The sequence below is a fragment of the Streptomyces krungchingensis genome (genome assembly GCF_054729265.1).
In genome coordinates this window covers 5650421-5765763 of the sequence record NZ_JBPUKY010000001.1, presented here as the reverse complement: position 1 = coordinate 5765763, position 115343 = coordinate 5650421, and the positions used below count along the sequence as shown (strand labels likewise).

The following is a 115343-nucleotide window of genomic DNA, read 5'->3' as shown; positions in this document are numbered from 1 at the left end:
AGTTCGTCGATGAGGTCCTGGACCACGCCTTCGTACAACGGACTGCCTTTCCTGGTTCCTGAATCCTGCTTCGTCCCTGTGCGTACGGTAGTTGGCTGCCGCCCGTCTTAGAAAGGCAGGCCGAGCCTCAGAACGGCACGCCCGGTCTCAGAACGGCAGGCCGGGGATGCCGCTGCCGCCGCCGAGGCCCTGGGTGAGCGGGCCGAGCTTCTGCTGCTGGAGCGTCTGGGCGTTCTCGTTGGCCGCCTGGACGGCCGCGACGATCAGGTCGGCGAGCGTCTCCGTGTCCTCGGGGTCGACCGCCTTCGGGTCGATCACCAGGGCGCGGAGTTCTCCGGAGCCCGTCACGGTCGCCTTCACCAGGCCGCCGCCCGCCTGGCCTTCGACCTCCGTCCGCGCCAGCTCCTCCTGCGCGTTCGCGAGGTCCTGCTGCATCTTCTGGGCCTGCTGGAGCAGCTGCTGCATATTGGGCTGGCCACCACCGGGAATCACGATCAGCTCCTGGTTTCGAGTACGGCTGAGTGGACCGTTTTTCCTGTCCAGCTTGAGCCTACGTGCTCGACGGGCCCGTCGCCCAAGCACTCTTTCGAGTGAGAGCGTCGGGAGTCCTATACCTGATCAAGACCCACTTCCGGGCGGAAAAGCGATGAAACCCGGTCCATCGCCACCCATTGGGCGGTAGGAAGGGTCCGGCGCTTTTGCACCAGGCGTCACACGACGTCACACGCCGTCGTCACTGCCGTCACCGTCGTCAGTAGGGAGTGCCGGGTGAGTCAGCCGGAGATGCAGCCCGAGGGGCCGCCCCAGGACGGGCGGGGCGACGGGGCGGCCGAGCTGGTGCCGGGCGATCTGACCGGCCGGCCGTTCCCGCTGGGGGACTGGGGCGAACCCGCGGAGCGGCTCCACGAGCTGTACCGGTGGGTGGAGCGCGGCGCACTCGACACGGCCTCCTGGTACCTGTCCGACCGCGTGTGGAAGCGGCGCGGGGCGCGGGTGCTGCGCTGCGGGGCGGCTCTCGGGGCCGTGTCCGGGGCGGCCGCTCCGCTGCTCGATCTCACCGGGGTGGTGGGCGGGGTCGCCCCCTGGGGCTATCTGGCGCTGCTCCTCGGGGTCGCGTGCGTGGCCGGTGACCGGTTCTTCGGGGTGACCTCGGGGTGGATAAGGGACGTGGCCACGGCCCAGGCCGTGCACCGGCGGCTCCAGGTCCTGCAGTTCGACTGGGCGTCCGAGAGCGTGCGGGAGGTCCTCGGGCCGACGGAGGGGACGGCCGGAGAGGCCGCGGAGCGGTGTCTCGGCGTGCTGCGGCGGTTCTGCGAGGACGTCACGGAGCTGGTGCGGGCGGAGACGGCGGACTGGATGGTCGAGTTCCGGACGGGGTCGGCGCCCATGGGCATCCAGTCGTCGCTGTCGGGCGCGCCGCGCACCGAGGCGGTGCCGCCGGGGCGCGCCCCGCTGCCTCCGGGCGCGCGGCCGAACATGCCACGGCAGCGGCCTCCGGAGCCCCGCTAGGCCGCCGGGCCCGGCTGGGGCTCCGAGCCCGGCCGGTCCCGATCCTGGCCGGGTCGCCGGGTCGCCGGGTCGCCGGGTCGCCGGGGAGGGTCGGGTGCGCCGAGGAAGGCGGGTGCGCCGGCCGTCAGCCCTCGCCGCAGATCCGCAGTCCCACCGGTGTGCCGCACGGCAGGTGCCCGTGCGTACGGATCACGTCCTGGCCGCTGCCCCGGCTGACGTAGGAGAGGAAGCTGGAGGCGAGGGAGTCGGCGGGCGGCTGGCCGAACGTGTAGGCGTACTCGATCTCCCGGTACGGGTACGCGGAGGAACCGTGCTCCAGCGCCTCCACGGACGGGGTGTGGCCGTCCAGGGTGAGCTGGTGCAGGCCACGGCGGCCGGTGGCGTTGTTGAGCTCGCTGTAGCCGATCGCCCCGGGCAGCCGGGCGACCGTGCTCAGCACCTGCTCGGTGGAGTCGAGCTCGCAGCGCACGACCGGCGCGGTCGCGTCGTCCTTGTGGACGCAGTCCAGGGAGGAGTTCGCGATCTCGCCCCGCGCGAGCACGCGCCGCTGGAAGACCTGCCGGGTACCGGAGTTGGCGTCACGGCTGACCAGCAGGACGGGCCGGTCGGGCCCGCCGAGCTGCTTCCAGTTCCTGATCTCGCCGCGGTAGAGGCGCCGCACGTCGCCGAGGGAGAGGTTCTTGATCCCGATGTCGTCGTTGACGACGAGCGCGAAGACCGAGACCGCGACCCGGTTCTCGCGCAGCTCCGGAAAACCGCTCGGCTTGGGGCCGTCGGAGAGGGCGACGACGGCCGGGGATCCGCTGCCCGACTTCGCGCCCGCGGCGGCGAGTTCGCGCACCCCGGCCGTGCTGCCGTGCGGGTCCACGGCGACCGTGGCGCCCGCGCAGTCCTCCTCGTACTTCTCGGCGAGTTCCCGCATCACCGGTTCGAAGGCGGTCGAACCCGTGACCTTGAGGGTGCCCCGCTCGCAGCCGATCGGGGGCGGGCTGTCGTCGCGCAGCACGACGATCATCGCGAGCGTGACGACGCACACCGTCAGCAGCACGGTGATCAGCCGGGCGGCGCGGCTGAACAGGGGCGGCTGATCGTCGGGAGTGGTGCTGCGGTTGGGGCTGACCTCACCGTCCCGCAGCCCGCCGATCAGCCGGATCCCGCGCCCCACGTCACCGCCGGACAGCAGCACGAGCAGCTTGAAGTGCTCGCCCCGGTTGAGCGGCACGCGCGGGATGCGCAGCACGCCGTCCTCGTAGCTGAGGCCCGCGGCCGGCGTGAAGTGGTCCATGAGGTGGTCGGTGCCGGGCGGCTGGGTGACGGACACCCCGCGGATGGTCCGGTCGGTGAACACGGCGGTCAGGCCGTGCCGTTCGCGGCTGGTGTAGTCGTCCCCGGCGATGCTCTGCGAGCCGTCGTTCTCGATGCGCAGCAGCACCAGGGTGGCGTCCGTCATGCCCGGTGTCTCGTCGAACAGTCCGAGCCGTACGTTGGCGCGGCCCGAACGCACGTCGTCGCCTATCGGGTTGTCCATCTGCACCCGGTAGCCGATCCTCTTGCGCCGCGGCACCCGGCGCTCGTACCAGACCATGCCGGCGGAGGCCACGACGCCGACGACGGCCGTCGCCACGGCCACGACGTTCTCCGCGCTCAGCCACTCCACGTGAGCCACTCCCCCGAGCCTGTCGTCCGGTCACGGTACGACCTGGCCCGGGAACCCCCGGCATACGCGAGGTGAACTTCAACGAGCTTCCCCCGCAGGCGAGTTGGCGACCCTCTCGGGCCCCCTCAGCCGCCCTTCGTGTAGGTCAGGGCCTCGCCCGAGTCCTTGTTCACGCGGCGCAGCCGGCCGTCCGAGAGGAGGGTGACCTCGGAGGCCGCGCCCGGCGAGCAGGACGTGGCCGGCTCTCCGACGGTGACGTCCGAGGCACTGATCTCCAGAGGGCCGCCCGCGGAGGGCTCCTCGGCGAGCCTGGCCTCGAAGACGCAGTGGTAGGTGCCGCTGCCGGCCGGGCCGTCCGCGACGAGGGACAGCACGGTGTCCCCGACCTTGCCCTGCTGGATCGTGAGCCGTCGGGTGTTGTGTCCCGTCGCGTTGTCGATGCTGGTGTTCCAGGTGCCGAGGAACTCGTCCGGGATGGTGCCGTCCGTCGACTCCTGCGCACTGGGCGACTCGGAGGCCGTGGACGGCTCCGTGGTGCTCGGGCCCGGCGTGCTGGGCGCGCCGGAGGCGGACGCCGACGCCTTGGCGTCGTCGTGGTCCTTGTCGCCCCCGGTGCCCTTCATCAGCGCGTAGACGCTGCCGCCCGCGCCGAGCGCGACGACCAGCGCCACGACGATCAGGAGGGCGGTGGACCGGCCGCTTCTGCGCGGGGGTTCGGGCGGCAGCGAGGCGACGCCCGGTCCGTACGGGGGTGTGGCGCCGCCCGGCCCGTACGGCGGCGTCGCGCCACCGGGGCCGTACGGCGAGGCGACGCCCGGCCCGTACGGAGGCGTCGAGCCGTACGGGGCCGGCTGTCCGCCCCAGCCGCCCTGCTGCGGATAGCCGTACCCGGGGTGGACCGCGGCGGGGCCGGTGGGCTGGGGGTGCTGCTGCGGATGCTGCTGGGGGTGCTGCTGGGGATAGCCGTACGCGGGGTGCGCCGTGGCCGGCGGGGCGGCCGGAGGGGGCGTCGGGCCCGCGCCCGCCACCATCGTGGGCAGGTGGTCGAGCGGGGCGGGCTGCCCGGGTGCGGGCGGGGTGGCGCCCTCCTCGGCCGCAGCCGGGGCGTGCTCCGGCGGGGTCTCGGGCGGAGTCCCGGGCGAAGCAGGGGGTGGGGTGGCCGGCGGTGCGGGCGGAAGTGCGGGTGGCGCCTTCGAGAGGTCGGGGGCCGGGGGCGCGGCGGGCAGCGCGGGCGGCTGCGCCGCGGGCAGCGCCGGCGGCACGGGGGGCGCTCCGGCCGGCAGGGCGGGCATCTGCGGCTGCCCGTCGTCGGGGTTCTCGGTGTCCAGCAGCTGCACCGCGTGCCGGCCGAGCTGGGCCACCAGCGCGCTCGGCAGCCACGGGTCGCGGGTGCGGCCGTCCGAGACGGTGTCCTCCGCGCCCGTGCGCTCCAGCACCTGGGCGAGGCTCGGCCGGGCGGCCGGGTCCTTGCGCAGACAGTCGCGCACCAGGTCGGCGAGTCCCTCGGGCACGCCTTCGAGGTCAGGCTCCTCCTGGGCGATGCGGAACATCATCGCGTGCACCCCGCTGTTGGCCGCCCCGAAGGGGAGGGCGCCCGTGGCGGCGTACGAGAGGACCGAACCGAGGCAGAACACGTCGCAGGCGGGCGTGACCCGGTCGCCTCGGACCTGCTCGGGGGCCATGAAGCCGGGTGAGCCGACGAGCGCGCCGGTGCGGGTCAGACCGCCGTCGGTCACCGTCTCCAGGGCGCGCGCGATACCGAAGTCGATCACTCGGGGCCCGTCGATGGTGACCAGGACGTTCGACGGCTTGAGGTCGCGGTGGATGAGACCCGCGGCGTGGATGTCCTGGAGTGCGTGCGCGAGGCCGGCGGCGAGGATGCGGACGGAGCGCTCGGGCAGCGCGCCGTGGTCGTGGCCGACGACGGTCTGCAGGGACGGCCCGGCGACGTAGCCGGTGGCCACCCACGGGATCACGGCCTCGGTGTCCGCGTCGAGCACCGGGGCGGTCCAGTACCCGCCGACCCGTCGCGCGGCCTGCACCTCCTGCCGGAAGCGGGCCCGGAACTCCTCCTGCTCCGCGAGCTCCTCGCGCACCAGCTTGACCGCGACGGTGCGTCCCCGGTCGGACCGGGCGAGGTACACGTGCCCCATCCCGCCCGCGCCGAGTCGAGCCAGCAGCCGATATGCGCCGATCCGCTGCGGATCCCCCGCCCCCAGCTTCTCCATGCCCGCGCCCACCTTCCCCCGTGTGTGTGCAACAGACCGAGGATAATCCGGTCGTACGGGGAGGTGGGTGGGGCGGTGTCTACGGTTCCGTAACAGCGCGTGGTGATTCCGTGACGTTCGCGGCGAGCTCGTCGAGGACCGACGACAGGCGCTCCAGGACGTGTACCGCCTCGGCCAGGCCGCCTTCGCCGAACGCCTCGGCGAGCCGGTCGGCGAAGGCGGCGTGCCCGGGGTCGATCCGCGCGATCGCGGCGCGGCCGGACTCCGTCGGGGAGAGCAGCTTGGCGCGCCGGTGGGCCGGGTTGGGCAGGTACCGGGCCAGCTCCTTGTCCACCAGCAGGTCGGCGATGCGCTGCACGCTCTGCCGGGTGATGCCCATGGTCCGGGCGATCCCGGACACCGGGAGCGGTTCGGCCAGCACGGCGCCGAGCACCTGCCACCAGGCGGCGGTCAGTCCGGCCGGGCGGGCCAGCTCCTCGGCGACGGAGAGGAACTGGCCGTTCAGGCGGAAGACGCCGAGGGCGCTGCGGCTGAGCAGGTCCTGGTGGTCCCGGCCCACCTGGTGGTCCCGGCTCGCCTGGTGGTCCCGGCTCACCCGGCGGCCTTTTCCAGGACGGCGTACGCCTCGGCGTCGGAGTCGTGGAACAGCCGGTACCAGGCGTCGAGGACCTCGCCCTCGTACACCCCGAGCAGGCGGAACACCTCGCGGGCGAAGGCGACCGGTTCGGTGGGGCCCGCGGTGACGAGCGCGCCGTCGGTGACGGCGTCGGCGTCCACGTACCGCTCGGCGCCCGCGTAGCCGGTGGCGGCGAGATAGAAGGACACGGCGCTGGTGTGGGCGCGGTCGTCGAGCAGGCCCTCGCGCGCGAGTCCCGCGGTCGCGCCGCAGATCGCGGCCACGGGCACGTCGGCGTCGAGGAACGCGCGCGCCGTGCGGGCGAAGGGGGCGAGGTCGTCGCCGGAGTCCCACAGGTCCGCGCCGGTGAGGACGAGCAGCGAGCTGTCCTCGGGGCGGAGCTCGTCGAGGGCGAGGTCGGGGTGGATACGGATCCCGCCCACGGTGGTGACCGGTTCGCGGGTGGGGCCGACGGTGCGGATCTCGTAGCCGGCGCGGGCGAGGAACGCGGTCGTGTGGCCGGTCTCCCAGTCGGCGAAGGTGTCGTAGACGGCGAGGTGGACGGGCTGGCGCGGGGTGCTGCTCATGGTTCCTCCTCGGGTTCTGCGCGATGTAAGCATGCTGTCAATTGGACAGCATGCTGTCAAGAGTTGGGCTTCGCTGTCGGGCTGTTTCGCCGCCTCCGGTGCGGTGGGTGGGTCGCCTCCGGTGCGGTGGGTGGGTCGCCTTCGGTCCGGTGGGTGGGCCGCCGTCTGTCCGGTGGGTGGGTCGGGTCCGTGCCGGTGATCCGCCCGTTGCAGCCGTCGTGTGGTCCGGTGGTTCAGTGCGGTGGGGTCGTGTCACCGTCCGCAACGGGCATTTGATGCACCGGCACGGCCCCTTCGGTGAGAGGGCGACTGCGGGTGTGAGTGGGGCTGAGGGCCGACCGTTGACCCGTCCGGCGGCGGCTCCGGTGCCGTGTCCGGCGGCGGCTTCCGTCCTGTCCAGGAGCAGTTCCCCTCCGGTCCGGCGGCAGCTTCCGTCCGGTCCAGCAGCTCCCGTGCCGTCCGGCGGCAGTTCCCCGGTGCCAGCGCCCGTCCCGTCCCGCCTTGAGGGCAGGGAGCCACCTTCCAGCCCGTCCGGCGCTTGAGGACGAGGCCGTCCAGGCCGATCCATGGCGGGTCCGGGGAACGAAATGGTCGGCGGCAGCGGAGGCGGTGGCGTGGGTCAAGCCCGACAGACTGTCGCGGAATGCCCGCGGCGGCAGACAGGACGCCGATATCGCGTCCACTCCGTGGACATTTACGCTTCGGCGCATGACCCCTCAGCCCAACCCTCAGGTCGGTGCCGCCGTGAAGGCCGCGGACCGCGCGCACGTGTTCCACTCCTGGTCCGCGCAGGAGCTCATCGACCCGCTCGCCGTCGCCGGCGCGGAGGGGTCGTACTTCTGGGACTACGAAGGCAAGCGGTATCTGGACTTCACGAGTGGGCTCGTCTTCACCAACATCGGATACCAGCACCCGAAGGTCGTCGCCGCGATCCAGGAACAGGCCGCAACCCTGTCCACGTTCGCGCCCGCCTTCGCCGTCGAGGCCCGTTCGGAGGCGGCCCGGCTGATCGCCGAGCGCACCCCCGGCGACCTGGACAAGATCTTCTTCACCAACGGCGGTGCGGAGGCCGTCGAGAACGCCACGCGGATGGCCCGGCTGCACACCGGCCGCCCGAAGGTGCTCTCGGCCTACCGCTCGTACCACGGCGCCACCTCGACCGCGATCAACCTCACCGGTGACCCGCGCCGCTGGCCCAGTGACAGCGCCGCCGCAGGTGTCGTCCACTTCTGGGCACCGTTCCTGTACCGCAGCCCCTTCTACTCGGACAACGAGCAGCAGGAGTGCGAGCGGGCGCTCCAGCACCTCGAGGACACCATCGCCTTCGAGGGGCCGGCCACCGTCGCCGCGGTGATCCTGGAGACGGTCCCGGGCACGGCGGGCATCATGACGCCGCCCGCCGGCTACCTCGCCGGTGTGCGCGAGATATGCGACCGGTACGGGATCGTCTTCGTCCTCGACGAGGTCATGGCCGGCTTCGGGCGGACCGGCAAGTGGTTCGCCGCGGACCACTTCGGTGTGACGCCCGACCTGATGACCTTCGCGAAGGGCGTGAACTCGGGATACGTGCCGCTCGGCGGTGTCGCGATCTCCGGAGCCATCGCGGAGACCTTCGCCCGGCGTCCCTACCCGGGCGGCCTCACCTACTCCGGGCACCCGCTGGCCTGTGCCGCCGCCGTCGCGACGATCAACGTCATGGAGGAGGAGGGCATCGTCGACCAGGCCGCGGCCATCGGCGAGAACGTCCTCGGGCCGGGACTGCGCGAGATCGCCGAACGGCACCCGAGCGTCGGCGAAGTACGCGGCACGGGTGTCTTCTGGGCACTGGAGCTGGTGAAGAACCGGGAGACGCGGGAGCCGCTGGTTCCGTACAACGCGGCGGGCGAGGCGAACGCGCCGATGGCCGCATTCGGTGCCGCGGCCAAGGCCCGCGGCCTGTGGCCCTTCATCAACATGAACCGCACCCACGTCGTGCCGCCGTGCAACATCTCCGAGGCCGAGGCCAAGGAGGGTCTGGCGGCCCTGGACGAGGCGCTGTCCGTGGCGGACGAGCACACCGCGTAGCGCGCGATCCGGTCACCTTCCGACCCCCAGCCGGGCTGTCGAGCCCGGCCGGGGGTTCGGCGTCTGCGGCCCCTCCACCGCGTAAGGTGTCCTGCTCGTAGTGATACGCGAGTAGACCCACCACCACATCCACGCGATGGGGGAGCCAGACACCATGCCCGGCACCGGCGGCAATGGCGCCGTGACCCGCAGCACCCTGCGGCAGCAGATCGCGGACGCGCTCCGCGACGAGGTGCTCGCGGGCCGCCTCCAGCCGGGCCAGGCGTTCACGGTGAAGGAGATCGCGGACCAGTACGGCGTCTCCGCCACCCCCGTACGCGAAGCCCTGGTCGACCTGTCGGCGCAGGGCCTGCTGGAGGCGGACCAGCACCGCGGCTTCCGCGTGCAGGAGTACTCCGCCGACGACTACCGCGACATGATCGAGGCCCGCAGCCTGGTCACCGAGGGCATGTTCCGCAGCCTGGTCGCAGGTGGTCTGCGCCAGCTCGACGACCAGCGCGCCGTCGCCGCGCTGGCCGCCGTGCGCCGCCGCGGCGAGGAGGCCCAGCGCGCCGCGACCGCCGGCGAGCTCAACATCCTCATCGGCTACGACCTCCGCTTCTGGCGCGAGCTCAGCGGTCTCTTCGGCAACCCCTACCTCGCCGACTTCCTGCACCGGCTGCGCGTCCAGTCCTGGGTGTGCACCGTCCAGCACCTGCGCCGGGTCGCCGACCTGAGGGGCCGCCTGTGGGCCGGGCACACGGAGCTCGTGGACGCCCTGGCCCGCCGCGACGCGGACGCGGCCCAGGCGATCGTCGTGGCCTACAACGAACACTCGCTGGCCCTCATCGAGCACCTGACCGCAGACGACGGCCCGTCCGGCGTTTGAGGAGGGTCCCCGCGGGCGATCGGGGGGTTGGGGACGCAGCCCGGGGGCGGCACCGCGCGCCCCCGGCCACCGGAAACCCCAGTTGTGCACCGGGGCCTTCCCAGGACCGCTGCGCGCATTACGCTGCCCTGACCACCGTGCACCCGAGGAAGAGGAGCCGTCTGTTGGCCTGTGACCTGTGGTTGGTCCCGCTCGTCGACGTGTTGTGCCACACCCCCGACAACCCCTTCGCCGAGGAACTCGCGCTCTACGACAAGGCGCTGGCCGAGGCGGGACTCCCACCCGTCCCGGTGTACGCGTACATGCCGGGGCTGTCCGGCGACGTGGCCCCGGTCGCCGGCTTCGACTACGACGCGCTGCACTTCCTGCGCCGCGCCTACCTGCTCCAGATGTGCGGTCTGGCGGTCACCCCGGTGGACGAACTCGGCGGCGACTACGAACAGCTGCTGGAGATGTTCGAGACCAACGCCCAGCAGTCACACCTGGTCTGGCACTACGACCACGCGGGCGCCTACGTCCCCGTCGACTTCCCGCACCCCCTCGCCAACGACGAACTCCTCGCGGGCGGCGGCCCGCTGGGCTCCTCCCACGCGCTGCTGCGCGAACTCGAATTCGTGGCCCCGTCGATCGGCATCGACCCGGCCAACCCGCCCGCCGCCCCGCAACCGCCCGCGGCACCCACGGAGCTGGAGGAGCCGGCCGCGCCGGCGCCCTACGACGCCAGCCCCTTCGCCCGGGAGCGCCACGTCTGGCTCGGCCTGCACGCCGCCGCCACCCGCAGCCTCGCCCAGGGCTCGATGATCATCTTCAGCTGACGGCCGTCGCCCGGACCGGGCCGCGGGGTGCCGACGGCGCCCGGTCCGGACGACAGCCGCGGGCCCGGCCCCACCCGTGAGGGTGCGGACCGGGCCCGCGGGCCACCGGTCAGACCTGCTGGGCGGCGAGTCGCTTCGCGGCCTTGCGGCGCTGCGGCTGGAGCGGGTCGACGAGCACACCCGAACCCAGACCGGGCGTCTCGGCCCAGCGGCGGATCTTCTCCGCCACTGCGGTCAGGCGCGCGTCGCCCGGGCCCACGTCGATGGAGAACAGCGACTCGTCCGGCTTGCGGTCGTCGCCGCCCCAGCGGACCACGCCCTCGGCGTCCGCGAGGATGTCGCGGATCACCAGCTCCTGGAGGGGATAGAACCCGCCGCGCACCCCCAAGGGGTAGGAGCCGGGCCGGATCTGCACCGCCGTGCCGGAGGCCTGGTTGGACTCGGCCAGCCCCCTGCGCACCGATCCCGGGGTGCGCCAGCCGACGACGTCGCCCTTGCGCAGGGAGTCGATCTCGTAGTGGAAGCGGCGGACGACGTGCACGAGGACGGTTTCGACGTCTCCCATGCGCACCTGCACGTCCACCGGGGTGCCCGTCACGGGTCTGGTGTAGACGTTGCCGCGGTCGTCGACGACCTTCTCCATCTCCCAGCCGTTCTTGGAGCGAAGGCCGTTGAGCACGTGGGCCTTCCGCTCGTCGGCCCGCTGCTGGGCCTTCTTGACCGCTTCGCGCAACTTGGCCGGGTCGGGCTTGCGGCCCGCCGCGTATCCGGGGGTGGCGAGCAGTTGTGACCCGGCCGTGGCGCCTGCGGCCATGAGGACGGCGCGGCGCAGCACGGTGCGTCGCGGCAGGTTCGCCGTCATGAGATTTCCTCCTTGCGTCGGGCGGTCGCGAATCCGGCGAGGGTGAGCGCCAGGGCGCACACCCCCAGCACGGTCACTGCGGGGTTGATGTACGACGGGATGACCGCTTCGACCGTGTGTCCGTCACCGGTACGGCAGCCGAAGTGGAGCGGGATGAACGAGGGGTCGTACCCGGTGAGTCGCCGGTCGCCGACCGCCGTGTTGCACGCCCGGGACCGGTCCTGGTCGTCGAAGAGGACCAGGTGCAGAACGCCCCAGGTGTACATGCCGATGGCCGCGGCCCACGCCAGTGCGGCGGCGGACCTGAGGGCCGCTGTCGCCGTCCGGGCGGCCCTGGCGCGGACCAGCAGCCGCACCCCGCGCACCAGGAGCCACGGGGTGGCCACCAGTCCGGCCAGGGTCAGCAGGAGGACGACGGTGCCGTCGTGGCCGGCGTACGGCTGGTCTCCGGACATGGGGCGCTCCGCTCTCTGTCACAGGTTCCGGGAGATCGCGTTGTACTTCTCCATCACGTAGTAGAGCCCCAGCCGCTTCTTCGCCTCGCTGAACGCGGGCTCCGCAGGGCCCTGGTAGCGGCGCAGGACGTCGTAGATCTCCGAGTCGTTGTAGTCCAGGCGCGGGGAGCGCATCGCCGGGGAGTTGTCGTCCCCGCCGGGCTTCCCGTCGATGTCCCACATGTCGATCATGAAGACGCTGGTGAGGGCGAACTCCTCGTCGTCGTGCGCCTTCTTCCAGATCGAGTACTTGTCGTCGTCGCTCGACGGGTCGAGGATCGGCCGGCCGGTCGCGTAGCCCTTGGTCAGGCAGTGGTTCCAGGCGCCGATGAGGGTGAGGGCCCGCTGCTTGGCGATGCCGGTGGACGAGTCCTTGATGAACTTGCCCGTCGTGTTGTACGCGAGGATCGTGGCCTCCCAGGCCGCCTCGTCGAGCGGCTCGATGTGCCGCATCTCCCAGTACGCCGACGTCTGGATGAGCGCCTTGCGCAGGCCGTACTTGTTCGACAGGCTCGTGATCAGCGCGTCGTGGTCGACCACCGTCGACTGGAAGCACTTCCAGTGCTGGTAGCTGCGCGTACCGCCGTCGAGCGGGTAGCCGAGGGACTCCATGTACTTGCCGACGTCCGTCTGCATGGCGGTGAGGACGGAGTCGTCGAGGCGGGTGTCGGGCTTCTGGGTGCGCGGCGCGTTGAAGGAGCCCTGTCCCGTGTCGCGGCCCGAGGCGATGTTGTTGTCGATCTCGATCGCCCCGTCGCCCGAGCCCACCGTGCGGGTGACGATCTGGTCGTAGGCCCAGTTCTCGGGCAGCGGATAGCCGAAGTTCCCGGAGAAACCGGAGGACATGTCGGAGACGAACGCGGCGGTCGCGTGGCCGGCCTCGGAGACGCGGGTGCACACGTTGCGCGGCCCGTACACACCGACCGCGTACCGGTTGCCGTCGTCGGCTATCGCGTCCTCGATGCCCTTGAAGTGGGGCAGGACGCTGGAGGTGACGTCCTCGTCGAGGGCGTCGAAGTCGACGGCGAAGAAGATCCTCGCACCGGCCTTGAAGCCGTGGTCCAGGGCCGCGTTGACCGCGGCCTGTCCGGCGGTCCGGCCCGCGATGTAGTTGAAGTCCGAGGCGTCCCGGCCGTAGGTCTGGTAGATCGGGAAACAGCGCAGCCCGGCATCGGCGATGGTCTGGAGCTCGCCCTCCTGGATCGCCTTCTCGTACGGCTTCCCGCCGGTCGGGTTGGTGAGGTAGCGCCCGACGTACTTGATGCCCTCGGCCTTCAGCGCGGCCGCACGGGCCGGGGTGATCCGGGTGACGCCGTCGCAGGCCTCGCCCTTGCGCGCCTGGTCGCCGTAGGAGACGAGGAGGGACGCCCAGGTCGAGAAGTCGCCCTTGCCGGTGACCGGCAGCTTCGCGAACGACTGGAAGTCGGAGACGGCCGACGACAGGCTGCTGCTGAAGGTGCCGGTGAAGGACACGGGACGGTGGTTGAGGACCATGCCGGCGGAGAAGAGCTGCACCCAGGGCCCGGAGTCCCCGGTGGCGACGGTGTGGCTCTTCAGACCGCTCTGGGTGCCGGGGCCGAACACTCCGTTGGCCGTGCCGTCGGCCATGCCCAGCTCGTACTGGACGGCGAACAGCATGGACTTGGCGACGTCGCGCGAGTGGTGGCCGTCCGCGGGGATGATGAAGAAGTCCTTGCGGGTCACGTACTGCCCGTTCAGCCATCTCTGCACGGCCTGGATGCTGTCCGAGCCGCCGTTGACGGTGACGTAGGCGTCCATGTTCAGCAGACCCTTGAACACTTTGGGCACCAGGTTGCCGCCGGGGTAGGTGAAGTCCACGCCCATGTTCTGTTTCAGCCGGGTGATCGAGGCGTAGACGCGGGAGTTGTACGTCCCGTCGATGTCACTGCCGTCGTATCCCTTGCAGTAGAGGGCCGACTGGATGATGCGGGCGAAGTTCTCCGACGGGACCGTCTCGCTGTTGAGCGTCGGGTACTTGGACGTGAGCGTGGACAGAGTGGTGGGGCCGAAGGTGTCCGACAGGCTCGTGATGCCCAGTTCGTACTGGAGGGCACGGGTGAGGCCGAACATCGTCGTCCAGCCGGTCACCCCGGTCTCGGGGATCCGGTCGATGCCCAGCTTGCCTTCGTAGGCACCGTTGATGAACTGCTGCGCCTTGCGCACCATCTCGTCGGCCACGGGGGCTCCTGTTCCGTCTCGGGGTCGGACGGCGTTCGACGTGGCGGACAGGAGCGCGGCCGGGCAGGCGTCCGCGACCGCCGACATCACGGCATGCCGATGCGACCCCCCGGACGACACCGTTCCCCCCGGTCGTCGGTCACCGTGCGCCCGGCCGCCGGTGGGCGGGCACCGGGCGCGTGGCGATCACCATAGCCACAGTTTGATCACCAAAGACAAGCAAAAGTACGGGAGTTGGGGCAGGTCGGCGCAATTACGCCGCGCTCGGGGCGGCGGTGGCGAGGCGCCGTCGGTGAAGGAAGGGGGCGGCAGCGGCAAGGTGCCGTCGGTGAAGGAAGGGGGCGGCAGGGCGCGGTCGGTGGCGGGGTGCGGTCGGTGGCGGGCTGCGGTCGGTGGCGGGGTGCGGTCGGTGGCGGGCTGCGGTCGGTGGCGGGGTGCGGTCGGTGGCGGGGGCGGTGACCGCAGCAGGGGGACAGTGGCAGGGGGCACCGTCTTTCGGCGGAGACGCGACGCGCCCCCGGCGGGCCGAAGCCGACCGGGGGCGCGTGCGAACGCCGTACGGACCCGTGAAGGGCCCAGGGGCCTTACGAGATGAACGAGTTGATCTCGATGGTCTCGTCGCGGCCCGGACCGACACCGATCGCGGAGATCGGCGCGCCGGACATCTCCTCGAGCGCCTTCACGTACGCCTGCGCGTTCTTCGGCAGATCCGCGAACGTCTTGGCCTTCGTGATGTCCTCGGACCAGCCCGGAAGGGTCTCGTAGACCGGCTTCGCGTGGTGGAAGTCCGTCTGGGAGTACGGCAGTTCCTCGACGCGCTTGCCGTCGATCTCGTACGCCACGCAGACCGGGATCTCCTCCCAGCCGGTCAGCACGTCCAGCTTGGTGAGGAAGAAGTCGGTCAGGCCGTTCACGCGCGTCGCGTAGCGGGCGATGACCGCGTCGAACCAGCCGCAGCGCCGGTCACGGCCGGTCGTCACACCGCGCTCGCCGCCGATGCGACGCAGCGCCTCGCCGTCCTCGTCGAACAGCTCGGTCGGGAACGGGCCCGAACCGACGCGGGTGGTGTACGCCTTGAGGATGCCGATGACCCGGCTGATCTTCGTCGGACCCACGCCCGTGCCCGTGCAGGCGCCGCCCGCCGTCGGGTTGGACGACGTCACGAACGGATACGTGCCGTGGTCGATGTCCAGCAGCGTGCCCTGGCCGCCCTCGAAGAGCACGACCTTGTCCTGCTCCAGAGCCTCGTTGAGGATCAGGACGGTGTCCGCGACGTACGGCTTCAGCCGGTCCGCGTAGCCCAGCAGCTCCTCGACGACCTGGCCCGCCTCGATGGCGCGACGGTTGTACAGCTTGGTGAGCAGCTGGTTCTTGACCTCGAGAGCCGCTTCGACCTTCTGCGTCAGGATCGACTCGTCGTACAGGTCCTGGATGCGGATACCGACACGGTTGATCTTGTCCGCGTACGTCGGCCCGATGCCACGCCCCGTCGTACCGATCTTCCGCTTCCCGAGGAAGCGCTCCGTCACCTTGTCGACGGTGACGTTGTACGGCGTGATGATGTGGGCGTTTCCGCTGATCAGAAGCTTGGACGTGTCGACGCCGCGCTCGTTCAGTCCGTTCAGCTCGGAGAACAGGACCGACGGGTCGACGACGACTCCGTTTCCGATCACCGGCGTGCACTCCGGCGTGAGGATCCCGGAAGGGAGGAGGTGCAGGGCGTACTTCTGATCGCCCACGACCACCGTGTGGCCGGCGTTGTTGCCGCCCTGGTAGCGCACCACATAGTCCACAGATCCACCGAGCAGGTCGGTGGCCTTTCCCTTGCCTTCGTCACCCCACTGAGCACCGAGCAGCACAAGTGCGGGCACAGGCGTACACCCCTTCCGGGCGGGGCATGTCCAAGGTCGGGGACGTACGCGGCTGCTTTTCGGTACGGCTGCGTACGCCGGCGACCTCCTTTGGCCGCGACCGTCGGACCGGATGCCCCGGAATAGACGAAGCCCCTGGCGCAATAGCGCAAGGGGCTCTTGCACAAAGATGCTACCCGAGGAAGCGAGGCATGACCGAGGTGGCGGCTTCCGACCAGCTCCTGGTGGTCATCGACCCGGTCGCCCGTCGGACGGACGGCGAGTCTGTACGGATCGCGAAAGACGTGCTCAGCGCGGGTGCGGCGACGAAGGTGTGCCTGCCGGACGGGCCCGAGGAATTCGCCCGCGCACTGGCCCGCAGGGGCACGCGGCGGCCCGTGGTGGTCGGCGACGACCGTGCCCTGATGCGCGCGGTGTCCCTTTTGTACCGGCGGCGGGAGCTGGGGGTGTGCGCGCTGTCGATGGTGCCCGTCGGCGGGGTGCTGTCGCTCGCGCGGTCCCTCGGCGTGCCCACCGGGGCGGTGGCCGCGGCGCGAGCCGTGCTCGACGGGTCCGAACGGCGGCTCGACCTGCTCGTGGACGACAGCGACGGCGTCGTCCTCGGCACGCTGCGCATCCCGTCCGCGCCCGCCCCGGTTCCCACGGCGCCGGACGTCGCCCCCGAAGCGGCCGCCCACGCCTGGCTGCGCACCTGCCAGTCGCTGGTCCGCACGCTCGCCTCGCGGCCCGCACGCACCGCGGCGATGCCCGGGCCCGGGGCGACCCGGCTCCGGGTCGAGGTCGACGGGGTGACGGTCGTCGATCTGGACCAGCCGGTGGAGACGGTGTCGGTGACGCCCGGGGGGACCGGCGGTGCGGAGGTGGAGGTACGGCCCGCCACGGACGGGGCCGCCGTCGTCCCGCTGCGCGCGTTCGGGCGGCGGGTCACCGTGTCGGGGGCGGACTTCCGGTACCGGGCGGACGCGGTGGTGTCCGGGCCCGTACGGACGCGGACGTGGACCGTCCGGGAGGAGGCGTGGGGGCTGACCCTGCCGCTGGGGTTCCCGTAGAAGTCGGGGCGTCTGCCGGTGGGTCGCCGCCGGTCCGGTGGGTTTGCCTCGCCTCTGGTGCGGTGGGGGGCCTCGCCTCTGGTGCGGTGGGGGGCCTCACCTCTGGTGCGGTGGGGGGCCTCGCCTGTGGTCCGGTGGGTGGGTCGCCTCCGGTCCGGTGGGTCGGTGCCGGTCCGGTGGGTGGGTCGCGCCGTCTGTCCGGTGGGTGGGTCGGGTCCGTGCCGGTGATCCGCCCGTTGCAGCCGTCGTGTGGTCCGGTGGTTCAGTGCGGTGGGGTCGTGTCACCGTCCGCAACGGGCATTTGATGCACCGGCACGGCCCCTTCGGTGAGAGGGCGACTGCGGGTGCGAGTGGGGCTGGGGTCCACCCTCCGGTAGCTCTCGCTCCGTCCCGTCCCGCCCCGCCTCGCTCCGACTCGCCCTGCTCCGACTTGCTCCGTCCCGCCTCGCTGCGTCCCGTCCGCTTGAGGGCAGGGAGCCACCTTCCAGCCCGTCCGGCGTTTGAGGACGAGGCCGTCCAGGCCGATTTCCGCTGGCTCCGGGGTCGTCGGTGTCGGGGCTGGGGGGCAGCGCCTCAGCCCGTCCGGCGCTTGAGGACGAGGCCGTCCAGGCCGATCAGGGGGGGCCGGGGGCGGAGCCCCCGGGGGTTCGGGTCGGGTAGGGGCGGAGGGGGCGAAAGAAGCCGGGGTCAGCCCTGGGGCAGGTGCGCGGGGAAACCGCCCGTCGCCACCGGCCCCCACCGCGTGGGGATGACGCGGGTACCCGTGGGCCCTTTCGCGCGGGCGGGCTCGTGGGGCTTCAGCCGTTGCCGAAGTGCTTTTCCCGGTGGGCGCGCCAGCGGTCCATCATCTGAGAGATCTCGCCGTCGATGAAGTCGAAGAACGCCAGCGTCTCGGCGATCCGCCGGCCCGCCGGAGTCTCGGGACCGAGCCGGTCGACACCGTCGCGCAGGGCGTACTGCCAGCGCTTGAGGACCGCCTCCCGGTTGGTGATCGCCTCGTACCACTGGTCGCTGTGCACGCGGTAGCGCTCCCGCCGCGAGCCGGGCTCACGCTCACGCGAGACCATGTGCTGCTGGGCGAGATAGCGCACGGCACCCGAGACCGCGGCCGGGCTGATCTGCAACTGTTCGCCGAGTTCGGCGGAGGTCAGGGCGCCGGTGTCGGAGGAGAGCAGGGCCGCGAAGACACGGGCGGGCATCCGCTGCATGCCGGCCTCGACGAGCTGCGCCGCGAAGCTCTCGACGAACTCGGAGACCACCCCCGCGTCCCGCCGGCCCGCCATGGGTTCGGTCATCCCGGATCATCTCCCCTGCTCGTCCCCGCCGGCCGCGGCACCACCACTCAGTGTATCCGGCATTTCTACTCTTCCTTAACTTCACAAATTTCTGAAAGAAGCGTACGTTCTGAATCATGACGAAGGCAATCACCGTCTCCGGACTGCACAAGTCGTTCGGCAGCACCCACGCCCTGGCCGGCCTCGACCTGGAGGTCGAGGCCGGCGAGGTGCACGGTTTCCTCGGCCCGAACGGCGCCGGGAAGTCCACCACCATCCGCGTCCTGCTCGGCCTGCTCCGCGCCGACTCGGGCGCCGCACAGCTGCTGGGCCGCGACCCGTGGGCCGACGCGGTGGAACTCCACCGGCACGTCGCCTACGTCCCCGGTGACGTGACTCTGTGGCGGAACCTGTCCGGCGGCGAGGTCATCGACCTGTACGGGCGGCTGCGCGGCGGCCTGGACCCGGCCCGGCGCGCCGACCTGATCGAGCGCTTCGAGCTCGACCCGACCAAGAAGGGGCGCACCTACTCCAAGGGAAACCGCCAGAAGGTCGCCCTCGTCGCCGCCTTCGCCTCGGACGTCGACCTGCTGATCCTCGACGAGCCCACCTCCGGCCTCGACCCGCTGATGGAAGAGGTCTTCCAGGGCTGCGTCGAGGAGGAACGCGCCCGCGGCCGCACCGTCCTGCTGTCGTCCCACATCCTCAGCGAGGTCGAGGAACTCTGCGACCGGGTGAGCATCATCCGCAAGGGCGTCACCGTCGAGACCGGCTCCCTGGCCGACCTGCGCCACCTCACCCGGACCAGCGTCACCGCCGAACTCGCCGGCCCGCCCGACGGCCTCGCTCACCTGCCCGGCGTCCACGACCTCGACGTCCAGGGCCTGCGCGTCAAACTCCAGGTCGACACCGACAAGCTCGACGCCGTACTGCGGTCCCTGACCGCCTCGGGCGTGCGCTCGCTGACCTCGACACCTCCCACCCTGGAAGAACTCTTCCTGAGGCACTACCAGGACGACGCGACCGAGACCGCCCCCACGCCGACGCCCGCGAAGGCGGTCACCCGATGACCACCGCCACCGCACGCTTCGCCACCCGGCCCGGCGGTTCCCGTCAACTCGCGGGCACCTCGACCCTGCTGAGGTTCGCGCTGCGCCGCGACCGTCTGATGATGCCCCTGTGGGTCGGCGTGATCGGCCTGCTCGTCGTCTCCATGCCGAACTCCCTCAAGTCGATCTACAGCACCCCTGCCGAACGCGCCGACGTGGCACGGCAGATGCTGACCAACAGCTCCCTGCGCGCCACCTACGGACCGGTGTTCAGCGACACCCTCGGCGGACTCACCGCCTGGCGCATCGGCGGCTACGCCGGAGTGTTCGCCGCGATCATGAGCCTGCTCGTCGTCGTCCGGCACACCCGCGACGAGGAGGAGACCGGACGCCAGGAACTCATCTCGTCCGCCATGGTCGGACGGCGCGCCCCGCTCACCGCCGCGCTGCTCGCGGCCCTCGTCGCCAACGGCGCCCTCGCCCTGCTGATCGCCGGCGGTCTCGCCGGACAGGGCGGGCCCGGAGCAGTGGCGCTCGGGCTCGCCGTCGCCGGGGTCGGCATGGTCTTCGCCACCATGGCGGCGATCGTCGCCCAGCTGACCGAGAGCGCACGGCTCGCGAAAGGGCTCACCGGCGGGCTGCTCGGCGCCGCCTTCGTCCTCAAGGCCGCCGGGGACTCCGCGACCGCCGACGGCTCGTCCGTACTCACCTGGATCTCACCCGTCGGCTGGCTGGAGGAACTGCGCTCCTTCGCCGACGAACGCTGGTGGGTCCTCCTGCTGTTCGCCGCCGCGGCCCTCGCACAGGGCGCCGTCGCCTACGAACTCGCCGGACGCCGCGACATCGGCATGAGCTTCCTGCCCACCCGGCCCGGCCCCGCCACGGGACGCCTCCGCACGGCCGGCGCACTCGCCCTGCGCCTGCAGCGCGGCGCCCTGCTCGGCTGGAGCCTGGGATTCCTCGCCGCCGGAGCCGCCTTCGGCGGGATCACCAAGGGAGCCTCCGACCTCGTCGGCGACAACGACAAGACCCGCGAGATCATCGAGCGGATGGGCGGACAGAGCGGGATCACGGACGCCTTCCTCGCCACGATGGTCGACATGCTGGGCATGGTCGCCGCCCTCTACATCGTCTCCTCCGTACTGCGACTGCACGGCGAAGAGACCTCGCAGCGCGCCGAACCGGTGCTGGCGAACGCGGTCGGCCGCCTGCGCTGGGCGCTCGGCCACCTCACCATCGCCTTCGGCGGCAGCGTCCTCATCATGCTGCTGGGCGGCCTCGGACTCGGCCTCGGCTACGGAGCCGAACTCGGCCCCATCCTCGGCGCCTGCCTCGTCCAGCTCCCCGCGATCTGGACCCTCGGCGGACTCGCCACCCTCCTGTACGGCCTCTCTCCCCTACTGGCCCCCGGGGCCTGGGGTGCCGCCGGGCTCGCGCTCCTGCTCGGCTGGGTCGGCCCCGCCCTGAACGTCCCACAGACCGTCATGGACCTCTCCCCCTTCGGACATCTCCCCAAGCTGCCCGGCGGCGACATGGCCTGGACACCGCTGCTCGTCCTCACCGCGATCGCCGCCGCGGCCACGACGACAGGCCTTGCCGGTCTGCGCCGGCGCGACCTGAGCACCTGAGCCGCCGCTGAGTCCTCGCGTCCCTGAGCGCCTGCACGGGTGTGTCCGGGCAGGCGCGCGGGGCGACGGCAGGCGGTGGGGTCAGACCCGCACCCTCAAGGACTCCAGCCCTCTGATCACGAAATTCGGCTTCCGCGACGGCTCCTCGGCAAGGTCCAGCGTCGGCGCCTTCGCCAGCAACGCACCCATCGACGCCGCCAGTTCGATACGGGCCAACGGCGCACCGATGCAGTAGTGGATACCGGCGCTGAACGAGATGTGCGGGTTGTCCGCACGGGTCAGGTCCAGATCGCCCGGCGCCGCGAAGACCGCCGGGTCGTGGTTCGCCGAGCCGAAGAGCATCGCGATCTCCGCCCCGCGGGGGATCGTCGTACCGTCGATCTCGATCTCGTCGAGCACCCAGCGCTCGAAGAGCTGCAGCGGAGTGTCGTAACGCATCAGCTCCTCCACCGCCCGGGGGATCAAACCGTGGTCCGCGCGCAGCGCCGCCAGCTGGTCCGGGTTGCGGAACAGGGCCCACCAGCCGTTCACCGTGGCGTTGACCGTCGCCTCGTGCCCCGCGTTCAGCAGCAGCACGCAGGTCGAGATCATCTCCTGCTCGGTGAGCCGGTCACCCTCCTCATGGGCCGCGATGAGACCCGAGATCAGATCGTCCCCCGGCTCCTTGCGGCGCGCCTCGATCAGCTCCGTCAGGTACTCGGTGAACTCGACCGACGCGCGCACCGCCTTCGCCGCCGTCTCCTCGGACGGGTTCAGCTCGTACATCCCGCAGATGTCCGCCGACCAGGGCCGCAACGGTGCCCGGTCCGACTCCGGGATGCCCAGCATCTCCGCGATCACCGCCACCGGCAGGGGCTCGGCGACATCGGACAGCAGATCGCCGCCGCCCGCCGCCACCAGCCGCTCGACCAGCTCACCCGCCAGCCGCTCCACATACGGCTTCAGTCGCTCCACCGTGCGCGGCGTGAACGCCTTCGACACCAGCCGCCGGATACGCGTGTGGTCCGGGGGCTCCAGATCCAGCATCCCGTGGTCGTTCAGCACGTGGAACGGCTCGTGCTCCGGCGACGGCGCCGTCCGCCCGAAGTCCTCGTGCGTGAACCGGTGCTGATACGTCCGGCCCAGCCGGCGGTCCCGCAGCAACGCCGACACGTCCGCGTGGTGCGGCACCAGCCACTGGTCGGTGGGCTCGTAGTAGTGCACCCGGCCGCGCGCCCGCAACTCCTCGTACGCCGGGTACGGGTCCGCCACGAACGCCTGGTCCCACGGGTCGAAGGACTGCGGAATCTCCAAAGCTGCCATGAACGGACGCTAGCCCGGCACGAGCGCTCTGAACAGGGGGGTCTTGGCTCGGGGGGACCTTGGGGCAGGGCGGCTTCGCGGTGGGCGGGGCGGCTTCGGGGGCGCTCAGGTTTGTGGGCGACCGCGCGGCTCGGTGGAGGCGGGGCGGTTCCGCGGGCGGGTCACCTGGGGGTGACCAGCCTGGCCTCGTACGCGAACACCGCCGCCTGGGTGCGGTCGCGCAGCCCGAGCTTCACCAGGATGCGGCTCACATGGGTCTTGATCGTGGACTCGGCGACCACGAGACGCTCCGCGATCTCCGAGTTCGACAGGCCCTGCGCGATGAGGACCAGCACCTCCGTCTCCCGCTCGGTCAGGTCCCCGTACGCCGCGTGCGCCGTGGCCGGAAGCCGGGGCGCGTCCGCGAGCCGGGAGAACTCGGTGATCAGCCGCTTCGTGACGGACGGGGCCAGCAACGCCTCCCCCGACGCCACCACCCTCACGCCGTCGGCGAGCTGGCGTGCCGAGGCGTCCTTCAGCAGGAAGCCGGAGGCCCCCGCGCGCAGCGCCTGGTACACGTACTCGTCGAGGTCGAACGTCGTCAGGACCAGCACCTTCGCGGAACTGTCCGCGGCGACGATCTCCCGGGTCGCCTCCAGCCCGTTCATCTCCGGCATACGGACGTCCATCAGCACGACGTCCGGCGCCAGGTCACGGACCCGCTCCACCGCCTCCCTGCCGTTGACCGCCTCGCCGACCACCTCGATGTCCGGCATCGCGCCCAGCAGGACGGAGAAGCCCTCACGGACCATCATCTGGTCGTCCGCTATCAGGACCCGGATGGGGCCGTCCGTCATCCGGTCTCCTCCTCCGCGGCCGGCACCGGCAGGAACACCGTGACCTCATAGCCCCCGTCGTCCGTGCCGCCCGCCGTCATCTCGCCGTCCAGCATCGTGACCCGCTCGCGCATGCCGGTGATGCCGTGTCCCGCGCCGTGCGTGGACTTCTCCAGACTCGTCGCCGGTGCGGGGCCGTTGACTATACGCAGGCCCAGCCCGCCGAGGACGTAGCCGATCTCCACTCGGGCGACGGCGCCCGGCGCGTGCCGCAGCGCGTTGCTCAAGGCCTCCTGGACTATTCGGTACGCCGACAGCTCGACGCCCTGCGGGAGCTCGCGCACCGCGCCCGTGACCACCTTGTCCACCGTCAGGCCCGCCTCCCGCACATTCGCCAGGAGGGCGTCCAGGTCGGCGAGCGTGGGCTGCGGGGCGTCCGGGGCCTCGTAGTCCTCGGCGCGGACCACGCCCAGTACGCGGCGCAGTTCGGTGAGCGCCGCCACCGCGTTCTCCCGGATGGTGCGGAAGGCCTGCTCCAGCTCCGGCGGGGCGTTCTCCACGCGGTACGGGGCGGCCTCCGCCTGGATGGCGACCACCGACATGTGGTGGGCCACGACGTCGTGCAACTCCCGGGCGATCGTCGTGCGCTCCTCCAGCAGCGCACGCTTGGAACGCTCCTGTGCCGTCTCGGACTGCTGGGCGGTCACCTCCTGCTCCGCCGTGCGCCGTATGTGCACGACCGTGACGACCAGGAGGGCCAGGGCCGAGACGAACAGCAGCGGCACGGTGTTGTCGCTGAAGTGGCCCGCGCCGAACAGGGTCTCCGCGGTCAGTCCGTACGCGGCGGTCAGCAGCCACATCCATGCGGCGGTGCGGGGGCGGGAGCGCAGGGCCACGACCGTCAGCACCGTCAGGTGGGTGACGAAGGCGCCCGGCAGCCACGGCCAGTCGCTCCAGGTGTCGCTGAACACAGCGACCACGGGGGTTGCCGCGAAGGAGAACCAGAAGGCGCCCACGGGGCGGATCAGTGTGGCCAGGACCGGGAGCAGGGCGAGGAGGGCGCAGATCGGGAGGCCGATTCCGCCGCGGCCGTCGCCTTCGGCGGTGGCCGCGACCATCGCCACCAGGCCGATCGCCGCCACTGCCGCGTGCGGTGTCCAGACCGCGTACTGGCGTATCCCCTGGGGCAGGCGGCGGGTGACGGGGCCGTCCACTCGCATGCGCGGGAGCGGGCGGTAGGCGAAGGCGTCGTGGAACAAGTCCTGGCGCAGCCCGCGCAGGGCGTCCGCGGCCAGCCTGAACTCCGGGCTGCGGGGCTTGGCCCTGCCCGGCGGCGTCATCTGCGTCTGGGTCGTCTCGGTCACGTTGAAAACGGTAGGACCGTGGGGGGTGGGTGGTCGTCCCCTGTGAGGAGGGTCCTTGTGGGTCCGTCTCAGGTACTACGGGTAGTCGGTGGGCCGGGGACGGGGGACTCGGGGCCGGTGGGGCGGGCCGTCGACGGGCACGGCAGGTGCTGTCGGGAGCCTGTCGGCGGGCACGGCAGGTGCTGTCGAGCGACTGCCGGTGCACGGCGAGGGCCGTTTCGCCTCCGGGCCGATTCGCCACCTCCGGTGCGGTGGGTGGGTCGCCTTCGGTCCGGTGGGTGGGTTGCGCCGTCTGTCCGGTGGGTGGGTCGGGTCCGTGCCGGTGATCCGCCCGTTGCAGCCGTCGTGTGGTCCGGTGGTTCAGTGCGGTGGGGTCGTGTCACCGTCCGCAACGGGCATTTGATGCACCGGCACGGCCCCTTCCGTGCGAGGGCGACTGCGGGTGCGTCCGGGGTCCGGCCCCTGCGGGGAGGGGGCGACTGCGGGTGGGTGTGAGTGGGGTGCGGGTGTGGATGGGGGGGCGGGTGTGACGGGCAGGATGAACAGGTCCGGTGTGGCGGGCCTGGCTGGGTCGGCTTGGCGGTGTCGTTCCCGTTGTGTGTCGGTGGCTGGGTGCGGGGTCAGTAGCCCGAGGGGCGGACCAGGCCCGATTCGTAGGCGAAGACTGCGGCCTGGGTGCGGTCGCGCAGGCCCAGCTTGACGAGGATGCGGCCGACGTGGGTCTTCACGGTCTGTTCGGCTACGACCAGGCGGTCGGCGATCTCCGCGTTCGACAGGCCCTGAGCGATGTGGGCCAGCACCTCGGTCTCGCGCTCGGTCAGCTCGCCCACGCGCTGCTTGAGCGGGGACCGCGGTGCGGCGTGCAGGCGGGAGAACTCGGCGATGAGGCGGCGGGTGATGCCCGGCGCGAGCAGCGCGTCGCCCGCCGCGACCACGCGTACCGCCTCGGCCAGCTGATCCGCGGAGGCGTCCTTGAGCAGGAACCCGGAGGCGCCGGCGCGCAGGGCGTCGTACACGTACTCGTCGAGGTCGAAGGTGGTGAGCACCAGCACCTTGATCCGGGGCGTGTCGTCGGTGATACGGCGGGTGGCGTCGATGCCGCCCAGCTCGGGCATGCGGATGTCCATCAGGACGACGTCGGGGGCGAGTTCGCAGACCTTGGCGATCGCGTCGAGGCCGTCGACCGCCTGGCCCACCACCTCGATGTCCGGCTGGGTGTTGAGCAGCACGGTGAAGCCCTGCCGGACCATCTGCTGGTCGTCGGCGATCAGTACGCGAATGGTGCCGCTCGCGGTCGTCATGAAGTCTCTTCTCCCGTAGGGGCGGTGGAGTGGTCGAGTGGGGTGGCGACGCCGTTGCGCGGCAGGAACGCCGCCACCGCGAAGCCTCCGCACGCCGTCTCCGAGGTCACGAGGGTGCCACCCAGCATCGCGGCCCGCTCCCGCATGCCGAGCAGGCCGTGCCCGGCACCGGGGGACGGTGGTGCGGGGTGTGCGGGACGCGAGTTGACGACACGCACCTGAAGACCGCGCGGGAAGTGCCACAGCTCGACATGGACCGCGGAACCGGGCGCGTGTCGCAGGGCGTTGCTCAGCGCCTCCTGGACGATCCGGTACGCCGACAGCTCCACGCCCGGCGCGAGGGGGAGCTGCTCGCCGGTGATCTCCGTCGTCACGACCAGTCCCGCGGTACGCGTGTTCTCCACCAGGTCGTCGAGACGGTCCAGCGTCGGCTGCGGGGAGTCGGGCGCCGCGCCCGTGCCCGCGCCGAGACCGTACGGGTCCTCGGGGTTCTCCGAACGCAGCACACCGAGGACGCGGCGCAGTTCGGTCAGGGCCTCCAGCGCGTTCTGCCGGATGCCCTCCAGGTTCTCCTTCAGCTCCTCGGTGGGGTTCTCGACGAGATGGGGCGCGACCTGAGCCTGGATGGAGATCACGGACATGTGGTGGGCGACCACGTCGTGCAGTTCGCGTGCGATGCGGTTGCGCTCCTCCAGGAGCGTGCGCCGGGCCCGTTCCTCCGCGGTCAGCGAGGCCTGCTCGACCAGTTGGGTACGGGCCTCACGGCGGCCCCGCAACGCGGTGCCGAGGAGGACGACCGCGGCGAAGACGACGACCGCCAGTACCCCCGTCGACCGGTAGACCGTGCCGCCGACCAGCCCTTGCAGAAAGTAGGTCACCAGAACGGTCACGGACAGCGCGCCGACCGCGACGCGCGCGGACACCCGCAGGGCGAGGAGGAAGAGCACGAAGGCGTGCGTGATGATCGCCAGTGCGCTCCACGGCCAGTCCGGCCGCGGGCCCGGGAAGCTCATCACCATGTGCGACCTGGCGGCCGTGGCGGCCAGCACGGTGGCGCCCAGCGACAGCCAAAGAGCCGGTACCGGCCGCCACAGGGCGAGGGCCATCGCCGCACCCTGCGCGGCACCGGTCACCGCGCTCAGCGCGAGACCCAGTCCATAGCTTTCGTTCAGCTCCGCCGACGCCGCGAACGCGAGCCCGAAAGCGAGCCAGCACACCACGACATGCGGCAGCAGGCGCAGCCACCTCGGTCTCGACAGCGGAGGCAGCGGGGCGGCCGCCGTCGAGGCGAGGTCGGCCAGGACCGAACGCAGGACGACTCCCGTGCCGAGCAGGCGACGTGACCGGGTGCGTCCGGCCGGAGGATCGGTATCGGTGCCGGACGGCTTCGCCGGCTCCCCGAGGCGGGGTGGGGACGGCACAGCGGGGTCGTCGGCCACGGCCCGGTGCTCCTCGCTCGTCACCTGATCAACCCTAGGCATGAGGCGTTCCCTTCGCTCCCCCCTGACCGAGACCGTGGGCCCGCACGATCCGGGACGGTCGGCCGGTCCGGCGGCGCGGCCCCTGCTCGTGGACGCGGAAGGCGGACCAGCAGACGGTCAGCGCGAGCAGGAACACGGGCAGCCAGGCCAGCCGGGCCACGACCCAGCCCAGCCCGTCGGGCACGGTGTGCAGGCCGGCCAGCCGCCCCGCCCGCAACCCCAGAGCGGTGACCGCCATCATCGACGTCTGGTGCCAGAGGAATATCGTCATCGCGGAGAGGTTGACGAAGGCTGTCACCGCCCAGGCCGCGGGGCGTCGCATCGCCCGGCGCAGCGGCTCACGCAGCAGCAGCGCGAGGCCGCACTGGGCCAGGCCGAAGGTGACCACCGCGAGCGTCGGCGGGTTCAGGTTCGAGACCGCGGCGCCCGGCACACCGACCATCGACGCCGGATAGCCCGCCCACGCCACGAGGGCCGCCGTCGCCGCGGCGCCACCGGCGAACAGCAGCAGGCCCGCCCGCCGTCGGTCCAGTTCACCGCGTGTCCAGGCCGCGCCCAAGGTGTACGGCACCAGCCAGCCGGCCGCCACGTTCACCCAGCCGAGCCACGAGGGGCCGCCCAGGCCGAAGCGAATGAGGTCCACGTGGAGAACGACGGCCAGCGGCCACAGCGGGTTGATCCTCGTCAACAAGGGTGTCGCCGCGGTCAGTCCGGCGAAGACCACGAGGAACCACAGGGGCGACAGGGCCAGTTTCACCAGGGTGTGGACGGTGCCGTAGCCCGTGCCTGTGGCGAGCAGGCACGCCGTGGCCACCGCCCAGAGGCTCAGCACTGCGGCCACCGGCCTGAACAGGCGTCCCAGCCGGGCCCGCAGCCACCGCCCGTACGACATGCCCCGCGCCCGCGCCGACGCATGGCTCTTCGTCGCCACATGTCCGCCCACCAGGAAGAACACGGCGAGTGTCTGAAAGACCCAGGAGATCGGGGCCAGCCACGGCATGTGCCGCAACGGGCTCGCCGCGTGCAGGGCCCCGCCGTCCGCGACGAGGGCCGTCACCAACCAGTGGCCGAGCACGACGCCGAGGATCGCCAGGGCCCGCAGGGCGTCGACGGCGCGGTCCCGATCCACCGGGGTCGCCTCGTCGATGCGGCGGACGCCGCCCCGCAGCGCGTCCGCCGCCGCCCGTCGTGTCCGGCGGATCCTGCCCCCCGCGCGCGGTGCCCTCGGTGTCCCTGGCAGCTGCGGTACGCCCGTCGTCTCCTGGTTCTCCGAAGCTCCTCGGGGTTCCTGCACTGTGCCGCGGTCGCCGGGGTCGTGCGGTCGTGTGCCCTTCCGGCCGTGGGGCTCACGCAGGGTCGACTCACGCACGGGTCACCTCCGAGGTGTCACCGAGGACGATGCGGGCGAGGTTGTCCAGGGACACCGAGCCCGGCTTGAAGTAGTCGCTGTGCCCGCCGCGGCCCGCGGCGAAGACATGGGCACCGAAGGCCGGGTTCATCGGGTCCCTGCCGAAGCCGACGGTCGTGCCGAAGAAATGGGCCCGCGCGTGCGGGACGTGCGCGACCCAGTCGTCCGCGCCCCGGGCCGCCCATACACGTGCCGACGTGCGCAGCCGGGCCGCCGAGTCGACGCCGGTGCCCGGGCTGCCGAGGAGGACCAGCTCGTCCATGTCCAGGCCCCTGGCCGCGCGGCCGCAGACCACCGTGCCGTACGAGTGGCACAGCAGGGACACGCGCGCCGACTCACCGACGATGCCCCGCAGTTCGCGGACGAAGCCGCGCAGGCGAGGTGCCGCCTCCGCGGCCCGGGTCGTCGTCAGCACCGTCGTGCTCACCGTGCCCGGGGTCTCGTAGCCCAGCCAGGCCACGACGGCCGTGCGCGGGCCGAGGTCGCGGTGCAGAGTGCGCGCTCCGGCGCGGAAGCGGTCGTACGTCTCCAGGGTGGTGTCGGAGCCCGGGACCAGGACCGCCACCCGGTCGGCGTGGGCCAGGTCGCCGAAGACCTCGACCGCCTGCCCGGGCCCTCGTCCGTCGAACGAGAGCAGGTGGCGCGAGCGTGCGGCCATGGCACGGTCCGCGGCGGCGCGGCTGCGATCGCCGTGACCCGCGGCCATGCGCGCCGCCTCCGCGGCGTTGGCGCGGTTCGCCTCGTACGCCCTGTCCAGCGTCGCCGGCGTCAGAGGTGCTACGTCCGCGGGCTCTGGGGCGGGGATCCGCGGGCGGGAGGCGGCGGACACGGGGACGACGACGGCGCCCATCACCAGTGTCGCGAGGAGGGCGCGGCGCAGGCGTCGTCGGAATCGGAGTCGGCGTCGGAATCGGCGTCGGTGCGTGAGGGGTGGCTTCGCAGCCGACGGGAGGGTGAGGGGTGGCTTCGCGTCCGGCGGGCCGATGATCAGCGGCTTCGCGTCCGGCTGGACGTGAGAGGGCCGCTTCGCGTCCGAGGGAACGGCAAGCGGGCAGCGTGGATCTCCCCGCCGGGCAGGCTGAGCACGCGCGTCCGGTGATCGTCCCGTCCTGCTCCGCCTCGCCCGGAATCCCATGGTGTCCTTCCCTTCGGGGTGCCCGTGCATCGGGCGTCCTCGAAGGGGAAGTTACGGATCGTGACGTGTCGTCGGCGTCCCGCTGGGGAGCTCATCTGGGAGGTAGCTCTCAGGTATTACGGGTATGACCGGGGCGACTGCAGGCGCAAGTGACGCTGCGTCACGTGTAAGAAAACTGCCGCCAGTTGCGCTGCGTGGGCCGCCGGGGCGGCCCGTCCGCGGCCGGGTCACCAGGCCAGTTGGGCGATCTCCTCCGCCACCACCGCGCACGCGTCCGCGGCCGGGTCGATCAGGGGGAAGTGGCCGACGTCCTCCAGGAGCGTCAGGCCCACCACCTCGCCCGCCCTGGCCGCCGCGTCGGCGTACGACTCGGCGACCGCCTGCGGCACGACGATGTCGGTACGCCCCTGGACGAGGGTGGTGGCGATGCCGGTGGGCATCAGCAGAACCGGGTCGGCATACGGCAGCCGTTCCGCGAACTTGGCTTCTCCGCCGAGGAGTTGGCGGGAGGCTCCGCCGCAGACGTCGAGTTTCTCCGCGACCTGGAAGTCCGCGATCGGCGCGAGTGCGACGACACCGCGCAGCGGGGCCGGCCCGTCGGTGCGCCAGGGCGCGTCGGCCGGCAGGACGTGACGGGCGGCGGCCCACAGCGCCAGGTGGCCGCCCGCCGAGTGGCCCGTGACCACCGTGCGCCGGAGGTCGGCCTGCGGGAGCGCCTCGCGGGCCAGTGCGGGCAGGGCGTCGAGTGCGGCCGCCACGTCGTCGAAGGTGTCCGGCCAGCGGCCCGCGACCGGGCCTTGTGCCGGGCCCGGTCCGCCGGGGCCCGCGTCCGCCGGACCACCCTGCGCGGGGATCGCGGCGCCCCGCCGGTACTCGACGTTCGCCACGGCGAAGCCGCGGCGGGCCAGGAAGTCCGCGAACGGGGTGATGTGGCGGCGGTCGTACGGGGCTCGCCAGGCGCCGCCGTGCAGGACGACCACGAGGGGGGCGGGGACCGACGGGTCGGGCTCGCGCGGGGTGTAGAAGTCGATCACCTGGTCGGGGTGGTCGCCGTACGTGACGGTGATGTCGGGGTCCACGGGCGGGTGCGAGAAGGCTGACGCCTCTTCCGCCGCGTCGCGCTGGGCGGCTGACTCGCGCTCTGCGCCGGCGTCGTCCTGCATGCTCCAACCTCTCAAGGGTGAAACGGTTTTGACGGACCAGGGGAGTATTCGGCCGTTGGCGGGGACGGTATCAGGCCGGTGACGTGCGTCGACACGGGGTTGTCACGCTCGGTGAGGGGTGTGCGGGGGTGCCGGGGTGTCCGGGGGCCTGTGTGGGTCGCCGGGGCGCCCTCCGTCGGGGCAGGGCGGGGTCGCCTGGGGCGCCCTTCGCTAGGTGGGTCCTCGTCCCGGGGCCGCCCTTCACGAGGTGGGCCTTCGTTGGGGCGGGGTCGCCGGGGGCGTCCTTCGCGACGTGGGCCTTCGTCGAGGCGGGCGGGGGCGCCGGGCGGGGGCCGGAGCGGGGTTTTCGCCCCCTCCGCCCCTACCCGACCCGTACACCTGGGGCTTCGCCCCGCCCAGACCCCCGGTCGGCCTGAACGGCCTCGTCCTCAAGCGCCGGACGGGCTGAAACCTGCCGTCCCGGCCTCAAGGCGACGAGCCCGACGAGCCCGACGCCCCGAGCCGGGAAAACAGCCTGAACGGCCTCGTCCTCGAACGCCGGACGGGCTGAAGTCTGCCTCCCCGGCCTTCAAGGCGACGAGCCCGGCGCCCAGGCGACGGGCTGAAACGTGCTCCGACCCGGACGGGCTACGCCCCCAGCGTCCGCCCCAGTACCCGTGCCGCCCTCTCCACGTCGGCGAAGCCCACGTACAGGGGGGTGAAGCCGAAGCGGAGGACGTCGGGGTGGCGGAAGTCGCCGATCACGCCCTGCTCGATGAGGGACTTCATCACGGTGCCCGCGTCGGCGCAGCGCAGGGCGACCTGGCTGCCGCGGTCGGCGTGGGCGGGCGGGGTGAGCGACTCGACCCGGCCCTCGGGGACGTACTCCGCGACGCAGTCGAGGAAGAAGTCCGTGAGGGCCAGCGACTTGGCGCGGACGGAGTCGACGGAGACGCCGTCCCACACGTCGAGCGCGGCCTCCAGGGCGAGCATCGACAGGATGTCGGGGGTGCCGACCCGGCCCCGCAGCGCGCCCGGAGCGGGGGCGTACGCCGGGCTCATGCCGAAGGGTTCGGCGTGGGAGTTCCAGCCGGGCAGCGGCGAGTCGAAACGGTCCTGGTGGGCGGCGGCGACGTACAGGTAGGCCGGTGAACCGGGCCCGCCGTTGAGGTACTTGTACGTGCAGCCGACGGCCAGGTCCACCCCGTGGGCGTCCAGGCCGACGGGCAGGGCGCCCGCGCTGTGGCACAGGTCCCAGACCGCGAGCGCCCCCGCGTCGTGGATCGCGGCGGTGAGGGAGGGCAGGTCGTGCAGCCGGCCGGTTCGGTAGTCGACGTGGTTGAGGAGGACGGCCGCCGTGCGCGGGCCCAGCGCGCCGGGCACCTCGGCGGGTTCCACGGGGCGCAGCTCGCAGCCCGTCAGGCGGGCGGCGGACTCGGCGATGTAGCCGTCCGTGGGGAAGGTGGTCGCGTCGACGACGATCTCGTCACGGCCGTCGCCCGCCAGCCGGACGGCTCCGACCAGGGCCTTGAAGACGTTGACGCTCGTGGAGTCCCCGACCACGATCTGGCCCGGGGCCGCCCCGACGAGCGGCGCGATGCGGTCGCCGATGCGTTCCGGCGCCGTCCACCAGCCGCTCTCCTCCCAGGAGCGGATGCGGAGTTCGCCCCACTGACGGCGGACGACGTCGTCGACGCGGGCGGGGACGTCGGCCGGCAGCGCGCCGAGCGAGTTCCCGTCGAGGTAGACCGCGTCGTCGAGCACGAACCTCTTGCGCAGTCCGGCGAGTTCGTCGGCCGCGTCCAGCTGTGCGGCTCGTGCGCTCGGCTCGGACTGCACGGCGTCGCCGCGCGGCTCAGACATGGGACCTCGCCGTCCACAGCTCGGGGAACACGTTCTTCTGGGCGCGCTTCTCCAGCCAGGCCACGCCGGCGGAGCCGCCCGTGCCGGCCTTCGCGCCCATCGCGCGGCGGGTGGCGACGAGATGGTCGTTGCGCCAGCGCCAGACCAGTTCGGCGACGTCGGTCAGCGCCTCGCCGAGGCGGGCGAGTTCGTCGTCCTCGGGGCCCGCGTACAGGGCCGTCCACACGGCCTCGACGTCGCGCGACGGCTCGTAGCGGAGGGAGACGTCACGCTGCAGCACGGATGCCGGGACGGCGTGCCCGCGCCGGGCGAGCAGCCGCAGGACCTCGTCGTACAGGCTCGGCTCGTGCAGGGCCTTCTCCAGCTCGGCGTGGACGCGCGGCGCACCCCGGTGCGGGACCAGCATGGACGCGGACTTCTCGCCGAGCAGGAACTCCATCCGGCGGTACATCGCGGACTGGAAGCCGGACCCCTCGCCGAGGGCGGAGCGGTAGGCGTTGAACTGGGCGGGGGTGAGCTGGGAGAGCGGGCGCCAGGACGCGTTCAGCGCCTCCAGCTCCCGTACGGACCGCTTCAGCGCGGCGACGGCGACCTGCACCCGGTCCTCGCGCAGCGCGTTCGCCGCGGTCTCCCACTCGTGGACGATGACGGTGAACCACAGCTCCATGACCTGGGTCGTCACCAGGAAGACCATCTCTCCAGGGTCGTCGGAGAGGGTGTGCTGGAGGTGGGTCAGGACGTCCGCCTGGACGTAGTCCTCGTACGGAGTCGTTCCCTGGAAGTCGAGATGCGGGGTCTCGGGCTCCGTGGCCTCGACGGGCTGAGCCTGATGGGACATCGCTGTCTCCTGCAATGTGCTCCGGGTAGCGGTCCGCCCCTGCCGTTACCGACACGGGGGCCCCGGTCCCCACCGGGCATCCTCCACAATCGTGCCCCGAAACCGCAAGGTCCGCCTGGTCACACCAGGCGGACCTGCACCCGCCCGGCCGCGGGCCGGGTTCCGGGGCTAGCCCAGGGTCTGGGCCGCCGTCGGCGAGGAGTCCTTCAGGAACTGGCTGCAGCGCTCGTACTCCTCCTGCTCGCCGATCGCCTGGGCGGCGCGGGCGAGGCCGTGCAGGGCGCGCAGGAAGCCGCGGTTCGGCTCGTGCTCCCAGGGCACCGGGCCGTGGCCCTTCCAGCCGTTGCGGCGCAGGGCGTCCAGGCCGCGGTGGTAGCCGGTGCGGGCGTAGGCGTACGACTCGACGACGCTGCCCCGCTCGTACGCCTCGTCGGCGAGCTGCGCCCAGGCGAGGGAGGAGGTGGGGTACTTGGCGGCGACGTCGGCGGGGGGCGTGCCGTTCGCCAGGAGCTCGCGCGGCTCCGGGTCGTCGGGGAGGTGGGTCGGGGGCGGTCCCCCGAGGAGGTTCTCGTGAATCGTCATGGGTTCAGTCTGCTGCATTGTCCGTGATCGGTAACGGTTGCCCGCTGCCCTTATGGAACGTCGGATTCCGCGGGCACACTGCGATCACGCACGAACTGATCGTGCGCACGACAAAGCGTGCACGGGGACGTGTGACGACGACGGGGGACCACATGCGTACGACGACCGCTGCCCGGCTGCGCAGGACCGGCGCCCTGGGCGCTCTCGCCGCCGCGGCCCTGCTGGCCACCACCGCCTGCCAGCCGGACGACGAAGCACAGGGAGCGGCGTCCCCGTCGTCCACCGCCTCGGCCGGCTCCGGGGCCTCCCCCTCCGCCGCCGCGTCCGACGCCCCCTCCCCGACCGCCACCGCGAAGGACCCCGCCTGCAAGGGCTGGAAGGGCATCGACCTCATGCTGCTGCCCGGCGTACGGACCGAGGGCGACCGTGCCTACCTGAAGGTCCAGGAAGGCACCTGGTCCTGCCCGAGCACCGACATGCCCGTCTGGCACGCGATCGGCCCGAAGCACGAGATACGGCTCTCCGGGACGGCGAAGATCTCGGTGAACCACCCGTTCTACGACACCGAGGTGAACAAGCCGATCGACGTCCGTGTCTTCCTCGACAAGGCCGACGGCGCGGCGACCGCGAGCCGGATGTACTTCGCCTACACGATCGACAAGGCCGGCACGGTCACGAAGCTGGACCAGCGCCGGAGGTCCTAGGCGTCCCCGGGGCGGGAGGGGCCGCTGTCACCCGCCGGGGCTCCAGCGGCGGCGCCGTGACACAGCCGTGCGTGAGGCACTCGGGCCGCCGGCAGCCGGGCACCGGACGCCGCACGGTCGCGAAGGCGAGCACCGCCCCGACCACCAGGACGGCCGCGCACAACGGCATCGCACGCCGGAACGCGGCGTCGAAGGCGTCCGCCTCGCGGTAGGCCTCCGGGCCCATCCCGGCGAGCAGCGGCAGCGCGGCCACGGCGATCAGCCCCGCCGCGCGGGCCGCCGCGTTGTTGATCCCGCTGGCCAGGCCCGCGCGCCCGGTCTCGACGGAGGCGAGGACGGTGGCGGTCAGCGGCGCCACCAGGGTGACCATGCCCGCCCCCATCACGAGCAGCGCGGGCAGCACGTCCGCCGCGTACGACGCGTCGGGGCCCACCCGCAGCATCAGCAGCATTCCCGCCGCGCACAGCAGCGGCCCCACCGTGAGCGGGATGCGCGGCCCGATGTGCTGGGCCAGTTCACCCGAACGGGCGGAGAACAGCAGCATCAGGACCGTCGTCGGCAGCAGCGCCGTACCGGCCTGGAGCGGCGAGTACCCCGCCACCACCTGGAGCTGGAGCGCGGTGAGGAAGAAGAAGCCGCCGAAGGCCGCGTACACGCACAGGGTCACCAGGTTGACCGCCGTGAACTGGCGCGACGCGAAGATGTCGGGCGGCATCATCGGGTCGGGCCGCCGCCGTTCGACGAACACGAAGGCCACGCCCGCCGCCACGCCCGCGACCGCCGTCACGGTGACCACCACGGACCCGCTGCGGGCCTCGATCAAGGCGTACGTCACCAGTGCCAGCGAGAGGGCGCCGAGAGCGGCGCCGAGCACGTCGAAGCCGTGATGGGCGCGCTCGTCGGACGACTCCGGGACGTGCCGCAGCGCGATCGGGGCGCACAGCAGCGCCACCGGGACGTTCAGCAGGAAGACCCAGCGCCAGCCGGGACCGTCCACCAGCCAGCCGCCCAGGAACGGGCCCACGGCGGCACCGACACCGCCGAAGCCCGACCACAGCCCGACGGCGCGGGCCCGGTCGTCGGGATGGAAGGACGCCTGGATGAGCGCCAGGGAACCAGGGGTCAGCAGCGCTCCGCCGACCCCCTGCAGGGCGCGTGCGGCGACCAGCACGGTGTCGGTCGGGGCGATCCCGCACAGCAGGGACGCGGCCGCGAACCACACCACGCCCAGCACGAAGATCCGGCGCCGCCCGAAGCGGTCGCCGAGCGACCCGCCCAGCAGGATCAGACCCGCCAGCGTCAGCATGTACGCGTTCACGGTCCACTGGAGGGTCGTGAGCCCGGCGTCCAGGTCGCGGCCGATGCGCGGCAGCGCCACGTTCACGACCGTCGAGTCCAGCAACGCCATGCTGGAGCCGAGGACGGTGGTGAGCAGGATCCACTTGCCCGTGGTCGAGGAGATCCGTACGTCCGGTCCCGCTCCCGGCGTCTCCTGTGCACTCTTCTGCGAAGGCGCAGCCATACCTCGGAGGATACGGAAGGGCCCGGCACCGTGGGAGGTGCCGGGCCCGGCCGTGCGGTACTGCCGCGAAAGGACCCGGGCGGCCGTGGTCCGGCCGCCGCGGGGCTCCCGCTCGCCCGCTACTTCAGCTTGGTGCCCGCGGAGCGCAGCGCCACACAGGCCTCGCCGACGCGCTTGGCCATGCCGGCCTCGGCGAGCTTGCCCCAGGTGCGCGGGTCGTAGGTCTTCTTGGAGCCGACCTCGCCGTCGACCTTCAGGACGCCGTCGTAGTTCTTGAACATGTGGTCCGCGACGGGACGCGTGAAGGCGTACTGGGTGTCGGTGTCGAGGTTCATCTTCACGACGCCGTTCTCCAGCGCGGTGGCGATCTCCTCGGCCGTGGAGCCGGAGCCGCCGTGGAAGACGAAGTCGAACGGGTCCGCCTTGCCGTGCTTGGCGGCGACGCCCTCCTGGAGGTCCTTGAGGAGCTCGGGACGCAGCACGACGTTGCCGGGCTTGTACACGCCGTGCACGTTGCCGAAGGACGCGGCGAGCAGGTAGCGGCCCTTCTCGCCCAGGCCGAGGGCCTCGGCGGTGCGCAGGGCGTCCTCGACGGTGGTGTACAGCTCGTCGTTGATCTCGTGGCTGACGCCGTCCTCCTCGCCGCCGGTCGGGGTGATCTCGACCTCGAGGATGATCTTCGCGGCGGCGGCCTTCGCGAGCAGCTCCTGGGCGATGGCCAGGTTGTCGGCGAGGGTCTCGGCGGAGCCGTCCCACATGTGCGACTGGAACAGCGGGTTCGCGCCCTTGGCGACACGCTCGGCGGAGATGTCGAGCAGCGGACGGACGTAGCCGTCCAGCTTGTCCTTGGGGCAGTGGTCCGTGTGCAGCGCGACGGTGATGTCGTACTTGGCGGCGACGATGTGCGCGTACTCGGCGAGGGCGACCGCGCCGGTCACCATGTCCTTGTTGTACTGGCCGCCCAGGAACTCCGCACCACCGGTGGAGATCTGGATGATGCCGTCGCTCTCGGCCTCCGCGAAGCCGCGCAGCGCAGCGTGCAGGGTCTGGGACGAGGTCACGTTGATGGCCGGGTAGGCGAACTTGCCTGCCTTCGCCCGGTCGAGCATCTCGTTGTAGACCTCGGGGGTTGCGATGGGCATCTGTCCGCTCCTTGTATGTGCGGGTCTGCGTACGGCTGGTGCGGTACGTAGGGACTGGTGCTTACGGCCCTGACCTAGGGGGGCGACGTCATCGTCGTCCCCATCTTTCCAGACTTGGCCGGATGCTTGAGACACCCTGTCCGGGATACGGGACCGAGCCTCGGGACCCCGCCGCCGGCGGGGTCCGCCCGGCCGTCGCGCGGGACCGCGAGCGTATGCCGGTGCCGGGCCTCAGTCGAGGCCCAGCTCGTCCTTCGAGTAGGCGAAGAGGTACGGCACCCCGGCGCCGGCCTCGATCTTCTCGGCCGCGCCGGTCGCCCGGTCGACGATCGTGGCGACGCCGACGACCTCCGCGCCGGCCTCACGGACCGCCTCGACCGCGGTCAGCGGGGAACCGCCGGTGGTCGACGTGTCCTCGACGACGAGCACGCGCCGTCCCTTGATCTCGGGACCCTCGACCCGGCGCTGCAGCCCGTGCGCCTTGGCGGCCTTGCGCACGACGAAGGCGTCGAGCCTGCGCCCGCGCGCGGCGGCGGCGTGCAGCATGGCCGCGGCCACCGGGTCGGCCCCCATGGTCAGCCCGCCCACGGCGTCGAAGTCGAGGTCGGCGGTGAGGTCGAGGAGCACCTGCCCGACCAGCGGGGCGGCCTCGCCGTCCAGCGTGATCCGGCGCAGATCCACGTAGTAGTCGGCCTCAAGACCCGAGGAGAGGGTCACCTTGCCGTGCACCACGGCCTTGTCCTTGATCTGCTGCAGCAGCTCGCCGCGTGTGCCTGGCGGCATTACTGCGTTGACGTCACTCATGTCCGCCAGCTTAGAGGCGCCGCCAGCTCCAGGTGGTGGTCGCCTCCAGGGGCTCGATGGGGGTGACCAGGCGGGGGAGGGTGTTCAGGCCGTTGGGCGGCCCGGTCTGCGGCTCCACGCAGACGGCGGCCTCCTGCTCGTCGTAGACGACGACCCACTCCTCGCGGCTGGCGACCTTCAGCTCGATCTGCCCCGGCCAGGTGAGCGTCACGTCGACACCGTCCGGCATGCCGAAGCAGTCGTCCCAGGGACCGGGCCTCGGCTCGGTCCGCCGGCCGGTGGGCAGGTGGTCGTCGCCGCGTTCCTCCTGCCAGGCGGGGGCGAAGTCGACACGGACGTCGTCGCCGCCGTCGAGGCTGCGGTTGAACCAGGGGTGCCAGCCGACCTGGGCGGGGAACGAGGAGCCGTAGGTCTCCACGGACATCGTGAGCGTGAGGGAGTCCTCGGCCAGCGTGACGGCGTGCGTGACGCGCGCGGGGTGCGGCCAGGGCTCCACGAGGTCGTAGGTGATCACGGCCTCGTCCTTGCCGACGCGGGCGGTGCGCCAGGCACCGTCGCGGGCCGTGCCGTGGATGGCGTGCGGCGGGGAGTTCAGCGGCATCTGCCGTACGGTGGCGCCGTCGAGGAAGCGGCCGTCGCGGATGCGTCCGCACCACGGGACCATCGGGAAGCACCCGAACTTCGCGCCCTGCCTCAGCAGTTCGACGCCGCCGATCCGCAGACTTCCGATCCGTCCGCCGTTGGCCGGCGCCACGGTCACCTCCGCGTCGCCCGCGGTCAGCGTGATGTCTTCGTTACTCACGGAGTTGACCCTACTGGGGTGCGGGCCCCTCGTGGTCAGCGGCGCTTGCGCAGGGCCCGGGTCAGGGCGATGGCCGAGGCCAGGGCGAGGGCTGCCGCCGGGGCGGCCCAGCGGAGGGTGGCCCGGGCGGCGGCGGCCTCCGGGGGCGGGACCGGCGCGTAGCGGCCGCGTGGGGGAGCGTGGTCCACCTCCTCGGCGCTGCGGCCGATCATCGTCCGGCGGGCGTGCGCCGCCTCGGCCATGGCGTCCTCACCGTCCAGCACGTCCTCGCCGTCCTCGCCGTCCTCCTCCAAGTCGAACTCCTCCCCCGCGAACTCCCCTTCCAGGAGGCCGTCGTCGGCCAGCGGGTCGAGGGACGGGGGCGGCACCTCGGTCTCGAAGACCGAACCGGGGGCGGGAGAGGAATCGGGTGCGGAGTCGGCGGTGGCGTCGGGCGCAGAGTCGGAGGCGGCGGCGTCGGGCGCGTGTCCGGATTCGGGTTCGGGCGTCGGCTCGGGCGCGGTTCCGGAATCGGGCTCGGGCTCGGGCCGGACGGCCTGCCCGTTCGCGGCGGCCGGCGGCACGTCCGTGACCGCCTCCGGCCCGGCGGCGGACCCGGTGGACCGCTCCGGCTCCGGTTCCGCGGCTGCCGTCGGGGCGACGCCCGCGGCCAGGCCCTCCGCGAAGCGGCTCAGCAGCCGGGTGCCGGCCGAGGACACCGCGTCCGCGGGCAGCTCCGCCACGCGGCCGTCGCCGCCGGCCGTGCCGCCGAAGGCGAGCGTCGTGCCGCCGTCGGCGGGAAGGAGGCGTGCGGTGAGGGCGAGTTTCACGGAGCCGCCGCCGCGGACCTCGCTCGCGTCGCCCTCGACGGCGTAGGAGCCGTCGTCCTGCGGGGTGACGGCGAGCCTGCCGCGATAGGTGATGGTGTGGCCGCCGACGCGGACCTTCAGACGGCCGGAGACGGGCGGCGTCCCCGCGTCCTGCTGGAGACCGGGAACCGCGCGGGCCACCCGGGCGGGGTCGGCCAGCGCCTCCCTCAGCCGCTCGGGCGGAACCGGAACGAACACCTCATGCTCCATGTCTGCCGAGCCTACCCAGCACGGCGCGGAACGCACCCGGGTATCACCGGATTCCCCCACGTGCTCCTCAGTCGGCGTACCGCGGATGCACCAGCTGCGACGGCGGCAGGTCGCGGTCGGCCCGGGTGCGCCGGACCGCGCGGGCGTCGGCCGCCAGGCCCGCCTGGGTGAGGGTGCGCGGCCGCGGGCCGTCCGACGGCAGCCGCAGGGGCACGGCCGCCCGGCCGGCCAGGACGAAGCCCCAGTCGCCCGGTGCGCCGGGCTCGCCGCCCCGCGCGCGGTCGGGACCCGCCGCGAAGCCGGAGGTGCGGCCGCTCACGCGGTAGGGGGTGGTGCGAAGGCCGGCCGCCCGCATCGTCGCGTCCACGGTCCAGAAGGCGCGGGGGCGGGCGGAGACGGGGCCCGCGTGCACGACGAGGCGGCCGTCGGGGGCCAGGACGCGGCGGGCGAGTCCGTAGAACTCCTGGGAGTACAGCTTGGTGCTCGCGGTGATGCCCGGGTCGGGGAGGTCCGAGATCACCACGTCGTACGTGGCGGGGGCCGAGCGCAGCCAGCCGAAGGCGTCGGCCGTGACGACGTGCACGCGCGGGTCGTCGTAGGCGTGCCGGTTGAGGGCGGACAGGGCGGGATCCGAGCGCGCCAACCGCACCACCTGGGAGTCGAGTTCGACGAGGTCGACGCTGCGCACCCCGGGGTGGCGCAGCACTTCGCGCGCGGCGAGGCCGTCGCCGCCGCCGAGGATGAGCACGCGCGCGTGCGGGCCGTTCATCGCGGGGTGCACGAGTGCTTCGTGGTAGCGCTTCTCGTCGCGGCCGCTGAACCGCAGGCGGCCGTCGAGGAAGAGGTGCAGGGGGCGGCCGTGGGTGCCGCCGGTGAGGACGACCTCCTGGACGCCGGTGCGGAGCGCGACGCGCACGTCCGCCCCGTACACCGCGTGCCGCGCGGCCCGTTCGAAGTCGTCGACCAGCGCGGCGGCCGAGGCGAGGAGTCCGAGGACGGTGACGTTGGCGACGAGCAGGGTCCAGCGGGCGCGGCGGGTCAGGTCCCGGCGGAACAGGCCGAGGACGAGGGCCCCGCCCGCGGCGGCGTTCACCATGCCGGTGAGCAGGGCGCCGGTGAGCTGGCCGAACAGCGGGAGCAGCAGGAAGGGGAAGGCGAGGCCGCCGACGAGGGCGCCCACGTAGTCCGCCGCGAACAGGTCCGCCACCGCTCCGCCCGGGTCCTGGCGGCGGATGCGCTGTATCAGCTCCATGAGGAGGGGGACTTCGGCGCCGATGAGCAGGCCGATGGCCAGGGAGAAGGCCACCAGCAGATAGCGGCATCCGTCGGCCCAGAGGCCGCCCCAGCCGCCGGTCCACGCGAACACCGCGTACAGGGCCATCGCGCTGCACCCGCCGACCAGCGCGAGGGCCGCCTCGACCGCGCCGAAGCCCGCCGCGGCGCGGGGGCGCAGGCGTTTCGCGGCGAGCGAGCCGATCCCCATCGCGAAGACCATGACGGAGAGCACGACGGAGGCCTGGGTGACCGAGTCGCCGATCAAGTACGAGGCGAGGGCGACGAGTTCGAGTTCGTACACGAGTCCGCACGCCGCGCAGACGAAGACCCCGGCGAGGACGAGGAACCTCCCGATGCCCGGGCTGACCGGCAGCCGCCCCTGACCCTGGGCGCCCCAGGACGGCGGGGCGCCGGGGGGAGCTGGCGCGTGCGGATCGATCACGCTGGGAACGCTACGTCACGCCGCCACTACGCCTCGTCACCCACACGTGTGGAACCGCGGCGCTTTGTGGCACCCTGTCCGCCCGGCGCCGCTCCCGGCCGGCGCGGTCACAGCGCCGCCGCCACCCGGACCCCGACCCTGGTGCGGGTCGCCACCAACTGGCCGTCCTGCGGGTACGCGTGCCAGGTGCGCCAGTGGATCTGCCCCTCGTGGCGCTGGGCGAGCATGGCGGTGAAGGCGTGCGGGCTGCCGGGGAAGACGCCCGCGAGGCCGTGGGGGTGGTCGGAGACGAGGGCCAGCAACTCCTGGGCGCGGCCGGCGAAGGAGCCGGGCGACAGCACCTCGACGCGGGCCGCGAACTCGTACTCCCAGTCGTTGATCCGCTTCGCCACGCCGAGCGGGAGGGGCGTGCTGCTGCCCGGGATGCAGGCGACGGTCTCCGAACAGCGGCCCCGCTCCTCCTCCAGGAGCACCTGGTGGGACGCGCCGAGGAGTCTCAACTGAAGCTCCACCCCTTCCAGTTCGAGGTCGAGCGTGGCCAGGGCCGGCAGCGGTTCGCGGCCGAGGGCCCAGGCGAGGTCGGCCGCGCGCGTGTCGGTGTACGAGGTGTTCAGGGTCGTGAGCATGGGTCGGCTCCGCTAGCACGCAAAGGGAGGTGGGGTTCCGGCGCATCCGGTCGGCACCGGGGGAACGGCCCGGCCAGCCCGGTCAGGAGGACGCCCGAAGGACGGACCTGAAGGGGAGAAGGACCGGTCCCACGGGCGTCCAAGGCCTGTAGGCCCAGGGCTGCGTTGGTGATTTAGAGGGAATCATGAACTGTGGCGCCACCACAGCGTTTTTACCCAACTTCGTGGGGTTTCCATCCCCCCGAGGGCTCCACAGCTCAACTGTTCAACTACGGCGTGCGCCCGGCGCGCGCCCGCGTCTGCCGGAAGCCGCCCCCCGGTACGCGACGGGGTCCGCCGGATCCGCCCCCCTCGGTGCGCCGTCGCATATGCCGTGCGCGCGTACCCCCGGCGTGCCACGGCGCACGGCCCCTGCCCTCCCGCGCGACGGCGCGTCTCCCGCGACGCGGGCGTGCCCGTCGGCGCTGCCGGCCGGTAGGCACGGACACCCACCCCTCCCCCGACGCGAACGTGCCCGTCGGCGCTGCCGTCCGACGGGCACGTCCGCGTGCTGCGGATGCGCTTCCCCCGAAGGGAGCTCAGCTGCCCCGTGTCAGCTGCCTCCTCCGCATCCGCCCCCGCCGCCGCACGAGGACCCGCCTCCGCAGGACGAGCCCCCGCCGCACGACGAGTGGCCACCGCACGAGTGACCCCCGTGGTGTCCGCCGGACGAACCGCTGCCGCAGGACGAGACACCGCCCGCCCCGCCGGCCCACCAGCTGCTGCTGCCGCTGCCCGAGGAGCCGCGGCGTGAACGGCGACCCCTCTTCGAGAGGTTGACCTGCCCCACCTTGTTCTGGCTGCGGTCGGTGGCCATGAAGGCCACGACGACCACGATGCAGACGACCGCCAGGATGATGCCGATGACCATGGCGCCACCCTCCTTTCGTTCCCCCGAAGAGGCCCCCCGTGGGCCGTGCTTCCCGGATCTGTTGTCTTGTTCGCTTCTCTTGTCGCTTCGTGTCGTTCCAGGTGCCGCTGTCGTGCGTGAGAGGGGGATGCCCCCGCGCCCGGCGGGCCAAAGCAGAGTTGAGGAACTCCAGAGCTTGGGCGCAGGATGACCGGCATGACCTCCAGCGAACGCCCCTTCCTCAACCGCCGGCTCGCCGAGTTCGGAACGACGATCTTCGCCGAGATGTCGGCGCTCGCGGTGAGTACCGGTTCGATCAATCTCGGTCAGGGCTTCCCCGACACGGACGGTCCGCAGGAGATCCGGGAGGCGGCCGTGCGGGCGCTGCGGGACGGGCGGGGCAACCAGTACCCGCCGGGGCCCGGCGTGCCCGAGCTGCGCGCCGCGGTGTCCGCGCACCAGGAGCGCCGCTACGCGCTGTCGTACGACCCCGACACGGAGGTCCTGGTGACGGCCGGGGCCACGGAGGCGATCGCCGCCGCGCTGCTCGCCCTGCTGGAGCCCGGCGACGAGGTGATCGCGTTCGAGCCGTACTACGACTCGTACGCCGCGTGCATCGCGATGGCGGGCGGGACCCGGGTGCCGGTGACGCTGCGCCCGCACGAGGGCAGCTTCCGTCTCGACCTCGACGAGCTGCGCGACGCCGTCACCGACCGGACGCGCCTGCTGCTGGTCAACACGCCGCACAACCCCACCGGGACGGTGCTCACCCGCGAGGAGCTCGCGGAGATCGCGAAGCTCGCCGTGGAGCGGGATCTGCTGGTGGTGACGGACGAGGTGTACGAGCACCTCGTCTTCGACGGCGCCGAGCACGTACCGCTGGCGTCCTTCCCGGGCATGCGCGAGCGGACGGTCACCATCGGTTCGAGCGGGAAGACGTTCTCGTTCACCGGCTGGAAGGTGGGCTGGGCGACGGCGCCGCCGGCCCTGGTCAGCGCGGTGCGGTCGGCGAAGCAGTTCCTGACCTATGTGGCGTCGGGGCCGTTCCAGTACGCGGTGGCCGAGGCGCTGGCGCTGCCGGACGCGTACTTCGAGGCGTTCCGCGCGGACATGCTGGCCAAGCGGGACGTGCTGGCGGCGGGACTCGCGGAGGCGGGCTTCGAGGTCTTCCGCCCGCAGGGCACGTACTTCATCACGACCGACATCAGGCCGCTCGGCGAGTCGGACGGCTTCGCGTTCTGCCGCGCCCTGCCGGAGCGCGCCGGTGTCGTCGCGATCCCGAACGCGGTCTTCTACGACCACCGGGAGGCGGGAGCGCCGTTCGTGCGGTTCGCGTTCTGCAAGCAGACGCAGGTGCTGGAGGAGGCGGCGAAGCGGCTCAAGGCCGCGTGGTGAGCCCGGTGCCGCCCGCCCGGCCCGCCCCGCGCGAGGCGGCGGAAGAGGGCGCCGAAGCGCGCCCGGAACCGCTCTAGCACCGTGGGCGCCGTCCGTGCGGGCGGCGCGCCGGGGCCCCACGAACGCTACCCGCACAGCCGAGCAAAGCTCGCAAATGCCCCGTAAGTTACGCACAGTTCCGGTGTGACCCACCCGAGTACCCTCGCTCGCCCGGCTCTGACGGAGCCCGGGGACCGTGCCCGACCGACCCGCGTCGCGCCCAGCCTGCCGGCCGCCGCGATGACCGCGCTGGGGCTGTTCGCCGCCGCGCGCCTCACCGGCATCCTCGCGCTCGCCGCGACAGCCTGGGCCACCGGCAGGCACCCGATCGTCCTGCTCGCACGGTCCTGGGACTCGATCTGGTACCTGGGGATCGCGGCGCACGGGTACGGCCGCACCCTCTACTTCGGTCCCACCGTCGTCCACAGCGACCTGGCGTTCTTCCCGCTGTATCCCGCGCTGGTGCGCGGCGTCACCGCCGTGACCCCGCTCAACGCGTCCACGGCGGGCCTGCTGGTGTCGTGGCTCGCCGCCGGGGCCGCCGCCTGCGGGATGTACGCGATCGGGGCCAGGCTGTACGGCCGTGCGGTCGGCACCGCCGTCGTCCTGCTCTGGGGGCTGCTCCCGCACTCGGTGGTGCTGTCGATGGCGTACACCGAGCCCGTGCTGACGGCCTTCGCCGCCTGGTCGCTGTACGCGGTGCTCGGCGGGCACTGGGTGTGGGCGGGCGTGCTGGCGGCGCTCGCGGGGCTGTCCCGGCCGAACGGCTTCGCGGTGGCCGCGGCCGTCCTCGCGGCGGCGGCGTACGAGGTCTGGCGGCTGCGCGCGCGGAAAGTTCCCCACAGGCTGTGGACAGGCGCCGCGCTCGCGCCGCTGGGCTGGGTGGGTTACGTGCTGTGGGTGGGGCGCCGCCGGGGCGATCCGCTGCGCGGCTACTTCGAGGTGCAGCGGCTGTGGGGCTCCCGCTTCGACTTCGGCGAGGGATCGCTCCGCTTCGTCAAGCACCTGCTGCTGGACGGCGACCGCTTCGTGTTCCCCGTGACGCTGGGCATCGTGGCCGCGGCCACGGTTCTCTGCGCGCTGCTGATCGCGGACCGCGCACCGCTGCCGCTGATCGTGTACAGCGGCGTCCTGCTGCTGATCGCCCTCGGCGGCTCCGGCTTCTTCGAGTCGAAACCGCGCTTCCTGCTCCCGGCCTTCCCGCTGCTGCTGCCGCTGGCGCGGGCGCTGGTACGCACGGCGAGAGCCCGGCCCTGGCACGCGACCGTGGTGGTCGGCGCCCTGGCCGGGCTCTCTTTCGCGTACGGCGCGTATCTGGTGGTGCTCGCGCACACGCCGCTGTAGGGCCGCCGGCAGGCGTGCCCCGTCGGGGCCGGGCGCGGGGAGCGTGCCCCGGGCCCGGACCGGAGGGGCCGCACGGAGCGGACGGGCCGAAGGAGGGGCCGGAGGACTACTCCTCGCCGTCCTCGGGCTTGTCCGCCTCGTTGATCTCCTGCTCCAGGCCGAGCTGCTCGACGAGCCACTTGTCGAACTCGATGGCGGCGCGCACCCAGCTGACCGTGGAGGACACGAAGTGCTCCAGGCTGACGCCGGTGCCGATCAGCATCTGCGCCTCGCCGATCAGGCGGACGGTGCCGTCGTCGTGGGTGTGGCTGTAGACCTTGGGCCACAGCGTGCGGCGGTTCCAGTCGTCGATCGACTCCAGCAGCGCCGGCTTCTCGTCGATCTGGTGCGGCCGGTCGTAGAACGTCCGCACCGAGAAGACCTGCTGGTCACCCTCGCCGCGGAACATGAAGTACGTACGGAACTGCTCCCACGGCGCCGCGAGGTCACCCTCTTCGTCGACGACATACTTCAGCTCCATCTGGTCCAGGAGCTGCTTCACGAGGTCCTGATCCGGGACCACGGGGCCCGCCGGCCCTTGGGGCTGCGGCTCGGGCTGGCCCCCGAAGTTCGGAATCGAGGACGGGTCGATGCTCACCGTGTATTTCCCTTCGTACGGATGCTGTCATCCTCTCCCATCCGGGGCGGGGAGTGGCAACCCCTGGCCGGTCCTTCCGCCGGTGGCTGACAAGATCCGGACACGGCCCCGCCCCGGGCCGCCCTGTTCTGGTCATGAACATGGAGATCGGGGCGCGGCGGGCATCGCGTACGAGGACGGGGACACCGCCCTCGTACGCCCGGAGGCCCACTCGTCGTGGGCCCCCGGAAGGGTCACAGCGTCTTGCCGGTCGCCGGTCCCACGATCAGACCCTCGCCGAACTGGTCCACGCGGACCGTGTCGCCGTCCTTGACCTCGCCCGCGAGGATCTCCCGGGCGAGCCGGTCCCCGATGGCGGTCTGGACGAGGCGGCGCAGCGGGCGCGCGCCGTACGCCGGGTCGTTGCCCTCGTCGGCCAGCCAGGCCAGGGCCGCCTCGGTGACCTCCAGGCCGAGCCGGCGGTCGGCCAGCCGCTTGGCGAGCCGGTCGAGCTGGAGCCCGGCGATGCGCTTGAGCTCCTCCTTGTCGAGGGCGGAGAACACCACCAGGTCGTCGAGCCGGTTCAGGAACTCCGGCTTGAAGGAGACCCGCACGGTCTCCAGCACCTGCTGCTTCTTCTCCTCCTCGGAGGTCGTCGGCTCGACCAGGAACTGGCTGCCCAGGTTCGAGGTGAGGATCAGGATGGTGTTGCGGAAGTCGACCGTGCGTCCCTGGCCGTCCGTCAGCCGCCCGTCGTCCAGCACCTGGAGGAGGACGTCGAAGACCTCCGGGTGCGCCTTCTCGACCTCGTCGAGCAGCACGACGCTGTACGGGCGCCGGCGCACGGCCTCGGTGAGCTGGCCGCCCTCCTCGTACCCCACGTAGCCGGGCGGGGCGCCGACGAGCCGGGCGACGCTGTGCTTCTCGCCGTACTCGCTCATGTCGATGCGGACCATGGCCCGCTCGTCGTCGAAGAGAAAGTCGGCCAGGGCCTTGGCCAGTTCGGTCTTGCCGACGCCCGTCGGGCCGAGGAAGAGGAAGGAACCGGTCGGCCGGTCCGGGTCGGCGATGCCCGCGCGGGTGCGGCGCACGGCGTCCGACACGGCCCGCACGGCCTCCGTCTGGCCGATGAGCCGGCGGCCCAGCTCCTCCTCCATGCGCAGCAGCTTCTGCGTCTCGCCCTCCAGGAGCCGTCCGGCGGGGATGCCGGTCCAGGAACCCACGACGTCGGCGATGTCGTCGGGGCCGACCTCCTCCTTGACCATGGTGTCCTTGGCGGCCTCCTCCTCGGCCTCGGACGCCTCCTCCAGGTCCCGCTCCAGGGCCGGGATCTCGCCGTAGAGCACCTTGGACGCGGTGTCGAAGTCGCCGTCGCGCTGGGCGCGCTCGGCCTGGCCGCGCAGGTCGTCCAGCCTCTCCTTCAGCTCACCGACGCGGTTGAGGGACTGCTTCTCCTTCTCCCAGCGTGCGGTCAGACCGCGCAGCTCCTCCTCCTTGTCGGCGAGGTCGCGGCGCAGCTTCTCCAGGCGCTCCTTGCTGGCGGCGTCGGTCTCCTTGCCGATCGCCAGCTCCTCCATCCGGAGCCGGTCCACGGCGCGCTGGAGCTCGTCGATCTCGACGGGCGACGAGTCGATCTCCATGCGGAGCCGGGAGGCGGACTCGTCGACCAGGTCGATCGCCTTGTCGGGCAGGAAGCGGGAGGTGATGTACCGGTCGGAGAGGGTCGCGGCGGCGACCAGCGCGCTGTCGGCGATCTGGACCTTGTGATGGGCCTCGTACCGGCCCTTCAGGCCGCGCAGGATCGCGATGGTGTCCTCGACGGTCGGCTCGGCGACCAGCACCTGCTGGAACCTGCGCTCCAGCGCGGGGTCCTTCTCGATCCGCTCGCGGTACTCGTCCAGGGTGGTCGCACCGACCATGCGCAGCTCACCGCGCGCGAGCATCGGCTTGAGCATGTTGCCCGCGTCCATGGCGGAGTCGCCGCCGGCGCCCGCGCCGACGACGGTGTGCAGCTCGTCGATGAAGGTGATGATCTGCCCGTCGGAGTCCTTGATCTCGGCGAGGACCGTCTTCAGCCGCTCCTCGAACTCGCCGCGGTACTTCGCGCCCGCGACCATGGCGCCGAGGTCGAGCGCGACGAGCCGCTTGTCCTTGAGCGACTCGGGGACGTCGCCCTTGACGATCCGCTGGGCGAGTCCCTCGACGACGGCGGTCTTGCCGACGCCGGGCTCACCGATGAGGACCGGGTTGTTCTTGGTGCGGCGGGACAGCACCTGCACGACGCGGCGGATCTCCTGGTCCCGGCCGATGACCGGGTCGAGCTTCCCTTCGCGCGCCGCGGCGGTGAAGTCGGTACCGAACTTTTCGAGCGCCTTGTACTGGCCCTCGGGATCCGGAGTCGTCACCCGGCGCCCTCCCCTGGTCTTCTGGAACGCCTCAAGGAGCTTCTTGGCACTGGCGCCCTGCCGCGAGAGTACGTCGCCCGTCCGGCCGCCCTTCGCGGCGATGCCGATCAGCAGGTGCTCGGTGGAGAGGAACTCGTCCCCGAGCTCCTTCGCACGCTCGGCGGCGTCGGCGACGACGGCGAGCAGCTCACGGTCGGGCTGCGGCGGGGCGACGGTGGACCCGGTCACGCTGGGCAGGCCCGCGAGGACGCGTTCGGTGCCGGAGCGGACGGAGGGCTGGTCCGCGTCGACGGCCGCCAGCAGATCGATGATGTTCTCGTTGTCCTGCCCCTCCAGCAGAGCGAGCAGCAGGTGGGCGGGGGTGAGATCCGGGTGTCCCTCGGACACGGCACGGCTGGTCGCCGCGTTGATCGCGTCCCGGCTCCTGTTGGTCAGCTCGGCGTCCACGTTCGCTTTCTCCTCCTGGTCTTGCCGACCGTCTACCTGACTCTTCCAGCGTACACAAAGTTGAGTCTATTCCACTCAAGGGTGACGGCGGAAGCGGAGCAGGCCCCGCCGGGGAAGTAGATTCGGGTCTCATGGCTTCGTATCCGGTGGACCCGCGGCACCCCGACGCCGCCTACCTCAGCTTCTGGCGCGAACGGCACCTGTGCACGCTCACCACGCTCCGGCCCGACGGCGGACCGCACGTGGTGCCCGTCGGAGTCACATACGACCCCGACGCCGGTCTCGCTCGGGTGATCACCAACAAATCCAGCGCCAAGGTGCGGCACGTGCTCGCGGCGGGGACGGACGGGGCGCGCGTCGCGGTCTGCCAGGTGGACGGCCGCCGCTGGGCCACGCTGGAGGGCCGGGCCACGGTGTCGGTGGAGCCGGCGCGCATCGCGGAGGCGGAGCGCCGGTACGCGGAGCGCTACGGGCGCACCCCGTCGCCCAACCCGTCACGGGTGGTCATCGAGATCGCGCTCACCTCGGCGATGGGGCGCGGCTGATTTCGGCCTCTGTCGGTATCCGGCGATACCAGGAGATTTCGCGTGAAACTGCAGCGGCGTCACCGTGTTCAGGTCACGGTGACGCCGCTGCGGGGGGAAGTACCTGAGCGATCTACTACGACGGGGGAATCGCGTCAGGCACTGCGGGGGGTGGCTGCAATGGTCTGTACGTCCGGCTCATCCGGTTCGTCCAGCCGGTGGTCGCGCTGGTCGAGGTTCACAAAGATCATTCCGTATCGGATGGCGCACCGCACCGGCTGCGGCGCCCCCCGAGGCCGTCGCAGACAGCGGTACGCCCGTACGTCCTCGTCCTCGTCCCGCGTGACCACCACGGGTTCTCCGAACACGGTCACCATCAGCGAGTCACCACTGTGGGGGATGGCGGTGACCAGGTCGATGAAGTGCCAGCCGGAGCGGTAGGCCGTGGCCATTTCGCGGCGGAAGGAGCGGTCGTCGGGAGGAGTGGTCATGTCAGGCCCAGACGCTGTCGTCTTGGCTGGCCGGAGCAATCGGCCAGACACTGTCACCGGCAACCACGTGCGTCGCGACTGCCGCCGGCCAGACACTGTCGGCCCTGGCGTCGCCCCTCGCGTCGGAGAGACCGCTCAGCACCCCGAGGGCCATGACGGCGGAGAAGGCGGCGACAAGCGCCGAGCGAAGCATTTTGTTACGCATAGTCGGCTTCGTCCTCACTTGAAGGTCCCCTCTTCCCCCGTCGAGTACGACGATGGCTCATTCGGGCACGTCATGGCCACACAATCGATGCATCATGTTCCTGCACGTTCAGGACCCTGGGGGGTGGAGATTTGGCAACAAATGGGACTAGAGGGATACATCCCCATGCGGTGACCCAGCTGTGCGAGGACGGAAGCCGTTTCTACGCGAATGCTCTGCGCACGGGACGCATCGCTCGCGCAGACGTGGAGTCCGCTCCTTGCCTGATGGAGTTCGCGCTGCTGCACCCCGATCCCGACGACGCCAACTGGTTGCGTCCCGTACCACCGTCCATCGCCCTGGCCCAGCGTCTCAACCCCATAGAGCACGAGATCACCGAAGCCCGGCGCTTGTCGATCGAACTTGCCGATGCTTTCGAGCCGTTCATGGCGCTCAGTGCCCAGGCCACGGCGACCACACACTCGATCACCGTGCTGGAGGGCAACGACCGGATCAACGCGGCGCTCGACCTGGCCACCGCCCAGTGCCAGGTCGAGATGCTCACGGTCCAGCCCAGCGGCCCCCGCCCCGAACGCAACCTCATCCAGGGGCTGGAACGTGACAGGCCCCTGATCGAACGTGGTGTGCGGATCCGGACGCTGTATCAGCACACGGCCCGCTACAGCCCGGAGAAGCTGGCCTACGTCAGCCAGCTCTCCAACGGCAAGGTGGAGCACCGCACCATCGACGAACTGGTCGAGCGCCTCATCATCTGCGACGAGACCGTGGCCTTCATCCCCACGCGCGACGACCAGAAGGTCGCCCTGGAGCTCCGCCACCCGGGCCTCGTGCGCTACCTGATCAAGGTCTTCGAGTTCATGTGGGGCCGCGCGGTCCCGTTGACCACCGGCGCCCCCTACGAAACCGCCCCCGACGGCATCACGGAGATCCAGCACTCCATCGCCAAACTCCTGGTGGAGGGCCACGTCGACGAGGCCATCGCGCGCCGCCTGGGCATGAACGTCCGCACCTGCCGTGCCCATATAGCCAAGCTGGCCACCGCCCTCGGCAGCGGCAGCCGCGCCCAACTCGGCTACCTCATAGCGCAGTCGGGGATCCTGGACCAGGATCATTGAGCACCGGGGAACCAGAGCCGCAGGCGACCGCCACGGCACACGAGCACGCCTCGGAAGAACTGTGCCGGGCGGGCCTGGAGTTGTACGCCCATGCCCTGCGGGAGGGTCATGTCACCCTGCAGGAGACCGCCATGGCTCCCTGCGTGATCGACCTCGGCCTGCTCCAGCCGGAGATCGAGGACCGGACGTCGCTGCGGCCTGTGCCACCCTCTGTCGCGCTGCCCCGGCTCCTGCGCACGACGACCGACGCCATCGCGCAACAGCGCCGGCGGGAAGCGCGGCTGGCTGAGGCGTTCGAGCCGCTCATGCGGATCGACGGTCCGCAGACGGCTTCGGGGGAATCGCCGACGATCAGCGTTCTCAGCGGTCTCAAGCGGATCAACCAGTCCATCTCCCAAGCGATGGCCGACGCTCAGCAGGAACTGCTCGCCATTCAGCCCCACACCGGGAGGGACGCCGCGGCCCAAGGCGCGTCCCTCGACCGCGACCAGGCCCTGCTCGCCCGCGGGGGCCGCATACGCACGCTCTACCAACACACCCTCCGCCACTCGCCCGCCGTGATCGCCCGATACGAGGTGCTGAAAGGTGACGCGGAGGCCCGCACGCTGGACGAAGTCACCGAGCGGCTCCTCGTCGTCGACCGCACCGTCGCGTTCATACCGGCGAGCGAGGACCGCACACTGGCGCTGGAGGTCCGCAACCCCGCCCTGCTCAGGTTCTTCGTCACGGCCTTCGAGCGGCTCTGGCGCCTGGCCACCCCCATGTACCCCAAAGCCGCCCCGCAGCCCTCCGTCGACGGCGTCACGCCCCGCCAACGCGCCATAGCGAGCCTGCTCGTCGAAGGACACACCGACGCCGTCGTCGCCGACCGCCTCGGCATGAACGTCCGCACCGCCCGCGTCCACATCGCCAAGCTCGCCGCCTTCCTCGGCAGCGAGAGCCGGGCCCAACTCGGCTACCTCATCGGGCAGTCGGGGATTCTGGAGCAGAAAGACCAGGGGCGGTGACCGTCTGGAGCTCCGGAGAGCGCGGCGGGCCGTCCAGGCCCGCCTGGGCGATGCGGACGCCGAGCTGGGTGCGGCTGGCCGCGCCCAGGGTCTCCGAGAGCCGGGCGATGTGCGCCCGGCAGGTCCGCACGCTGATGCCCAGCCGCTCGGCGACCACCGCGTCCTGGTGGCCCTCCGCCAGCAGGGCGGCGATGGAGCGTTCCCGGTGGGTGATGCCCTCGATGCCCGTCGAGGGCAGCGGCGAGGCCAGCGGGATCGCCAGCCGCCACAACCGCTCGAACACGGTCACCAGGTAGTCCACCAGCGCCGGGTGACGCAGCTCCAGCGCGATCGTGCGGTCCGGGTTCGCCGGGATGAAGGCGACCCGGCGGTCGAAGAGGATCAGCCGCTCGACGACCTCGTCGAGCGTGCGGGCCTCCGCCGAATCTCCCATCAGCTCCATGTAGTTGAGCAGGCCCTGGCCGTGCCGGGCGACATGCGTGTACAGGTCGCGCATCCGCACGCCCCGGCGGCGCATCTCCAGCGCCCGGTGCAGGCCCTCCGACAGCTCGTCCTCGCGCCGGATGCCGCCCGGCTGCACCGTCAGGACCTCGCTCGTGCACTCCTCGGTCGCCTTGTCCATGGCGGCCCGGATGCGCGGCAGTCCGTCGAGGACGCGGATCGCCACACCCTCGGCCGGGGCCCGGACACGCCCGCCGAGGCCCGCATACCACTCGAAGGCGGACACCGCGTCGCCGACGCGCGCCTGGCTGGCGCTGACCTCCTCGTACACCCCGCGCAGCAGCCGGGTCATGACCTCCTGGGGGGAGGTCGGCACCAGCCAGCCCATGTCGTCGGGGTCGGGGTGCAGCAGCGCGAGCTCCAGCAGGCAGGGCACCGCCTCCGCGTCCTCACGGGGCACACGTCCGCGCCGCACAGCCCGGGAGTACACCCGGTCGCCGGCCTCGCACAGTCGGTCAGCGCCGTGCGGATGCATGTCCGTCCCGTGCCCGGCCATCTCCCACCCCTGGCTCCAGCCCCTTCTGCGGCAGGCCGCCTTCGCGCCTTCCGCAGCGCAACTATGCGCGGAGCGGACCGGCATCGCAACACGGCTCCTCGCTCAACGTGCGGCCATTTATTCCTGTTTAACCTGATAGATCCCTACCCCCGCACCGCTCCTTGCAACAAGCTGATGGTGGTGCAAGGTATCCGCAGCGCACATGCTTTGCGACGGCGGGGATTCAATTCCCTTCGCCGAATACGCCCGCCGAATGGAGTGCGAGGCGCTGCGGCATCCTGATCGACCCTGGCCGGATTTCCCCCATCCGGTCAGGGTCACTCATGGTTTGCCGATCACGGGGAGGGGTTCTGGTGATACGGATTGGAATTTTCGGGCAGAGTCCACTGGAACGCGCAAGCATGCGGCGTGCCGTCGAGCGGGACGATCAAGTGTGTGTTGTCAGCGAGGGTCCGACCGCGTCGGCAACCCGCCTCGCGTGCGCGGGAACCCCGGACTTACTCGTGATGAGCCATTCCAGCGTCGACGAGGCGCTGCACACGCTCGAGGAATTGAACGAGCTCGCCGTCACGCCGAGGAGAGTGGTTCTTGTCGACGGCGTCACGGAGCCCGGAGCGCGAAGAATGCTCAGCAGGGGAGCGGACGGCATCCTTCACAGCGGTGACTGCGTCGAGAACCTTCTGTGGGCTGTGCGCGCCGCTGTCGCGGGCAGCGTCGCGCTCGGGCCGGAGGTGGCCCATCCATTGGTCGCTCGTTACCTCGAACCCGGTGAAGCGGCAGACGATATGGACGCCGCTCGTGAGCAGTTGAACGGTCTCAGCCCAAGGTGCCGTGAAATCCTGGGTCTTCTTGGTGAAGGACTCTCCAACCCCGCCATTGCCGGGAAGCTCAGCATCAGCACGCACACCGTAAAAGATCACATACGCACGATCTACGAGAGCACGGGGGCCGAAAACCGCGTACAGGCCGCCCGGATCTTCTGGCAGGCCCAGTCCCGCGAACGGCTCGTCCCCCAGTCATGAGGGACACCGCGCCGCAGAGCCCCGGACGTGCGCACGCGGCCGAAATGGGCTCGCGTATCTCAGTCCGATGACGGCTTCCACATCTCTGCCGTTCGCACGGCAGCGCACGCTCCCCACGAGGCAAGTCCCACGGCGCAGGCAAGCGCGCCGAGAGCGATGGGCGCCATGGACGCGGGTGTTGTCACCGAAGTACTCGCGAGCGGGGTAGCCAGCCACCATGACACCGACACCCCGAATGCCGCCGCCAGGACCGCGGGCATCAAGAGGGACCACAGGGCCACCGACCGGAAGATCCGGCGGCTGCCCGTCAACACGGACAGCGGGGCAAGCTCCCGTCCGAAGCGAAGGAATTCAGCCATCGCGCTTGTCCCTGCCACCAAGCCGATCACGCCCACGCCGACCAGTGACATGAGCCGAACCCAGTCGGTGGCCGTCTTCAACTTTCCCGTGTCGGACAAGTCACCCAGAGGGCGAACGGATGCCTTCATCGCCAGGGACCGGCCGGCGACCTCCTGGATCTCCGATACGGACATCTGCTTGCGGCCCCGGCCGACGATCAGCAGCGTCGGAGAACCATCCTTGCTACCGCCGATGTACGCGACCGACCCGCGTCGCGCATATGCCTTCGCTCCCTGCGCGACCCCCGTTCTGTTCAGGATTTCTCTAAGACGTGCGTCTCCACTCGCCGCGGAGATCCGTGCTGCCGTATCGGTACACGGAAGACCGATCTCCCGAAGGGCCGCGCACTCACCGACGATCTCGACCCGATCAGCGGTCTGTCCGACAGCCAGGAGCAGGTCACCCGGAGGAAGCCCGCTCTCGAAGATCCGCACCCGGTCGGCTCCCGCGTAGGGAGTGACTCTGAGGACAGTCGTCCCCACCCTCTTCTGAGTCTCGATCGCGCTCTGCGTGAACTCGCCGAACACCCCTGTCCATAGCTGTGTCTGGGCGGCAAGTCCTATCGCGATCACCATGGAAGCCACCAGTCTCGCCACGGAACGCGATCCGACCCCAAGTCGGCGCCCGGAGACGAGAAGCCCAGGAGCGCCCATCCTCCGACCCGCGCTCGCCATGAATGGGCCGAGCCGGCCCACCGCGACCCCGATGACCGCGGGCAGCGCCGCCAGTACAATCACACAGCCAGTGGCATACACGGCGATACGGAATTCAAGCGGAGCAAGTTCTGTACCTCGCACCGTGGCCAGCAGCGCGAAGGGAAAGACCCATACCGTCCACGCTCTGCGAGTCGGCAGCGAAGCCGGCCTGGTGCCGGCCGTCCACCGAAAGCCCGGCTGGAGGACGACTGCCACGAAAAGCACCACGATGGGAACACCGGCCAGACAGAGCAGTAACTCCGGCCATGCCTGCCGAGCGTCGTTCTTGGACAGGACGAATTCCACGAGGGGGAACGACGAGTCGCATAGGAGCGGGATCGACGCGATCGAAGCCGCAAGAGCCGCTCCCCACGCGACGGGAGGTGCGGCCTCGCCCAGCGTGAAAGCGAGCCGGCCCCGTCTTCCGGCACCCAGAGCTCCAAGCAGTGCCGTACGCCTGTCCCGCGCAGCCGCTCCCACTCGTGCCGCGATGACGACCAGGAGGGCCACCGGTAGTAGGACCAATCCGGTATACGCGGCGTAGAACTTCTGCGACCCAAAGTTGTGAATGCTCTCGCCGACGAATCCAGCAGATGCCTCCGGACCGAAACCACTGATCGCGAACATCTTCGATCTGTCGAGCATCTCGGCGCTGGGCCGCACATATGCGAAGCGCTCCGCGGGAGCTTCGAGTCCGTCAGCACCGATGACACCCCCGAACCGCCCGAACTGCACCAGTCCGCCATGGCTCTTGACCGAGCTCAACAGAGCGGGCGACAACACCGCCTCGCCCGGCTCGGGCCAGTGAGAGAGGCCTGGAGGAAGTGGCGCGTCCTTGCGTATCGGCTCGAGGTACACGACGTCGTACGGCATGTTGCCGATACTTGCCGTCGTCGGTGCCCAGAGCGCCCGAGCGGTCTCATGCGGGTAGGCGGCGATGAGCCGGGGAGACCTCGCGACACTGCGCTCCGCACGGGCCTCGAAGGAGGCGGAGGCCAGCACCAGGCCACTCGCCGTGAGAGACAGGAGAGACGTGGCCAGAACCAGGGCCCAAAAGCGCACCCGCCCCGCCTCCGCGGCCAGGGCAGCGGTGCGCCCCATGCGCAGCAGGTGACGGAACAGCCCCCTGTCCTTCACGCGACCTCACCCGTCTCAGGAACGCCGGCCGACAGCCGGCCCCCATCGAGGCGGACCTGCCGATCCGCTCGCTGTGCGACGTCGGTGTCGTGCGTGACCACCAAGAGAGCGCAGCCTCGTCGTCGCGGCACGCTGTACAACAGTTCTGCCACGGCGTCACGATGTACGGGATCCAGTGACCCCGTGGGTTCGTCCGCAAGGAGCAGAGCGGGGTCGTTCATCAATGCCCGTGCGACCGCGGTTCGCTGCCGTTCACCACCGGACAGCGTCGCAGTCGAGGAGTCCTCCAAGCGCACGCCCAGCTCGTCGAGCAGGCCGGCGGCACGGGTATAGGCATCTCCGGTCCTCATTCCGGCCAGGAGCCCCGCCAGGGCCACATTCTCCAAAGGAGAGAGCTCTGGGAGCAGTTCACCGAATTGGAAGACCATTCCGACGTTTTCCCGCCTGTGTCGGGCACGTGCGCGAGGCGACAGCCCGCCCTGGTCGACGCCGCCGATACGCACCGCACCCGCGTCCGGCTTGATGAGACCGAGGATGCACGTCAACAGCGTTGTCTTACCACTACCGCTGGTTCCCGTGACCGCGACAGATTCACCCGCCGCGACGCGGAGACGAATGCCCGTCAGCAGTGACCGGCCCGGCAGCCCATACTTCAGATCATCGACTTCGAGCACGACACGCCCGGCGTAGCCGCTCACTTGCACCTCCAGAGAGATTTCCCTGCCGCTTGCCACATTCCGAACGGTGGTGGTAGTCCACTTGCGGAGTAGACTCACCGCGCACGGAGGGGTGGCGGCCGCTACCATCGGCCGCCACCCCTCCGACTCGTCGAGCCGGATCAGCTAAGACCGGCGGCGATCACTCGGCCCAACCACTGCAGGCATCCGGCCAGTTGTCGTACACCTCGCAGACCTGCATCTTGAAGATCGTGGAATGCTTCCCGCTCTCCACGGTCCAGGCGTTTCCGTCGTTGTCCTCGAAATACGTGCCGCCGTAGGCCTGCTTGTTCCACAGGGTGAGCTTGTCGCTCGGGTGGGCGGTCCTGTAGTACTCCGCCTTCACGTCATGGCCGTCGTCCTGGACGTCCTGGATGTTCATGACCGTGGCGGACTGTTCCGTCCATCCGCGGGCACCGCCCCGGCTGGCCGAGAGTGCGAACGCCGGCGACGCTCCCGCGACGGCGATCACGGCGAGCGCGCCAACCGCAGCTCGTCGTATTCCTCTCCCGCTCATTGCGTTCCTTCTTTCGTCGGAAGCCTGTCGGATCGTGGACAGGCTCATGTCCATTCCCTGCCTGATGGAGGAAATGACCCCGCCGCACTCTCCAAGAGCGCGACGGGCAAGGAACAGTGAAGCGTGATGCCGTCGCCTTCCCACACCCCTCTTTCGGCGGGTTCATTCAATTCCCCAGCCCTTCGAGAAGGGCGACAACAACCGCAATCGCCGAACCGGCCGGAGCGTTCGCATCGGGTACTTGTGTGCGCCGGTGGCCAGAACATGACCCCCGCGGGCGGTGCCGGTCGTCACGGGCCGGCCGCGGCCGGCTCTCGCAGGCGGCGCAGGAAGAGGCAGCCGACGGCGGGCAGGAGACGATCAGCGGGAGCAGGGCGGTGCGCAGGGCCGTGGCGTCGGCCAGACGACGGACGAGGGGGCTCGCGAGGCCGCCGACGCTGGCGGTCAGGCCCAGGGTGACCCCGCCCGCGGTGCCCACGCGTGCGGGCGGGTAGTCCCGGCCCGGGGTGATGTGCGGGGAGAACGGCACGTACAGGACGGCCGACGCGAGGGCGACGAAGAGATGGAGCGGTGGCCCCGGGACGAGGACGACGCCCGCGACGGCGAGGACCGTCAGCGTGTACGACCACCGCACGACCCGCACACGGCCGTACCGGGTGGCGAGCCGTCCCCCGGCCGGCGTGCCCGCCGCACCGCCGAGGCAGAGCACGAACAGGGCCGCCGTGCCCGCGACTTCACCGCCCGGGGAGCACCGGGCCGCGTAGAACGAGATGAACGTGCCGAGCCCGACGAAGACGACCGACCGGCAGACCACGGCCCCGGGGAGGCGCAGGAAGGACGGTCAGTCGTTGCTGCCGGAGGCCGGGCCGGGGCGGAGGCCGTGTCGAGGACCGCACCAGAGCTTGGTCGGGGACCGCACCGCAGACCGTTCCGACGGCGTCCGCCGCCGGGCCGGGCCGGGCCGGACCGCCCGTACGGCCGCCGCGCACAGCACCGCGCCCGCGAACGCGACCGCACGCAGGGCCACCCGGCAGGGACCCCCGGCGGGCCGCGGTCACCCGGAGGCCCAGCTCCTGAGCAGGGCCTCGCGGGCGGGGCGCCAGGGCGTCGCTCCGGCGCCGTCCGTGCGTCCCCACTCCAGCAGCCGGTCCACGTCCACCGTGCCGTCCACGAGCCGCTCCAGCAGGTCGACGGAGAGCTCGTACTCGGACTGGACGTAGCCGCCGACGGCCGCGCCGTACACGGTCAGCTCGGCCGTCTCCGTGTCCGTGCTGACGTGGACCTCGAAGGCGGGCGGCGTGTCGGCGCCGCCCGTCGCCAGGTCGATGACCGTGTCGGCCACGCTGTTCACCAGCCAGCGCGTGCTGGACCGCACCGGGGCGTAGTGCACGGCGACACCGCGCACCTCCGGCCACGGCCAGAAGGCCTGCTGGTCCGTGCCGACGGCCTGGATCCCCTCGGGCGTGAGCCGCACACCGCGCGCGTGCCCCTCGGGCTCGGCGCCCAGGTACACGCTCTCCTCGGTGATCCAGAACAGGCCGATCATGGCCACGGGGTGCCTCCAGCGGGACGACGGCGGGACGACCGCACGGCGCCGGGTCCATGACGGCACCACGGCGTGCGGTCCCCCTGTGAGACCCCCACGGGCCCGGATCGGTTCAGCCGTCGCCCTACTTGAGGCCGGCGGAGTTGCACGCCGCCTTGTACGCGGCCGTGCAGATCTGCTTGACGGTGTAGATGCCGTCCTGGATCACCGTGTCGTCGAGGTTGTCCTTGGTGAGGTCGACGACCGGCACGAGCTGGGCCGGGATGCCCTTGTTCGTGGGGCTGTCGACCTTGTCGCGGGTGAGCGCGTCGAACTCGATCGACCGGCCCTGGACCTTCGCCACGGCCATCTCGGCGGCGGCGCTGGCCTCCTGCGGGTACGACTTGTAGACGCTCATGTACTGGTCGCCCTTGACGATGCGCTGCACCGCGTTGAGCTCGGCGTCCTGGCCGGTGACCGGCGGGACCTTGCTGACGCCGGCGGTCTTCAGGACGTCGATGACGGCGCCCGCGAGGCCGTCGTTGGCGGAGTAGACACCCGCGATGTTGTCGAGGCCGACCGCCGCGATGGCCTTCTCCATGTTGGCCTTGGCGTTGACCGGGTTCCAGTCCGTGGTGTCGTACGTCTTGGCGATGACAACCTTGTCCTTGAGCTCGGACATGGCGCCCGCCTTGAACTGGGCCGCGTTCGGGTCGGTGGGCGACCCGTTCATCATGATGATCTTCTTCGAGGTGGCGCTGCCGCTCTCGTCCTGGACCGCCTGGAGCAGGGCCTTGCCCTGGACCTCGCCGACGAGTTCGTTGTCGAAGGAGATGTACGCGTCGATGGGGCCCTGCGCGAGCCGGTCGTAGGCGATGACGGGGATGCCCGCGTCCTTGGCCTTCTTCACACCGGCGGCGATGGCCTTGGAGTCCACCGCGTCCACGAGGATCACGTCGACCTTGTCGTCGACCATCTGCTGGAGCTGGTCGTTCTGCTTGGCCGCGTCCTGCTGGGCGTTGGCGTAGGTGACCGTGCCCTTGTGGCTGGTGAGCTTCTCGACCGTCTCCTTGATGATCGGGTAGTCGAACCTCTCGTAACGGCTGTTCTCCTTCTCGGGGAGGAGCAGGCCCACCGTGATGTCGTCGCCCTTCGTGGGGCTGGCCTTGGTTCCGTCGCCGCCGATTCCGTCCACGACGCCGCAGCCGGCGAGTGAGACGGCCATGGCGGACGAGGCCAGGGATATGACGGTACGACGCAGACGGGTGTTACGAGTGTTCACATCAGGTGCCTTCCGGGCGAGGTTGCAGCATTGCGACCCAGGTGGCTGAAAGCCAACGCGGCGATCACCTCAGCGTCAAGGAGTAACCACTTAACGAGATGGCAACGGCGTTCTGTGTTCCCCAAGTGAACACGATGGGAAGAGGGTACGCCCTCTCTTCCACCAATCCCCTCGGCTTCACCTTCTGTCGTCCACGTCCACACACCCAACTGCCGTGGTCAGGGGCGCTGATCGGCCGGAAATCCACCCGCCCGAGGCGGTCCGGAACCGCCCGGAGGGACACCTGCAACCGGCCGGAGAGACGGCGTCCGCGGCCCCTCCGTCCCCGCACTCGCCACACCGGGCGGCCCGTTCACTTCTGCGGGCGCAAACGCCGCCGCCGCGCCGAATTGCCATATCCGGCCCACAAGCGGCAGTTCTCTGTGAACACGGCATTCGTGGGCACACCGAAGAAGACGGACGACCGGGCGACCGGGCACCGCATCGCCGCCGCGCCCCGGCGGGAACGACGCGAAGGGGCCCGGAGGTTCGACCTCCGGGCCCCTTCGTGGTGCGTGTCCTACTCGGGCTGGCGCTTCGGGCGCCACACCACCAGTGCGCTCGTCTGCTGGACCTCCTGATAGGGGACCAGGTCACGGCGGTAGGAGGCGTGGACGGCCGCTTCACGCTGCTGCATCGCCGCGGCCGCGCCGTCCAGGGCCGACTGGAGTTCGGCGACGCGGGACTGGAGTGCGGCGACCTGGTTCTCCAGTTCGATGATGCGCTTGATGCCGGCCAGGTTGATGCCTTCGTCCTGCGACAACTGCTGGACGGTGCGCAGCAGTTCGATGTCGCGGGCCGAGTAGCGCCGGCCCCGCCCCGCGGTGCGGTCGGGCGAGACCAGGCCCAGGCGGTCGTACTGGCGAAGCGTCTGTGGGTGCAGTCCGGAGAGCTGGGCCGCCACCGAGATGACGTAGACCGGAGTCTCCTCGGTCATTTCGTACGGGTTGCGTCGACGACCGTCCATCTCTTTCATGCTCCCTTCGCGGCCTGGAACAGCTCCGCCCGCGGGTCCTCACCCGCGGTCGCCTCGCGATACGCCTCCAGGGCGTCACGCGCCTTGCCCGAGAGGTCGGTGGGGACCGTCACCTCGACGGTCACCAGGAGGTCGCCCCGGGTGCCGTCCTTGCGGACCGCGCCCTTGCCACGGGCGCGCATGGTGCGGCCGTTGGGCGTGCCCGGGGGCAGCTTGAGGGTGACCGGCGGTCCGCCGAGCGTCGGGACACGGACCTCTCCGCCGAGTGCCGCCTCCGCGAAGGTGACGGGCACGGTGATGGTGAGATTGTCGTCCTTGCGGCCGAAGACCGGGTGGGCGTCGACGTGGACGGTGACGTACAGGTCACCCGCCGGGCCGCCCCGTTCGCCGGGAGCGCCCTTGCCGCGCAGCCGGATCCGCTGGCTGTCACTGACTCCGGCCGGGATACGGACCTGCATGGTCCGGGAGGACTTGGCGCGCCCCGACCCGTTGCAGACCAGGCAGGGGTGCTCCGCGATCAGGCCGCGGCCCTTGCAGTCCGGGCAGGGGTCGGTGAGCGAGAACCCGCCGCCCGAACCCCGCGCGACCTGGCCGGTGCCGACACAGGTCGGGCACACGCGCGGCGTGCCGTTCTTGTCGCCGGTGCCCGAGCACGCCTTGCAGGGCGACTGCGAGGTCATGCGCAGCGGTACGGTCGCGCCGTCCACGGCCTCCGTGAAGCTCAGCGTGACCTCGGTGTCGATGTCCTGGCCGCGCCGGGGCTGCGTACGGGTGCCGGTGGTGGCGCCACCGCGGTTGAACAGGCCCCCGAAGACGTCGCCGATGCCGCCGCCGAAGCCTCCTGTGCCTCCGCCCTGGGCGCCGCCTCCGAAGAGGTCGCCCAGGTCGAAGTTGAAGGAGCCGCCGCCGGCGCCGGGACCCGGCCGGAAGCCGCCGTTGCCGAAGAGGGCGCGTGCCTCGTCGTACTCCTTGCGCTTCTTGGGGTCGCCGAGCACGTCGTTGGCCTCGGAGATCTCCTTGAAGCGCTCCTCGGCCTTGGCGTTGCCCTTGTTGGCGTCCGGGTGGAACTCGCGGGCGAGCTTCCGGTACGCCTTCTTGATCTCGGCCTCGGTGGCGTCCTTGGGGACGCCGAGGACCTTGTAGAAGTCCTTCTCGATGAAGTCCTTGGTGCTCATCCTCGACGTCCCTCCTTCCTCATGCGTTCAACGTCAGCCCTCGTCCGGGCCACCGTTCTCCTTGTCGTCGGCGGTCTCCGCGGATTCCGACGATTCCGCCTTGACCGTCTGGGCCCCCGGCTGGGGTTCGGCGACGGCCACTCGCGCGGGGCGGATGGTGCGCTCGCCGATGCGATACCCCGGCTGCAGAATCGCCACGCACGTCGTCTCCGTGACGTCCGGCGCGTACGAGTGCATCAGGGCCTCGTGGATCGTCGGGTCGAAGGGCTCGCCCTCCTTGCCGAACTGCTGGAGCCCCATCTTCGCCGCGACGGTCTCCAGCGACTCGGCCACCGACTTGAAGCCGCCGACCAGTTCGCCGTGTTCCCGCGCGCGGCCGATGTCGTCGAGCACGGGCAGGAGCTCGGTCAGGAGGTTCGCGATCGCGATCTCCTTGACCGCGATCCGGTCGCGCTCGACCCGGCGGCGGTAGTTCTGGTACTCGGCCTGCAGCCGCTGGAGGTCCGCCGTGCGCTCGCCGAGCGCCGTGCGCACCTGGTCCAGCTGGGCCGTCAGGCCCGCCGTCCGGTCGGCTGCTGCCGCGTCCCCGGCCGGGGCCGCCCCCTCTTCGGGGGCGGCCTTCGGCTCGGCGTCGTCAGGGGTGGCGCCGGAGGGGACGTCAGGCTTCTCTTCGAAACCCGGGGTCTCCTCCGTCACGCGGCACCGTCCTTACGGTCCTCGTCGACGATCTCGGCGTCGACGACGTCGTCGTCGGCCTTGGCCTGCTCGGCACCCGGGGCGCCCTCGGCACCACCGGCGGCCTGCGCGGCCTGGGCGTCGGCGTACATGGCCTGGCCCAGCTTCTGCGAGACGGCGGCGACCTTCTCGGTGGCCGTGCGGATCTCGGCGGTGTCCTCGCCCTTGAGCGCGGCCTTCAGCTCCTCGACGGACGCCTCGACCTCGGTCTTGACGTCACCGGGGACCTTGTCCTCGTTGTCCTTGAGGAACTTCTCCGTCTGGTAGACGAGCTGCTCGCCCTGGTTGCGGGTCTCGGCGGCCTCGCGGCGGGCGTGGTCCTCCTCCGCGTACTTCTCGGCCTCCTGGCGCATGCGGTCGACCTCGTCCTTCGGCAGCGAGGAGCCGCCGGTGACGGTCATCTTCTGCTCCTTGCCCGTGCCGAGGTCCTTCGCGGTCACGTGCATGATGCCGTTGGCGTCGATGTCGAAGGCGACCTCGATCTGCGGGACGCCACGCGGCGCCGGCGGCAGACCGGTCAGCTCGAACATCCCGAGCTTCTTGTTGTACGCCGCGATCTCGCGCTCGCCCTGGTAGACCTGGATCTGCACGGACGGCTGGTTGTCCTCGGCCGTCGTGAAGATCTCGGAGCGCTTCGTCGGGATCGTGGTGTTGCGCTCGATGAGCTTGGTCATGATGCCGCCCTTGGTCTCGATACCGAGGGACAGCGGGGTCACGTCGAGGAGCAGGACGTCCTTGACCTCACCCTTGAGGACACCGGCCTGGAGGGCGGCGCCGATGGCGACGACCTCGTCCGGGTTCACACCCTTGTTGGCCTCGTTGCCGCCGGTCAGCTCCTTGACGAGCTCGGCGACGGCGGGCATACGGGTGGAGCCGCCGACGAGAACGACGTGGTCGATCTCGGACAGCTGGATGCCGGCGTCCTTGATGACGTTGTGGAACGGCGTCTTGCAGCGCTCCAGCAGGTCGGCCGTCAGCTGCTGGAACTGGGCGCGCGTGAGCTTCTCGTCCAGGTGCAGCGGGCCCTCGGCGGACGCCGTGATGTAGGGCAGGTTGATCGAGGTCTCGGTGGACGAGGACAGCTCGATCTTGGCCTTCTCGGCCGCCTCGCGCAGACGCTGCAGCGCCATCTTGTCCTTGCCGAGGTCCACGCCGTGACCGCTGGCGAACTGCTTGACCAGGTAGTCGACGACACGCTGGTCCCAGTCGTCACCACCGAGGTGGTTGTCACCGTTGGTGGCCTTCACCTCGACGACGCCGTCACCGATCTCCAGGAGGGACACGTCGAAGGTGCCGCCGCCGAGGTCGAAGACGAGAATGGTCTGGTCGTCCTTGTCCAGGCCGTACGCCAGGGCGGCGGCCGTGGGCTCGTTGACGATGCGCAGGACGTTCAGGCCCGCGATCTCGCCGGCCTCCTTGGTGGCCTGACGCTCGGAGTCGTTGAAGTACGCCGGGACGGTGATGACCGCGTCGGTCACCTTCTCGCCCAGGTAGGCCTCCGCGTCGCGCTTCAGCTTCTGCAGGATGAAGGCGGAGATCTGCTGAGGGTTGAAGTCCTTCCCGTCCAGGTTGATCTTCCAGTCCGTGCCCATGTGACGCTTCACGGAGCGGATGGTCCGGTCCACGTTCGTGACCGCCTGGCGCTTGGCGACCTCGCCGACGAGCACCTCACCGTTCTTCGCGAAGGCGACGACGGACGGCGTGGTCCTGGCACCCTCGGCGTTGGTGATGACGGTGGGCTCGCCGCCCTCCAGAACGCTGACGACGGAGTTAGTCGTGCCCAGGTCGATGCCGACCGCACGTGCCATTTCGATTCCTCCAGCAATGACTTGAGTGGAACGGACTCAAGTGTGCATGACCCTCGCGTCTGGGTCAACAGAGCTGAGTCGAGGACACTCAACTCTTATCTCTTCCCTACACGCAGGAGAGTCCTGACCTGTGGTTTCTCCGTACGGTAGCGGGCCGACAGCATGGCCTCCGTCAGACACGGGCGTACGGATTCTCATCCCGTCCGGCGCTCGCGGGACCCCCGGGAGAGGGGACCGAGGGGCGCGAGGGCACGCGGTCCGGGCGGGCCGGCCGTGTCCGGCGGGTCTGCCGTGCCATCCGTGTCTCCCGTGCGCCGCGTGCCGTGCGCCTCTCCCGCGCGCCGCGCGGATCACGCACGGGCCGCAGGCCGAACCCGGCGACGACGGCCGCGGCGGCCCCGGCCACCCACCACGCGGCGTCCGCACCCGCCCAGCCCAGGTCGATCAGCAGGCCCACCAGCACGGCCGCGAAGGCCGCGGCGCCGAGGACGACCAGGCACCCCTGCGGGGTCAGCCCCAGCCGGCGCAGCCGGTGGCCGAGATGATCGGGGCCGGGGCGCAGCGGCGGACGTCCGGCCCGTCGCCGCGAGACGAGGACCAGGACGGCGTCGGCGGTCGCCAGCGCCGTGAGCGCGAACCCGGCGGCGATCCCGGGGCCCGCCTCCCGCTCGGCGTGCACCAGCACGGCGGCGGAGGCCAGCACGAACCCGGCGAACAGCGAGCCGCACCGCCCCGGCACGATCCGTGCCGGATGCCAGCCGTGCATCAGGAACCCGGTGAGGGCGGCGGCCAGCACGCTGAGCAGGGCCGCGAGCCCGTCCATGACCTCGGCGGCCGCGCACCCGGCGAGCGCGAAGGCGGTGACGACGCCGACGGTCCCCATCAGCCCGTCGACGTGGTCGAGCGAGCCGAAGGCGTGCGTGACGAACACGATCCAGGCGACGGCCAGCAGTCCGGCGGGCAGCCCGAGGACGTCGTAGGGCACGGTCAGCGCGGCGGCGGCGGTCACGGCGCAGACCCGCACGGCGAGCGGCACGGTCCACAGGTCGGCGGCCAGCCCGAGCCCGGCGAGTCCGAGCGCGGCGACCAGCAGCCGGCCGGCCTCCGGGCCGAGCGGGGCGACGTCCGTCCAGTCCCCGACCGCGGCGACCAGTGCGGTGCCGGCCATGACGGCCACCCCGCCGAACAGGGCGACCGGCCGGGCCCGCCGTCGGTCGACCACCCCGAGACGCAGGGCGATCGTCCGCAGCAGCGCGGCGAGCGCGGCGGTCAGGAGCAGGGCGGCGGTGGCGGCGGCGATCCCGTACAACACGACGAGAAATTTATGCCGTGTTGTCACAGTATCGTGTGATTAGCACGACGGGGCGTCACGTGTCCCCGCGAACGGCGGAACCGGCCGGGTGCCTCGCGACCGGAACAGGGAGGGGCGCCACCGCCTCGCACCTGCGGCACCGGGCCCCGGAGCGGGGAAGGGTGACACCGCCTGTTCAGGCAACCCTCAGCGACGCAGATCACCGCACTCCTGGCTACAGTGCGGCGCTAGAAGTGGGTAGTCTCAGACGGACTGCATAAGTTACCGCTTAGTAATCACTTCGAGTGCACACTCGGAGCAACACCTCGCAGGCCCGAGGAGCCCCCAAATGCAACTCGCCGCGATCATCGTGTCGCTGGTCCTGACCGTGGTCGGCGTTGCGCTGCTCGCACGCGCCATCGGCCAGTTCGTCCGGTACTTCAAACTGGGTCAGCCGGTGCCCGCCGGCAGCCGAACCGACAACCCCTACCAGCGCAGCGTGACCCTGGTGCGCGAGTTCCTCGGTCACACGCGGATGAACCGCTGGGGCATCGTGGGCGTCGCCCACTGGTTCGTCGCCGTCGGCTTCCTGACCCTGCCGCCGACCCTGGCCCAGGCGTTCGGCCAGCTCTTCCAGGCCGACTGGGTGCTCCCGGTCATCGGCGACTGGCTGCCGTTCGAGATGTACACCGAGTTCATCGGCGCGATGACCGTGCTGGGCATCGCCGTCCTCATGGTGATCCGGCTGCTGAGCCTGCCCTCGCGGCCGGGCCGCAAGTCCCGCTTCGCGGGCTCCAAGGCGGGTCAGGCGTACTTCGTCGAGTACGTCATCCTCACCATCGGTCTGGCGATCTACACGCTGCGCGGTCTCGAGGGCGCCCTGCACCACGTCGAGGGTTACGAGGCCGGGTACTTCGCCTCGTACCCGCTGGTGGTGGCCTTCAAGGGGCTGGGCCTGAGCACGCTGCAGAACCTGGTCTACCTGGTCGCGATGATCAAGATCAGCGTGTCGTTCATCTGGATGATCGTGGTCTCGCTGAACACCAACATGGGTGTGGCCTGGCACCGTTTCCTGGCCTTCCCGAACATCTGGTTCAAGCGTGAGGCGACCGGCGGCACGGCACTGGGCGGCCTGCAGCCGATGACCTCGGGCGGCAAGCCGATCGACTTCACCGACCCGGGCGAGGACGACGTCTTCGGTGTCTCCCAGGTCGAGCAGTTCTCCTGGAAGGGCCTGCTGGACTTCTCCACCTGCACCGAGTGCGGCCGCTGCCAGTCGCAGTGCCCGGCCTGGAACACGGGCAAGCCGCTCTCCCCGAAGCTGCTGATCATGTCGCTGCGCGACCACGCGCACGCCAAGGCCCCCTACCTGCTGGCCGGCGGCGGCAAGACCATGGAGGGCGAGGAGAAGGCGTCCGAGGAGCAGCTCAAGGACGTGCCCGCCGCGGCCCTCGCCGAGGCCGAGCGCCCGCTGATCGGCACCGCGGAAGAGAACGGCGTCATCGACCCGGACGTGCTGTGGTCCTGCACCACCTGCGGCGCCTGCGTCGAGCAGTGCCCCGTCGACATCGAGCACATCGACCACATCGTCGACATGCGCCGCTACCAGGTGATGATCGAGTCCGCGTTCCCGTCCGAGGCGGGCACGATGCTCAAGAACCTGGAGAAGAAGGGCAACCCCTGGGGCCTGGCCAAGAAGCAGCGCCTGGAGTGGCTCAAGGAGCTCGACTTCGAGGTGCCGGTCGTCGGCAAGGACATCGAGGACCTCACCGAGGTCGAGTACCTGTACTGGGTCGGCTGCGCCGGCGCGCTGGAGGACCGGGCCAAGAAGACCACCAAGGCCTTCGCCGAACTGCTGAACATCGCGGGCGTCAAGTTCGCGATCATGGGCGGCGACGAGAAGTGCACCGGTGACTCCGCCCGCCGCCTGGGCAACGAGCCCCTGTTCCAGGAGCTCGGCATGGAGAACGTCATGGCGCTGAACGCGGCGTTCGGCGAGGAGACGGACGACGAGGGCAACGTCACGCCCGAGTCGAAGAAGCCGAGGTCGGCGAAGAAGATCGTCGCCACCTGCCCGCACTGCCTCAACACGATCGGCAACGAGTACCCGCAGATCGGCGGCGACTACGAGGTCATCCACCACACGCAGCTGCTCCAGCACCTCGTCGACGAGGGCAAGCTCGTCCCCGTCACCCCGGTCGAGGGCATCATCACGTACCACGACCCCTGCTACCTGGGCCGCCACAACAAGATCTACACGCCCCCGCGCGAGATCATCGGCAAGGTCCCGGGCCTCAGGAACGAGGAGATGCACCGCCACAAGGAGCGCGGCTTCTGCTGCGGCGCCGGCGGCGCCCGCATGTGGATGGAAGAGCGCATCGGCAAGCGCATCAACAACGAGCGCGTCGACGAGGCCCTCTCCCTCAACCCGGACATCGTCTCCACCGCCTGCCCGTTCTGCCTCGTCATGCTGACCGACTCGGTCAACGGCAAGAAGAACGACGGCAAGGCCAAGGAGTCCATCCAGGTCGTCGACGTCGCCCAGCTGCTCCTCGAGTCCGTCAGGACGCCGGTGGACGACGAGCCCCCGGCGGGCGAGGCCGAGTCGGAGAGCGAGCCGGAGCCCGAGCCCGTCAAGTGAGCCGTGACCGGCCCGGTGCGACGGCACCGGGCCGGTGAAGCGGTACAGCCGACGACGAAGCACCCCATGTCCCCGGTCCGGCCGGAGGACATGGGGTGTTGTCGTCCCCGCGGGCCGGCACGGCCCGGCCGTCGGTGCCGGAGACGGCACGACGGACCCGGACACGGGACGGGGACGCCCGCCACCTCCCCGCGGCGGTCCGGGAGTTCGCGGACGGCGGGACCGCGGGAGCACGCTCCCGGTGACGCGCCGCGGCCGGGTCCGCACGGTCCGGCCCGTCCGCACGGTGCGGCCCGTCCGGGCACCGCCGACCCATGACATCCGGCCGTTGTCGGCCCGGGGTGACCGATCCCGCACGCCCCCGCTCTTACCGCCCCGCCGCAACAAGGCCATCATGTGCAGGTTGTTGTCGACGGTTCGGTCGGGGTGAATGGTGCGCGGGCGAAGAGGCGGGCGCGGAAGCGGGAGCAGGAGCAGCGGCCGGAACGCGGTCCGCGGCGGGCGCCGTGGCGGCAGCGGCATAGGTACGGCCGCGGTGGCGGCCGGCACCGGCTGCGCCCTCCTCCTGTCGGGCTGCGCGGGGCTCGGTTCGGACGACCACGCCACGTCGGACCGGCACGAGCCGGCGACCGTGGCCAAGGCCCCGGCCCAGCTCCCCGTTCCGCGCGGCAAGGGCAGCAAGGTCGCGGACGACTTCAACGGGGACGGCCACCGCGACCTGGTCCTCAACGACCTCGTCAAGGACCAGAGCCACAGCGACGACGCGGGCATCGGCATCGTCTACGGGACGGCCCATGGACTCGCCCCGGGCGCACGGCAGCTGCTGAACCCGGCGAAGCGGGCGGCGCCCACCAAGGGCCAGTCGCCCGCCGTGTTCGACGCGGAGGCGAGCTGCGACCTGAACAAGGACGGGTTCACCGACCTCGTCGTGTCGACGGACCCGCCCTACGACGGGCAGGGTCAGCCCCCGGTCCCGCTCCAGATCCTCTTCGGCTCCCCCGCCGGCCTCACCGGCAAGGCGGTCAAGCTGGACATCCCCGCGCAGGCACGTTTCGGCAACGACTGGCCGGACCAGCCGGTGTGCGGCGACTTCGACGGCGACGGCGCCCAGGACCTCGTCACCCACGCCTCCGACGGCCGGCTGAGCTATCTGCGCGGCCCGTTCAGCCGCAAGGGCGCGCCGCGCGCGGCGGGCAAGCCACTCACCTCCCCCGGCAACGTGCCGACCGGGCCGGCCGCCGACGTGAACCGCGACGGCTACGACGACCTCCTCGTCCGCGCGGCCGACGGTGCCGCCAAGTCCGCGGTGGTGCTCGGCGGTCCGGCCGGACCCACCCGCACGGGCGTCGTCCTGCCCGGGGGCATCGACGTCGCCTTCGGCCGCTTCGGCAAGGGCAAGGCCCTCGACGCGGCGGTCGGTTCGATGGGAGGAACGTCACTGCGCTACGACCTCCCGACCGCCGGCCGCGGCAGCCTGGCCACTCCGGGTTCCGTGCTCGACTCCGGCGACTTCGACGGGGACGGACTGAGCGAACTCGTCTCCAGCGGTACGGAACTGCGGGTCCTGCGGGGCCGTACGGCCGGTCTCTCCGCGACCGGCATGGTCACGGTTCGGCCGCCCGCCCGGGGCACCACCCGGGTGCTGGCCGTGGGCGACTTCACCGGGGACGGGCGGGACGACCTGGCGGTACGGACGTACCCGGGCGAGACGCGGGACACCGTCGCCGTGTTCGCGGGCACCGAGAAGGGCCTGCTGGCGGCGAAGCCGTCGGTCACCTTCTCCAGCTCGGAGTTCCTCGGCATGGACTCCTGAGCGGACCCCGCAGCCGCGGGAACGCCCGCCGTGCTCCGGTGACGGACCTCGGCGCCAGGGACGGCGACTCCTGGCCGGCGCCGAACCGGCGCCGGACCGGCCGGGGTTCGGCGCCCTGAGCCCCGCCCGGACACCGGGCCTCCGGCCTCCTCGGCACCCGGTCCGCGACCCGGTCCGGCACCCGGGACCGGGGACTCGCCCGGCCCCGTCAGACCCCGCGCCGGGCCCACCTTTCCGGCGCGCTCACGGCGTCCCGAGGAAGCGCTCCCACACTCCCGGACCACGGGAAATCCCTTTCGCCCCCATTCCCTCACCCGCCTCGAAAATTAACCGAACTCACGTACAACCCTTGTGCCCCTTGAAGGGTCTCCTGTTCGCCGACCGCCACGCGAACCCTCGGACAACTCCAGGAGAACGCGAGCGGTACGCCCCCATCGACTGTGGATGTCCGCCAGACATCCCCCGCATGCCGCAGGAGAACCCGCATGCACAAGCGCCACGCGCACCACCGACGACTCGCCCTCGCGACGGCCACCGCGGCCGCGCTGACGGGCGGTCTGCTCGGCTTCTCGGCCGCGACGGCAACCGCCGCGGACTCGACGAAGGTCGCCCGGGCCGACTTCAACGGCGACGGCATCGGCGACATCGCCACCTCCGCCGCCACCGCCTACGTCAGCGGCCACAAGGGCGCCGGACAGGTCATCGCCCTCTACGGCACCGCCACCGGCGTGTCGTCCGCCAAGCGCACCACCATCAGCCAGAACACCACCGGCGTGCCCGGCACGGCCGAGGCCGGCGACGCCTTCGGCTCGGAACTCGCCTACGCCGACTTCAACGGCGACGGCTACGACGACCTCGCCGTCGGCACCCCCAACGAGAAGGTCGGCACCGACACCAACGGCGGCGGCCTCGCCATCCTCTGGGGCTCCGCGAGCGGCCTCACCGGCAAGGGCGTCGACGTCCCCGACCCGGCCGCCTCCTCCCACGACTACTGGGGCAAGGACCTGGCCGCCGGCGACTTCGACGGCGACGGCAAGGCCGACCTGGCCGTCGGCAGTTCCTCCGCCACCATCTACGTCTACAAGGGCGGCTTCACCACCTCCGGCACCCCGGGCGGCCGCACCACCATCAAGCCGCCGATCGAGTCCGGCACCAACGACAACCCGTACGGCCCGCTCAGCCTCACCGCGGGCGACGTCAACGGCGACGGCCGCACCGACCTCATCGTCGACGGCTTCGAGACCACCACGTCCACCGGCTGGAACACCAACTACTGGGTGCCCGGCACGGCGTCCGGCCTGAGCGTCTCCTCCGCCCGGACCCTGAAGACCGGCATGATCACGGCCGTCGGCGACATCAACGGCGACGGCTACGGCGACATCGTCAGCGGCGCCTCCTGGAACGGCACCCTCGACGACGGCACCGCCATCCCGGACTCCGCCAAGGGCGGCAAGGTGAACATCACCTACGGCACCGCCTCCGGCCCCGGCTCGACCTCCGGCATCACCCAGGACACCAGCAACGTGCCCGGCACCTCCGAGACCGACGACGGCTTCGGCTGGGACCTCGACCTCGGCGACGTCAACGGCGACGGCTTCCAGGACCTCGTCGTCAGCACCCCGAACGAGGACATCGACGGCGTCTCCAACACCGGCATGGTCACCGTCCTGTACGGCTCGGCGAGCGGCGTCCGGGTGTCCTCCGGCGCCCAGGCCTTCTCGCAGAGCACGGCCGGCGTCCCCGGCAACGACGAGAAGGGCGACCTCTTCGGCGCCGACGTGAAGCTCGACGACGTGACCGGCGACGGCAAGGCGGACCTGGTCGTCGGCTCGTACGAGAACAGCGCCAACGGAGCGGTGACCTACCTGCCCTCCAACGGGACGACGATCACCACGAGCGGCTCCCGCACCGTCTCGCCGAGCACCTCGGGCGTCTCGACCACGGGCACGCCGCAGTTCGGCGCCCTGTTCGCCGACTGACCTGCCCCGGCGCCCAGTTCGTCCTCGGCAGTTCGCCTCTCCGTAGCCGTACCTCTCGACGCCGGGCCCGTGCGCGCACGGGCCCGGCTCCTTCCTGGAGCTCCGCCATGCGCAGACGCACCTCGGCCGCCCTCGCGGCCTCCCTCCTCGCGGCGGGCCTCGCCCCGCTCGCCCTGAGCACCCCCGCCGGCGCGGCCGTCGCCAAGCACTACGACGACTTCAACGGAGACGGCTACCGCGACCTGGCCTACGCCCACGCCTACACCGGGATCTCCGGCGCGGGCGGCTGGCAGGGCGGCGCCGTCGTCGTCACGTACGGCACCGCGCACGGGCTCGACACCTCGCACACCCAGGTGGTCCACCAGGACAGTCCCGGCGTGCCCGGCACCGGCGAGGAGGACGACATGTTCGGCGAGTCGCTCACGAGCGCCGACCTCGACAAGGACGGATACGCGGACCTCGTCGTCGGGAACTCCACGGAGCACGTCGGCAGCACGCAGTACCGCGGCACGGTCACGGTCGTCTGGGGCTCCCGCTCCGGACTGTCCGGCGGCACCAACCTCACCCCGAAGTCCGGCGCCGAAGGCCACTTCGGTTCCGACCTCGCAACCGGCGACTTCAACGGCGACGGCTCGCCCGACCTCGCGGTGATCGGCGGTCAGGAGGCCTGGCTGTACCGCGGCCCCTTCACCAAGTCCGGCAGCCACGGCACCGTCAGCAAGATCGACAAGACGGACGGGGGCTGGTACTCCCACGGCCTCGCGGCGGGCAAGGTCGACGGCGACGGGAAGACCGACCTGGTCGTCCTCGGCGCCCAGTTCTCCGGCAGCAGCGTCGCCAGCCGCGTCTGGTTCCTCAAGGGCTCCTCCGGCGGCCTGACCTCGGGCGCCTCCAAGACCCTCGACAGCGACGCCACCAGCGCCGCCGTCGGCGACTTCGACAAGGACGGCCACGGCGACATCGCCCTCGGGCAGCCGGACCGCAACAACGGCAAGGGCGCGGTCACCGTCTGGCGCGGCACCGCCTCCGGGCCGAGCGGCTCGACCACCTTCACCCAGGCCACCTCCGGCGTCTCCGGCACCCCCGAGGCCGGCGACGGCTTCGGGTACGCCGTCTCGGCCGCCGACGCGAACGGCGACGGCTACGCGGACCTCGCGGTCGGCGTCCCCTTCGAGGACGTCGACGGCATGGAGGACCAGGGCGGCGTCCACCTGTTCCGCGGCGGCTCCGGCGGCCTCGGCGGCGCCCGTTCCTCCTGGATCCCGCAGACGGTGGCGGGCGCGGCCCCCTCCGACAGCGCCTTCGGCCGCGCGCTGCGGCTGCGCGACCTGAACGCCGACGGCAAGGCCGACCTCACGGTCGGCACCGGGGACGACGCCCTCGTCCTGCGCGGCACCTCCACCGTCCCCACGGCGAGCGGCGTCCTCACCCTGCCCGACTTCGGCGGCAGCGTCCTCGACTGACCTCCGGCCTCCCGCGCCGGGCCCACGGCCCGGATCTCTTCTTCTCGAACAGGAAACCCATGCGCAAGCGCACCCTCCTGCTGGCCGCGACCCTCACCACCGGCCTGCTCACCGCACTGCCCGCCACCACGGCCGCCGCCGCGCCCTCCGGCCTGTCCGGCGACTTCAACGGCGACGGCTACCGCGACCTCGCGATCGCCGCGCCCATCGCCAAGATCTCCGGCAAGGCCGGCGCGGGCTACGTCGCCGTGGTCTACGGCACGGCGAGCGGCCTGGACACCTCCAAGCGGCAGATCATCAGCCAGGCCACGACGGGCATCCCCGGCACCCCGGAGTCCTCCGACTACTTCGGCGACCGGCTGACCACGGGCGACATGGACGGCGACGGCTACACGGACATCGTCGTCGGCGTGCACAGCGAGCGGATCGGCTCCACCGACGACTTCGGCGCGCTGACGGTGCTGTGGGGCGGCGCCGGCGGTGTGAAGTCCGGCACCGACATCTCCTCGCCGCTGCCGCAGTACCGCAGCGAACTGGGCTGGGCCCTGGCGGCGGGCGACTTCGACGGCGACGGCCACACCGACCTGGCCGCCGGCAACAACTCGTCGCCCTCCCTGAACATCTTCCGCGGCCCCATCTCCCGTACCGGCAAGGCCGCTTCGCTCATCGGCATCGACACCGTCGAGCAGACCACGATCTACCCGGACAAGCTCGTCGCGGGCGAGGTCAACGGCGACGGGAAGACCGATCTCCTCGTCATGGGCCTGGAGGAGACCAGCAGCGGCGGCAACCGCACCCGCAGCGTCCTCTACACCGGCTCGGCCACCGGCCCGAAGCCCGGCAAGAAGCTGGCGGGCGGCTACACGGCCACCATCGCCGACATCGACAAGGACGGCTACGGCGACATCGTCACCGGCAACTTCATGGAGAAGTCCACCTCCGAGCCGGACGGCGGCCTCGGCGGCGCGATCACGGTGACCTACGGCGCGTCGGGCGGCCTCGGCGCGCGTACGCCGGTGCGGATCACCCAGGACACGGCGAACGTCCCCGGCACCGGCGAGAAGGGCGACGGCTTCGGCTGGAGCCTGTCGTCGGGCGACACCAACGGCGACGGCTACGCCGACGTCGTGATCGGCTCGGACAGCGAGTCCCTCGGCTCCAAGCGGCACGCCGGCCAGGTCACCGTCCTGCGCGGCTCCGCCTCCGGCCTGACCGGCACCGGTTCCAAGTCGTACTCCCAGGACACCGCGAACGTCCCCGGCACCGCCGAGGCCGACGACTACTTCGGCGACGAGGTCTTCCTCACCGACACGAACCGCGACGGCCGCGCGGAACTGGCGGTCGGCGCCCGCGGCGAGAACGGCGGCGCCGGCGCGGTCTGGCTCTTCAAGTCCACCTCCTCCGGCACCACCGCCACCGGTTCCAAGTCCTTCGGCAGCACGACCCTGGGCGGTCCCTCGGGCCTCGCCTACTTCGGGAACGTGTTCGCGGGCTGACCCGGCCCGGGCCATGCGGGCCAACGGGCCCGCACTGCCCGCACTGCCCACCCGACCGACGTGGTCCCCACGATCCGCACGGTTCACCTGGAGAACTGACCTGATGCGCATACGCACTTCGGCAGCGCTCGCCGCCCTCCTCGCGGCGGGCCTCACACCCCTGACCCTGACCACCCCGGCCTCCGCCGCCCCCGCCAAGTACGCGGACGACTTCAACGGCGACGGATACCGCGACCTGGTGACCGGCGCGCCGTACGCCACCGTGGGCGGCGCCGCCTACGCGGGCGCCGTCGTCGTCAACTACGGCTCCGCGTCCGGGATCAGCGCCTCCCGGCGCACGGTCGTCACACAGAACACCAGCGGCATCCCGGGCACCGCGGAGAAGAACGACGAGTTCGGCACCTCCCTCGCCTCCGGCGACCTCAACAACGACGGATACGCCGACCTCGTGGTCGGCGCGGCACGGGAGGACGTGGGCAGCGACGTCGACGGCGGGACGGCCGTCATCGTCTGGGGCGGCAAGAACGGCCTCTCCGGCGGCCTCACCGTCTCCGACCCGGCCCCCTCGTCCCACGACCGGTACGGACGGACCCTGGCCGTCGGCGACTTCAGCGGCGACGGCCGGGCCGATCTCGCCGTCGCCGGCGACGGCAAGGACGTCGCGATCCACAAGGGCGGCTTCACCAAGGCATCCGGGCCCGCGTCCCGCTACCAGGTCGTCACCGGCCTGCAGAGCGGCCCGATCGGCGGCCCGCACTCCATGGCCGCCGGCGACCTGAACGGCGACGGTACGGACGACCTCGTGCTGAGCGGCTCCTACTACCCGGACCCGGAGACGATCTTCGAGGGGACCCTGGTCTACCGCGGCTCGTCCGCCGGGCTCACCTTCGAGCGCGCGATCGACAACGACAACTGGGACTCGACGGCCGTCGGCGACCTCAACGGCGACGGCTACGACGACCTCGTCGCGAGCGCGGAGCCGGACGACGTACGGCCGGGCGACGGCGGGTCCATCAGCACCTACCTGGGCGGCCCCGACGGCCTCGGATCCTCCCCGCGCCAGACCATCGACCAGGACACCCCCGGCGTACCGGGCGCCGCCGAGGACAGCGACTGGTTCGGCTCGGCCCTGTCCATCGACGACATCGACGGTGACGGCCGCGGCGATCTCGCCGTGTCGGCGCTCTACGAGGACATCGGCTCCGCGGTCCTCGCCGGCAGCGTCACCGTGTTCCGCGGCGCCGCGTCGGGCCTGTCCACCACCGGGGTCAAGAGCTTCACCCAGAACACCGAAGGCGTCCCCGGCACGGCGGAGAAGACCGACCAGTTCGGCAAGGCCGTCCGTCTGGCCGACCTCAACGGCGACCACCGGGCCGACCTCGCGATCGGCGCCGACGGCGAGAACGACGCCGACGGCGGCCTGTGGGTCCTGCGCGGTTCGTCCTCCGGCATCACCACGAAGAACGCGCTCAGCTTCGGACCGTCGTCCGTGGGCGTCCCGACGACGGGCTACCCGCGGTTCGGCTTCGCCCTGCTGCGCTAGGGCATGTCGGGCGACGGGCACCCCCCGTAAGGGGTGCCCGTCGATCCCCCTTAAGGGATGTCACAGGTCGGCCCCAATGCGGGGCCCGTTGCCCCGGGCCGCGCACGTCGATCCCCGGGAGCAGGTACGTTCGAAGACGTGGCTGGATTCAGGATCGGACGCGGCGCCCGGGACAACCGTTCCCCGCAGGCGCGCCCGCAACAACACCAAGCACCGTACGGACAGCAGAGCCCCCAGGGCCGGCAGCAGCCGTACGGTTACCCGCCTGCGCCGCCGCAGCAGCAGTACGGGGGCCAGCAGCAGTACAGAGGCGGCCAGCAGTACCGAGGCGGCCAGCAGGGCGGCTGGCCGCAGGCCCACGGCGGCCACGGCGAGCCCGAGTACTTCGGTGACGGGCACCCCCAGCAGGGCCCGGACCCGTACGCGGCGAACAGCCCCGGTCACACCCAGGCCTTCTCGATCGGCGAGGACCCCTACAACCAGGGCGAGACCTACCGGGCCGGCCAGGCGGCGGCCCCGCCGATCGGGCCCCGGCTGCACTGGAAGGACCTGCTCAGGGGCATCGTGACGGCCCCGAACCAGACCTTCCTGCAGATGCGCGACTACACGATGTGGGCCCCGGCCCTCATCGTGACGTTCCTCTACGGTCTGATCGCCGTCTTCGGCTTCGACGGCGCACGCGAGGACGCGATCGAGGCGACCCTCTCGAACGCCGTCCCGATCGTCCTGACGACCGCCGTCGCCATCGTCATCAGCACCTTCATCCTGGGCGTGGTCACCCACACCCTGGCCCGCCAGCTCGGCGGCGACGGCGCATGGCAGCCCACGGTCGGCCTGTCGATGCTGATCATGTCGATCACGGACGCCCCGCGCCTGGTCGTCGCCATGTTCTTCGGCGGCGACGCCTCCTTCGTCCAGCTGCTCGGCTGGGCGACCTGGATCGGGGCGGGCGCCCTGCTGACCCTCATGGTCAGCCGCTCCCACGACCTGCCCTGGCCGAAGGCCCTGGCCGCGTCGGCGATCCAGCTCATCGCGATCCTGTCGATCGTCAAGCTGGGCACGTTCTAGCGGGCCGGCACCCCACGCACACACGGGAGAGGGGCTCCCCGGGATCATCCGGGGAGCCCCTCACTCATGTGCCCGCGCGGCCGACCTGTCGGCTACTGGACGTCCACGAAGTCGCCGGTCGCGTTGACCGCCGGGGTCGTGGCCGTGCCCGCGAAGCTGTAGCGGAAGTAGCCGTCGGTGGAGGCGGTGACGGTCGTCTTCAGGTTGCCCGTCGAGTCGGTCTTGATCGTCTTCACCGTGGTGTAGGTGGTGCTGCCCTTCTTGCGGAACTGCAGCTTCACCGACTGGCCCGTGTAGCCGTGGTAGAGGTTGTCCTCCCAGTTGGCCCGGGACAGCTTGCCGGTGACCGTGATGGTCCGGCCCTTCTTCACCGGCTCCGGCGACGCGTTGACCGTCAGCTTCGAGTAGCGCTGCACCTTGAACGTGGTGGCCGCGTCCCGGTGGATGTAGTCGTAGTCGTTGGCGGAGACCAGCGTGGCCAGGTTCCAGGTGGCCGCCGCGCCGTTGTCGACGAACCCGGTCGACGCCTGCGGGTCGAACGTCAGCGTGCCCGTGCAGGTCGACGTGGTGGCGCTCGCCTTGACGCAGGTGATGTCGCCGTCGTCGTACCAGATCTGCGCGAAGTTCGGCTTCGGACCGGAGGCGCTGATGTACGTGGTCCTGGCGATGCCCGAATCGTCCGACGCGGTCACGGAGACCTTGGCGGACACCACGTTGGTGGTACCGACCACGACCGGTTTGCCGCCGTTGACGACGACCTTGTCGATCGTGATGTCGCCCGCGCCGCCGTCCTCGGCCTGGGCGGCGGTGGCGCTGGTCGCGGTGGCGACCAGCGCGACGCTGGTGCCGAGCAAGGCGAGGCGCGTGGTTGTGCGCATGGATGTCCCCCCACGGAGTCTTGATCGTCCGGAGGGAGCCTACGGCGTTGGCCAACGGTTCACCGCGCGGTTGTTCCCACGTCTCCACCGCACAACCCGGCCGGCGCGGGGACCCGTACGGTGCACTCAGTCCGCGCGGGTCAGAGAGCTTCCTTGTTCGCCTTGGCCGCTTCGCCCGACCTGTGTACCGGAGGCAGAACACTCCACGGGAAGTTGATCCAGTCGTCGGTGCGCTTCCACACGTACTCGCACTTCACGAGCGAGTGGGACTTCTCATAGATCACGGCGCTGCGGACCTCGGCCACGGTCTCGACGCAGAAGTCGTGCACCAGCTTGAGCGTCTTGCCGGTGTCGGCGACGTCGTCGGTGATCAGGACCTTCTTGTCGGAGAAGTCGATCGCGTTGGGGACCGGCGCGAGCATGACGGGCATGTCCAGGGTGGTGCCCACGCCGGTGTAGAACTCGACGTTCACCAGGTGGATGTTCTTGCAGTCGAGGGCGTAGGCGAGCCCTCCGGCGACGAAGACGCCGCCGCGGGCGATCGAGAGCACTATGTCCGGCTCGTACCCGTCGTCGGCGATGGTCTGGGCGAGCTCGCGGACGGCGCTGCCGAACTGCTCGTAGGTGAGGTTCTCCCGTACGGGACCGATCTCGCTCACGTCCTCGCCGCTCACACCTGGGTCCGATGGAAGTTCAGGTAGGACCGGGACGCCGTCGGCCCGCGCTGGCCCTGGTAGCGGGACCCGTACCGGTCGCTGCCGTACGGGAACTCGGCGGGCGAGCTGAGCCGGAACATGCACAGCTGCCCGATCTTCATGCCCGGCCACAGCTTGATCGGCAGCGTCGCGAGGTTGGACAGCTCGAGGGTCACGTGGCCCGAGAACCCGGGGTCGATGAACCCGGCGGTGGAGTGCGTGACCAGGCCCAGCCGGCCGAGCGAGCTCTTGCCCTCCAGGCGCGAGGCGAGGTCGTCGGGCAGCGAGATGACCTCGTAGGTCGAGGCGAGCACGAACTCCCCGGGATGCAGGATGAACGGCTCGTCGCCCTCGGGCTCGACGAGCCGCGTCAGGTCGGCCTGCTCGATCGACGGGTCGATGTGGGGGTAGCGGTGATTCTCGAACACCCGGAAGTAGCGGTCGAGCCGCACGTCGATGCTCGACGGCTGCACCATGGATTCGTCGTAGGGATCGATCCGCACCCGCCCGGCGTCGATCTCGGCCCGGATGTCCTTGTCTGAGAGAAGCACGCCCTGAGGATACGCAAGGCGCGCGGAGCCACCACAATCGTGATGACGCCGCGCGCCCGTCCTGCTCGTTACCGCTTCTCCAGTGCGACCGGCACCACACTGCGGAGCCGGGCGCAGCGTGGACACCGGACCAGCCGGCCGGGGCCGAGCCGCTCGGCCTGCTGCATCGGGAACGAAGCGGTGCTGAACACGTGCCCCTCGGCACAACGGACGACGGTGTGCTCCATCAAGTCCTCAGAGTCCCTTCCCCAAGAGCGCGTCTGACTGACGACGAAAGCCACATTACGGGATGAAAGGGACGGCCCTCCAGGCGGCACTCCGGTCCCGCGCGGGCCCTCTCCCTCACCTCCACCGTACGCCCCAACTCCGGCCGCCCGCAGCCGCATCCACCCCCCGAAAACGCGACCGGGCCCCGCGGCTTCAGCGCCGGGGGCCAGGCATGAGGTACAGTGAGCGAGCATTCGACACCGGTTCAATCGGCGTCTTACGCGGGTGTAGTTTAATGGTAGAACATCAGCTTCCCAAGCTGAGAGCGCGAGTTCGATTCTCGTCACCCGCTCCATGATGAAACCCCAGGCCAGTGGTCTGGGGTTTGTTTGTTGTCTAGTCCAATTTGAGGATGGCGCGCCCCTCCGCGCCCTAAGTCGAGGCGAAGCGCCCAATCGGAGGGGTTGCTGGCGGGTCTTCGATCTTCACGGCGACCAACCGTCTCAAATCGCGAGACGGTATTTGGGCGACCTGTACCACTCGCTTGCCTGCGCTATGCGAAGTCGCCAGTGCAAACCTGGAGTTGGGCGGGGCTTTCGCCTGGACGTGCCGAGCCAGGCAGATCTGCGCCAGGCAGGAAGCAGTTCGACGGCCGCGAGGATCGCCATGGCGGCGTGGGCCGACTCAAGCCAGGTGTTCCGCAAACGCGACACGGGCCGGATGTCCCGGAGCGGCTCAGCGGGCAGGAGCGCTGCCCGCCGCCTGCACCAATGATTCTCCGCGATGATGAGCTGCAGCCGTGCCGCTTGATCAGCCGGAGCCTGGAGGAGCGTCGCGGAACCGAACCCGCGATGCTGTGCACTTGGGGGCTCTGGTGACCGCGTAGTTCATCCGGCGGCGCGCTGACGCGGTCACGTATGGGCACTGACGTGGGTGCAGCCGACCAACCGTCGCCCTTGGATCAGACGGTGGTGACCACTTGCGCGTACGTCAGGGGTGGGGAGCGTATGCACCGCGCGTTCTCGCCCGGCCTGCCGATGTTGACGACGGCGAGGACCGAGTGCTCGCCGTCGCTGAAGAACTCCTTGTCGATGCCTTCGGGGTCGAAGCCGGTCATCGGCCCTGCGGCCAGGCCGGCGGCGCGGACGCCGATGATGAAGTAGCCGACCTGGAGGAGCGCGTTGAGATTCGCGGACCGCTCGCGCACGGCACGCTCAGCGAAGAGATCCCTGGCCTGTGGGAGGTGCGGGAACTGGCTGGGCAGTTCCTCGTGGACCTCATGATCCGCGGCGAGGACGGCGACGAGCGGGGCTGCCGCGGTCTTGTTGCGGTTGCCCTCGGACAGGTGCTTGGCCAGGCGCTCGCGCGCCTGGCCGGATCGGACCAGCACGATACGCAGAGGCTGCTGGTTCATCGAGGTGGGGGCGTACTTGATGAGGTCGTAGATGGCCTCGATCTGATCGTCCGTCACTGGCTCGTCGGCGAAGGAGTTGACGGTCCCCGCCTGCCGGAACAGAAGGTCCTGGGCTGCGGGGTCGAGCGCGAGGGGGGTGGTGAACCTCTGGTGGGTGAGTGTCTGTGTCTGCTGGGTGTCATGGCGAACTGCAAAGCAGAGGAACTGGGCGCTGACACCCAGTAGGTACACGGCAGTCGTGGTCGTGCCGACCAGCCCCCACAAGAGGGGCCCTGAGCAGCACTGTGTCAGCAGCAGGCTGACCAGCGCGGCGCAAGCCGCCATGGGCAGATGGAAGGCCGCCCAGATCCGCGTGCCGGCGTGGGCGGACGAGTCCGGCGTCATGGGGGCAGTTCCGTGGGCGGCAGCGGCCGACGCGACGAAGGCGAGCGTCGCGCCGGCAAGGAGCGCCAGGACTTCAGCTGCCCCTGGGGCGCCCTGTTCGGACGACGTCACCGCGGTGGCGGTCCACAGTGCCAGTGTGTATCCGTGCGGGGCCGCGCTCGCGGTCACAGCAGCCCGGAGTTGGCCACGGTATCCGCGCTCGGTGCGGGCAGGAGCGCCGAGCCCGACCGCTCTGGGCTGCGCTTGACTATCGGTCGGCGACATGGGCGACGGCCTTGCCACGCCAGTGCTCCTTTCGAGCGCGCCTCGTACGCGGCGCGGGTGTGCGCGAGCGGCACGACTCGGTCGCTGAAGCGTCCGATTGTGATCAACTCACTGATGGAGTCGAGTGCGTCGCGGTCCGGCGGGGCGAATGACGGTGCCGTTCCGGAGGCCACGCCGTTGCATCCAGCATCACGGGCGGTGCCGGAGCCGGGCGTCACCCATTCAAGGGATCATTGCCGCCGTGCCTCGCGGTGGGTGCACCGCTCAGTCGGCCGCGTCGGCGCTGGTGCCCCGCTCGATTGCCAGCCGGGTCAGCTCGACCCGCGAGTTGATGCCGAGCTTGGTGAAGATGTGCTTCATGTGGGTGTTGACGGTGTGCACGGACACGTAGAGCCGGTCGGCGATGGCCCGGTTGGTGAGGCCCTGAACGACGAGCGGGATCAGTTTCTGCTCGGATTCGGTCAGGTTTCCCAACCCCTGAGGGCTGGCCGTGTGGTTCCGCACGGGGGCGGTGCGCACGCCGAGCTGGCGCAAGCGCCGCCTGATCCGTTCTTGATCGCGCCTGGCTCCTGAGGCCGACGCCAGCTGACCCGCTTCTTCGAAGTACGGGATCGCCGGCGTCGTATCGGCCGATGCCGCCATGAGCTCGCCAAGGTCCTCACACGCCGCCGCCAGGGCCAACGGCCTGCCGGTGTTCCGGTAGCCGGTGATGGCGGACTCCAGCGCACGCGGGTCGCGGTCGAGCAGGCCGTCCACGTGGGCGCGGACCGCCCCGATGATCTGCCGGCTCTCGTCCTGTGCAGTCAGGCTGCGCAGTGCGCCGGACACGGCCTGTGCGACCGAAGGGTCCTCGTCCCCAAGCGCGATGCGCACGATCCCGGGCCAGTGGGACAGAGGTACCGCAAGCAGCCGCGTCGGCTCACGGCTTGCGAAGCTTCCCGTGAGTGCCGCCGCCGCCTCGCCGTCTTCGCCCTCCGCGTCCGCCAGACCGGCGCGCGCCAGAGACACCCAAGGACCGTACCGCTGCCTTTTCGTGCCGGAACCGGTTTCCGCGGCGCGGAGGTGGTCCCTGGCTTTGGCGAGGTCACCGCGTCTGATCTCCACCAATGCCAGCACGGAGCGGGCCTGCGGATTCGGCAGAGTGATCTCGAGCTCGTCCGCCACCATCAGACTGGCCTCGGCCTCCACGGCCGCGTCGTCCAGCGCTCCCTGTTCGAGTAGTGCGCACGCACGGGCGGCATGCCAGTGGGGAAGTGACCAGCCGAGGCCCAGCGCCTCCGCTTCGCGCTGTCCCTCCCGCAGAATCCGCTCGGTGTCCGCGAGCCGGTCGGTGCTGGTCAGCACGGTGGCCAGCCACAGCGCCGGAATCCGCGGGGGCCGCAGGTAGAGCGCGGCGGACTGGGTGCCGGCGCGTCGGGTGGCCTCCTCGGCAAGCTCGAGGGCGCGGGCCAGGTGCCCGCGGTAGAAGAATGTCTGCGACTGGAACACCATGGCGCTGACGACGACGGCCGGATCGTGGCTCTGGTAGGCGGCCTCGACCAGGCCGGTGTCGGTCTGCTCGGCAGCGGTGATGTCCCCGAGGTACACGTGGCCCGTCGCCTTGGTCTTCAGCAGCCGGACGCGCACGTGGGGCGGCAGCGCGGGAAGGTCCAGGGCCTGCTGGAGGTGTGTCATCGCGGCGGCGTCGTCGCCCGCGGCCTGGTGGATCTCGGCGGCCACCAGGCGCAGGTATGCCTCCTGCAGTGGCTCAAGACCTTCCGGCAGAGTGGCGTCGACCAGGTCGAGCGCCTCGTGAACCCGGCGGGTCCGGCCGAGGTACTTGGCGGCGTCGGTCAGCAGGGAGATGCGACGCCGGTCCTGTGGGGGCAGCAGTCCGGCGACCCGCTGAGCCAAGTCAGCAGCCGCGTCGGGGGCCGACGAGGACAGTTCCCGTACGGCGGTGGACAGCGTGGTCACAGCATCGTCGTCGACCGGGCCGCCCGACATGACGACGTGCCAGGCCACCTCGGCCGATCGTGCACCGATGACACGCAGACTGTCGGCTGCCTCCCGGTGCAGAGCGGTCCGTACGGCCAGAGGCAGGTTCTCGTGGACGGCCTGCCGTATGAGGTCGTGACGGAAGGCGAGTCGCGGGCCATCCGCCGAGAGCAGACCGGCGCTCAGGGCGGCCTCGACGCCGGCCAGCAGGCTGCCGACATGCCTGCCGAGCATTCGGGCGGCCGTGCCGAGGTCGAATTCGCGACCGAGGACCGACCCGATCTGGAGCAGGCGCACGGCGTCTTCCGGGAGCCGGTCCAGACGTCCGGCGATACTCCGCCGGAAAGTGATGGGGATGCCGTCGTGCAGGAGGCTCGCCTCGCCCGCCTCCATTTTGACGGCATCCGTGTCGGCGAAAGCGCGCACCAGTTCAATCGCCAGGAAGGGATTACCCCCGACGCCGCGCAGGAGCCTGGCCAGACCGGGTGACGGGCTCGCCCCGAGGACATCGGCCGCGATGTACTGCAGCTCCTGCTGTGGCAGGGGGCCGAGGGTCAGCCATCGGGCTCCGAGGCGTTCGAGGTCCTCCCGCACCCTGGCCACGGTCGGTCGCTCGGTGTCCGACCGGACCGCCAGGACCCACAGGACCCGCGAGGCGGCCAGTCGTCCAGGCAGGGTGCGGAGCACGAAGAGCGTGGCCGGATCCGCCCACTGCGCGTCGTCCACAAGCACGGCCACCGGGGCGCGCTGAGCCCGGTCCTCCAGAGCGTCCGTGATGCTGTCCAGCAGCCAGAGCCGCTGGTCGTCGGTGGCTGCGGCGGCTCGGTTGGAACCGTCGGAGGACTGCAACGCGGACAGCAGTGCGGCTCCTGCCGCGTACTGGTCGAGCACATCGGCCCGTATCGACACCACATCGAACCCGAACCGCCGCGCCATCCCGTCCAGCTCCGCGAGCAACCGGCTCTTGCCGACTCCAGACGCGCCTTCCACGACGACACAGGCGCTCCGTCCGTCACGAATCGCGTCCAGGGCCTCACGGACAACCATGATCTCGCGGTCCCGTCCCCGCAGGCGCAGCCCGGTCATGGCCTGGTTCCCACGCCCACCGGCCTGGCCGTCGGCGGGGTCTGTGCTGCTCATGGGGGAAGCATGGCGCACGGCCACATCCGCCCTCAACGTCGCTCCCCCGGAGATCGCCGCTTTCACCCGGGTGATTACCGGTTGTGCGCCGTCGTCTCACCCTGCCGCGACGCATGCTCCGTGCCATCCGGATTGCCCCTGGAGAGGAGCACAACGTGCGTACAGGCAAGGAATTCCTGGCAGCACTGAACGACGGCCGCACGGTGTGGGTGGGCGACGAACTCGTCGACAACGTGGCCACGCACCCCAAGACCCGGGCGTACGCCCGGAGCCTCGCGGACTTCTACGACCTGCACCACCGCCCGGACCTCCAGGACGTCATGACGTTCGTGGACGAGGACGGCGTCCGGCGGTCCATGACGTGGTTCCAGCACCGCTCCAAGGAGGACCTGAAGCGCAAGCGGCGCTACATGGAGACGGTCCTGCGGGAAACGGGTGGCGGGGCGACCCCGCGCACCCCGGATGTCAACAACTACGTGCTGCTGACCTACGTCGACGACCCGGAGCCCTGGAGCAGCCAGGCCGTCGGCACCGATGGGAGGGACCTGACCAAGGGGATCCTCGACTTCTGGAACCTGGTGCGCGAGGGCGACCTCAACACGACGCCCGCGTTCGTCGACCCGCAGACGGACCGCTCACGCGATTCCGCCCAGGCCGAGTCCCCCGCCCTGCAGGTGGTCGGCACCTCGGACGACGGCATCACCGTGCGGGGCGTGAAGGCGATCGGCACCGGTGCGGCCTTCGGTGACTGGATCCACATCGGCGTCTTCTACCGCCCCGGCATTCTGCCGGAGCAGATCATCTTCGGGGCGGTGAAGCCCAACACCCCCGGCGTCACCATCATCTGCCGCGAGAGCAACGTCCGGGACGGGGAGGAGGTTGAGCACCCGCTCGCCTCCCAGGGTGACGAGTTGGACAGCGTCATCGTGTTCGAGGACGTGTTCATCCCCTGGAACCAGGTGTTCCACATCGGTAACCCCAAGCACGCGTCGCTGTACCCGCAACGCGTCTTCGACTGGCTGCACTACCAGGCCCTGGTCCGGCAGATGGTGCGCGCCGAGCTGATGCTCGGTCTGGCCCTGCTGGTCACCGAGCACATCGGCACCTACCAGCTGCCGCCGGTCCAGACCCGGATCTCCCGGTTCGCCGGCTTCCACCAGACGCTCAAGGCACATGTGATCGCTTCCGAAGAGGAAGGGTTCCACACTCCCGGCGGCCTCTATAAGCCGAACGTCCTGATGTTCGATTTCGGGCGGGCGTACTACCTCGAGAACGTCGCCGAGATGGCCCACGAGATCGTCGACCTGGCCGGTCGTGCCTCGCTCATCTTCCCGACCGAGGGGCAGTGGCAGCGGCCCGAACTGCGGCCGTGGCTGGAGGCGCTGCAGACCGGACCGGTCGGCAGGCCGCATGACCGGCTGAAGATCAGCCGCGTGATCCGCGACCTGTTCCTGTCCGACTGGGGCGACCGCATCAGCACCTTCGAGAACTTCAACGGAACGCCCCTGCTGGCCATCCGCACACTCACCATGAAGCGCGCGGAGATGTCCCCGAGCGGCATCATGGCGGACCTCGCGCGCAAGGTCTGCGGCATCGAGAAGGTGGAGGAGGAGAAGGAGACCGCGTACACGGCTCAGGCGGACTACGCCCGACGTCAGGACGCCAAGTAGGCGGAATTCGAGGGCCCGGGTCAGAGCACACCGCGCTCCCGGGCCCTTGCGACCGCTGCGCTCCTGTCGTGCGCGTCGAGCTTGCGGAAGATGGCCCGTACCTGTGTCTTGACCGTATTGTGGGACACATAGAGCTCGGAGGCGATCTCCCGCAGGGTCAGCGGTCCGCACAGGGCGCGAAGCACTCGGCGCTCCCCCAGCGACAGGTCCTGGGGACCGGCGGCGGCAGGCGTCACGAGCGTGTCCTCGCCGACTCGGCCGAGCAGATCCGTCAGTGCCCCTGGCGACTCGCACCGGGCCGCCGCCCGCTCGGCCGCCTCGCGGGCCTCCCGGGCCGCGTCCGTGTTGTGTCGCGCATTCTCCAGCCGCGCCCGCATGACATGGCACAGGGCGCGTACTTGGGGTTCGCTTCCGGCCAGGGGCGAGCCCGCCAGCACCGCTTCCGCGTCGGCCAGAGCCCGTTCGGCCCCATCGATGTCTCCCTCTTCGAGGAGTAGGCCGGCCCGGCCGATGTAGGCGGACATGGCGACGAAGTGCCCGCCCAGACCGGCCGTCGCGGCCGCCTGGAGGGCCTCGTCACTCAGAACGCGCGCCTGCTCGTGCCGTCCGGCCAGCAGCGCGCACACCGCCCGCAAACCCAGCGCGCGGACGAGCACCAAACCGTGCCCGGCGGCGTGTGCGTCACGGGTCGCCTCGCCGAGCAGCGCCTCTGCCTCCCCGTAACGGCGGGTCCACAGCAGAGCGGTACCCCGGGCCGTACAGGCCAGGGCACGCCAGGAAGTCAACGGCATGGTGCCGGCAACGGCGGATTCGCCGAGACGGTCGGCGGTCAGCACCTCGCCTTTCAGATAGCAGGCCACGGCCTGAGCGACGGCTGCCGCATCGGACACCGTGCTGCCTTCGCCGACCGTCTCCGCTCCCGTGTGCCTGAGCTGGGCCACATCCAGCCAGCGCCGGGCTGTTTCCGGGGCTCCCCCCGACAGGGCTGCCATCGCCGCCACAACGCACAATCTCCCGTCGGCGGCGACCATGCGGGGCGGCAAGAGGTCCAGCCAATGCGAGACCTCCGCACTACGGCCTGCCGAGACCGCCTCCTCCCAGCCGTCGAGAACCGACGCGACGGCCGCGGGCTCATCGCCGCCACGCACCCAGTGCCGTACGGCCGCGGTCGTCTCCCTCCGCCGGGCGTACCACTGGGCCGCCGACCGGTGCAGGGACACGACTGTGTCCGGCCCTTGGGACATCAGAACGTCGGACAGCAGCGAAGACAGTGCTCGGTGATGCCGGTACGCCGACGGATCGGCGGCGGGTACGAGCAGTTGCACGGTCCGCGCGAGTTCACGCAGCACCACGCCTGCCTGCTCCCCGGCGAGGGCTTGGCACGGTCCGGCACTCAGCTCGTCGAGGACACTGGTCCGCAGCAGGAACTCGCGCTGCTCGGTGGTGAGCCGGTAGAGGACCTCGCCGGCCAGGTACTCGGAGACCGCTTGCCTGCCGAGGGCCAACTCCCTGTCCATATCGGACTCGTTCACTGAGCGGGCGAGAGCGCGCCCCATGATGCACAGTCCCGCCGCCCATCCCTCGGTGGCCTCATACAGCGCGCTCGACGTCTCCGCGCTCGGAGCGGATCCGAGCAGACCGGTGAGCACGGCCTGTGCTTCCTCAGGGGTGAAGGCCAGTTCGTGCTGGTCGAGTTCGGCAACCAGACCCCGGGCGCGCAGAGCCGGCAGCGGACTTCCGAGGAGGTGCCGGGTCGACACGATGACGCGGAATCCGTGGGGAAGCCTTGCCAGGAAGTCCCCCAGGCTGCGGACCGCGTCGACGTCCGTGATCGATTCCAATCCGTCGAGGATCAGCGTGAGCGGCCTGTGCGCGCCCAGTCCGCTCACCAGACTCGGCAGGATCTCCTCGAGCCACGCATCGACCGTCCACCCGTCGTCGTCTAGGCGGGCGGGCAGATCCGGCAGTACCTGGTGCAGCGCCCGCAGGATGCAGGACCAGAGCCGGCCCGGGGCGTTGTCGTAGGCGTCCAGGCTGAGCCAGGCGCACTCTCCGCGAGCCACCAGGCGGCGCGACCACTCGGTCAGGAGCACCGTCTTGCCGGCGCCGGCCGACGCGGAGAGCACCACGACGGGCTCGGTCGCCGCGTCAAGCCGGCGCAGCAGACGGGGGCGGCTCAGAAGATGCGGGGGCTGGGTCGCAGGATGCAGCTTGAATGCCGCAACGGAGCTGGTCATCACACTTTCCGTGGGGTCGTCGAAACGAGCGGAGCCCCCGACGTCCACAGCTCGCCTCGCAGGAGCCGGACATCGGGGGCGGTGGCCGGCCGGCCACGGGCCAGGCGGCCTGGTTCGGACCGCTGCCGCCGGGGCTAGTGCGCAGCCCTGAGCGTGCCGAAGCCGCCCGCGAAGTGGACCAGCGGCCGGCAGTTTGCCTTGTGTGCCCACTGGCGGACGTCACCCACGAAGATGGTGTGATCGCCACCTGGAAGCGCCTCGGCGACGTCGCACACGACAGCCGCGATGGCGTCCTTCAACACCGGCACGCCGTGGTCGTCGAAGGTCTCGACGCCCGCGAACTTGTCCGCTTTGGAAACGGCGAAGTTCCGCGCCAGGTGCTCGCTGTCCTCGCCCAGGACATTGACGGCGAAGCGGCCGTGTTCCGCGATCGCGGTCCGCGTGTACAGGTGGTTGCCGATGCAGACGAGCAGCTGGAGCGGGTCCAGGGAGAGGGCGGACACGGCACTCGCCGTCATGCCGATGGGCGTGCTTCCGGAGCACGTGGTGATCACGCTGACACCCGTGGCGAGCCGGCTCATCGTGGCTCGGAAATCGACGGTCATGTCAAGGGTTTCAGTCATCGCAGGACCTCCGTGAAAGTCGGGAAGGGCGTCAACCTTTGTTGCGCAGGGCGCTGGATGAACTCACCGTCCTGCTAGGTGCGTTGGCGGGCTTGATCGTTCGAGCGGGGTGGGAAGGCAGGCGGCTGCCCTGTGACGTACGCGAGGTCGGCGCGCGGTAACCGGATCGTGCTTCGCCGAGTTCCGGGTCAAGTCGCGCGCCGGCCCTCGTTCATGGCGTGCAGACAGCCGACTGCTTACGCGGCGGGGGTGACGCTTCAGTCCGCGGGGAGGAGTTCGAGGACGAAGGTGTGGCGCAGCACCGTGTACGGCTGGTCGGTCGGCCCGCGCCTGGGCCCGGAGTCGGCCGCGTACGTGTCATAGGACGCGACCAGCGAGTCCTTGACCCCGAACACCGGATCCGCATCCAGATACGGGTCGTCCGAAGGGAACAGCATGGTGGTCACGCGCTGGAATCCCGGAGCCTCGATCAGCAGGTGCACATGGGCGGGACGCATGAGCGACCGGCCGGTCGCGCCCATGATCTCGCCGACCGGGCCGTCACCGGGTATCGGGTAGCTGGATGGGCGGATGGAACGGAAGCTGAAGTGTCCTGTCTCCTCGGTCCGGAACAGCGCACGCATGGCCGGGTCGACCCGGCCGGGCACATCCACGTCGTAGTGGCCCTCCGCGTCGCTGTGCCACACGTCCACCGCCGCGCCGGCCACTGGCGCTCCCTCACGGTCGACGACTCGTCCCTCGAAGAACAGCGGGGTACCGGGCAATCCTCCGGAGATGTCGGCGGCGTCGGGAGGCTGCGGCCTGTCGTCCCTGAAGAAGGGGCCGAGGACGCTGTTCTGTGTGGCTTCGGCAGGGCGTCGATTGCTCAGGGCGTCGACGAGCATGGTGACACCGAGCACGTCGGACAGCAGGATGAACTCCTGGCGCGTCGGGGTGCACATCTGCCCGGTGCGAGTCAGGAAGTCCACTCCCTGGGCCCACTCCTCCTCCGTCAGTTCCACGTCACGGACGAAGGCGTGGACGTGCCGCACCAGCGATTCCATGATCTCCGCGAGGCGGGAGTCCTTGGTGTCCCGCATGGTCGAGATCACGGCCTCGGTGATGGTGTCGCTGGTCAGATCACGCATGGCGTGCTCCCGTTGTGGTCGAGGCTTCGATGACGGAGTCGGATCGAGGATCTTCGTTGCCCGGTGAGGCCGACGGCGCTTCCCCGGCCCAGGCGCGGGTCAGCAGGGCGCGGACAGCGATCCGGTCCACTGGTCGCGGATTCCAGTAGCCGTCCCTCATGACGAGTTCGGCCGCCTGCTCGATCCCCGATTCCGGCATGCCGAGGTCCCGCAGCGCCCGGGGGGCGCCGAGCCTCCCGGCGAAGTCGAAGAGACCGCTCGCGGCCTCTTCCCCCCGCAGCGCCTGCGCGATGCGCGCCATGGCCTCCGGGGCCGCCGGCCCGTTGTGGGCGACCACGTGCGGCAGGACAACGGCATGGGTTTCTGCGTGTGGAAGCCCGAACGTGCCACCCAGCACATGGCACACCTTGTGATGCAGGGCCATGCCCACCGTGCCGAGGCACGTGCCCGCCAGCCACGCCCCGTACAACGCATCCGCCCGCGCCGCTACGTCGTCCGGACGCCGCGCGACGACCGGAAGGGATCGGATGAGGGAGTCGAGTGCTTCACCGGCCATCAGGAAGGCGACCGGGTCCCGGTCCTGTGCGTAGAGGGCCTCGACGGCATGCGCCATGGCGTTGATGCCGCTGACCACCGATGTCGCCATGGGAAGTGTGAGCGTCAGGTCGACGTCGTACACCACCGTGTTGAGCATCACTTCCGGCAGCCGTCGGGTCGTCTTCCTGCGGCCTTCGGTCTCTCCGAGGATCGGCGTCATCTCCGAGCCCGCGTAGGTGGTGGGTAGCGCCAGCTGCCGAAGACCGGTCCGTACTGCGATGGCCTTGCCCAGGCCGATGGTCGATCCACCGCCGAGGGCGAGCACGGAGTCAGCTCCCACGGTTCTGGCATACGCGACCGCCTTCTCCGTGACGTCGACCGGGGTGTGCGCAGCCGCTTCGGCGAAAGTTCCCGCTGCTGCGGCACCCAGCAGGTCGCGCATCTGGGCCGCCTGCTCCACTTGACCAGGGGTGCACAGGATGAGCACCCGGCGGCATCCGAGAGCATCGGCTTCTTGCGGAATGCGGCTGCGCGTACCGCTGCCGAAGACCACCTTGGTGATCTGCCCCCGGTGCACGAATGTCTTCATGAGAATTTCCTCGGTCCTACCACTCCTGTATTCATGGAGGGAAGCGTCGACACTCGGATGATGTGCGTCAATAAGATCTGTGAGTGATAACGCGGATCGGCGCCGGAATACCCTTTTCGCGCGACGTGCACCGACCCAGCGGCCTGTGGATCGGATGCGATATCCCTCATCTGCGGGATGCCGATGGATGCCCAGGCGTTGCAGCGTGGAAGCACGTGTCTGACGGGTGGGACGCGACGCGAGGAGGCGGGCGGGTCTGCGGCAAATCCGCTCCCGCAATTCCCACGACGTCCGCAACGATATTGGAGAGCCCGACCGAATTCTTGATGTTGCGTTACGAAAGACGGCGTCCGATGGGTCCACATCGGCGAGAGGCCGAATAAAGGAAGATGGATGAGGTGGTCGCCACGGCTTCGGAGGCTGTTTCGGATCTGCCGGAGGGTGCGTCGTCGGCGGTGAGCGGGTTCAGGTTGAGCGGTGTGCCGAATGTGCTGATCCAGGCCCTGTTCGAGCGCGAGGTGTCGGGGCTCGGCGTGGTCTCGAACGACTGCGGGGCTGGAGTCGGGCCTGGCCGTGCTGCTCGGGGCCGGGCGGATCGCCCGGGTGACGGGGTCGTACATCGGCGCGGACAAGGAGTTCGCCCGGCAGTACCTGGCCGGCGAGCTGGAGGTCGAGATGATCCCTCAGAGCACGCTCGCCGAAAGGCTGCGAGCCGGCGGCGCCGGGATCCCCGCCTTCTACACCCCGGCCGGGGTGAATACGCAGGTCGCCGACGGCGGGCTGCCCTGGCGTTACGACGGCTCGGGCGGCGTGGCGCTGGCCTCGCCACCGAAGGAGGTCCGCGAGTTCGACGGCACCCAGTACGTGCTGGAGCGCGGCATCCGCACCGACTTCGCGCTGGTGCAGGCCGCGAAGGGCGATCCGCACGGCAACCTCGCCTTCAGCAAGTCCACCCGCGACTTCAACCCGCTGGCCGCCATGGCGGGCAAGGTCACGATCGCCGGGGTCGAGGAGCTGGTCGAGCCGGGCGACATCGACCCTGACGCGGTGCACCTGCCGGGCATCTCCATACGGCAGATGGTGGCCCTCACCCCCGAGCAGGCGGCGGACAAGAAGATCGAGCAGCGGACGGTGAGCAGCTGATGGCGTGGACGCGGGAAGAGATGGCCGTACGGGCGGCACGCGAGCCGAGGGACGGCCAGTGCGTCGATCTCGGCATCGGGCTGCCCACCTCGATCCCCGACCACCTTCCCCCGGGCGTCGAGGTGATCCTCGAATCGGAGAACGGCATCCTGGGCACCGGCCTGCATCCGACCGAGGACGAAGTCGACCCGGACCTGATCAACGCGGGCAAGGAGACGGTGACGGTCCTGCCCGGCGCTTCCTTCTTCGGCTCCTCGCTCTCCTTCGGCATGATCCGCGGCGGGCACATCGACGCCGCCGTGCTCGGCGCGATGCAGGTCTCCGCGAGCGGGGACCTGGCCAACTGGGCCGTCCCCGGCAAGATGATCACCGGGATCGGAGGCGCCATGGACCTCGTCCACGGCGCGCGCACCGTCATCGTCGCTCAACCCGCAAGGCGGCGCGATCGCGCTCGGCCACCCGCGCGGCGCGTCCGGCGCCCGCCTAGCCGGCTCCGCCGCCCACCAACTCGCCCGCACAGGCAGCGGAGTCGGCGTTGCCGCCCTGTGCATCGCGTCGGCCAGGGCCTCGCCCCGATCCTGGATCGCTGACACGAATTCGCCGGCACCGGCGTCGGTCCCGGCGACGGCAGCTCTACACCGCCTCCAGGGCGGTGAACTGCTCGGCGAACACGTCGCCAGCCGGCGTGTGGAGAAGAAAGGCGTCCACGCCGCGCACGCCCTCTTCCTCCGCGCCGACGAGTTCACGGCATCCGTCCACGTGACTGCGCACGCCCGGAAGACATGCCTTGCCAGCGGACGGGGCGGACACATCCATGCCATCCCCCCGCCCCGCGCGTCCAGCCCACTGCATCCACTCCGACATCACGCCGCACCACCCTGTGCTGCTCGCCCCGGACGACCAGGTGAAGGGCCATCAGCCTTAGGGATCGCGGGGTTCATCCAGACCGCTTTCTTTGCGGCACGCTCCGGTTGGCCATCGAGCAGCAAGGATCGCTCGAATAGGCGATGCCCCTGGCCGGCGCCTGCCCGAAGCTGGTCGCGATGCCGGCGGACCGCAGGGCGCGGCCGCGTCGACGCCGGTTTTTCCGAAGCCGTCGGTCCAGGCGGCGTCCCCGTCGAACGCGCCGAGTCGCAGGCGCACCAACACCGCCGTGAATCGGCCGGGCGTCAGCGCCCGACTCTTTCGCGCACACCACCCACCATTGCCGAAATAGGGATGCGTCATGTCTCTCGCACTCCACCCCGCCGCCCAGGACCTTCTGTTCCGAGAGGCCCGGACAGCCAATACCTTCACCGATGAGCCGGTGACGGACGAACAGATGAGGGCCATCTACGACCTCGTCAAGTACGGCCCCACCTCGATGAACCAGCAGCCGCTGCGGATCGTCCTGGTCCGCTCCGACGACGCGCGGCAGCGGCTGGTGCCGCATCTCGCCGAGGGCAACCAGAAGAAGACCGCCACCGCCCCGCTGGTCGCGATCCTCGCCGCGGACAACGAGTTCCATGAGGAGTTGCCGGCCCAGTTCCCGCACTTCCCGCAGGCCAAGGACCTGCTCTTCGCCGAACGCGTGGTGCGGGAGAGGTCCGCTGCGCTCAATGCGGCGTTGCAGGTCGGTTACTTCATCGTCGGCGTCCGCGCCGCTGGTCTGGCTGCCGGCCCGATGACGGGATTCGACGCCGAGGGGATCGACAAGGAATTCTTCGGTGACGGCGAGCACTCCGTACTGGTCGTGGTCAACATCGGCACACCCGGAGATGCCGCCTGGTTCTCGCGCAGCCCGCGCCTGGCCTACGACGAGGTCGTCACCACTGTGTGACGCCGGGCGCGCATCTGTGGCATCCGGCTGCGGACCCTGGAGGACGTGTTCGCCTATGCCGCGGCCGAGGACGTCACCTTGCGGATCGACGGGATGGCGGCAGCAGCAGGACATTCCGCCGAACGACCTGGTGCCCGTTCGTACCCTCCCTCACAGAGCCTCAAGCCCAAGCCGGACGAGAACGGAAGAATCGTGGTTATGTGGCGTCCGGCGCCCTGGCTTCTTCTGGGCCCGGGCCTGCAAGGCTCGGCTGGGAGGGCCGGCTGGCGGTGCGGCCCAAGACCGAAGCGTCCGGGGACGTGACCGGCTATGGCGTCAGCCTGCCCGGCGACGTCAACAAGCAGGGCGAACCCGTCTGGTACGCCGATTACGCACTCTCCGGCGACCTGTCCCTCCCGCAGGTCCACAAACGGCTCACCACGACCACTCCCGAACCGGTCACCGTCCTGCCGGGCAGCCCATGGAACCAAGCCACGGCCGCCACCGAACGGATCTTCGACCACCTCACCCACAGCGAGGAGGGCGTGGCCCAGGGCCGGCTGGCCGCGCTCGGCGGAGTGCTTGACCTGCTGCACGTCACAGCGCAGACAGCAGCACGGGCCGAGCTGGAACAGGCCGCCATGGCGTTCGAACGGGCAACTCGCTCCCGTCATGACCCCGCGAGAAGTCGACGAATGGGACTTCATCAGGCGTACCGGGGCGGTGCGCCTGATGTGAGCCCAGTGACCGGTCAGGCCGGTTCGCCGATCTGCGCAGTCGATCAGCGACCTGCGCGACCGCCCGTCAGCCCGGTCATCGGAGAGTTCGTCCCCGCGACGCCTGGCTGATCGTCCTGCCCTGTTGGACCGACCTGCCACGCATCACCTAGGATATAAAAGATGGCAGCAATGATATCAAGGGAGGGTGGCCGATGAGTCGAACCGTGATCGACCTCGACGATCAGCTGGTAGCGGAGGTGGCCCAGGCTCTGGGCACCAGCACCAAGAAGGAGACAGTGAACACCGCGTTGCGCGAAGTGCTGGAGAACCGGCGGCGCGCTCTGGCGCTTACCCGTCTGCGGGCCGCGGCCGCCGAGGGTGCGTTTGACCTGGACCTCTTCGAGGACAAGGGGAATTACCGCCGGTGAACGCCGCGCAATACCTGATCGACACCAGCGCGCTTGCTCGCCTGCTGCGCGGCGACGCTGAGCAGTTCGGGTGGGACCAGGCAGCAGCAGCTGGGCTCATCGCCACCTGTCCCATCACCGAGCTGGAGTTCTTCTACAGCGCACGTTCCGCCGCCGACCGCGCACAAGGCATCGACAACATGCGCCTGCTCTTCGGCTGGGTGCCTGTCGACGACCGCGCCTACGACCGCGCCTGGCAGGTCCAGGAGATCCTCACCCAACGCGGACAGCACCGCAGCGCCGGGACCGTCGACCTCGTGGTGGCCGCCACGGCCGAACTGCAGGGGCTCACTCTGCTGCACCGCGACCGGGACTTCGAGTGCATCGCCGCCGTCACGGGCCAGGCACTCCAGTGGTACGGCCCCGAAGCCGGCAAATGAACCAACGGCGAGCGTCGGCCGTTCCGAGCATGCCGCGACCGCCGGCCTTGCGACGTAAAACGGGCTTCACCCAAGCTCTGTGCACACGCGAAGGCGTTACCCAACCGGACGTCCGACCGAGCCCCGGCCAACACCGCGCCCCTCCGTACACGCGCTCTGCCCACCGGTCTTCGCGCCCCGTGCCCATAGCGTGCCCGTAACAGCGGACAACTACGGTCAGCAGCGGTGTGATCAGGCCCGCGCAACCGTGCCAGCACGCCGAATTAGCACAGGTCCATCCGGCTGCCCAAGCGCCGTCGCTTCCCAAGCTGAGAGCGCGAGTTCGATTCTCGTCACCCGCTCCACGACAGAGGCCCAGGTCACCGACCCGGGCCTTTTCGCTGTCCGCCGTGATCACTCGTCGCGCGCCGGATGCCCGACAGAACATCGAACTTCCGGCCCGCGCACACCACTTCGAGCCCCGGCAGACCGACTGAGTCACCACGCCCACCACTGGTCCGAGGCGGCCGGCTCCGCCCCTCGCCCGGACCTTGCCCCGGCCGGGTCCGCGCTACTGGCGGTGACGGCGTGACGCCTGCCGCGGCGGCAGGGTCAATGTGATCTGCCGGACGAGCTGCTGGAAGCACGCCAGGGACGCCAGGGCGGGCAGGGCGGCGCCGGCGACACCGGTGAGGGTCTTGTCGGCCTCAGCCACACACAACGTGATCGCCACGGTGGAGAACAGCAGAACGATGAACCATGAGTGCATGGCCCGGCGCCGGTGCAAGGCGGTTCGCAGGATGGAAAGAGAGGCCACCATCCAGGGGCCGTACACGAGAATGGGCCACTGAGGGATCGGCCCGCTCTTCGCGCCGGACGAAATACCCTGCAGAGGCGCGTAGGCCGCCATGCCGCCGAAGACGCTGACCATCGCCACGATGACGGCAATGAAGGCGAGGATGACCAGGCTGCCCGTTCGCAGCCACTGGATTCGGGGTCTTCTGACTCGAATCTTCCGATGCGCCGCAGACGATTTCCGGATGGGCGGAAGCTGGGCGGTGATCTTCGCCAGATTCTCCATCGGGTCGTTGAATTCGACGCCGGGTGCCGACTCGCTGCGAGGCGGCGGAACCACGGCCACCGGCTCCGACGGAACGGGCGCCGGCTCCGACGGAACGGCCTCCTGCAAGAGGTACGCGAGTTCCTCGACCGGATCCCAGCCCGAGTCGGGGGGCATCACCAAGGGGTCCGCCGGGTGTGAGGCATCGACAGGGGTGTCGTGCCAGCCGGCACCCGACCCATATGAGTATGCGTCGGAATACCATTCATGCTGAGCAAAGGAGGGATCCGCATACTCTCGGTTCACAGAAATGCGCCCCCTTTACGCACGGTCCGCGTGACGGTCGAACTTCTCCTGACTGTTCCACCGCTGGTCCAGTTCCTCCTGAAGCGCCTCCAGCAGCACCAGGAACTCGCGGAGCAGTGACTCGCCGACCTGTACTTTGACTCTCGCGTCACCCTCACGCAAGGCGTTACGCGGCACGAACACCGAGTTTGCCACACCAGTCACGTAAGCGTATTTCTCCGCTTTCGCGTCACGGGTCACGAGCGGCTTACCCTCCCCCGTGTCGCAGCGAGGCATGCCATGAGGCCTTGCTTTCGTCATATCCCGCTAACGCCGCTCCCGCTCCTCCAGATGCGCGGCAAATGAGTGACCCTAGCGCAGAGGAAACGTTGAGGAGAGCATTTCTTCATTCATGTCCACCCGCACCTCGCTCCGCACGTCATGAGTCGAACGGGTTGTCTTCTAAGATCTTTTTGCGCCGGAAATAGAATTCGTTGTAATGACGTTCGAAGCGTGACGTCGAGCGGCCGTGTACGGCGACGGTGGGTGCGGACCAGGCATGGGCGGGTGCTGGGTGGTCGCTTCGGGCGCCCTCCCGGGAGCGGACCGCCACAGAACTCCGGGGCGGGTGACTGAAGCGGGCAGGCTTGTCGAACTTGCCCTGTGCGCCGGGGAGTTCCTGCCGGTCGGCCGACGCGCCCGTGCGGTGTGCGGAAGCCCTGCGGGTGCCGGACCCCGGTACCGCCGTCGGCGCGCGTCCTCACCCCCGGGTGTGGATTTCGGCGTCCAGTGAGCGCAACGCGGCCCAGCGACGGACGGAAGGCCGTACGTCCGCCGCGAAGCTGCGGCCCATGCTGATCACTCATCTGCGGCCGGCGCCGGGCGAGTACCGGGGAAGACGCCGCCGGCCACAGTCGGTCCTGGCCGGGCTCGTGGCAGCCACCGGCCTGGCGCTCGTCCTCGCCCTGCCCGGCACCGCGGCCGCCGCCCCCGGCGACCTGGACCCCGCCTTCAGCGGCGACGGCAAGGTCCTCACCGACTTCGCCGGCACCGACTCCGCCGACGACGTGAAGGTGCAGCCCGACGGCAAGATCGTCTCCGTCGGCTCGTCGGACGGCGACTTCGCGGTGACCCGCCACAACGCCGACGGCACCCCGGACACCGGTTTCAGCGGCGACGGCAAGGTGACCACCGACATCAACAACGGCCAGTACGACGAGGCCCACGCGGTGGCGGTGCAGCCCGACGGCAAGATCGTCGTGGTGGGCACCAGCTGGCGGGACTTCGAGGACTGCTGCTGGTTCACGTTGGCCCGCTACAACGCCGACGGCAGCGTGGACACGTCGTTCGGCACCAACGGCAGGGTGCTCACCGACTTCGCCGGCCCGACCGAGGCCATGGACGTGGCGCTGCAGCCCGACGGGAAGATCGTCGCCGCCGGGTACTCCGGGGGCCGGGCCGCCGTGGCCCGCTACCTGACCACCGGCGCCCTGGACCCTGGTTTCGGAACCGGCGGCATGGTGACCACCGACCCGTCACCGGGGTCGCTGGAGGAGGGCGGCGATGCCCGCACCCTCGCGTTGCAGCCCGACGGAAAGATCGTCGTCGGAGGCGAAGTGGGAACGACCCGCTTCGATTTCGTCCTCATCCGCTACAACGCCAACGGCACCCTGGACACCGGTTTCAGCGGTGACGGCATCGAGCGGACCGATTTCGGCGACTACGAGTCCGTGGAGGGGCTGGCGGTCCAGTCCGACGGCAGGATCCTCGCGGCCGGGGGAAGCAGCGGCAGGTTCGCACTGGCCCGCTACAACGGGAACGGCAGCCTGGACACCACCTTCGGCACCGCGGGCCGGGTCCTCACGCCCGGTGGCGGCGGGGCCCAGGACGTGGTGCTGCAGTCCGACGGCAGGATCGTCGTGGCGGGCAACAACGGGCCCGGCGGCGACTTCGCGGTCCTGCGGTATGGCACCGACGGGAGCCCGGACAGCGGCTTCGGCACGGGCGGCCGGGTGACCACCGACTTCGGCGGCAGCGACCAGGCCCGCGGCGTGGCGCTGCAGTCCGACGGAAAGATCGTCGCCGCCGGCCAGGGCGGTCCGGACACCGACTTCGCCCTGGCCCGCTACCAGGTCGCCGGCACACCGCCGCCCCCGCCCGGGGTGGACCTGGCGGTCAAGAAGACCGGCCCCGCCACGGTCAGCATCGGCGACCGGCCGACGTACACGGTGACCGTGACCAACAACAGCACCACGGCCTCCGCCACCGGCGTCCAGATGTCCGAGACGCTCGGCGGTCCCGTCGCGTCGATCACCTCGGTGACCACCACCCAGGGCACCTGCACCCGGACCGCGACCACGGCGAGCTGCGCCCTGGGCACCCTCGCCCCCGGAGCGAGTGCCACGGTCAAGATCGCCACCGAGCCGCGGGCCGGTGGCACCCTCTCCGACCGGGCCACGATCAGCGCCACCCAGACCGACCCGGTCCCCGGCAACAACTCCGCCACGGCGACGACCACCGTCAACAACAACCGCGGCTGCACGATCATCGGCACCAGCGGCGACGACACCATCAACGGCACCTACGGCAACGACGTGATCTGTGCCCTCGGCGGCAACGACACCGTCAACGCCGGCTTCGGCAACGACACCGTGTACGGCAACTACGACAACGACCGCCTCGACGGCGGCTACGGCACAGACACCCTGAACGGCGGCCCCGGCAGCGACAACCTGCTCGGCAACTACGGCAACGACACCCTCGACGCCGTCGACAACGTCTCCGGCAACGACACCGCCAACGGCGGCTTCGGCACGGACACCTGCACGGCGGACACGGGCGACACCCGGATCAGCTGCCCCTGATCACCACGGGAGGGTTTGCGCCGAAGGCCGTCACCGGTGCGGGTGACGGCCTTCGGCGTGCGGGATGGTGGAACGTCGGCGCCTCCCCCACAGGCCGCGGCGCCTCGGGGGTACGGCTCCACGGCGCGCCACCGGGGTACGGCGCCATGGGGGGGACGGGGTTCGAGGATCCCGTATCCCCCGCTACGCGGCGACGACCGCGACCCCCGTCCTGCCTCCGTCGACGTCGACCACGGTCCCGTGCACGAAGGCCGCCTCGTCGCTGGCCAGCCAGACCACGGCGTGCGCGACGGCGTCCGGCGTGCCGACGCCGCCGGCCGGGGTGCCCTTCATCATGATCTCGCCGGGATGCGGCTCGGCGCCCTCCGGGGCCGGGGGCAGGATCACACCCGGCGAGACGGCGTTCACCCGCACGCCCATCGGTCCGAACTCCGCGGCCCAGGCACGCGTGAGCGTCTCCATGGCTCCCTTGGTGGAGCTGTAGAGCGCGCCGAGGGGTACGGCCAGGCGCGCGATCCAGGAGCCGAGGTTGACGACCACCCCGCCGCCGGACTCCGCCATGGCCGGGGCGACGGCGGCGGTGAGGAAGAACGGCGCCTTCACATTGACCCCGTAGACCTTGTCGAACGTCTTCTCGTCGGTGTCGGTGGTGCCGGGCGCCGGGTAGATGCCGGCGTTGTTCACCAGGATGTCGATCCGCCCGCCCAGGGCCGCGCGGGCCCGGTCGGCCAGATCCCGGGAAGCCTCCGCGCTGCCGTCGAGGTCCGCCGCCAGGAAAACGGCCCGTCCGCCGGCCGTCCGGATCCCCTCGACCACCTGCGTACCCCGTTCTTGATCGCGCCCGGACACGACGACATGGGCGCCCTCGGCGGCGAACGCCTCGGCGATCGCCTGCCCGATATTGCTGGTCGAGCCCGTGACCAGCGCCGTCTTGTTCCGCAGTCGTTCAGCCATGACGCGCTCTCCCTTGTCTCGCGGTGTGCGGACCACTGTGCGTCGCAGAAAATGGACCAGCAAGTCCAGACTGGGAGGGGCCCTCAAGGGGCGGCTCCGGACCCGCAGAGCCGAGCCCTCCCGCCGTAAAATGGACCCGTCGGTCCACAGCCGTCCAGCCGAGGAAGGAGGGGAGGCCGATGTCGGACGCTCCGACCGCGAAGGGCCGCGCCACCCGGGCCCGCATCGTCGAGGGGGCCGCGGAGGTGCTGCGCGAGCAGGGTGTCGCCGTCACGACCCTCGACGACATCCGCAGCCGCACCGGCACGAGCAAGAGCCAGCTCTTCCACTACTTCCCCGACGGCAAGAGCGAACTGCTGCTGGCCGTGGCCCGGTTCGAGGCGGACCGCGTCCTGGAGGACCAGCAGCCGTACCTGGGATGCCTGGACTCGTGGCAGGCCTGGCGCCGGTGGCGGGACGTCGTGGTGGAACGCTACGAACGCCAGGGCGACTCCTGCCCCTTGGGCGCCCTGTTCCTCCAGGTCGGCCGGTCCAGCCCGGGAGCACGGGCGATCGTGACCGAGCTGATGCGCCAGTGGCAGCGGGAGCTCGCCCACGGCATGCGCGCCCTCCAGTCGAACGGCCTGGTGTCCGCGGCCCTCGACGTGGACCGCACGGCCGCCGCGCTGCTGGCGGGCATCCAGGGAGGCGTGACCATCATGATGTCCACGGGCGACTCCACCCACCTGAAGGCGGCGCTCGACACCGGCATCGAGCACCTGCGCGCGAGCGGGGCCGGATCGGGAGCCGAGGAAGAGGACGGGGCCTGAGCCGAGGGGAGAGCCCGGGCGGGACAGCCCTGACGGTCCCCGTCACCGTCACCGTCGTCGCCGGCAGCCGTGCCGCCGCCGGCGACGACGGCCCGGTCAGCGGGCCGCGGTGGGAGACCCGTTCACTTCACGTCGAGGTGGTCGCCGGTGGCCTTGGCCGCGGGCGTGGTGCTCGTGCCCGCGAAGTAGTAGCGCCAGTAGCCGTCGGCGGAGGCGGTGACCGTGGTCCTCAGGTTCCCGGAGCTGTCGCTGTTCACGGTCTTTACCGTGCTGTACGTGCTGCTGCCGGCCTTGCGGAACTGCAGTTTGACGGGCTGTCCGGTGTACCCGTGGTACAGGTGGTCCTCCCAGTTCGCCCGGGACAGCTTGCCCGTGACGGTGATCGCCTTGCCCTTGGCGACCGGCTCCGGCGAGGCGTTGACCGTGAGCTTGGAGTAGCGCTGCACGTGGAACGCGCCGACGTCGGTCTTCTTCGCCGAGTCGCCGTCCTTGGCCTTCGCGTACGCGCCGATGTGCCAGGTGCCGGCCAGGGCGTTGTAGTGCAGGTCGTACTCGGGAACGATCGTGTACGTCGACGTGCAGGTGACCGTCGTTCCCGACGTGCACGTGGTGCCCGCGTCCGAGTCCTGGGTCCAGAAGGCGTCCGGGTCGCTCCACGTGCCGTGGTAGAGGTACGTCTGCCCGGACGTGACACCGGCCGGATCGGAGGCCGTGAACGTGACCTTGAAGGTCACCTTGTTCGTCGTGCCGACGGCGACGTCCTTGCCGCCGTTCACCACCACGTTCGACACCTTGGTGTCGCCCACCACGGTGTCCGCGTGAGCCGACGGAACCGCGACGGCGGCGGCTGCCAGCGCACCGGACAGAACGGCGCCGATGGCGAATTTGCGCATGAGATCCCTTAGGAATGAGGCCTGTTGCCCCCAGCAGGCGCCCGATTGGTGAACGAACTGTAAGGGACACCGAAATGCGTCCGCACACCCGGTCCCGGGCACCGCGCGGCGCTCCTGACCTGCGTCCACCCGCAGGTCAGGAGCGCCGGCCGCCCGCGCCGAAATCGTGTCGTGTCCGCGTCCCCGTCCCCCTTATCCTGCCGACTCCCGGCCCACGGAGGCCCGGAGAGACAGGGGGAACGTGAGCAGAAGACGCTACGTGGCGAGGGGCGTGCCGGGCGGCTACCGGATCTGGGACAACCGCGGCCGCCGATTCTGGGGCGACCTGTACGAGCTGTGCCCCGACGACCTGCTGACCGAGCTCAACGGCGCGGCGGACAGCGCCAGGATCGCGGCGCTGCTGCGGCGGTACCGCGCTCTGAAGCGCTAGCACACCGCCGCTCCTCGACATCACCACGGACCCCGGGCGCCTGCACGTCACCGGGCGCACGACGGTTCGGAGCGGGAGCTCGTCGGGCAGCACCCGGAACGCCTCGTGAGGGCCGAGCGGGCGTACGGCACGGGAGTCCCGCCGGGCGGGCCGGGCTGCTGCCGTGGCGCAAGGGGGCGCGGCAGGGGCAGATATCGGCGACCGGTTTCGAGCAGCTGCACGCGAGCCTGTCGCCCGGGAAGCAGGACGAGCTGAAGCAGCGGCAGTCCTCGCTGGTGATGCGGGACGACGAGGAGGACGGGGGGGGTCGCCCCACCGCACGACGGTGGACCTGGACGGAGGGGTCGCGGTCGTACGGATGCCGCAGGCGAGTCGGGGGTAGGGCGGCCCGGGACCGAAGGCGGTGGCGTCCGCCGCCCGCGCGACCGCGCCCGGCCGGGCCGCGAGGCGAACCGGCCGGGCGGCCGTGTCAGCGCAGGGCGTCGAAGGTGATCTCGAGGTGGCGCGGCCCGCGCAGGACCGCGTTCGGGCGGTAGGGCGGGGGGTCCTCGACGAGACGCGGGTTGTCGAGCCGGCGGGCCAGTTCGGCCAGGGCGATCTGGGCCTCCAGGCGGGCCAGCGGTGCGCCGAAGCAGCTGTGGATCCCGCTGCCGAAGCCCAGGTGCTGGATGTCCTCGCGGTCCGGGTCGAAGCGGTCGGGCTCGTGGAACCGCTCCGGGTCCCGGTTGCCCGCGGCGAGGACGAGCCAGATCCGTGAGCCCTTCGGGATGGTGACCCCGCGCAGCTCGATGTCCGCGATGCAGGTGCGCTGCGGCACGAGCTGCACCGGCGGTTCGTAGCGCAGGAGTTCCTCGACGATCTTCACGGACAGGCCCGGGTCGTCGCGCAGCCGCCGCAGGTACTCCGGGTGACGCAGCAGGGTCAGCATGCCGTTGGTGATCAGGTTGACGGTCGTCTCGTGACCGGCGATGAGCAGCAGCACCGCGGTGCTGAGCACTTCCATCGTGGTCATCGCGCCGTCCGGGCCGTGACTGTTCACCAGGTCGGACAGCATGTCCTCGCGCGGGTCCCTGGCGCGCTGCTCCACCAGCCCGTTCAGGTACATGCCGAGCTGGAGCCGGGCCTCCTGCGCGGTCTTCATGGACTCGGCGCTCGTACGGGTGTCGGGGTCCAGGCCCGCCACGATCGGGTCCACCCAGGAGCGGAAGCGGGGTTCGTCCTCGCGCGGCACGCCGAGCAGCCGGCAGATCACGGTCACCGGGAAGGGGTACGCGAACTGGTCGACCACGTCGATCTTCCGCGCGTCCCCGAACCCGTCGATCAGGTCGGTGACGATCTGGGCGAGTTCACCGCGCATGGAGTCGATGCGGGTGGGCCGGTGCGGGGGGCCGAAGGAGCTGTTGGCGATCCGCCGCAGCCGGTCGTGCTCCGGCGGGTCGAGCCGGATGAAGCTCGGCGGCAGCCCCGTCGCCTCGGGCCCGGACAGCTCGTCCTCGCTCGCGACGGCGAGGTTGTTGAAGTCGGAGCTGATCCGCGGGTCGTGGAGCAGGCTCTCGATGTCCCAGTACGAGCTGATGACGTACGGACCGCCCTCCTCCTCGTGCAGCACCGGGGTCTTGCGGAGCTCCTCGTACAGCGGATACGGGTTGGCGCGGTTCGCGTAGTCGGTGATCTGGCGCAGGAGCGGGGCTTGCGACATGAGTGGTCCTCGGGGGCGTGCGGGTCCGTGGGGACGTGGAGCGGGGGCGGGACTCCGGTCAGTGGCGGGCCGGGGTGAAGACCAGCTGCCGGTCGGACGGCGAGTAGCCGCTGAGGGTCACGGTCGGGCCGTGCGTCGGCAGGGACGGGTCGGGGAACGCGGCGTCGACCGGCTGCCGGCCCTCGGGACGGCGGTCGACGGTCGCGAACTCCACGGGGAACGGCGCGCCCCGCTCGATCTGCCGCTCGTAGAACTCCAGCCACCGCGTGTTGTCGAAGCTCACCGCGGCGATGACGCGTCCCTGGTAGCCGTAGACCCCGACGAACCTGCGCTCGGCCAGCGAGCCCTGCGTGATCATGATCTGCTCGCCCATCGGCGGGACACCGACCGACTTGATGTTCACCCCGAACTGCGAGGACCAGAAGGCGGGCACCCACAGGTGCGGACGCCGCTCGGCGCTGGGACTGATCATGTTGTGCGCGGCGACCTCGGCCTGGGCCACGGCGTTGCCCCAGTGCTCCAGCGAGAGGAACTGGTAGCCGAACAGCGCGTGCGGGGACCGGGCGACGTCGCCGGCGACGAAGATGTCGTCGGTGACGATGCCCCGGAAGTCGAAGGCGCGGCAGCCCGCGTCGCAGGCGATGCCCCGGGGACCCGCGCCGAGCCCCGAGCCGGTCAGCCACTCGGTGTTGCGCATCGAGCCGAGCGAGACGACCACGAGGTCCGTCTCGACGACGCTCTCGTCGGAGAGGTGGGCGGCCTTCACCCGGCCCACCGAGTCGCTCTCCAGTCCGGTGACCATGACGCCGGTGCGCAGGTCGACGCCGTTCTCGTGGTACAGCTCCGCGGACACCGAGCCGATCACCCCGCCGAGGGCGCCGACCAGGGGCGCGCCCGCGCGTTCCGCGACGGTGACCGCGAGGCCCATCTCCCGGCAGGCCGAGGCGATCTCCGACCCGGCGAACCCGGCGCCGATGATGAGGACACGGCGCGGGCCGGCCTTGAGCCGCCGGTACAGGGCGGCGCCGTCGTCCCGGGTGCGGAGCACGAAGACGCCGTCGAGGTCCGCCTCCGCCTCCTTCGGCCAGGGCCGGGCGCGGACGCCGGTCGCGATCAGCAGCCGGTCGTACTCGACCTCGTCCCCGTCCGCGAGCCGTACCCGCTTGGCCGTCATGTCGAGACCGGTCGCGGCGGCACCGAGGCGCCACTTCGCGTCGATCTCCCGGCGCCGCGGCAGGTCGGTGTGCAGGGCGGACGCCTTGCCGAGCAGGACGGCCTTCGACAACGGCGGCCGGTCGTAGGGCTCGTAGGGCTCGTCGCCGATCATGGTGAGGGAACCGGTGAAGCCCTCGGCGCGCAGGGTCTCCGCGGCCCGCAGGCCCGCGAGCGAGGCGCCCACGATCACGATCCGGCCCTCGCGCCTGAACCAGTCCAGGTAGTCAGTGGGCATCGGACGACTCCCGGGCGGCCTCGTCGGACCCGGCGCCGTGCAGCCCGTCGGCCGTGATCGCCTGGACGGGGCAGGCGGCGACGGCGCGCGCCAGCTTCTCGCGCTGTTCCTCCTCGGCCCGCGGGTTGTAGACCAGCGCCTCCTCGCCGTGCATGGCGAAGACGTCCGGCGCGAGGAACGCGCACTGCGCGTATCCCTGACATTTGTTGAGATCGACGACAAGCCTCATCGACGCTTCGACCTTTCGACGGCAGGGTCCGTTGCGCACCGCCTGTTCGGCGTTCGCCCGGGGACGGGGTCCCGGTCATCTCCCGCAAGTCAGCTTGGGAGCCGGGCGGGTCCCGCGCCCGCCGGGAGTGGCCGATCGGGTGAGGACACCGGGCCGGCGGCGTCAGTCCGCCGCGGGGATCCGTGCGTCGCGGCCCGCCACCACGAAGATGTAGGCGCCGATGACCAACGACCAGGCGGGGAAGACCAGTTCGGCCCAGGGGACGTTGGACGAGACGAACAGCAGCGTCAGGGTGGTGAGGAAGCCGAGCACGGTGAGCCAGCGGGGCAGGACGCCGAGGCGGTGCCCGATCACCGACAGGGAGCAGGTGAAGACCGCCGCCATCCGCATCGCGTACCCGATCATCAGGGTGTAGGCGAAGTGACGGCCGAAGTCCCAGGTGGGCAGCGAGGGGGTGGGGCCGGCGGGGTGTGCGGTGGACAGCACGGCCCCGGCCGCCGCGGCGGCACCGAACATGGTGGCGGTGAAGACCAGTCCGCTGCCGAGGAAGACGGTGGCGAGGAACTTGTCCTCGCCCTCGCCGACATGGGCCCGTACGGCGCCGAGGAACCAGAGGAAGAAGATGCCCGCGAACGGCACCAGGGCGATGGCCGTCCGCACGGCGGTGCGCCGCGCCGAGTCGCTGAACCCCTCGGGGCTGACCGCGTCGGCGCCCTCGGGAATCCCCAGCCGGATCAGCACGATGGCCGCGGCGAGCAGCAGCGCGAACACGATCCCGGCGAGCCCGGCCGCCCGCGGGGTCTGGAGCCCGGCCGCCCGCGGGGTCTGAGGGGTCCGCCCCGACGGCGGTCGCCCCGGGCCCGTTGCCTGCATGCGCCGCTCGCCTCCTCTGAGCCGTTCCCCGGCACCAAGCAAGCCGTCTCCCGGACGGCCGCGCCACCGGGAGACGGCCGAACGGCACACGTACGGCGCCACGGGCCCGGCGTGCCGGGCGCGGCTGCCGCTCGGGCCGCGGGGTTCACGACCCGCCCGGCCGCCGGGCGGGGAAGCCGTGCGCCCGGGCGCCGGCCACGACGAGCAACGCCGGTACGAGGAGCGCGAGGACGCTCCACGGGAAGGCCCCTGCGCCGCGCAGATCGAGCAGCAGACCGCCCACGGCCCCGCCGGCGGCCATGAACGAGTTCCAGGTGGTGACCAGCAGGGCCTGGCCCCGGTCGCCCCCGGCGTCGGTCACCGCGGTCTGCAGGAGGGTGGCGACGCCGCCCCAGCCGAGGCCCCACAGGACCACGGCGGCATAGACGACGGCGGTGTGACCGGCGAGCAGCGCGAGCAGCGCGGCGGCGGCCAGGAACAGGGCGGCGCCCGCCACGGTGAGCGCCCGCAGCCGCCGGTCGACCCACGCTCCGGTGACCCAGATGCTCAGCAGGGAGGCGATGCCGAAGACCAGCAGCACGGTGTCGCGGGAGTCCCCCATGCCCTGCGCGTCGAGGAAGGTGGCGATGTACGTGTAGAGGATGTTGTGGGCCAGCACATAGGTGGCGACCACGAAGAGGACGGGCACCACCCCGGGCAGGCGCAGGGCTCCCAGCACGGGCGCACGGTGCTCCGGCGGCTGCCCGGGGTGGTCCGGGACCGCCGCCGCGATCCACCCGACCAGGACGACGGCGACCGCGGTGACGAGGCCGAAGGTCAGGCGCCAGCCGAACACTCCGCCGAGGAACGTCCCCACGGGGATGCCCAGGGACAGGGCCAGCGGGATGCCGGCCATGGTGATCGCGATCGCCCTGCCCCGCAGCCGGGGCGGTGCCAGCCGGCGTGCGTAGCCGACCAGTTCGGCCCACACGACGGCCGCGGCCATGCCCGCGACGAACCGGAACACCATGGTGAGCGCGTAGTCGGACGAGAGGGCCGTGACCGTGTTGGCGGCGGCGAAGGCCGCCACCGCCGTCAGCAGCAGCCTCTTGCGCCGCCATGCGGCCGTCGCCTTGGACAGGGGTATCGCCGAGACGCCCGTGGCGATCGCGTAGACGGTGAGCGCCTGCCCCATCGCGGACTCGCCGACCGACAGGTCCCCGGCCATCTCGGGCAGCACCCCCGCGGGCAGCGCCTCGGTCAGCACACCGAGGAACGCGGCGGTGCCCAGGGCCAGCAGGGGCGAGAGGGGCAGCCGGTCGCCCTCGCCGCGGGCGGACGACGCGGACCGCGCGGACGGGAGCGAGGATCCGGGCCGGACGGGGGAGCCGGGCCGGACCGAGGATCCGGATGACGCGAGGGGACCGGCAGGGGCGGCACGCTCGGCCGGAGCCGCGGGCCCGGGCCGCTCGTGGGGCTCAACTGGCAGGTTCCGCTGGGAAGTCGACATGCGGGTATGGTCAAACCCTCACACTGATGTGAGGGTCAACCCGGTCCGTCATGAGGTGAGTCACATGCGCATTGGCGAGCTGTCCGAGCGCACCGGCACCCCTCGCCGGCTGCTGCGCTACTACGAGGAGCAGGGACTGATCGTCCCCGGCCGTTGCGCCAACGGCTACCGGGACTACGCCGAGGCCTACGTGGACCGGGTCCTGCAGATCAGGGGGCTGCTCGACGCCGGGCTGCCGACCCGGATCATCAAACAGATCCTGCCCTGCCTCGGGCGGCCCCGGACGATCGAGATACCCGAGGCGACCCCGGAGACGATCGCCACGCTGGAGCGCGAACTCGACCGCATGACCGCGCGCATCCGCTGTCTGTCCCGCAACAGGGACGCCGTCGCCGACTACCTCGACGCCGTGCGCACCAGTACGGGCGGCACGGCCGACGCGGGCGGCACGGGCGGCGGCTGAGGACGCCCGCCCCGGCCCGAACGCGGCCTACGGGACGCCGAGTTCGAACAGGACGTACCCCGCGTACGACCCCGACGCCGCCGCGGCGATGCCGAGCAGCGTGATCTGGAGGGGCAGCGCGAGGCGGCGCAGGTGGAGGGCGAGCGGGATGAACAGCGGGAAGGCCGGCAGCAGATAGCGGGAGATGTTGCCGAATATCTGCTGGCTGCCCAGCACGAGGGCGACCGTCAGGACGGTGTGGACGACCAGGACCACCGGGGGACGCAGCCGGATCAGGAGCGGGATCAGCAGCAGGGCCGCCAGGACGACGGCGACGCCGATGACGTCCTCGAAGGGGAACGCGAAGAGATAGTCGAAGTGCCCCACCGCGACCGAGCCGAACACGTCGAGGCTGTGCCGGCCGTAGTCGAAGGTGTGGGCCCAGGCACCGGTCTGGAGCTTGAAGTAGCCGCCCCAGTCGCCCATTCGGTGACCCACCCAGGCCAGATAGCCGGCGAGGCCGAGCGGGGCGACGGCGATGGCGGCGACCGGTCGCGCGACACCGTCCTGGCGGCGCACGAGCGCGAGCAGCGCGGCCACGGTGAGGGCGGCGATCAGCGCGGTCGCGGTGGGACGGGTGAGCCCGGCGGCACAGGTGAGGAACCCGGCGGTGAGCCAGCGGCGGCTCATGACGGCGTGACAGGCCCAGGCGGCGAGGGCGACGTACAGGGACTCCGAGTAGCCCGACCACTCCGTGCCCGAGCCCGGCCAGACGGCCCACAGTCCGGCCGCGGCGAGCCCGGCGCGGGGTCCGCCGATCCGGGCGGTGACCGCGTGGATGCCGAGCGCGGCGACGAACGAGGTGACGACCGACACCAGCATCCCGGCGCCGTACAGGCCGAGGCCCGTGCACTCGGAGACGAGCCGCATCAGGGCCGGGTAGAGCGGGAAGAACGCGGCCGAGTTGCCTTCGAGGGTGATCAGTCCCCTGGCTCCGGGGACGGGGACGAGTGCCGGGTCGTACCCGTGCGCGGCGATCTGCTGGTACCACCAGCCGTCCCAGCTGGCCAGCACGTCCCAGGGGTGGGCGCCGCCGCCGAAACGGGGGTTCTTGGTCCGGTAGTCGCCCGCGGAGTGCAGCAGATACATGAAGACGCAGAAACCGGTCAGCTTCAGCGTCCCGTACAGGGCGAGCACGGGACCGTACCGGCCGGCCGCACGGCGGACGAGCAGGCTCCACCGCTCGGTCCCCGGCCGTCGTGGTGCCGGCTCGTCCGCGGATACGGCCTCGGCGGCGCCCGCGGTCACGGGGTACGGGTGTCCGCCGGTGACGGGCGGGGCCGTCTGCGTGGTGCGGTTCACGAGCCCTCGGCTCCCGTCCGGTCTCGGCGGGAGCGGACGGGGAACACCCAGGCCCGGAAGAGCAGGAAACGCAGCAGCGTCGCGGCCAGGTTGGCGGCGACCAGCACGACGATCTCGGTCAGGTGCGCGGCCCCGGGCGCCAGTCGGTGCAGGGCGGCCAGCGAGCCCGCGGTGAGGGTCAGGCCCACCAGGAACACCAGGAGTCCCTTGGCCTGGTGGCGGACGGCGCCGCCCCGGCCGCGCAGCCCGAAGGTGAGCCGCCGGTTGGCGGCCGTGTTCGCCAGCGCGCAGACCAGCAGTGCCAGCGCGTTGGCCGCCTGCGCCCCGGCCGCCGGGCGCACCAGCGCGTACAGCAGTACGTAGCCGGCGGTGCTCACCGCGCCCACGGCGGCGAAACGCGCCAACTGGCCCGCCAGCGCGCCCCGCGCTTCCCCGTCGGGGCTGCGGCGCAGTCCGGACGTGGGCAGTGTGCCGCGGGCCAGTGCCCGGCCGATCCGCGCGATGCCGCGCAGGTCGGCCAGTGCCGTGGAGACGATGTCGACGCGGCTGTCGGGGTCGTCCACCCAGTCGACGGGCACCTCGTGGATGCGCAGCCCGGCCCGCTCGGCGATCACCAGCAGTTCGGTGTCGAAGAACCAGCCCGAGTCCTCCACCAGCGGCAGCAGCCGCTCGGCGACGTCACGTCGCACCGCCTTGAACCCGCACTGCGCGTCGGAGAAGCCGACGGCGAGGGTGGAGCGCAGCAGGACGTTGTAACAGCGGGAGATGACCTCGCGCTTGGGTCCGCGCACCACCCGCGAACCGCGGGCCAGGCGGGTGCCGATGGCGATGTCGGAGTGCCCGGAGATCAGCGGGGCCACCAGCGGCAGCAGCGCCGACAGGTCGGTGGACAGGTCCACGTCGAGATAGGCGAGCACCGGGGCGGGCGAACGCGACCACGCGGTGTGCAGCGCCCGACCCCGGCCCTTCTCCGGCAGCCGCAGCCACTCCGCCTCGGGCAGCTCGGCGGCCAGCCGGGCTGCGATCCGCGGGGTCGCGTCGGTGCTGGCGTTGTCGGCGACGGTGATCCGGAACGGGTACGGGAACGTCTCGCTCAGATGGGCGTGCAGCCGCCGCACGCTCGGCTCCAGGTCCTTCTCCTCGTTGAACACCGGGACGACGACGTCGAGGACGGGCTCCCGGTGGTGCGCGGGCACCGGCGTGCGCAGCGGCAGCCCGTCCGTGGGGCGGCGGTCCGGGTGCCGGTCCGTGGGACGGGCGTCCCGGTCGCGGCGGTCCGTGACACCGCGGTCCGGGTGCCGGCGGTCCCCGGAGGGGCGGCTCATGAGGGGGTCCGTCAAGGCGGTCGTCCCTGCTTTTGTCACGATCGATCCGTATCTGTCTTCTGTCGCGGAGCGTGCCGGGGTCGTCGGTGGCGCAGCCGCGATCACGGAAGGGGGCCGGTCAGGGGTCGGGGCCCGAAGGCGGGCCGGAGGTCGGGAGCCGGCAGGCCGGGGCCGGCGGTCGGAAGGCGGAGGTGTCGGCCGCTAGCCGGGGTCGGCCGAGCCTTCGAGCGCCGACGACTCGACGGTCGAGGGCGTGGTCGTCGGACTGACCGGCGGGCTCGGCCGGTTCGTGGCCGAGGGCGGTGGCGTGACGGCCTTGGTCGTGGTCGTCGTCGGGTCCGGGGTCACCGTGGCCGAACCGCCGGTCGACGTCGCCGACGGGGGCGGTCCGGAGGTCTCCTCATCGGGCCCCGCGGTGTTCGTCGCGGTCGAGGAGGGGGACTCGCTCGGCGACACGTCCGGCGTCGGCGACGGGGTCGTGTACGGGTACGAGGGACTCGTCATCGGCCGGGGGACGGGGCCCTGCGGCTGGTCCCGGCCGGGGTCGCGGGGCAGCAGGAACAGGCCGATGCCCAGCCCCGCGACCGCCAGGACGGACCCCACGGCCCTGCGGGCCGCGCGTGCACGGCGGCGGGCGCGGACGCCGTCCCGCAGTCGGACCTGGTGCTGTGACTCGAAGGGGGCGTGCTCCTGGGAGTCGCGCATCATGCGCGCGAGCTCCCGCTCGAAGTGATCCATCGGACTCCCCTTCACCCCACCGGCTCGATGACATCGGCCAGGAGCCGGCGCAGCCGCGCCACACCCCGTGACGCATGGGACCGGGCCGTGCCCACCGGGCACCCGAGCGCCTCCGCGACCTGCTTCTCCGGCAGGTCCTGGTAGTAGCGCAGCACCACCGCGGCGCGCTGCCGCGGCGGCAGCTGGGCCAGCGCCGCCTCCAGCCGCGACCGCTCCACCACGGAGGCGGACACGTCTCCGTCCCCGGCCCGTTCGGGGACCTGCGCGACGGGGTTCTCGCCCCACCAGCGGCGGCGCGCCGAGCGGGCCGCCGCGCGGGCCAGGACCGTGCGGACGTACGCCTCCGGGGCCTCGTCGGCGATCTTGGGCCAGACGAACCAGAGTTTGACGAGGGCCTCCTGGAGCAGGTCCTCGGCCCGGTGCCGGTCGCCGCCGACGAGCAGCCGCGCGAGATGGAACAACGCCGACCAGCGGGCTGCCACGAACCCGTCG

Annotated in this window: 96 protein-coding genes, 1 tRNA gene and 5 pseudogenes (2 of these 102 running past the window's edge); 35 read left to right on the top strand and 67 right to left on the bottom strand. The window is 71.1% G+C overall.

What is annotated here, in order from left to right; genetic code table 11:
• Window positions 1–38, bottom strand: partial view of a recombination mediator RecR gene (gene recR / locus ACSYGO_RS25405; protein ID WP_359492121.1) — the 5' end (the start) only. 562 nt of this gene lie to the left of the window's left edge; the window shows 38 of its 600 coding nt (coding positions 1–38); the start codon lies at window positions 36–38; the stop codon falls past the left edge of the window.
• A gap of 109 nt (window positions 39–147) precedes the next feature.
• A complete protein-coding gene (locus ACSYGO_RS25400; RefSeq protein ID WP_362515108.1) occupies window positions 148–492 on the bottom strand; it encodes a YbaB/EbfC family nucleoid-associated protein in 345 nt (114 codons plus the stop codon).
• 276 nt (window positions 493–768) lie between these two features.
• Between ACSYGO_RS25400 and ACSYGO_RS25395 the strand changes: the two genes are divergently transcribed.
• Window positions 769–1509, top strand: coding sequence for an SLATT domain-containing protein (locus tag ACSYGO_RS25395; protein WP_426681828.1), 741 nt, complete (start codon window positions 769–771; stop codon window positions 1507–1509).
• A 124-nt stretch (window positions 1510–1633) separates the two neighbouring features.
• Here ACSYGO_RS25395 and ACSYGO_RS25390 read toward each other — a convergent pair whose 3' ends face one another.
• The 4 genes from ACSYGO_RS25390 to ACSYGO_RS25375 all read right to left on the bottom strand — a co-directional run bounded on the left by ACSYGO_RS25390 (window position 1634) and on the right by ACSYGO_RS25375 (window position 6597).
• Window positions 1634–3166: a substrate-binding domain-containing protein gene (locus ACSYGO_RS25390; RefSeq protein WP_432189537.1), complete on the bottom strand. Its 1533-nt coding sequence runs from the start codon at window positions 3164–3166 to the stop codon at window positions 1634–1636.
• 125 nt (window positions 3167–3291) lie between these two features.
• Entirely contained in the window at window positions 3292–5394 is a 2103-nt protein-coding gene (locus ACSYGO_RS25385; protein ID WP_460387741.1) for a serine/threonine-protein kinase, read from the bottom strand.
• Between the two features lie 79 nt (window positions 5395–5473).
• Window positions 5474–5953 carry a MarR family winged helix-turn-helix transcriptional regulator gene (locus ACSYGO_RS25380; RefSeq protein WP_426681887.1) on the bottom strand — a complete coding sequence of 160 codons (480 nt, stop codon included), beginning with the start codon at window positions 5951–5953 and terminating at the stop codon, window positions 5474–5476.
• A 32-nt stretch (window positions 5954–5985) separates the two neighbouring features.
• A complete protein-coding gene (locus tag ACSYGO_RS25375; protein ID WP_460387740.1) occupies window positions 5986–6597 on the bottom strand; it encodes a type 1 glutamine amidotransferase family protein in 612 nt (203 codons plus the stop codon).
• A gap of 708 nt (window positions 6598–7305) precedes the next feature.
• Here ACSYGO_RS25375 and ACSYGO_RS25370 point away from each other — a divergent pair.
• The 3 genes from ACSYGO_RS25370 to ACSYGO_RS25360 all read left to right on the top strand — a co-directional run bounded on the left by ACSYGO_RS25370 (window position 7306) and on the right by ACSYGO_RS25360 (window position 10344).
• Window positions 7306–8661: an aspartate aminotransferase family protein gene (locus ACSYGO_RS25370; RefSeq protein WP_426681825.1), complete on the top strand. Its 1356-nt coding sequence runs from the start codon at window positions 7306–7308 to the stop codon at window positions 8659–8661.
• Window positions 8662–8815: 154 nt separating this feature from the next.
• The gene (locus tag ACSYGO_RS25365) at window positions 8816–9529 is read left to right on the top strand and encodes a GntR family transcriptional regulator (RefSeq protein WP_426681886.1); all 714 of its coding nucleotides are present in this window, start codon (window positions 8816–8818) and stop codon (window positions 9527–9529) included.
• A 164-nt stretch (window positions 9530–9693) separates the two neighbouring features.
• Window positions 9694–10344: a hypothetical protein gene (locus tag ACSYGO_RS25360; protein WP_028799191.1), complete on the top strand. Its 651-nt coding sequence runs from the start codon at window positions 9694–9696 to the stop codon at window positions 10342–10344.
• Between the two features lie 109 nt (window positions 10345–10453).
• On the opposite strand, the gene ACSYGO_RS25355 is transcribed toward ACSYGO_RS25360, so the two are convergent.
• From ACSYGO_RS25355 to ACSYGO_RS25340, 4 genes are all read right to left on the bottom strand, one after another.
• The gene (locus tag ACSYGO_RS25355; RefSeq protein ID WP_460387738.1) at window positions 10454–11206 is read right to left on the bottom strand and encodes a hypothetical protein; all 753 of its coding nucleotides are present in this window, start codon (window positions 11204–11206) and stop codon (window positions 10454–10456) included.
• Entirely contained in the window at window positions 11203–11661 is a 459-nt protein-coding gene (locus ACSYGO_RS25350; RefSeq protein WP_426681823.1) for a hypothetical protein, read from the bottom strand. The genes ACSYGO_RS25355 and ACSYGO_RS25350 overlap by 4 nt, the downstream gene beginning before the upstream one ends.
• Window positions 11662–11679: 18 nt before the next feature.
• Window positions 11680–13899: a glycoside hydrolase domain-containing protein gene (locus ACSYGO_RS25345; protein ID WP_460387736.1), complete on the bottom strand. Its 2220-nt coding sequence runs from the start codon at window positions 13897–13899 to the stop codon at window positions 11680–11682.
• 584 nt (window positions 13900–14483) lie between these two features.
• Entirely contained in the window at window positions 14484–15770 is a 1287-nt protein-coding gene (locus ACSYGO_RS25340; RefSeq protein WP_426681821.1) for an adenylosuccinate synthase, read from the bottom strand.
• A gap of 191 nt (window positions 15771–15961) precedes the next feature.
• Between ACSYGO_RS25340 and ACSYGO_RS25335 the strand changes: the two genes are divergently transcribed.
• Window positions 15962–16819, top strand: coding sequence for a diacylglycerol kinase family protein (locus tag ACSYGO_RS25335; RefSeq protein WP_426681820.1), 858 nt, complete (start codon window positions 15962–15964; stop codon window positions 16817–16819).
• Between the two features lie 797 nt (window positions 16820–17616).
• Here the strand turns inward: ACSYGO_RS25335 and ACSYGO_RS25330 are convergent.
• Complete coding sequence (locus tag ACSYGO_RS25330; RefSeq protein ID WP_460387734.1) at window positions 17617–18114, bottom strand: GbsR/MarR family transcriptional regulator; 498 nt, start codon at window positions 18112–18114, stop codon at window positions 17617–17619.
• Between the two features lie 116 nt (window positions 18115–18230).
• Here ACSYGO_RS25330 and ACSYGO_RS25325 point away from each other — a divergent pair, with 116 nt between their 5' ends.
• Entirely contained in the window at window positions 18231–19163 is a 933-nt protein-coding gene (locus ACSYGO_RS25325) for an ABC transporter ATP-binding protein (RefSeq protein WP_460387732.1), read from the top strand.
• A complete protein-coding gene (locus tag ACSYGO_RS25320; RefSeq protein ID WP_460387730.1) occupies window positions 19160–20770 on the top strand; it encodes an ABC transporter permease in 1611 nt (536 codons plus the stop codon). Before ACSYGO_RS25325 ends, ACSYGO_RS25320 begins: the two co-directional genes overlap by 4 nt.
• An 81-nt stretch (window positions 20771–20851) precedes the next feature.
• On the opposite strand, the gene ACSYGO_RS25315 is transcribed toward ACSYGO_RS25320, so the two are convergent.
• The 11 genes from ACSYGO_RS25315 to ACSYGO_RS25265 all read right to left on the bottom strand — a co-directional run bounded on the left by ACSYGO_RS25315 (window position 20852) and on the right by ACSYGO_RS25265 (window position 34001).
• Window positions 20852–22072 carry a cytochrome P450 gene (locus ACSYGO_RS25315; RefSeq protein ID WP_460387728.1) on the bottom strand — a complete coding sequence of 407 codons (1221 nt, stop codon included), beginning with the start codon at window positions 22070–22072 and terminating at the stop codon, window positions 20852–20854.
• Between the two features lie 161 nt (window positions 22073–22233).
• Entirely contained in the window at window positions 22234–22908 is a 675-nt protein-coding gene (locus ACSYGO_RS25310; RefSeq protein WP_426681816.1) for a response regulator, read from the bottom strand.
• Window positions 22905–24251 (bottom strand): sensor histidine kinase, encoded by a 1347-nt coding sequence (locus ACSYGO_RS25305; RefSeq protein WP_426681815.1) that lies wholly within the window; start codon window positions 24249–24251, stop codon window positions 22905–22907. The genes ACSYGO_RS25310 and ACSYGO_RS25305 overlap by 4 nt, the downstream gene beginning before the upstream one ends.
• Before the next feature lie 620 nt (window positions 24252–24871).
• Entirely contained in the window at window positions 24872–25552 is a 681-nt protein-coding gene (locus ACSYGO_RS25300; protein ID WP_432189524.1) for a response regulator, read from the bottom strand.
• Window positions 25549–27033 (bottom strand): sensor histidine kinase, encoded by a 1485-nt coding sequence (locus tag ACSYGO_RS25295; RefSeq protein ID WP_432176706.1) that lies wholly within the window; start codon window positions 27031–27033, stop codon window positions 25549–25551. Before ACSYGO_RS25295 ends, ACSYGO_RS25300 begins: the two co-directional genes overlap by 4 nt.
• Complete coding sequence (locus ACSYGO_RS25290; protein WP_460389760.1) at window positions 27026–28234, bottom strand: acyltransferase family protein; 1209 nt, start codon at window positions 28232–28234, stop codon at window positions 27026–27028. Before ACSYGO_RS25290 ends, ACSYGO_RS25295 begins: the two co-directional genes overlap by 8 nt.
• A gap of 160 nt (window positions 28235–28394) precedes the next feature.
• Window positions 28395–29291, bottom strand: coding sequence for an alpha/beta hydrolase (locus ACSYGO_RS25285; RefSeq protein ID WP_460387725.1), 897 nt, complete (start codon window positions 29289–29291; stop codon window positions 28395–28397).
• 512 nt (window positions 29292–29803) lie between these two features.
• Window positions 29804–30739, bottom strand: coding sequence for an alpha/beta hydrolase (locus ACSYGO_RS25280; RefSeq protein WP_426681812.1), 936 nt, complete (start codon window positions 30737–30739; stop codon window positions 29804–29806).
• A 627-nt stretch (window positions 30740–31366) separates the two neighbouring features.
• Window positions 31367–32581, bottom strand: a complete 1215-nt coding sequence (gene kynU, locus ACSYGO_RS25275; protein WP_426681811.1) for a kynureninase — start codon at window positions 32579–32581, stop codon at window positions 31367–31369.
• Window positions 32574–33419, bottom strand: a complete 846-nt coding sequence (locus ACSYGO_RS25270; protein ID WP_460387722.1) for a tryptophan 2,3-dioxygenase family protein — start codon at window positions 33417–33419, stop codon at window positions 32574–32576. Before ACSYGO_RS25270 ends, kynU begins: the two co-directional genes overlap by 8 nt.
• Window positions 33420–33587: 168 nt before the next feature.
• The gene (locus ACSYGO_RS25265) at window positions 33588–34001 is read right to left on the bottom strand and encodes a DUF3151 domain-containing protein (RefSeq protein ID WP_095935612.1); all 414 of its coding nucleotides are present in this window, start codon (window positions 33999–34001) and stop codon (window positions 33588–33590) included.
• Window positions 34002–34153: 152 nt separating this feature from the next.
• Here ACSYGO_RS25265 and ACSYGO_RS25260 point away from each other — a divergent pair, with 152 nt between their 5' ends.
• Window positions 34154–34705, top strand: coding sequence for a hypothetical protein (locus ACSYGO_RS25260; RefSeq protein WP_460387720.1), 552 nt, complete (start codon window positions 34154–34156; stop codon window positions 34703–34705).
• Here ACSYGO_RS25260 and ACSYGO_RS25255 read toward each other — a convergent pair.
• From ACSYGO_RS25255 to ACSYGO_RS25220, 8 genes are all read right to left on the bottom strand, one after another.
• Window positions 34674–36227, bottom strand: a complete 1554-nt coding sequence (locus ACSYGO_RS25255; protein ID WP_426681809.1) for an MFS transporter — start codon at window positions 36225–36227, stop codon at window positions 34674–34676. The two genes, ACSYGO_RS25260 and ACSYGO_RS25255, sit on opposite strands and share 32 nt — an antisense overlap.
• Before the next feature lie 119 nt (window positions 36228–36346).
• Window positions 36347–37369, bottom strand: coding sequence for a class II fructose-bisphosphate aldolase (fbaA, locus tag ACSYGO_RS25250; protein ID WP_095935609.1), 1023 nt, complete (start codon window positions 37367–37369; stop codon window positions 36347–36349).
• Window positions 37370–37600: 231 nt separating this feature from the next.
• Entirely contained in the window at window positions 37601–38152 is a 552-nt protein-coding gene (gene pyrE, locus ACSYGO_RS25245; RefSeq protein ID WP_179332516.1) for an orotate phosphoribosyltransferase, read from the bottom strand.
• A 31-nt stretch (window positions 38153–38183) separates the two neighbouring features.
• A complete protein-coding gene (locus ACSYGO_RS25240) occupies window positions 38184–38975 on the bottom strand; it encodes an aldose epimerase family protein (protein WP_426681808.1) in 792 nt (263 codons plus the stop codon).
• A 35-nt stretch (window positions 38976–39010) separates the two neighbouring features.
• Complete coding sequence (locus ACSYGO_RS25235; RefSeq protein WP_460387717.1) at window positions 39011–40033, bottom strand: SRPBCC family protein; 1023 nt, start codon at window positions 40031–40033, stop codon at window positions 39011–39013.
• A gap of 67 nt (window positions 40034–40100) precedes the next feature.
• Window positions 40101–41750: a polyamine aminopropyltransferase gene (locus ACSYGO_RS25230; protein ID WP_426681806.1), complete on the bottom strand. Its 1650-nt coding sequence runs from the start codon at window positions 41748–41750 to the stop codon at window positions 40101–40103.
• Window positions 41751–41857: 107 nt separating this feature from the next.
• Entirely contained in the window at window positions 41858–42376 is a 519-nt protein-coding gene (locus ACSYGO_RS25225) for a DUF2617 family protein (RefSeq protein WP_095935604.1), read from the bottom strand.
• A gap of 592 nt (window positions 42377–42968) precedes the next feature.
• On the bottom strand, window positions 42969–43286 hold the full coding sequence (locus ACSYGO_RS25220) for a hypothetical protein (protein WP_028799224.1): 318 nt from the start codon (window positions 43284–43286) through the stop codon (window positions 42969–42971).
• 186 nt (window positions 43287–43472) lie between these two features.
• Here ACSYGO_RS25220 and ACSYGO_RS25215 point away from each other — a divergent pair, with 186 nt between their 5' ends.
• Together ACSYGO_RS25215 and ACSYGO_RS25210 are read left to right on the top strand one after the other, a co-directional pair.
• Complete coding sequence (locus ACSYGO_RS25215; RefSeq protein ID WP_426681805.1) at window positions 43473–44660, top strand: pyridoxal phosphate-dependent aminotransferase; 1188 nt, start codon at window positions 43473–43475, stop codon at window positions 44658–44660.
• A gap of 183 nt (window positions 44661–44843) precedes the next feature.
• Window positions 44844–46043 (top strand): hypothetical protein, encoded by a 1200-nt coding sequence (locus ACSYGO_RS25210; protein WP_426681804.1) that lies wholly within the window; start codon window positions 44844–44846, stop codon window positions 46041–46043.
• A gap of 106 nt (window positions 46044–46149) precedes the next feature.
• On the opposite strand, the gene ACSYGO_RS25205 is transcribed toward ACSYGO_RS25210, so the two are convergent.
• A complete protein-coding gene (locus ACSYGO_RS25205) occupies window positions 46150–46680 on the bottom strand; it encodes a YbjN domain-containing protein (RefSeq protein WP_028799227.1) in 531 nt (176 codons plus the stop codon).
• A gap of 233 nt (window positions 46681–46913) precedes the next feature.
• The gene (gene clpB, locus ACSYGO_RS25200) at window positions 46914–49511 is read right to left on the bottom strand and encodes an ATP-dependent chaperone ClpB (protein WP_435228881.1); all 2598 of its coding nucleotides are present in this window, start codon (window positions 49509–49511) and stop codon (window positions 46914–46916) included.
• A 131-nt stretch (window positions 49512–49642) separates the two neighbouring features.
• Between clpB and ACSYGO_RS25195 the strand changes: the two genes are divergently transcribed.
• Window positions 49643–50056 (top strand): pyridoxamine 5'-phosphate oxidase family protein, encoded by a 414-nt coding sequence (locus ACSYGO_RS25195; protein ID WP_432176697.1) that lies wholly within the window; start codon window positions 49643–49645, stop codon window positions 50054–50056.
• Window positions 50057–50190: 134 nt separating this feature from the next.
• Here ACSYGO_RS25195 and ACSYGO_RS25190 read toward each other — a convergent pair whose 3' ends face one another.
• On the bottom strand, window positions 50191–50526 hold the full coding sequence (locus ACSYGO_RS25190) for a hypothetical protein (RefSeq protein WP_426681801.1): 336 nt from the start codon (window positions 50524–50526) through the stop codon (window positions 50191–50193).
• Between the two features lie 336 nt (window positions 50527–50862).
• On the opposite strand from ACSYGO_RS25190, the gene ACSYGO_RS25185 reads away from it, so the two are divergent.
• Window positions 50863–51846 carry a helix-turn-helix transcriptional regulator gene (locus ACSYGO_RS25185; protein WP_426681800.1) on the top strand — a complete coding sequence of 328 codons (984 nt, stop codon included), beginning with the start codon at window positions 50863–50865 and terminating at the stop codon, window positions 51844–51846.
• Entirely contained in the window at window positions 51843–52853 is a 1011-nt protein-coding gene (locus ACSYGO_RS25180; protein ID WP_426681799.1) for a helix-turn-helix transcriptional regulator, read from the top strand. Before ACSYGO_RS25185 ends, ACSYGO_RS25180 begins: the two co-directional genes overlap by 4 nt.
• Here ACSYGO_RS25180 and ACSYGO_RS25175 read toward each other — a convergent pair.
• Window positions 52807–53850: a helix-turn-helix transcriptional regulator gene (locus ACSYGO_RS25175; protein WP_426681798.1), complete on the bottom strand. Its 1044-nt coding sequence runs from the start codon at window positions 53848–53850 to the stop codon at window positions 52807–52809. The genes ACSYGO_RS25180 and ACSYGO_RS25175 overlap by 47 nt on opposite strands.
• A gap of 506 nt (window positions 53851–54356) precedes the next feature.
• Here ACSYGO_RS25175 and ACSYGO_RS25170 point away from each other — a divergent pair.
• Window positions 54357–54872 carry a LuxR C-terminal-related transcriptional regulator gene (locus tag ACSYGO_RS25170; RefSeq protein ID WP_426681797.1) on the top strand — a complete coding sequence of 172 codons (516 nt, stop codon included), beginning with the start codon at window positions 54357–54359 and terminating at the stop codon, window positions 54870–54872.
• A gap of 59 nt (window positions 54873–54931) precedes the next feature.
• Here the strand turns inward: ACSYGO_RS25170 and ACSYGO_RS25165 are convergent, their stop codons facing one another.
• The 11 genes and pseudogenes from ACSYGO_RS25165 to ACSYGO_RS25115 all read right to left on the bottom strand — a co-directional run bounded on the left by ACSYGO_RS25165 (window position 54932) and on the right by ACSYGO_RS25115 (window position 67188).
• A complete protein-coding gene (locus ACSYGO_RS25165; RefSeq protein ID WP_426681796.1) occupies window positions 54932–56839 on the bottom strand; it encodes a hypothetical protein in 1908 nt (635 codons plus the stop codon).
• A gap of 260 nt (window positions 56840–57099) precedes the next feature.
• Window positions 57100–57807, bottom strand: a complete 708-nt coding sequence (locus tag ACSYGO_RS25160) for an ABC transporter ATP-binding protein (protein ID WP_432172951.1) — start codon at window positions 57805–57807, stop codon at window positions 57100–57102.
• A 154-nt stretch (window positions 57808–57961) separates the two neighbouring features.
• Window positions 57962–58336, bottom strand: coding sequence for a hypothetical protein (locus tag ACSYGO_RS25155; protein WP_426681794.1), 375 nt, complete (start codon window positions 58334–58336; stop codon window positions 57962–57964).
• A gap of 290 nt (window positions 58337–58626) precedes the next feature.
• A pseudogene (locus ACSYGO_RS25150) lies at window positions 58627–59174 on the bottom strand (MFS transporter); the annotation flags it as partial.
• Window positions 59175–59390: 216 nt separating this feature from the next.
• Window positions 59391–59882 (bottom strand): hypothetical protein, encoded by a 492-nt coding sequence (locus ACSYGO_RS25145; RefSeq protein ID WP_426681884.1) that lies wholly within the window; start codon window positions 59880–59882, stop codon window positions 59391–59393.
• Window positions 59883–60006: 124 nt separating this feature from the next.
• Entirely contained in the window at window positions 60007–61086 is a 1080-nt protein-coding gene (locus tag ACSYGO_RS25140; RefSeq protein WP_426681883.1) for a sugar ABC transporter substrate-binding protein, read from the bottom strand.
• A gap of 616 nt (window positions 61087–61702) precedes the next feature.
• Complete coding sequence (locus tag ACSYGO_RS25135; RefSeq protein ID WP_095935595.1) at window positions 61703–62149, bottom strand: heat shock protein transcriptional repressor HspR; 447 nt, start codon at window positions 62147–62149, stop codon at window positions 61703–61705.
• Window positions 62150–62154: 5 nt separating this feature from the next.
• Entirely contained in the window at window positions 62155–63333 is a 1179-nt protein-coding gene (gene dnaJ / locus ACSYGO_RS25130; protein ID WP_460387711.1) for a molecular chaperone DnaJ, read from the bottom strand.
• 33 nt (window positions 63334–63366) lie between these two features.
• Window positions 63367–64029: a nucleotide exchange factor GrpE gene (gene grpE, locus ACSYGO_RS25125; RefSeq protein ID WP_426681792.1), complete on the bottom strand. Its 663-nt coding sequence runs from the start codon at window positions 64027–64029 to the stop codon at window positions 63367–63369.
• Complete coding sequence (gene dnaK, locus ACSYGO_RS25120) at window positions 64026–65876, bottom strand: molecular chaperone DnaK (protein ID WP_426681791.1); 1851 nt, start codon at window positions 65874–65876, stop codon at window positions 64026–64028. The genes grpE and dnaK overlap by 4 nt, the downstream gene beginning before the upstream one ends.
• 172 nt (window positions 65877–66048) lie before the next feature.
• Window positions 66049–67188 (bottom strand): MraY family glycosyltransferase, encoded by a 1140-nt coding sequence (locus ACSYGO_RS25115; protein WP_432172935.1) that lies wholly within the window; start codon window positions 67186–67188, stop codon window positions 66049–66051.
• Window positions 67189–67516: 328 nt separating this feature from the next.
• Here ACSYGO_RS25115 and ACSYGO_RS25110 point away from each other — a divergent pair, with 328 nt between their 5' ends.
• The 7 genes from ACSYGO_RS25110 to ACSYGO_RS25080 all read left to right on the top strand — a co-directional run bounded on the left by ACSYGO_RS25110 (window position 67517) and on the right by ACSYGO_RS25080 (window position 79170).
• Entirely contained in the window at window positions 67517–69808 is a 2292-nt protein-coding gene (locus tag ACSYGO_RS25110; protein WP_432172934.1) for a (Fe-S)-binding protein, read from the top strand.
• 535 nt (window positions 69809–70343) lie between these two features.
• Window positions 70344–71621, top strand: a complete 1278-nt coding sequence (locus ACSYGO_RS25105; RefSeq protein WP_432190215.1) for an FG-GAP repeat domain-containing protein — start codon at window positions 70344–70346, stop codon at window positions 71619–71621.
• 485 nt (window positions 71622–72106) lie between these two features.
• Window positions 72107–73600, top strand: coding sequence for an FG-GAP and VCBS repeat-containing protein (locus tag ACSYGO_RS25100; protein WP_426676934.1), 1494 nt, complete (start codon window positions 72107–72109; stop codon window positions 73598–73600).
• A gap of 107 nt (window positions 73601–73707) precedes the next feature.
• On the top strand, window positions 73708–75063 hold the full coding sequence (locus tag ACSYGO_RS25095; protein ID WP_460387710.1) for an FG-GAP and VCBS repeat-containing protein: 1356 nt from the start codon (window positions 73708–73710) through the stop codon (window positions 75061–75063).
• Window positions 75064–75122: 59 nt separating this feature from the next.
• Complete coding sequence (locus ACSYGO_RS25090) at window positions 75123–76559, top strand: FG-GAP-like repeat-containing protein (RefSeq protein ID WP_460387708.1); 1437 nt, start codon at window positions 75123–75125, stop codon at window positions 76557–76559.
• A 103-nt stretch (window positions 76560–76662) separates the two neighbouring features.
• Window positions 76663–78102, top strand: coding sequence for an FG-GAP-like repeat-containing protein (locus tag ACSYGO_RS25085; protein WP_432190181.1), 1440 nt, complete (start codon window positions 76663–76665; stop codon window positions 78100–78102).
• A gap of 57 nt (window positions 78103–78159) precedes the next feature.
• Window positions 78160–79170, top strand: coding sequence for a Yip1 family protein (locus ACSYGO_RS25080; protein WP_426676938.1), 1011 nt, complete (start codon window positions 78160–78162; stop codon window positions 79168–79170).
• A 92-nt stretch (window positions 79171–79262) separates the two neighbouring features.
• On the opposite strand, the gene ACSYGO_RS25075 is transcribed toward ACSYGO_RS25080, so the two are convergent.
• From ACSYGO_RS25075 to dcd, 3 genes are all read right to left on the bottom strand, one after another.
• On the bottom strand, window positions 79263–80048 hold the full coding sequence (locus ACSYGO_RS25075; protein ID WP_432172929.1) for a single stranded DNA-binding domain-containing protein: 786 nt from the start codon (window positions 80046–80048) through the stop codon (window positions 79263–79265).
• Window positions 80049–80188: 140 nt separating this feature from the next.
• Entirely contained in the window at window positions 80189–80698 is a 510-nt protein-coding gene (locus ACSYGO_RS25070; protein WP_426677213.1) for a phosphoribosyltransferase, read from the bottom strand.
• A gap of 20 nt (window positions 80699–80718) precedes the next feature.
• Window positions 80719–81294, bottom strand: coding sequence for a dCTP deaminase (dcd, locus tag ACSYGO_RS25065; protein WP_426676940.1), 576 nt, complete (start codon window positions 81292–81294; stop codon window positions 80719–80721).
• A 488-nt stretch (window positions 81295–81782) separates the two neighbouring features.
• Between dcd and ACSYGO_RS25060 the strand changes: the two genes are divergently transcribed.
• Window positions 81783–81856: transfer RNA gene (locus ACSYGO_RS25060), tRNA-Gly, on the top strand.
• A 606-nt stretch (window positions 81857–82462) separates the two neighbouring features.
• Here the strand turns inward: ACSYGO_RS25060 and ACSYGO_RS25055 are convergent.
• Both ACSYGO_RS25055 and ACSYGO_RS25050 read right to left on the bottom strand, forming a co-directional pair.
• Window positions 82463–83047, bottom strand: a pseudogene (locus ACSYGO_RS25055) (malonic semialdehyde reductase); the annotation flags it as partial.
• A 780-nt stretch (window positions 83048–83827) separates the two neighbouring features.
• The gene (locus ACSYGO_RS25050; RefSeq protein WP_426676941.1) at window positions 83828–86680 is read right to left on the bottom strand and encodes a helix-turn-helix transcriptional regulator; all 2853 of its coding nucleotides are present in this window, start codon (window positions 86678–86680) and stop codon (window positions 83828–83830) included.
• A gap of 155 nt (window positions 86681–86835) precedes the next feature.
• On the opposite strand from ACSYGO_RS25050, the gene ACSYGO_RS25045 reads away from it, so the two are divergent.
• The gene (locus ACSYGO_RS25045; RefSeq protein ID WP_432172928.1) at window positions 86836–88350 is read left to right on the top strand and encodes a 4-hydroxyphenylacetate 3-hydroxylase family protein; all 1515 of its coding nucleotides are present in this window, start codon (window positions 86836–86838) and stop codon (window positions 88348–88350) included.
• A gap of 20 nt (window positions 88351–88370) precedes the next feature.
• Here the strand turns inward: ACSYGO_RS25045 and ACSYGO_RS25040 are convergent, their stop codons facing one another.
• The 4 genes from ACSYGO_RS25040 to ACSYGO_RS25025 form a co-directional block, all read right to left on the bottom strand.
• On the bottom strand, window positions 88371–90587 hold the full coding sequence (locus tag ACSYGO_RS25040) for a LuxR C-terminal-related transcriptional regulator (RefSeq protein WP_460387706.1): 2217 nt from the start codon (window positions 90585–90587) through the stop codon (window positions 88371–88373).
• A gap of 134 nt (window positions 90588–90721) precedes the next feature.
• The gene (locus ACSYGO_RS25035) at window positions 90722–91210 is read right to left on the bottom strand and encodes a flavin reductase family protein (protein ID WP_356119794.1); all 489 of its coding nucleotides are present in this window, start codon (window positions 91208–91210) and stop codon (window positions 90722–90724) included.
• 257 nt (window positions 91211–91467) lie between these two features.
• Window positions 91468–92337 carry a dioxygenase family protein gene (locus tag ACSYGO_RS25030; protein WP_426676944.1) on the bottom strand — a complete coding sequence of 290 codons (870 nt, stop codon included), beginning with the start codon at window positions 92335–92337 and terminating at the stop codon, window positions 91468–91470.
• Window positions 92330–93451 (bottom strand): maleylacetate reductase, encoded by a 1122-nt coding sequence (locus ACSYGO_RS25025; RefSeq protein ID WP_426676945.1) that lies wholly within the window; start codon window positions 93449–93451, stop codon window positions 92330–92332. Before ACSYGO_RS25025 ends, ACSYGO_RS25030 begins: the two co-directional genes overlap by 8 nt.
• A 401-nt stretch (window positions 93452–93852) precedes the next feature.
• On the opposite strand from ACSYGO_RS25025, the pseudogene ACSYGO_RS25020 reads away from it, so the two are divergent.
• The 7 genes and pseudogenes from ACSYGO_RS25020 to ACSYGO_RS24990 all read left to right on the top strand — a co-directional run.
• Window positions 93853–94492, top strand: a pseudogene (locus tag ACSYGO_RS25020) (CoA transferase subunit A); the annotation flags it as partial.
• A gap of 113 nt (window positions 94493–94605) precedes the next feature.
• Window positions 94606–95196 (top strand): CoA-transferase, encoded by a 591-nt coding sequence (locus ACSYGO_RS25015; protein WP_426676946.1) that lies wholly within the window; start codon window positions 94606–94608, stop codon window positions 95194–95196.
• A pseudogene (locus tag ACSYGO_RS25010) lies at window positions 95078–95908 on the top strand (hypothetical protein); the annotation flags it as partial. The gene ACSYGO_RS25015 and the pseudogene ACSYGO_RS25010, both read left to right, overlap by 119 nt.
• Window positions 95832–96425 (top strand): malonic semialdehyde reductase, encoded by a 594-nt coding sequence (locus ACSYGO_RS25005; RefSeq protein ID WP_426676947.1) that lies wholly within the window; start codon window positions 95832–95834, stop codon window positions 96423–96425. The pseudogene ACSYGO_RS25010 and the gene ACSYGO_RS25005, both read left to right, overlap by 77 nt.
• Window positions 96426–96694: 269 nt before the next feature.
• Entirely contained in the window at window positions 96695–97252 is a 558-nt protein-coding gene (locus tag ACSYGO_RS25000) for a hypothetical protein (protein ID WP_460387704.1), read from the top strand.
• An 83-nt stretch (window positions 97253–97335) separates the two neighbouring features.
• Window positions 97336–97551, top strand: coding sequence for a type II toxin-antitoxin system VapB family antitoxin (locus ACSYGO_RS24995; RefSeq protein WP_359489255.1), 216 nt, complete (start codon window positions 97336–97338; stop codon window positions 97549–97551).
• Window positions 97548–97970: a PIN domain nuclease gene (locus tag ACSYGO_RS24990; RefSeq protein ID WP_426676949.1), complete on the top strand. Its 423-nt coding sequence runs from the start codon at window positions 97548–97550 to the stop codon at window positions 97968–97970. The genes ACSYGO_RS24995 and ACSYGO_RS24990 overlap by 4 nt, the downstream gene beginning before the upstream one ends.
• A gap of 550 nt (window positions 97971–98520) precedes the next feature.
• Here ACSYGO_RS24990 and ACSYGO_RS24985 read toward each other — a convergent pair.
• Both ACSYGO_RS24985 and ACSYGO_RS24980 read right to left on the bottom strand, forming a co-directional pair.
• The gene (locus ACSYGO_RS24985; protein ID WP_460387702.1) at window positions 98521–99186 is read right to left on the bottom strand and encodes a DUF2637 domain-containing protein; all 666 of its coding nucleotides are present in this window, start codon (window positions 99184–99186) and stop codon (window positions 98521–98523) included.
• Between the two features lie 144 nt (window positions 99187–99330).
• Window positions 99331–99519: a hypothetical protein gene (locus tag ACSYGO_RS24980; RefSeq protein ID WP_426676951.1), complete on the bottom strand. Its 189-nt coding sequence runs from the start codon at window positions 99517–99519 to the stop codon at window positions 99331–99333.
• Window positions 99520–100145: 626 nt separating this feature from the next.
• Here ACSYGO_RS24980 and ACSYGO_RS24975 point away from each other — a divergent pair.
• Complete coding sequence (locus ACSYGO_RS24975; RefSeq protein ID WP_460387701.1) at window positions 100146–102158, top strand: calcium-binding protein; 2013 nt, start codon at window positions 100146–100148, stop codon at window positions 102156–102158.
• Between the two features lie 183 nt (window positions 102159–102341).
• Here the strand turns inward: ACSYGO_RS24975 and ACSYGO_RS24970 are convergent, their stop codons facing one another.
• Entirely contained in the window at window positions 102342–103112 is a 771-nt protein-coding gene (locus ACSYGO_RS24970) for an SDR family NAD(P)-dependent oxidoreductase (RefSeq protein ID WP_460387700.1), read from the bottom strand.
• A gap of 179 nt (window positions 103113–103291) precedes the next feature.
• Between ACSYGO_RS24970 and ACSYGO_RS24965 the strand changes: the two genes are divergently transcribed.
• The gene (locus ACSYGO_RS24965) at window positions 103292–103921 is read left to right on the top strand and encodes a TetR/AcrR family transcriptional regulator (protein ID WP_432190196.1); all 630 of its coding nucleotides are present in this window, start codon (window positions 103292–103294) and stop codon (window positions 103919–103921) included.
• Window positions 103922–104043: 122 nt separating this feature from the next.
• Here the strand turns inward: ACSYGO_RS24965 and ACSYGO_RS24960 are convergent, their stop codons facing one another.
• Window positions 104044–104814, bottom strand: a complete 771-nt coding sequence (locus ACSYGO_RS24960; RefSeq protein ID WP_460387698.1) for a calcium-binding protein — start codon at window positions 104812–104814, stop codon at window positions 104044–104046.
• Window positions 104815–105055: 241 nt separating this feature from the next.
• On the opposite strand from ACSYGO_RS24960, the gene ACSYGO_RS24955 reads away from it, so the two are divergent.
• Together ACSYGO_RS24955 and ACSYGO_RS24950 are read left to right on the top strand one after the other, a co-directional pair.
• Window positions 105056–105244, top strand: a complete 189-nt coding sequence (locus tag ACSYGO_RS24955; RefSeq protein WP_426676956.1) for a hypothetical protein — start codon at window positions 105056–105058, stop codon at window positions 105242–105244.
• 140 nt (window positions 105245–105384) lie between these two features.
• Window positions 105385–105626: pseudogene (locus tag ACSYGO_RS24950) on the top strand (DUF6191 domain-containing protein); the annotation flags it as partial.
• Between the two features lie 87 nt (window positions 105627–105713).
• On the opposite strand, the gene ACSYGO_RS24945 reads toward ACSYGO_RS24950, so the two are convergent.
• From ACSYGO_RS24945 to ACSYGO_RS24925, 5 genes are all read right to left on the bottom strand, one after another.
• Complete coding sequence (locus ACSYGO_RS24945) at window positions 105714–106943, bottom strand: cytochrome P450 (protein ID WP_426676958.1); 1230 nt, start codon at window positions 106941–106943, stop codon at window positions 105714–105716.
• A 58-nt stretch (window positions 106944–107001) separates the two neighbouring features.
• Window positions 107002–108393 (bottom strand): NAD(P)/FAD-dependent oxidoreductase, encoded by a 1392-nt coding sequence (locus tag ACSYGO_RS24940; protein WP_460387696.1) that lies wholly within the window; start codon window positions 108391–108393, stop codon window positions 107002–107004.
• Entirely contained in the window at window positions 108383–108622 is a 240-nt protein-coding gene (locus ACSYGO_RS24935; protein WP_460387694.1) for a ferredoxin, read from the bottom strand. Before ACSYGO_RS24935 ends, ACSYGO_RS24940 begins: the two co-directional genes overlap by 11 nt.
• Before the next feature lie 162 nt (window positions 108623–108784).
• A complete protein-coding gene (locus ACSYGO_RS24930; RefSeq protein WP_426676961.1) occupies window positions 108785–109495 on the bottom strand; it encodes a hypothetical protein in 711 nt (236 codons plus the stop codon).
• A gap of 145 nt (window positions 109496–109640) precedes the next feature.
• The gene (locus tag ACSYGO_RS24925; protein WP_460387692.1) at window positions 109641–110984 is read right to left on the bottom strand and encodes an MFS transporter; all 1344 of its coding nucleotides are present in this window, start codon (window positions 110982–110984) and stop codon (window positions 109641–109643) included.
• A gap of 64 nt (window positions 110985–111048) precedes the next feature.
• Here ACSYGO_RS24925 and ACSYGO_RS24920 point away from each other — a divergent pair, with 64 nt between their 5' ends.
• Window positions 111049–111447, top strand: a complete 399-nt coding sequence (locus ACSYGO_RS24920) for a MerR family transcriptional regulator (protein ID WP_460387691.1) — start codon at window positions 111049–111051, stop codon at window positions 111445–111447.
• 27 nt (window positions 111448–111474) lie between these two features.
• Here ACSYGO_RS24920 and ACSYGO_RS24915 read toward each other — a convergent pair whose 3' ends face one another.
• The 4 genes from ACSYGO_RS24915 to ACSYGO_RS24900 all read right to left on the bottom strand — a co-directional run.
• Complete coding sequence (locus ACSYGO_RS24915; protein ID WP_426677214.1) at window positions 111475–112659, bottom strand: hypothetical protein; 1185 nt, start codon at window positions 112657–112659, stop codon at window positions 111475–111477.
• Window positions 112660–112784: 125 nt separating this feature from the next.
• Window positions 112785–114113, bottom strand: coding sequence for a bifunctional glycosyltransferase family 2/GtrA family protein (locus tag ACSYGO_RS24910; RefSeq protein WP_460387690.1), 1329 nt, complete (start codon window positions 114111–114113; stop codon window positions 112785–112787).
• A 201-nt stretch (window positions 114114–114314) separates the two neighbouring features.
• Window positions 114315–114851: a hypothetical protein gene (locus ACSYGO_RS24905; protein ID WP_432172916.1), complete on the bottom strand. Its 537-nt coding sequence runs from the start codon at window positions 114849–114851 to the stop codon at window positions 114315–114317.
• Window positions 114852–114862: 11 nt separating this feature from the next.
• Window positions 114863–115343, bottom strand: partial view of a SigE family RNA polymerase sigma factor gene (locus ACSYGO_RS24900; RefSeq protein ID WP_426676966.1) — the 3' portion only. Its footprint extends 26 nt past the window's final position; 481 of the gene's 507 nt are visible here — the last part of the coding sequence; its start codon lies beyond the right edge, outside the window; its stop codon occupies window positions 114863–114865.

Bases quoted from the DNA above. Each gene is read 5' to 3' on its own strand.
- ACSYGO_RS25385 (WP_460387741.1), bottom strand. From the start codon at position 5,394: ATGGAGAAGCTGGGGGCGGGGGATCCGCAGCGGATCGGCGCATATCGG.
- ACSYGO_RS25375 (WP_460387740.1), bottom strand. From the start codon at position 6,597: ATGAGCAGCACCCCGCGCCAGCCCGTCCACCTCGCCGTCTACGACACC.
- ACSYGO_RS25370 (WP_426681825.1), top strand. From the start codon at position 7,306: ATGACCCCTCAGCCCAACCCTCAGGTCGGTGCCGCCGTGAAGGCCGCG.
- ACSYGO_RS25365 (WP_426681886.1), top strand. From the start codon at position 8,816: ATGCCCGGCACCGGCGGCAATGGCGCCGTGACCCGCAGCACCCTGCGG.
- ACSYGO_RS25355 (WP_460387738.1), bottom strand. From the start codon at position 11,206: ATGACGGCGAACCTGCCGCGACGCACCGTGCTGCGCCGCGCCGTCCTC.
- ACSYGO_RS25350 (WP_426681823.1), bottom strand. From the start codon at position 11,661: ATGTCCGGAGACCAGCCGTACGCCGGCCACGACGGCACCGTCGTCCTC.
- ACSYGO_RS25335 (WP_426681820.1), top strand. From the start codon at position 15,962: ATGACCGAGGTGGCGGCTTCCGACCAGCTCCTGGTGGTCATCGACCCG.
- ACSYGO_RS25330 (WP_460387734.1), bottom strand. From the start codon at position 18,114: ATGACCGAACCCATGGCGGGCCGGCGGGACGCGGGGGTGGTCTCCGAG.
- ACSYGO_RS25325 (WP_460387732.1), top strand. From the start codon at position 18,231: ATGACGAAGGCAATCACCGTCTCCGGACTGCACAAGTCGTTCGGCAGC.
- ACSYGO_RS25320 (WP_460387730.1), top strand. From the start codon at position 19,160: ATGACCACCGCCACCGCACGCTTCGCCACCCGGCCCGGCGGTTCCCGT.
- ACSYGO_RS25315 (WP_460387728.1), bottom strand. From the start codon at position 22,072: ATGGCAGCTTTGGAGATTCCGCAGTCCTTCGACCCGTGGGACCAGGCG.
- ACSYGO_RS25310 (WP_426681816.1), bottom strand. From the start codon at position 22,908: ATGACGGACGGCCCCATCCGGGTCCTGATAGCGGACGACCAGATGATG.
- ACSYGO_RS25300 (WP_432189524.1), bottom strand. From the start codon at position 25,552: ATGACGACCGCGAGCGGCACCATTCGCGTACTGATCGCCGACGACCAG.
- ACSYGO_RS25295 (WP_432176706.1), bottom strand. From the start codon at position 27,033: ATGCCTAGGGTTGATCAGGTGACGAGCGAGGAGCACCGGGCCGTGGCC.
- ACSYGO_RS25285 (WP_460387725.1), bottom strand. From the start codon at position 29,291: ATGGGCGCCGTCGTCGTCCCCGTGTCCGCCGCCTCCCGCCCGCGGATC.
- ACSYGO_RS25280 (WP_426681812.1), bottom strand. From the start codon at position 30,739: ATGCAGGACGACGCCGGCGCAGAGCGCGAGTCAGCCGCCCAGCGCGAC.
- kynU (WP_426681811.1), bottom strand. From the start codon at position 32,581: ATGTCTGAGCCGCGCGGCGACGCCGTGCAGTCCGAGCCGAGCGCACGA.
- ACSYGO_RS25270 (WP_460387722.1), bottom strand. From the start codon at position 33,419: ATGTCCCATCAGGCTCAGCCCGTCGAGGCCACGGAGCCCGAGACCCCG.
- ACSYGO_RS25265 (WP_095935612.1), bottom strand. From the start codon at position 34,001: ATGACGATTCACGAGAACCTCCTCGGGGGACCGCCCCCGACCCACCTC.
- ACSYGO_RS25260 (WP_460387720.1), top strand. From the start codon at position 34,154: ATGCGTACGACGACCGCTGCCCGGCTGCGCAGGACCGGCGCCCTGGGC.
- ACSYGO_RS25255 (WP_426681809.1), bottom strand. From the start codon at position 36,227: ATGGCTGCGCCTTCGCAGAAGAGTGCACAGGAGACGCCGGGAGCGGGA.
- fbaA (WP_095935609.1), bottom strand. From the start codon at position 37,369: ATGCCCATCGCAACCCCCGAGGTCTACAACGAGATGCTCGACCGGGCG.
- pyrE (WP_179332516.1), bottom strand. From the start codon at position 38,152: ATGCCGCCAGGCACACGCGGCGAGCTGCTGCAGCAGATCAAGGACAAG.
- ACSYGO_RS25235 (WP_460387717.1), bottom strand. From the start codon at position 40,033: ATGGAGCATGAGGTGTTCGTTCCGGTTCCGCCCGAGCGGCTGAGGGAG.
- ACSYGO_RS25225 (WP_095935604.1), bottom strand. From the start codon at position 42,376: ATGCTCACGACCCTGAACACCTCGTACACCGACACGCGCGCGGCCGAC.
- ACSYGO_RS25220 (WP_028799224.1), bottom strand. From the start codon at position 43,286: ATGGTCATCGGCATCATCCTGGCGGTCGTCTGCATCGTGGTCGTCGTG.
- ACSYGO_RS25215 (WP_426681805.1), top strand. From the start codon at position 43,473: ATGACCGGCATGACCTCCAGCGAACGCCCCTTCCTCAACCGCCGGCTC.
- ACSYGO_RS25195 (WP_432176697.1), top strand. From the start codon at position 49,643: ATGGCTTCGTATCCGGTGGACCCGCGGCACCCCGACGCCGCCTACCTC.
- ACSYGO_RS25190 (WP_426681801.1), bottom strand. From the start codon at position 50,526: ATGACCACTCCTCCCGACGACCGCTCCTTCCGCCGCGAAATGGCCACG.
- ACSYGO_RS25175 (WP_426681798.1), bottom strand. From the start codon at position 53,850: ATGGCCGGGCACGGGACGGACATGCATCCGCACGGCGCTGACCGACTG.
- ACSYGO_RS25170 (WP_426681797.1), top strand. From the start codon at position 54,357: ATGAGCCATTCCAGCGTCGACGAGGCGCTGCACACGCTCGAGGAATTG.
- ACSYGO_RS25165 (WP_426681796.1), bottom strand. From the start codon at position 56,839: ATGCCGTACGACGTCGTGTACCTCGAGCCGATACGCAAGGACGCGCCA.
- ACSYGO_RS25155 (WP_426681794.1), bottom strand. From the start codon at position 58,336: ATGAGCGGGAGAGGAATACGACGAGCTGCGGTTGGCGCGCTCGCCGTG.
- ACSYGO_RS25145 (WP_426681884.1), bottom strand. From the start codon at position 59,882: ATGATCGGCCTGTTCTGGATCACCGAGGAGAGCGTGTACCTGGGCGCC.
- ACSYGO_RS25140 (WP_426681883.1), bottom strand. From the start codon at position 61,086: ATGGCCGTCTCACTCGCCGGCTGCGGCGTCGTGGACGGAATCGGCGGC.
- ACSYGO_RS25135 (WP_095935595.1), bottom strand. From the start codon at position 62,149: ATGGACGGTCGTCGACGCAACCCGTACGAAATGACCGAGGAGACTCCG.
- dnaJ (WP_460387711.1), bottom strand. From the start codon at position 63,333: ATGAGCACCAAGGACTTCATCGAGAAGGACTTCTACAAGGTCCTCGGC.
- dnaK (WP_426681791.1), bottom strand. From the start codon at position 65,876: ATGGCACGTGCGGTCGGCATCGACCTGGGCACGACTAACTCCGTCGTC.
- ACSYGO_RS25110 (WP_432172934.1), top strand. From the start codon at position 67,517: ATGCAACTCGCCGCGATCATCGTGTCGCTGGTCCTGACCGTGGTCGGC.
- ACSYGO_RS25100 (WP_426676934.1), top strand. From the start codon at position 72,107: ATGCACAAGCGCCACGCGCACCACCGACGACTCGCCCTCGCGACGGCC.
- ACSYGO_RS25095 (WP_460387710.1), top strand. From the start codon at position 73,708: ATGCGCAGACGCACCTCGGCCGCCCTCGCGGCCTCCCTCCTCGCGGCG.
- ACSYGO_RS25090 (WP_460387708.1), top strand. From the start codon at position 75,123: ATGCGCAAGCGCACCCTCCTGCTGGCCGCGACCCTCACCACCGGCCTG.
- ACSYGO_RS25085 (WP_432190181.1), top strand. From the start codon at position 76,663: ATGCGCATACGCACTTCGGCAGCGCTCGCCGCCCTCCTCGCGGCGGGC.
- ACSYGO_RS25080 (WP_426676938.1), top strand. From the start codon at position 78,160: ATGTCACAGGTCGGCCCCAATGCGGGGCCCGTTGCCCCGGGCCGCGCA.
- ACSYGO_RS25075 (WP_432172929.1), bottom strand. From the start codon at position 80,048: ATGCGCACAACCACGCGCCTCGCCTTGCTCGGCACCAGCGTCGCGCTG.
- ACSYGO_RS25050 (WP_426676941.1), bottom strand. From the start codon at position 86,680: ATGAGCAGCACAGACCCCGCCGACGGCCAGGCCGGTGGGCGTGGGAAC.
- ACSYGO_RS25040 (WP_460387706.1), bottom strand. From the start codon at position 90,587: ATGACCAGCTCCGTTGCGGCATTCAAGCTGCATCCTGCGACCCAGCCC.
- ACSYGO_RS25035 (WP_356119794.1), bottom strand. From the start codon at position 91,210: ATGACTGAAACCCTTGACATGACCGTCGATTTCCGAGCCACGATGAGC.
- ACSYGO_RS25030 (WP_426676944.1), bottom strand. From the start codon at position 92,337: ATGCGTGATCTGACCAGCGACACCATCACCGAGGCCGTGATCTCGACC.
- ACSYGO_RS25015 (WP_426676946.1), top strand. From the start codon at position 94,606: ATGGCGTGGACGCGGGAAGAGATGGCCGTACGGGCGGCACGCGAGCCG.
- ACSYGO_RS25005 (WP_426676947.1), top strand. From the start codon at position 95,832: ATGTCTCTCGCACTCCACCCCGCCGCCCAGGACCTTCTGTTCCGAGAG.
- ACSYGO_RS24995 (WP_359489255.1), top strand. From the start codon at position 97,336: ATGAGTCGAACCGTGATCGACCTCGACGATCAGCTGGTAGCGGAGGTG.
- ACSYGO_RS24985 (WP_460387702.1), bottom strand. From the start codon at position 99,186: ATGCCCCCCGACTCGGGCTGGGATCCGGTCGAGGAACTCGCGTACCTC.
- ACSYGO_RS24975 (WP_460387701.1), top strand. From the start codon at position 100,146: ATGCTGATCACTCATCTGCGGCCGGCGCCGGGCGAGTACCGGGGAAGA.
- ACSYGO_RS24970 (WP_460387700.1), bottom strand. From the start codon at position 103,112: ATGGCTGAACGACTGCGGAACAAGACGGCGCTGGTCACGGGCTCGACC.
- ACSYGO_RS24965 (WP_432190196.1), top strand. From the start codon at position 103,292: ATGTCGGACGCTCCGACCGCGAAGGGCCGCGCCACCCGGGCCCGCATC.
- ACSYGO_RS24960 (WP_460387698.1), bottom strand. From the start codon at position 104,814: ATGCGCAAATTCGCCATCGGCGCCGTTCTGTCCGGTGCGCTGGCAGCC.
- ACSYGO_RS24945 (WP_426676958.1), bottom strand. From the start codon at position 106,943: ATGTCGCAAGCCCCGCTCCTGCGCCAGATCACCGACTACGCGAACCGC.
- ACSYGO_RS24940 (WP_460387696.1), bottom strand. From the start codon at position 108,393: ATGCCCACTGACTACCTGGACTGGTTCAGGCGCGAGGGCCGGATCGTG.
- ACSYGO_RS24935 (WP_460387694.1), bottom strand. From the start codon at position 108,622: ATGAGGCTTGTCGTCGATCTCAACAAATGTCAGGGATACGCGCAGTGC.
- ACSYGO_RS24930 (WP_426676961.1), bottom strand. From the start codon at position 109,495: ATGCAGGCAACGGGCCCGGGGCGACCGCCGTCGGGGCGGACCCCTCAG.
- ACSYGO_RS24925 (WP_460387692.1), bottom strand. From the start codon at position 110,984: ATGTCGACTTCCCAGCGGAACCTGCCAGTTGAGCCCCACGAGCGGCCC.
- ACSYGO_RS24920 (WP_460387691.1), top strand. From the start codon at position 111,049: ATGCGCATTGGCGAGCTGTCCGAGCGCACCGGCACCCCTCGCCGGCTG.
- ACSYGO_RS24910 (WP_460387690.1), bottom strand. From the start codon at position 114,113: ATGAGCCGCCCCTCCGGGGACCGCCGGCACCCGGACCGCGGTGTCACG.
- ACSYGO_RS24905 (WP_432172916.1), bottom strand. From the start codon at position 114,851: ATGGATCACTTCGAGCGGGAGCTCGCGCGCATGATGCGCGACTCCCAG.